This window comes from Stenotrophomonas sp. 17(2023), from assembly GCF_030345315.1.
Classification (GTDB): domain Bacteria; phylum Pseudomonadota; class Gammaproteobacteria; order Xanthomonadales; family Xanthomonadaceae; genus Stenotrophomonas; species Stenotrophomonas acidaminiphila.
Genome location: NZ_CP128405.1, coordinates 1,014,209 through 1,128,895, shown reverse-complemented (window position 1 = coordinate 1,128,895; position 114,687 = coordinate 1,014,209). Strand labels below are relative to the sequence as shown.

The window sequence follows — 114,687 nt, the reverse complement described above, 5'->3', positions numbered from 1 at the left end:
GGCCGTCGGCGTTGAGTCCGGACGCGGTACCGCTGGACACCACCTGCTGCAGCGCCACGCTGATCAGGTTGGCGGCGATGGAGTCGCCTTCCTGTGCCGGCGCCGGAGTCTTGTCGTAGCGCTTGAGCAGCGTGCCCTGGGCATCGACCACCCCGCGCACGGCATGCAGCGGCTGGATCTCGCCGCCCGACGCCAGGAACTGGTACAGCTGCGCCATGCCGTAGGGACTCTGGTCGGTGGAGCCCAGGATCACCGCCGGGTTGGCCTCGGCCTTGAGCCCGGCCAGCACGTGGATCAGCTGGGTGATGCGCTCGGGCCCGACCTGCATGCCGACCCGCACCGTGGCCTGGTTGTAGGAGCGGGCCAGCGCGTCGATCAGGCGCACCGTGCCGTGGCTGCGGTTGTCGGCGTTGCCCGGGGTCCAGTTGCGCCCGCGGCTGAGCTGCACGGTGACCGGGGTGTCCTCGACCCAGGTCGCCAGCGACCAGCGGTCCGGCTGTGCAAGCGCCAGCAGGTACACGAACGGCTTGAGCAGCGAACCGACCGGCCGCTGCGCGTCGATGGCGCGGTTGAAGCCCGGTTCGGCGACGTCGCGGCTGCCGACCACCGCCAGCACGTCGCCGTTGTGCACGTCGGTCAGCACCAGCCCCGCCTGCAGCTCGGGGCGGCGCTTGCTCTCCAGCGACTTGACCGTATGCGCCACCGCGCCTTCGGCGTAGGCCTGGGCCGAGGGCGACATGCCGGTGAGGACGTTGAGGCCCGCGCCCTGCAGGGTGCTTTCCGGGTAGTCATGGCCGAGCTGGCGCCGCACCAGGTCGATATAGGCCGGGAAGCGGTTGGCCGCCACCAGCCCCGGCACCTTCGGCACCCCCAGCGGCGCCTTCAGCGCGCGCTGGTACTCGGCCGCGTCGATCAGGTCGTTCTCGTGCAGCTTGCCCAGCACGAAGTTGCGGCGGTCCAGCGCGCGCTCGGGGTTGCGGCGCGGATCGTAGTAGGACGGCCCCTTCACCAGCCCGATCAACAGCGCCACCTGCTCGGTGGTCAGCGAATTCAGATCGCGCCCGAACCAGAACTCGGCGCCCGACGCCACGCCGTGGATCGCCTGGCTGCCGCGCTGCCCCAGGTAGACCTGGTTGAGGTAGGCCTCCAGGATCACCGGCTTGTCGTAGCGCGCTTCCATGATCAGCGCGTACAGCACCTCGTTGAACTTGCGGGTGAGGGTCTGTTCCTTGCCGATGCCGAGCAGGCCGCTGCGGGCCAGCTGCTGGGTCAGCGTGCTGGCGCCCTGTCGCACCTTGCCGCCGGAGCGCACCGTCACCCAGACCGCGCGCACGATGCCGCTCAGGTCGATGCCGTGGTGGCTGTTGAAATCTTTGTCCTCCACCGCCTGCAGGCCGGTGACCAGCAGCTCCGGCGCATCGGCGATGCGCACCAGCCGCCGTTCCTCCTGCTTCTGCCCGTACAGGGTGGCGATTCGCGCCGGGTCCAGCCGCGCGGCCTTGAGCGCCTTGCGCTGCGTGGCATCGCGCAGCGAGGCGACCTGGCCAGCGGAGACCACCACTTCGATCCGGCGCGGCGCCACGCGCCCGTCGACATCGACATAGCCACGGCTGGAAATGGTGAACCGGCCGTCCTGCAGCCGGTAGGTGCCCGGGCTCTGGCCGATGCCGTCGTCGCGGTAGGCCGACGCCGCCAGCTCGGTCCTGAGCGTGCCGGCGTTCATCGCCACCCCCGGCGCCAGCACCAGCGGCCTGGCATAGACCCGGGTCGGGATCTGCCAGCGCAGCTCGCCGAAGCGCTGGGTCACCTGCGAGTTCAGGTACAGCGTGTACGGGATCAGGAAACCGAGGCCGAGGGCGGCCGCGGCCAGGCCCCAGGTGATCAGCCGGTTGCGCCAGGGCGTGCCCGGCTCGTCGGTATCGTCGTCCAGTTCGTCGGTATCGTAGCGTCGCGGCACGGGGATGCGAGAATGTAGGTTCAGGCGAGTCTAACGCAGCCTCGCGCCACCGCACTGCTGCCGGCCCCCACCTGCTTAAGCTGGAGTTGCAACCGAATGTCGATGTCCCCGGCCGATGCGCGCTACCACCTCGCCCGCATCGTCGGCCTGATCCGCCGCGGCCTGGCCAGCCTGCGTACCCGCGGCTGGCGCGCCACGCTGCAACGCGTCGGCGTGCGCCTGCGGCGGCAGCCGCCGCCACGGCGCGAGCCGCTGTACGCACCTGCCGCTGCCGCCTTCGCGCCGTTCGCCGTGCCCGCCAGCGCGCAACCGGTCGCGAGCATCGTGATCCCGGTCTACAACCATGCGGCGCATACCCTGGCGTGCCTGCGCGCACTGGCCGCGCACCCGCCCGCCGCGGCCTGCGAGATCCTGGTGATCGACGATGGCAGCAGCGACGATACCGCGGCCTGGATGGCGGCGATCGATGGCCTGCGCCATCACCGCCGCGCGCACAACGGCGGCTTCATCGCTGCCTGCAACGATGGCCTGCGGCTGGCCCGCGGGCAGTACGTGGTGCTGCTGAACAACGACACCGTGCCACAGCCGGGCTGGCTGGACGCCCTGCTCGACACCTTCGCCCAGGTCCCGGAGGCCGGCCTGGTCGGCGCGCAGCTGCTGTACCCGGACGGCCGCCTGCAGGAGTCGGGCGGTATCGTGTTCGACGACGGCAGCTGCTGGAGTTACGGCCGTTTCGAATCGGCCGAGGACCCGCGCTACGCCAGCCTGCGCGACGCCGACTACTGCTCCGGCGCGGCCCTGGCCATTCCGCGCGCGCTGTTCGAGCAGCTCGGCGGGTTGGACGCGCGCTATGCACCGGCGTACTACGAGGACACCGACCTGGCGTTCAAGGTGCGCGCCGCCGGCCGCCGCGTGCTGGTGCAGCCGGGCAGCCGCGTCGTGCACGAAGAAGGCACCAGCAACGGCACCGACACCGGCAGCGGGATCAAGGCCTGGCAGGTCCGCAACCAGCAGGTGTTCGCCGACGCATGGCGCCCTGCGCTGGCGCGGCAGCTGCCGGCCGGCAGCGTGCCCGGCCCCGCGCTCGTGCACCGCGGCCAGCGTCAGGTGCTGATCATCGACGAGGCGGTGCCGCGCCCGGATCGCGATTCGGCCTCGCTGCGCCAGTTCAACCTGATCCGCATGCTGCTGGCCGGCGGCGCGCACGTGGTGTTCCTGCCCACCCGCGGCGAACACGGCGGCGCCGCCACCCAGGCCCTGCAGGTACTGGGCGTGGAGGTGTGGCACGCGCCGTGGCTGCAGGGCGTGGGCCCCTGGCTGCGCACGCATGGCCCGCGCTTCCAGGTGGCGATGCTGGTGCGCCACCACGTCGCCACCGAGTGCCTGCCGCTGCTGCGGCGCCACGCGCCGCAGGCGCGCACCGTGTTCGACACGGTGGACCTGCACTACCTGCGCGAACGCCGCGGTGCCGAGCTCAGCGGCGACCCGCGCCTGGCGCGCGGCGCCGAGCGCACCCGTGCCAGCGAGCTGGCGGTGATGGCCGCGACCGATGTGACCCTGCTGGTCAGCGCCGCCGAGAAACAGCAGTTGGCCGTCGACGCGCCTTCGGTGCGGGTGGAGCTGCTGTCCAACCTGCATGAAGTCGCCGGCCGGGGGCTGGACTGGGCACAGCGGCAGGGGCTGGTGTTCGTCGGCGGCTTCAACCACCCGCCGAACCTGGATGCGATGCAGTGGTTCATCGGCGAGGTATTCCCGTTGATCCGGCAACGCCTGCCGGAGATCCGCTTCCACTGCATCGGCGCCGACGTGCCCGACAGCCTGCGCGCGCTGGCGGCCACGCAGCCGGGCGTGCAGGTGCATGGCTACGTGCCCGACGTGGTGCCGTGGATGGCGGGCGGCCGCGTCGCGGTGGCGCCGCTGCGCTTCGGCGCCGGGGTCAAGGGCAAGATCAACCTGAGCATGGCCCATGGCCAGCCGGTGGTGGCCACGCACTGCGCCGCCGAGGGCATGCACCTGCACGACGGCGAGGATGTGCTGGTCGCCGACGACGCCAGGGCGTTCGCCGACGCGGTGGTACGGCTGCATGACGATGAAGCCCTGTGGCGGCGACTGTCGGGCAACGGCCTGGACAACATCGCCCGGCACTTCTCGATGGATGCCGCACGCGAGGTGGTGGCGCGGGTGTTCCTGTCCTAGCGCCTGGCGTTACCCAGGCGTTCGGCGAAAGCCGGCAGTTCCGGGGTCGCCGCGTCCAGCGCGCGCGCCTGTTCCAGCGCCCGGCTGGCGAACGCCACGTCGCCGGCGCCGAGCCGTTCGCTGCCGACCGCCAGCCAGCGCTGCGCCAGCCGCCGCCGCGCTGCCGGCAACAGCGGATCGCCCGGCGCCAGCGCCTGCCACGCATCCAGGCAGGTGCGCGCCGCCTGCAGGCGGTTGCCCTGCAGATGCCGGTCCAGGCAGTCGCGCGCGGCGGGCAGGATGCGGGCGCCAGCCTGCTTCACCCGCGCATCGCCGGGCGCCAGCGCCTGCGCGGCCTTGAAACGGTCATAGGCGCTGGCACCGGGCGGCAACAGCCATTGCCCGTGCGACGCCGCGCCGTCCATCTGCGCCAGCAGCACCCGCACCTGGCGCTCGCGCTCGGCAGCGGGCATCCGTGTCTCCAGCGCCCGGCGCGCGCCCTGCGCACGTTGCAGCGCCTGTTCGGCGGCGGCCACCTCGGGGCTGCCCGGCGCCAACGCGCGGGCCTGCTCCAGCGCCTGTCGCGCCTGCTCGAAATGGAAGTCGCCGGCCAGTCGTGCGGCTTCACCGGCCCACGCCCGCGCCACCTGCCGCAGCCCCTGGCGTGCCACCGGGTCGTCGCCCGCCGCAAGCACCAGGGCATAGCCGTCGGCAGCCTGGCGCAGGCGCCCGCGCGCCAGGTCACGCGCGGCCTGCGCACGGCGCCGGTCCAGCGCCGCATTCAGCGCGGCGCGGGCCGCGGGCAATTCGGCGTGCCCGGGGTCGTAGCCTTGCACCCGTTGCAACAGGGCGGCCGCCACCTGGGTCTGGTCGCGCTGCGCCGCGGACACCGCCTCGGCCAGCAGGTCGGACAGGGCATCGTCGCGCCCCTGCAGTGCCCGCAGGTGGTCCGGCCGCACCGCCAGCACCCGCTGGTACAACGGCAGCGCGCTGTCGGCCCCCGCGTCCAGCCGCCCCTGCGCCTGCGCCGCCTCGGCACGCCGCAGTAGGTCCTCGACGCTGTCCGGCTCGCGCACCCGGCGATGCAGGCCCGAGGCGATGGCGTCGAGCTCCCCCTGTGGCACCTGCAGCTGCCGCGCAAGTTCCAGCGCCGCGCGCGTGGCCGGCACGTCGCCGGCGGCCAGCTGCCGCCGTGCCTGCTCCAGTGCCGCGCGGCCGGTGTCGGCCAATGCGTCGCGCGCGTCGCCGCGGTCCGGATCCAGTGCCGCCGCTGCCTCGAACAGCTCGCGCGCGCCACTGCCATCGGCCGCGGAAAGGTGGCCCAGGCGCAGCGCGCGGTGGCCATCGTCGAGCAGGCGCTGGATCTTGGTTTCCGGCCACAGCAGGTTCGCCAGCGGCTGCCGGAACACCGTCAGCAACAGCGCCAGCAACACCAGCCCGATGGCGATCGAACGCCAGGCACGCGGGCTGTCCCAGCCACGCGCCACCCACCAGCGCGCATACAGGTGCGCGCGGCCGACGGGCAGCGACAGCCATCTGGGCAGGCGGGAATGGGCCTTGTGCATGCGGCCAGCCTAGCAGTCCGCCATGATCTCGCCGGCAACGCCGGCCTCACCCCATGCGCCGCGCTTCGTCCACCCCGGGCAAGGCGTCGAGCTTGCCCAGCAGCGTGGACAGCTGGCCGTAGTCGCTCACCTTCAGCCGCAACCGCAGCTGCATGCGGCCGCTGTCGCGCAGCGGGTCGCTGTTGATGTTGAGCACGTAGGCGTCCTCCTGCGCGATCAGGTTGGTGATGTCCTTCAGCAGCCAGCGCCGGTCCATGGCGCGGACCATCACGTCCACCTCGTAGCCCGCGCCGGCGCGGCCCCACTCCACCGGCAGCGCGCGCTCGGGGTGCGCGGCCGACAGCCGCGCCAGCGCCGGGCAATCGGCGCGGTGCACGGTCACGCCGCGGGTACGGGTGAGGTAGCCGGTGATCGGCTCGCCGGCCACCGGCTGGCAGCAGCGCGCCAGCTGCACCAGCAGGTTGCCCACGCCCTGCACGGTGAAATCGGAACGGCCGATGCCCTCGCGGCGTGCGGTCGGCCGCGGCAGCGGCGGCGCCGCCGGGGCCGGCTGGTTCTTCTCCTTCTCCGCTTCCAGCAACGCGCGGCTGACCTGGCTGGGCCCGGTGTCGCCGAGCGCGACCTGGATGTACAGGTCATCGACGCTGTCGGCGTGGAAGCGCCTGGCCGCCAGCATCAGGTCGGCCTGCTGCAGGCCCAGCCGCTTGAGCTCGCGGTCCAGCAGTTCGCGCCCGGCCTGCACGTTGCGCGCGCGGTCGAGCTTGTGGAACCAGGTACGGACCTTCTCGCGCGAACGGTTGCTGGCGAGAAAACCGTTGGCCGGCAGCAGCCAGTCGCGGCGCGGGTCGGCGTCGCGGGCGGTCATGATCTCGACCCGGTCGCCGCTGCGCAGGCGATAGGTCAGCGGCACGATGCGGCCGTTGACCTTGGCGCCGCGGCAACGGTGCCCGACCATGGTGTGCACGTGGTAGGCGAAATCCAGCGGCGTGGCGCCGGCCGGCAGGTCCATCACCTCGCCCTTGGGGCTGAGCGCGTAGACCCGGTCCTCGATCAGCTCGGCATCCAGCGCGCCGGCCAGGTCCTCGGGATTGGCCGCGTCCTGCGCCTGCTCCAGCAACTGCCGCATCCAGGTGATCTTGCGGTCGAAGGCCTTCTCCGCGCCCTTGCCGCCTTCCTTGTACTTCCAGTGCGCGGCCACGCCCAGTTCGGCCTGCGCGTGCATCTCGTGGGTGCGGATCTGCACCTCCACGGTGCGCCCTTCCGGGCCGATCACCGCGGTATGCAGCGAGCGGTAGTCGTTGGCCTTGGGCCGGGCGATGTAGTCGTCGAACTCGCTGGGGATCGGCGTCCACAGCGCGTGCACCACGCCCAGCGCGGCATAGCAGGCGGCCACGTCGTCCACCATCACCCGCACCGCGCGCAGGTCGTAGAGCTGCTCGAAGGCCAGCTTCTTCTTCTGCATCTTCCGCCAGATGCTGTAGATGTGCTTGGGCCGGCCACTGACCTCGGCACGGATGCCGTGCTCGCCCAGTGCCACGGACAGGCGCCGCTTGACCGCTTCGACGTAGCGCTCGCGCGCCAGCCGGGTCTCGTCCACTTCGCGTGCGATGTGGCGGTAGGTGTCCGGCTCCAGGAAGCGGAACGCCAGGTCTTCCAGCTCCCACTTCAACTGCCAGATGCCCAGCCGGTTGGCCAGCGGTGCGTGGATGTCGCGGGTCAGCTGCGCCAGCGCGCGGCGCTGTTCCTCGGGGCTGCGGTCGGCCGCGCGCATGCAGGCCAGCTGCCGCGCCAGCAGCACCGGCACCACGCGCAGGTCGTGGACGATGGACAGCAGCAGCCGGCGCAGGCCTTCGCTGTTGCGGCCGGCCTCGCGCCCGGCGTGCAGCGCCCACACCTGGTCGGCGGCATCCTGCCCGTCGAGCAACCCGCGCACCGCGGCCGTCGCGTTGCCCAGCGGCAGCTCCGCCAGGCGCGCGCGCAGGCCCGGCAGATCGAACAGCAGCGCGGCGGCGATCACCGCCTCGTCGGCGGACAGCAGGGCCAGCGCATCGAGCGTGTCGGCCAGCACCGGCCACGGCAGCCGCGGCTGGGTGTCGGTCCCGGGCTGCCGCCAGGCGGCCAGCAGCGCCTCCCGCAACGGATCGGAAAGGGCGCCACAGGACGGGCGTTGCAGCAGGGCATCCAGGCCGGAGAGGGAAGAACGGTTCACAGCGGTTGATGGCGGGCGGATGCCCCTACACTAGCGCCCAACCATCCACGGGAACAATCGCCCATGCAGCCCTCGCGCCTTTCCCTCCTGCTCACAGCCACCCTGCTGCTCGCGCCGGCCTTCGCCGCACAGGCGCAACGTGTCGTCGAAGGCGACCTGCAGCAGCAGATGTCCACCGCCGAGTTCAAGGCCGCCGGCCTGGACAAGCTCTCGCCCGATGAACTGGCCGCGCTCAATGCCTGGCTGCAGGGCAAGGTGCGCAATGCCACCGCCACCGCGCTGGAACAGGCGCGCGAGGAAGGCCGCCAGGAAGTGATCGTGAAGAACCGCGGCTTCTTCGATTTCGGCTCCAGCGAGCCGATCAAGGCCACGCTGGCCGGCGAGTTCACCGGTTTCGGCAAGGGCCGGCAGTACACCCTGGACAACGGCCAGGTATGGGAACAGACCGACGACGCCCGCGCTCCCGGCGTCCGCAAGCAGTCGCCGGGGGTCCAGATCAGCCCCGGGCTCATAGGGGTCTGGTACCTGCAGGTGGACGGGCTCAACACCCGCGCCAAGGTGCGCCGCACCAAGTAACCTGCGCCCATCCACGCGCCCGCGCTGGCGGGCGCTCCTCAGCGCCGCGAACCACGGCGCCCGCACCCTGCCCCGGTCCGCCATGCCCGCCATGCCCACCCAGCTGTTGCTCATGCTGCTGTTCCTGCTGCCGGCAGGAGCATCGGCCCAGGTCTACAAATGCAAGGGAAAGTCCGGGGAAACCGCCTATTCCGAGCACCCCTGCGACGCCAACGCGCAACCCATGAAGCTGCGCAGCGAGCGCCTGCCGGCGGCGCCACCGCCAGCACCGCCCATGGAGGCCGGTGAGCCGGAACCATCGCCGCTGCGCGAGAGCGGCAGCCCGCCGCCGGCGCCGGCGGAACCGGATCGCAGCGCCGAGCGCGCGTGCATCGCCACCGCGACCGCATCGATCTACGGACCCTCCAACGACCGCGTGGCGACCTACCAGCAGCAGATGGCGATGCTTGGCGAGCAGCTGGACAACGCGCCCGACGCCAAGCGCACCCAGGCACTGCAGGCGCGCATGGACAACCTGCGCCGCGCCATCGGCCGCGAGCATGCCTACGCCCACGACCAGGTCAATGCCGCACGCCGGCGCTGCGTCGAGCAGCACCGCGCGGCGACACAGTAGCTGCCGATGCGGCCCACCGCCGGGCGGGCCCGGCCGGAGGGTCAGCCGCGCAGTGAAGCGACCCGCTGCGCCAGCTTCTTCGGCGAGATGCCGGAGCGGAAGCCCAGCTCCTGCGCGAACAGCGATACCCGCAGTTCCTCGATGTCCCAGCGCAGCGCCGACCATTGCGGGTGCGTGGCCTGCCCCTGCAGCCGCGCCTCTTCCAGCGCATCGACGAAGGGCTTGAGCTCGAGCATGCGCGCCTGGTCGCGCGGCGGGTCGCGCTTGGCGCGTTCGCTGCGCAGGATCATCGCCTTCAGGTAGCGCGGGAACTGCGCCAGCGCGTCGGCCGGGGTCTGCCGCAGGAAGCCGGCGTGGACCAGCGACGCCAGCTGCCGTTCCATGTCGTCGAGATTGCCGCGCGCCCAGCCCATCAACGGCGCTTCCAGCAGCGGCTTGAGCTCGCCTACCAGGCCGAGGATGGTCTCGGCCAGGCGCAGCCGCTCCATCGCTTCGCCGAACAGGCGCTTGCCGGCATCGGCACGGCGCAGCTCGAAAGCCTCCGCCGAGCGGATCTCGCCCAGGCCATCGGCCAGCACCGCGTTCATGGCCGCATCTACCAGGTCGCCGCGCAGCCTTTCCTGCGATTCGATGGCCGCGTACAGCAACCCGGTCTTGGGCGATACCGGCAACTGCTTGCGGGCCTGCTTGACCTTGTCGGCCAGGGCGATCTCCAGCAGGCGCCGTACCCCGCCCGGATGCGCCAGCAGCGCCTCGTTGCGATCGGCGAAGATGCGCAGCGCCGCCGTCTCGCCGGTATCGACCAGCGCCGGATACGCCGGCACGCCGGCTTCGCCGGGCACCTGCCCGGGAATGGCGCCGGCCGGGAATTCGCGCAGCCCCTCGGCAGCCAGCGCCTTGCCGGCACGCGCCGCGAACGCCTGCCCGGCGCGCTCGCCGAAGCGTGCGCGCAGCGCATCGAGATCACGCGACATCGCCAGCAGCCGGCCCTCGGCATCGGCCAGGCGCAGGTTCATGCACAGGTGCGGCTCCAGCGCCGCCTCGTCGAAATCGGTGGCGGCCACCGCCGCGCCGGTGGCTTTCGACAGGAACCGCGCAAGTTCGCCGCGGATGTCGTCGGCCGAGGGCTGCGGCCATGCCTCGAAGAAGGCGCGGGCGAAGTCCGGCGCCGGCACGTAGTTGCGGCGCATCGCCTTGGGCAGGCTGCGGATCAGTGCCGCGGCCTTGTCGGCGACGAAGCCCGGTGCCAGCCATGACAGCCGCGCCGGGTCCAGCGCGTTGAGCAGGTGCAGCGGCACGTCGAGGGTGACGCCGTCGTCCGCCGCGCCGGGCTCGAAGCGGTAATGCATCGCCAGCCGCGCATCGCCCAGCGCGAAATACTTCGGATAACGCTCCTGCTCGCTGCCTTCGCCCGGCAGCAGGTCGGCCAGCGACCAGCGCAGCGTGCGCTGCTGCCCGGGCGGCAGCGCCTTCCACCAGGCATCCAGCCCACTGGCCGAATGGATGTCGGCCGGGATGCGGTCCAGGTACCAGCGCGCCTGCCAGTCCTCGTCGGCGACGATGCCGGCGCGGCGCAGCTTGGCTTCCTCCTCGCGGGCCTGCTCCAGTACCTTGAGGTTGTCGGCGACGAAGCCGGCACGGGTATTGATCTCACCGGTGACCAGCGCCTGCCGCACGAAGATGTCGTGCGCTTCGCCGGGGTTGATGCGGCCGTAATGCACCGGCTTGCGCGGCGCCAGCACCAGCCCGAACAGGCTGATCTGCTCGGCCGCCAGCACCTGGCCCTGGGCACGCGACCAGTGCGGGTCGAAATGCTTGCGCGCCAGCAGGTGCGGCAGCTCGGCGATCGCCCAGTCCGGCTCGATGGCGGCGTTGGTCAGGCCCCATACGCGCTGGGTATCGAGCAGGGTCGCGCTCAGCACCCACGGAGGCGGCCGCTTGGCCAGCGCCGAGCCCGGGAACAGGTGGAAGCGGCGCTGGCGCGGCGCCTGGAAGTCGCCCTTCTCGGTACGGTGGCCGATCTGCGTCGGCAGCCCGGCGAGGATCGCCCGGTGCAGCGCCTGGTAGGCCGCCACCCGCACCTTCTCCGGTACCGGGGCGGAACCGGGCTCAGAGTCGGTTTTTGCCTTGTCTGGCCGGGCGCCTGCGCCGGCCCCCGGGACATCCGGCCCGGTCACCGATTTCGCCGGCTTCGCGCCTTCGCGTGCCAGCCGCGCCGCCTTGTGCAGTTCGCCGCGCGTGGCCTTGCGCCTGGCTTCGCCATCGCCGCCTGCCGGCAGCGCGGCCGGCGCGGCAAGCAGCGCCTTGCCGAAGGCGCCATCGCTGCTGCTGTCCCAGCCCAGCTCCTCGCACAGCAGGCGCAGCTGGCGGTGCAGTTCGCGCCATTCGCGCATGCGCAGGAAGCCGAGGAAATGCCGGCCGCACCAGTCGCGCAGTTTGGATTGGGTCAGGTCCTCGTGCGCGGCCCGGTAGCCCTCCCAGAGGCGCAGGATGCCGAGGAATTCCGAGCGCGGGTCGGCGAAGGCCGCATGCGCGTTGTCGGCGGCCTCGCGCGCTTCCGGCGGCCGTTCGCGCGGGTCCTGGATGCCCAGGAAGGAGGCGATCACCAGCATCTCGTGCAGGCAGCCGGCCTTCTGCGCGGCCACCAGCATGCGCGCCAGCTTCACGTCCACCGGCAACCGCGCCATCTGCCGGCCGATGGCGGTGAGCTTGCGCTCGCCGTCGATCGCACCCAGCTCGGCCAGCTGCTGCCAGCCGTCGGCAACCGCGCGTTCGTCCGGCGGCTCCAGGAACGGGAAATCCTCGATCCGCCCCAGGCCCAGCTGCAGCATGCGCAGGATCACCCCGGCCAGCGAGGAACGGCGGATCTCCGGATCGGTGAATTCCGGGCGCGCCTGGAAATCGGCCTCGGCGTACAGGCGGTAGCACACGCCCTCGGCGATGCGCCCGCAGCGGCCCTTGCGCTGGTTGGCGCTGGCCTGCGACACCGGTTCGATATGCAGCCGGTCCAGCTTCTGCCGCGGGCTGTAGCGCTTGACCCGGGCGTAGCCGGGATCGACCACGTACCGGATGCGCGGCACCGTCAGCGAGGTCTCGGCGACGTTGGTGGTCAGCACCAGGCGCCGCTTCGGCCCCGGGTTGAACACCCGGTCCTGGTCCTTGGCCGAGAGCCGCGCGTACAGCGGCAGCACCTCGGTCTCGCGGTACTTGCGCCGTTCCAGCGCCTGGTGCGCGTCGCGGATCTCGCGCTCGCCGGGCAGGAACACCAGCACGTCGCCGCGCGGATCCAGGCGGGTGATCTCGTCGACCGCGGCGACGATGGCGTCGTTGACCGACACCGGGTCCGAGTCGGCATCGTCGCCACGCCCGCGTCCACCGCCCCTGCCCTCTGTGGCCGCCGGCCGCGCCTCGTCCAGTGGCCGGTAGCGCACTTCCACCGGGTACGTGCGGCCCTCGACGCTGACCACCGGCGCATCGTCGAAATGCCGCGAGAAGCGCTCGGTGTCGATGGTCGCCGAGGTCACCACCAGTTTCAGGTCCGGGCGCCGGCGCAGCAGCTGCTTGAGATAGCCGAGCAGGAAATCGATGTTGAGGCTGCGTTCGTGCGCCTCGTCGATGATCAGCGTGTCGTAACGCGACAGCCAGCGGTCGGACGCGATCTCGGCCAGCAGGATGCCGTCGGTCATGAACTTGATGCGGCTGTCCTCGCCGACCTTGTCGGTGAAGCGCACCTGGTAGCCGACCACCGTGCCCAGTTCGCTGCCCAGTTCCTCGGCCACGCGGGTGGCCACCGCGCGCGCGGCGATGCGCCGCGGCTGGGTACAGCCGATCATGCCGGCCTCGCCGCGCCCGGCGGCCAGGCACAGCTTGGGCAGCTGGGTGGTCTTGCCCGAACCGGTCTCGCCGGCGATCACCACCACCTGGTGGTCGCGGATCAGCGCGGTGATCCGCTCGGCTTCACGCGCGATCGGCAGCGCGTCGTCCATGCTGATCGCGACCGGCTGCGCCGCACGCTGCCGGCGCTGGCCCCGGGACTGCTCCAGCAGGCCGCGGAACGCCGCTTCGGCGGCGGCATCGGCCGGCCGGCCCTGCCAGCGCGACCACAGCCCGAGCAGTCGCCCGCGGTCGCGGCTCATCGCCCCGTCGATGGCCGTGCGGGCTTCGCGCAGGCGCGCGGCAGTGTCCTTTTCGATAGCGCTCATCAATCGTTCAACGAGAAAACTTGAAATACCGGTATGGTCCCGATGGCGCTATTGTGAAGCCATTCAACCCGACAAGGAGTAAAGCGTCATGGCCAAGGCCAAGAACAGCAGCAAACCCGACGCCGGCAAGAAGAAGCTGGCCGCCTCCGCGCCGTCGGCGCCGGGCATCGATATCGGGATCAAGGACGCCGATCGCAAGAAGGTCGCCGACGGTCTGTCGCACTTTCTCGCCGACGCCTACACGCTGTATCTGAAGACCCACAACTTCCACTGGAACGTCACCGGGTCGATGTTCAATTCGCTGCACACCATGTTCGAGGCGCAGTACACCGAACAGTGGACCGCGCTGGACGAGATCGCCGAACGCATCCGCGCGCTGGGCTTCAACGCCCCCGGCTCGTACCGCGAGTTCGTCGCCCTGACCTCCATCGCCGAGGAACCGGGGCTGACCGACAGCGCCGACTGGCGCGAGATGGTGCGACAGCTGGTACAGGGCAATGAAGCGGTGTGCCGGACCGCGCGCAGGGTCCTGGAACAGGCGGAGAAGGCGGGCGACGCTCCCAGCGAGGACCTGCTGACCCAGCGCCTGCAGACCCACGAGAAGTACGCCTGGATGCTGCGCTCGCTGCTGCAGTAAACCTTCGGGCGTTCGCCCTGCGGTTTTCCAGGGTTGCGCACGGCGCACCCCTGGACCCTGCTTCATCCGCCTGCCAGATCCCCCCACCTTCGGCGCGCCCCCTTTACTCAAGGGGGCTGTCCTCCAGAAGGATCGGGTGCGCGGTTGCAATAGGCCTTCGGGCGTTCGCCCTGCGGTTTTCCAGGGTTGCGCACGGCGCACCCCTGGACCCTGCTTCATCCGCCTGCCAGATCCCCCCGCCTTCGGCGCGCCCCTTTACTCAAGGGGGCTGTCCTCCAGAAGGATCGGGTGCGCGGTTGCAATAGGCCTTCGGGCGTTCGCCCTGCGGTTTTCCAGGGTTGCGCGCGGCGCACCCCTGGACCCTGCTTCATCCGCCTGCCAGATCCCCCGCCTTCGGCGCGCCCCCTTTACTCAAGGGGGCTGTTCTCCAGAGGGATCATGTGCGTGCTTGCAATAGGCCTTCGGGCGTTCGCCCTGCGGTTTTCCAGGGTTGCGCACGGCGCAACCCTGGACCCTGCTTCATCCGCCTGCCAGATCCCCCTCGCCGTCGGCGCGCCCGCTTTCGTGAAGCGGGCGCTTGTCCGGATGGGCCGGCGGGTGCGCAGGATGGCCGATGTTCCCGGTCCGGTGCGGTAACGCGTGCACGCGCGCCGCCTCGTGCCCTGCGCCGAACATGAACATGCCCCGGTTTTCCCGACGCGGACACGGGGTGCGAGCGGGCGGCCGGGCTTGACCGGGCAGTTATCCTAGTCGGCATGTCTTCCCCCGCTCACGAACTGCTGAAGCGCGTCTTCGGCTACGATGCCTTCCGCGGCAACCAGCAGGCCATCGTCGAACACGTCACCGCCGGCAACGACGCGCTGGTACTGATGCCCACCGGCGGCGGCAAGTCACTGTGCTACCAGGTGCCGGCCCTGCTGCGCGAGGGCTGCGGCATCGTCGTCTCACCGCTGATCGCGCTGATGCAGGACCAGGTCGAGGCATTGCGCCAGGTCGGCGTGCGTGCCGAGTTCCTCAATTCCACGCTGGACGCCGAGACCGCCGGCCGGGTCGAGCGCGAGCTGCTGGACGGCAGCTTGGACCTGCTCTACGTCGCGCCCGAGCGCCTGCTGACCGGGCGCTTCCTGTCGCTGCTCGAGCGCAGCCGCATCGCCCTGTTCGCGATCGACGAGGCCCACTGCGTATCGCAGTGGGGCCACGATTTCCGCCCCGAATACCGGCAGCTGACGGTGCTGCACGAACGCTGGCCGCAGGTGCCGCGCATCGCCCTGACCGCCACCGCCGACCCGCCCACCCAGCGCGAGATCGCCGAGCGCCTGGACCTGGCGCAGGCCGAACACTTCATCAGTTCCTTCGACCGGCCCAACATCCGCTACACGGTGGTGCAGAAGGACAACGCCCGGCGCCAGCTGCTGGATTTCCTGCGCGGCCACCGCGGCGAGGCCGGCATCGTCTACTGCATGTCGCGGCGCAAGGTCGAGGAGACCGCCGACATGCTGCGCGGCGAAGGCCTGGACGCCCTGCCCTACCACGCCGGCCTGCCGGCGGAAGTGCGCGCGGCCAACCAGCGCCGCTTCCTGCGCGAGGACGGCGTGGTGATGTGCGCCACCATCGCCTTCGGCATGGGCATCGACAAGCCGGACGTGCGCTTCGTCGCACATACCGACCTGCCCAAGTCGATGGAAGGCTACTACCAGGAAACCGGCCGCGCCGGCCGCGACGGCGAGCCGGCCGAAGCATGGCTGTGCTACGGACTGGGCGACGTGGTGCTGCTCAAGCAGATGATCGAGCAGGGCGAAGCCGGCGAGGAGCGCAAGCACCTGGAGCGTGCCAAGCTCGACCACCTGCTCGGCTATTGCGAGTCGATGCAGTGCCGCCGCCAGGTGCTGCTGGCCGGCTTCGGCGAGACCTATCCCCGGCCCTGCGGCAACTGCGACAACTGCCTGACGCCGCCGGACGCCTGGGACGCCACCATCCCCGCGCAGAAGGCCCTGAGCTGCGTCTACCGCAGCGGCCAGCGCTTCGGCGTCGGCCACCTGATCGACATCCTGCGCGGCAGCGACAGCGAACGCATCCGCCAGCTGGGGCACGACACGCTCAGCACCTTCGGCATCGGCAAGGAGCTGGACTCACGCAACTGGCGCGGCGTGTTCCGGCAACTGGTCGCCGCCAGCCTGCTGCAGGTGGACCCCGAAGCACATGGCGGCCTGCGCCTGACCGACGCCAGCCGCGACGTACTCAAGGGCCGCCGCCAGGTGATGATGCGCCGCGAACCGCCGGCCACCCGCGGCGAGCGCGACCGCAGCAGCACGCCGCGCACCGGCGTGGCGGTGCAGCCGCAGGACCTGGCGCTGTTCAACGCGCTGCGCGACCTGCGCGCCGAACTGGCACGCGAACAGAACGTGCCGGCGTTCGTCATCTTCCACGACAGCACCCTGCGCAACATCGCCGAACAGCGCCCGACCAGCCTCGACGCGCTGGGCCGGGTCGGTGGTATCGGCGGCAGCAAGCTGTCGCGCTACGGGCAGCGGCTGGTGGAGATCGTGCGCGAGCAGGGCTAGGCCGCGCTCACCCCTGCCCGCCGCGGGCCAGCAGCCGCAGGCCATCGAGCCTGCGCCGCGCGGGTGCATCCGCGAGCAGGCGGCTCTCGAGCGCGGGCGCCGCCTGCCGCAGGGCGTCCAGCGCCGGCTGGCGATGGCCCAGCCGCAGCAGTGTTTCGGCCAGGTCGAGGTGGCAGGTCGCGGTTTCGACCCGGTCGTTGCCGTGCAGCGAACGCGCGTATTCCAGCGCGGTGCGGCGCAGCGCCAGCGTTGCCGCGCCTTCACCGCGGCGTTCGGCCAGGTCCGCGCGGGCGCGCAGCAGGCGCAGCTGCAGGCTCGCCGGCACCTGCCCGCCCAGTTGCCGCAGCAATGCCTGCGCCTGCGTGGTGTCGCCGCGCAGGATGTGCCAGTCGATGCGGTTCAGCCGCGCCTCGATGCGTCCGGGTGCGTCCGCCGGCAGCACTGCGTCCAGGCCGGCATCGGCATGCACCAGCAGCGCGCCGGCCTCGTCCATGCGCGCCTGGCGCATCAACAGCGCGCCCAGCCCGGACTCGGCACGCAGGCTGGTGGGCGATTGCCCACCGAGCCGCTCGCGGCGGATCGCCCAGGCCTGCCGGTAGAGCCGTTCGGCCTGGGCGAGGTCGCCACGCAGCTCCTGCAGCTCGCCATAGTTGAACAGCCCCATCGAATACTCCACAGACCCGGTGCCGTCGATGATCCCGCTCAGGCGCAGGCGCAGCTGGTACTGCTGTTCGGCAGCGGCGTAGTCGCCCCAGTCGCGGTACAGGTCGGCAAGCCCGTCGTGCTGCATCAGCACGAAGCTGCTCTCCGGCCCGTACAGTTCCTCGGCATGGCGCAGGCCGGCCTGCAGCAGCGGCAATGCCTGCGCGAAGCGCCCCTGCTCGCGCAGGATCTGCGCCAGGCGCATTTCCGCGGCCAGGGCCATGCTGGTGCCGCGGCCCTGGCTTCCGCCCAGCACGTGGCGCAGTTCGCGCTCGGCCGACGCCAACCGCCCCCAGCGCAGGTACATCAGGCCCTTGTTGTAGGACAGCGCCAGCTTCTCGGTGGCCACGCTGTAGTGCGGCAGTTTCGCGTACAGGCCCATCGCCGTGTCGAAGGCGGCCTCGCCGCGGTCGAACTGCTGCTGGTTCACCAGCGCCAGCCCGCGCGCGCCGTGCAGCCGCGCCCGGGTGGGCGTGGCCGCGGTCGCCGGCAGCAGCGCGAGGCCGCGCTCGGCCAGCACCTGGCCCAGCGCGCCGTTGCCGCCCTGGGTCTTCTGCAGCGACAGTTCCACCAGCACCGCCGCCGCATCCGCCGGACGATTCACCCGCGCGTCCATGAAGCCGTCGTAAGCCTGCTGCAGCAGCACGTCGGCCTGGCGCGGCACGCCGGAATTGCGGTACGCCGTCCCCAGCACCGCGCGCATCCGGGCCAGCTGCGCCGGCGCATCGGCCAGGTCCTGGGAGACGCGCAGCGCCGCCTTGTCCAGCAACTGCCGCGATGACAGCTCCGGCTGTCCGCGCCCGGTGCGCAGGAACGGGTCGGCGGTCTCGAACACGCCGACCATGAAATCACCGACCTGGTGGGCGATGGCCGCTTCCTCCTCGGCCTGCCGGCGCGCCTGCACCAGGCCGGCCACGAAGACCAGCGCGAGCGACAGCGCGCCCGCCGCGGCCGCCAGGCCACGTCCATTGCGTTGCACGCCGCGCACCAGCCGGTACAGGCGCCCGGACTGCCGCGCGGCCACCGGCCGCCGCTCCAGATAGCACGTCACGTCGGCCATCAGCGTCTCCACCGAACGGTAGCGGGCGGCGACGTCGCGGGCACACGCCCTGGCGGCGATGGCATCGAGGTCGCCGCGCAGCGCCCTGCGCCAGCGCAGGCCCTGCGGCGCGTTGGCCGAAGGCAGGACCACCGGGGCCTGGTTGTCCTGCAGCGTACGTGCGCAGCGGCGCGTGGACAGCAGCTCCACCAGCAGCACGCCGAGGCTGTACACATCGCTGGCCACGCCCACCGGTCCGCCGTCCACCAGCTCCGGGCTGGCATAGCCGGGCGTGCAGTAGCCCGCTTCGCCGCGCTCGCGCGCATCGTTGAGCAGGCGCGCCAGGCCGAAATCGAGCAGCACCGGCCTGCCATCGGGCCGGACCAGCACATTGCCCGGCTTGAGGTCGCAGTGCAGCACCAGGCGCTCATGGGCCGAGCGCACGATCGCGCAGATGTCCAGGAACAGCCGCAACCGTGCCGCCAGGCCCAGCGCATGGCTGGCGCAATGGCGGTCCAGTGGCAGGCCCTCGACGTACTCCATCACCAGGTACGGATAACCATCGGGCGTGGTGCCGCCGTCGTAGAGCTGGGCCACGTCGGGCAGGTTGAGCCCGGCCAGCACTTGCCGTTCGGCCTGCAGCCGCTCCACCTCGCCCGCGCCCGGCATGCCATGCAGCAACTTGATCGCCACCGTGCGGCGGTAGACGCCGTCGTCGCGCTCGGCCTTGAACACGGTGCCCATGCCGCCGCCGGCGATGCGCGCGGTCAGCCGCCACGGTCCCAGCCGCTGGCCCACCGCCAGTTCCGGGGTGAGCGCACGCGCCAGCGCGGTGTCCAGCCGGCTGCTGATCCGGCTCAGGCCCTGGGTCTGCGCATGCAGCAGCTGCAGCACTTCCTCGGCCAGCGCCGGGTCGCCACAGTACTCCTGCACCTGCTGCCGCCACTGCGTGCGTGGCAGGTCGCAGACGGCATCGAACAGATCGCGGGTCTGGCGCCAACGCGCCGCCTCCTCCGCGTTCGGCATCAGGCCAGCTGTCGGTTGAGCCAGGCCCTGGCGAAACGCAGGTCGCGGTCCACGGTGGGTGCCGAAACCCCCATCACCATGGCGATCTCATCGCGACTCATGCCGCCGAAATAGGTCAGCTCGACCATGCTCGCCGCGCGCGGCTCGAGTTCGGCCAGCTGGCTCAACGCCTGGTGCAGTGCCATCACGTCGTAGGCATCGCCGTCGTCGTCGGGCACGTCGCTGGCATGGGACAGGGTCAATTGGACGAGGTTGCCGCCGCGCTTGTCCGCGGACCGCGCGCGCAGGTGGTCCACCAGGACCGAACGCATCTTCAGTGCCGCCACCGCGATGAAATGGGCGCGGTCCTTGAAATCAACCTCCGAACCCAGCAGGCGCAGCAGCGATTCGTTGACCAGCGCCGCCGGCTGCAGGGTGCCGCCGGTATCGTTGAACAGGCGGTTGCGGGCAACCAGCATCAGGTCCGAATACAGGGCTTCGAACAACTGCTCCCGCGCCTGCGCGTCGCCTCCCTGCCAGCGATGCAGGAGTTGCGTGATCTGGGTACCCAAGCGTCCCCCAATGTTGCCGTGAAACCCGACGAACTCCATGGTAGGGCCGGCCCGTGCCGCGGCGAGCTGCCGCAGTTCACAGAAACCGTGCGCCCCCCCACTGCAAAAACAAAGGCCCCGGATGTGCGGGACCTCTGCCTGATCATGGTGGGCCGTGAAGGATTCGAACCTTCGACCAAAAGATTAAAAGTCTTCTGCTCTACCGACTGAGCTAACGGCCCAAACAAAGACCCGGCATGGCGCCGGGGTGGGCATTCTAGCGCAAGATGCCTGAAAACAGAATTCGGAACGGCGCGCGTTCTACCCGGTGAATCGGCCACAACGGCATCGCGGGCGGCCCGCGATCCGGCACCCGCGGCGCGGCCACGCTCAGGCGTAGTGGGTCGGGTCGGGCAGGCCGGCGGCGGCGAACCCATCGGCGCGCAGGCGGCAGGCATCGCAATGGCCGCAGGCACGCCCCTGCGCGTCGGCGCGGTAACACGACACGGTCAGCCCGAAGTCCACGCCCAGCCGCGCGCCTTCGCTGGCGATCTGCGCCTTGCTCAGGTACTGCAGCGGCGCATGCACGCGGATGCCCGCGCCTTCCACGCCGGCCTTGGTCGCCAGGTTGGCCAGCGCCTGGAAGGCGGCGACGAACGCGGGGCGGCAATCCGGGTAGCCGGAATAGTCCACCGCGTTGACGCCGCAGAAGATGTCGTTGGCGCCCAGCACCTCGGCCCAGCCCAGCGCGAGCGAGAGCATGATGGTGTTGCGCGCCGGCACGTAGGTGACCGGGATGCCATCGCCACCGGCGTCGGGCACGTCGATGTCGTCGGTCAGTGCCGAGCCGCCGATGCTGCGCAGGTCGACGTCCACCACCTTGTGCGCGGCCACGCCCAGCGCCTGCGCCACCCGTGCGGCGGCGTCCAGTTCGGAGGTATGGCGCTGGCCGTAGCGCACGCTGAGCGCGTGCACGGTGAAGCCCTGTTCCTGGGCCATGGCGACGACGGCGGCCGAATCCATGCCGCCGGAAAGAAGCACGACTGCCTTCTTCATGGAGTGATATTCCGGTTGGGGGAGGAACGCCAGCACGCTGTCCCGCGCCGGTATGGAAGGGGCACCGCGGTACCCCTGGTCACCTGCCCGGCTCGTCGTTCCAGAGCAGCTTGTGCAACTGCATCTGGAAGCGCACCGGCAGGCGGTCGGCGACGATCCAGTCGGCCAGGACCCGCGCATCGAGCCGGTCCTTGCACGGCGAGAACAGCACCATGCAGCGATCGTGCAGGCGCTGCGCGGCCACCATGTCCCTGGCCCAGTCGTAGTCGGCGCGGTCGCACAGCACGAACTTGAGCTGGTCGCGCGCGGTCAGCAGCGGCAGGTTGTCCAGCCGGTTGCGGGCCAGTTCGCCGGAGCCGGGGGTTTTCAGGTCGACCACGCGCGACACGCGCGGATCGACGCCGCCGATGTCCAGCGCGCCGGACGTCTCCAGCGAGACCTCCAGCCCCGCGTCGCACAGCGCGCGCAGCAGCACCAGGCAGCGCTTCTGCGCCAACGGCTCGCCGCCGGTCACGCAGACGTGGCGCACGCCATGGCCGAGCACCTCGGCGACGATGTCGTCGATATCGCGCCACTGCCCGCCATGGAAGGCGTACTCGGTGTCGCAGTAGCCACAGCGCAGCGGGCAACCGGTCAGGCGCACGAACACGGTCGGCCAGCCGGCGGTGTCGGCCTCGCCCTGCAGGGACAGGAAGATCTCGGTGATCTTCAGCCGCGGCAGCGGCGACTGCACGATTTCGCTGGGCGTGGCGGCGGCGCTGGAAAGGGAAACGACGGTCATGGCGGGAACTTCTGGAGGGGCTGACGGCATCGGCCATGCCGTAAACGACGGCAGCCGGGCATGGCCCGGCTCCCTGGAAACACCGCCGCCCGGACTCAGCGGATCTGTTGGCCGAGCCGGATCGACTGCAGGCGGTCCTGCGCGGTCCGCGCGGCATCACTGCCGGGGAAGCGGGTCACGACCTGCGCCAGCGTCTGCTCGGCCTTGGCCGCATCGCCCTGGCCGAACTGGGACAGGCCCAGCTTCAACAGGCCGCCAGCGGCCTTGTCGTGGGTCGGATAGCGCCCCACCAGGTCGCGAAACTGCGCCTCGGCCAGCTGGAAATTGCGGGTGGCGTAATAGCTCTCGCCCAGCCAGTACAGCGCGTTGGGGGCGTAGACGCCACTGGGATACTGCTCCAGGAACCCCTGGAAAAGACGCGCCGATTCGTCGTACTTGCCGGCCTTGAGCGCATCGAAGGCCACGTTGTAGGCGCTGCGTTCGTCGCCGGCCGCGGCAACCGCGCCGGCATCGCCGCGCACGGTTGGCGGCTTTTCCGCCGCCGCCGGGTTGGCCGCGGAAGGGGCCGGCACGGCCGGCGCTGGCGCCTGCTCCGCGCCACCTTCCAGGCGGTTCAGGCGCCCATCCAGGTCCAGGTACTGGTCCCGGCTGCGCTGCTTGAGCTGTTCGTTCTCGTGCTGGAGCTGCTCGACCGTTGCCTGCAGCGCCTGCATCCCGCTGCGCAGTTGCTGCAGCTGGTTGAGCATGTCGGTGTTGGCCTGGTTGTTCTGGACCTGCTGCTCGAGTGCGCCGACGCGGTCGGCCAGGCTCTGCCGCTGGGCATGAGCGGGTGCGGCAGCCACGAGGGCTGCCGCAACCACGAGCATCATCGCCTTGATGCCGGTACGCATCGATTACTGCGCGGTGTAGACGATTTCGACGCGGCGGTTCTGCGACCAGCAGGACTCGGCCGATTCGGTGCAGACCGGACGCTCTTCACCGTAGGACACGACGGTCAGCTGCGAAGCCGAGCCACCGTTGGCCTGCAGTGCCGAGTTCACGGCATTGCCACGACGCTCGCCCAGGGCCTGGTTGTAGGCACGGCTGCCGCGCTCGTCGGTGTGGCCCTGCAGGGTGATGCGCGAGGACGGACGGTCACGCAGGTACTTGGCATGGCAGGCCATGATGGCCTGGAACTCGGACTTCACTTCTTCCTTGTCGAAGTCGAAGTAGACCACGCGCTGGCGCAGGCAGGCGTCGGTGTCCAGGTCGCCCGGACCGTACAGGCCGGAAGTCGACGGACCGGTCGACGGAGTGGTCGGGGTGGTGTCGACCGGCGGCTGGGCCGGCTGTTCCTTCACCTTCTTCGAGCAGCCGGCCAGCGCGGCAACCGACAGAAGCGAAACAAGCAGAACGCGAGTGGACTTGTTCATGGCGATACCTAAAGGCTCCTGAGCCAATGATGGGGTTTAATGCGGATCAGATATTAACATTTTATCAACGCGCGGTGCGGTACGGGCCCCATGCGGGCTCGCGCACATCACCGTCTGCCAGGACCAGGCGCTGGCGGACCCGCGCGTCGGCCGAAACGGCATACAGCACTCCACGACCACCCTCGCGGGCGGCATACAACACCATGCTCGCATTGGGCGCGAAGCTGGGCGATTCGTCCAGCGAACCCGGCGACAGCGTGCTCCAGCGCGGCGAACCCAGGCTGCTGTCCATCAGCGCGATCCGGTAGCTGTTGCCGCTGCCCTGCGCCATGGCCAGCTTCTTGCCGTCATAGGACACGGTCACCTTGGCGTTGTAGTTGCCCTGGAAGGTCACGCGGCTGGCGCTGCCGCCCGACGCCGGCACCTGGTAGATCTGCGGGCGGCCGCCACGGTCGGAGGTGAAATAGATGGTGTTGCCGTCGGCGCTCCAGGTCGGCTCGGTATCGATGGCGAAGTGGTTGGTCAGCTGGGTCAGCTGCTTGCTGCCCAGGTCCATCACGTAGATCTCCGGGTTGCCGCTGCGCGACAGGGTCAGCGCCAGGCGGCGGCCGTCCGGCGAGAACGCCGGGGCGCTGTTGATGCCGCGGAAGCTGGCGACCAGATCGCGCGCGCCGGTGGAAATGTTCTGGACATAGATCGCCGAATTGCCGCGCTCGAAGCTGACGTAGGCCAGGCGGTTGCCGTCCGGGCTCCACGACGGCGACAGCAGCGGCTCGGCGGAGCGGACGATGGTCTGCGGGTTGTAACCGTCGGCATCGGCCACCATCAGCGCATAGCGCATCGCGTCGCCGCGGCCGCTGGCGGTGACGTAGGCGATGCGGGTCCAGAACGCGCCGCGCACGCCGGTGATCTTCTCGTAGATGGCATCGGCCATCTGGTGGGCGACATCGCGCATCGCGTTGGAGCGGGCGGTCATCGCCAGGCCGAGCATGCGCTCGCCCTTGGCGACGTCGAACAGCTCGTACTCGACGCGGTAGGCGCCGGCACCGGCGTCGAGCACGCGGCCGACGACCAGGTAGTCCTGCTTGAGCGCGCGCCAGGCCGGGTACTGCACCTCGCTGCCGCGGGTCGGGCGCTGCACGATCTGCGCCTCGGGCAGGGTCCGGAACTGGCCGGAGCGGTCCAGGTCCGAGCGCACCACCGCGGCGACGTCGGTGGCCGGCGCACCGGCGCTGCCCTGGTAGGGCATGGGCACCACGGTGATGGGCAGGGCCGACGCGTTGCCGCCGATGATGTCGATCTCCAGCCCCCGTTGCTGCGCCATCGCCACCAGGGGCAACAGCAGTACGGTCAGGGCGGCCAGCCAGCGAAGCGGTTTCTTCATGGGGTGCTCAACGATCGGATGAACAGGGGGTAAGGGATAGCAGCAGGCGGATGAACATTTTCGCAATCGTGAACGAAAATCCGGTGAAATCCAGCCCCGGCTGCGGCATTGCACGCGAAAAGCCCGTTGCAGCGCGCCGCCAAGGGTGCCGGAATCTGCGTGAAGCCGCCGCGATTCAGCGGTCCTGCGCCTCGAATGTGAAGTTCAGCGTGCGCTGGAACACCGACTCGAAACCGCGGTATGGCAACGGCTGGGCGCGCAGCACCGCGGCCTCGACCGAACGCCGGCCGGCGTCGTCGTAGGGGCAGCCGGCAGCGAACTGCACGTCGACCACCTCGCCGCCCGGCAGCTGGCGGATGGTCAGCCGGCAGCGCTGGCCGCGCGGGATCGTGTCCGGACGCACCCACTGGTTGAGTACCGCCTGCTGGATCGCGGCGGCGTACTTTGCGGTCAGGTCGTTGCTGGTGCCACCCTGCCCCGGCGACGCCTGCGGCGTGCCGCTGGCCGGCGAGGCGCTGGACGCGGCGGCCTGCGCGCGCGCGCGGGCATCGGCCACCTGGCGCTGGCGCTGCTCGGCCAGCTTGAGCTCGCGCTCGGCCTGCTCGCGCTTGCGGCGGATCTCGGCGATCTTCTGCTGGCGCTCCTGCTCGGCCTTGGCCTCGTTGGCCTTGCGCTGCTCGTCTGCCAGCTTCTTCTGGCGGTCGGCCTCTTCCTGCTGTTTTGCCAACCGCAGCTTCTGCTCGGCCTCTTCCACCCGCTTGCGTTCGGTCAGGTCGATCTGCTCCTGGCGGCGCTTGGCTTCCTGCTCCTGCCTGGCCTTTTCCTCGGAGATGGCCAGCGCGCTGACCCGCTCCTGGTCGACCGTGTCCGGCTGCGCGATGCGCTCCTGGGCATTGTGCTGCTGCGGCGTGGGCGCGTCCTGCGGCCGCGGCTCGGGAATCGGCTGCGGCGGCGGCAGGGTGTCTTCCGGAACCGGCTCGGGCTGTACGTCCGCTACCGGCTCGGGCAACGGCGGCAGCTTTTCCGAGGCACGCAGCGCGCTGCGTGCGGCGGCGGCTTCGGCCGCCGACAGCTGCAGGCTCGCCTCCACCACCGGGTCGCCCGCGGCAGCCTCGGTGCTGCGCGACGGCGACCACACCCAGGCGATGATGAACACCAGCGCGACCAGCACGTGCACCAGCAACGCCAGTACGACGGGCATGCCCCATTCGTTGCCGGGGTCGCGCGGCGGCGGCAGAGCGTCAGCGTGCATCGGTCGCCAGGCCCACCTTCTCGATCTTCGCGGCCTTGATCACGTCCATCGCCGCCACGACCTTTTCATAGGCCACCGCGCGGTCGGCGGCCACGATCACGCGCAGGCCCTTGTCCTGCGCGGCCATCGCGCCCAGCTGCGCCTGCAGCGTGGACGCGTCGATGCGCTCGGGGTTCTTGGCATCGGGCAGCTTCAGGCTCAACTGGCCATCGGCCAGCACCGAGACGATGACCGGGTCCTGCTTGCCCTCCAGCGCCTTGGCGTGCGAGGTGGGCAGGTCGACCTCGAAGCTGAGCGTCAACAGCGGCGCGGTCACCATGAAGATGATCAGCAGCACCAGCATCACGTCGATGTACGGCACGACGTTGATCTCTGATTTGAGCTTGCGGCGCTTGCGCCGGGAAATGCCGGAAATCATGGGCGGTTCCTGTGCGGGCTCGTGCGCGTGGCGCGCATCATTCGTCGGCGCCGGACTGGCGCTGCAGGATCGAGCTGAACTCCTCGGCGAAGGTCTCGTAGCGCACCGACAGCCGTTCCACGCGGGTGGTGAAGCGGTTGTAGGCCCATGTCGCCGGGATCGCCACGAACAGGCCGATGGCGGTGGCGAACAGCGCCTCGGAAATGCCCGGCGCGACCGAGGCGATGCCGGCCTGTTCGCCGCTGCTGATCATGTCGTGCATGGTCACCATGATGCCGAACACGGTACCGACCAGGCCCACGTACGGCGCGTTGGAGCCGATGTTGGCCAGCAGTTCCAGGTTCCGCTCCAGGCCGTCGACCTCGCGGGCGAAGGTGGTGCGCATGGCGCGCTGGGTGCCTTCCAGCTGGGTGCGGCTGTCCAGCCCGCGGCGGCCGTTCAGGCGACTGTACTCGCGGAAGCCGGATTCGAAAATCGCCTCCAGCCCGTCCACCGAGCGGTTGCGGTCGGCGGCCGAGGCATACAGCTTGGCGAGGTCGGCGCCGGACCAGAAACGGTTCTCGAAGTCGTCGGCGGCGCGGTCGGCGGCCTTGAACACGCGCGCCTTGCGGAAAATGATCACCCAGCTGATGAACGAGCCGGCCAGCAGCAGCAGCACGATCAGCTTGACCGGGATGCTGGCCTTGAGCATCAGGTCCAGGTAGTTGATGCCGCCATGGCTGGCGCCGGCCACGGTCTGCGCCGCGGCGGCGCTGACATCCGCCGGCAGCGCCTCGGTCACGGTGGCCTGCAGGGCCAGAAGCAAAGCGATCATCCGATGTTCCTCAGTCTTGCGCGTGTTGGGTTTCGAATTGTTTGAGCGTGGCGTACAACGTGTCGTCCATGGCCTGCGGGCGGAAGTCGCGGGCACCGACCGCGGCCAGCCGCACCTGCGCGGTCACCAGCGGCTGCTCGCCGCGCAGCACCGCCTGGCGGATCACCAGGCTGGCACGGCGGCACTGCAGCAGCTCCACCGTGGCCAGCAGCGCGTCGTCCAGCCGCGCCGGCCGGAGGAAATCCAGCGTCATCGCGCGGACCACGAACACCTGCCCGTCGCCGCTGCGCATGGCTTCCTGGCCATAGCCCATCGCCCGCATCCACTCGGTGCGCGCGCGTTCCATGAAGGCCACGTAGCGTGCGTGGTACACCACGCCGCCGGCGTCGGTATCTTCCCAGTAGATGCGTGTCGGCCAACTGAACCGGAGCTCACTCATTGTCCGGCTGCTCCACGAACAGATCGGCCGGTGCCGCCCGCGGCTTCAGGCCCATGTGCCGGTACGCCTTGTGGGTGGCCATGCGGCCGCGCGCGGTACGCACCAGGAAGCCCTGCTGGATCAGGTAGGGCTCGACCACGTCCTCGAGCGTGCCGCGCTCCTCGGACAGCGCCGCGGCCAGCGATTCGATGCCGACCGGGCCGCCGTCGAAGTACTCCACGAGGGTCCGCAGCAGGCGCCGGTCCAGTTCGTCGAAGCCTTCCGGGTCGACCTTGAGCATCTGCATCGCCGCCTGCGCAACGGCCTGGTCGATGTGGCCACCGGCCCTGACCTGGGCATAGTCGCGCACGCGCCGCAGCAGGCGGTTGGCGATGCGCGGGGTGCCGCGCGAGCGGCGCGCGATCTCGCCGGCGCCCTCGGCGCTGCAGTCGATGCCGAGGATGGTCGCCGAGCGGCGCACGATGCGGGTCAGTTCATCGGCCGAATAGAACTCCAGCCGCTGCACGATGCCGAAGCGGTCGCGCAGCGGCGCGGTCAGCAGGCCGGCACGGGTGGTGGCGCCGATCAGGGTGAACGGCGGCAGGTCGAGCTTGATCGAGCGCGCGGCAGGGCCCTCGCCGATCATGATGTCGATCTGGAAGTCCTCCATCGCCGGGTACAGCACTTCCTCGACCACCGGCGACAGGCGGTGGATCTCGTCCACGAACAGCACGTCGTACGGCTGCAGGTTGGTCAGCAGCGCGGCCAGGTCGCCGCCCTTCTCGATCACCGGCCCGGAGGTCACCCGCAGGCCCACCCCCAGCTCGTTGGCGATCACGTGGCTCAACGTGGTCTTGCCCAGCCCCGGCGGGCCGAAGATCAGCACGTGGTCCAGCGCCTCGCTGCGCGACTTGGCCGCCTGGATGTAGATGTCCAGCTGTTCGCGCACCGGCGCCTGGCCGAGGTAGTCGGCCAGGCGGCGCGGGCGGATGCTGGCGTCGGCGGCGTCGTCCTCGCGGGTGGCGCCGGCGGCAATGATGCGGTTGTCGGTCATGGGGACCAGGGGCCGGAGGCCGGAGGCCGGGAAAAGGCGGACAAGCGTTCGGGCATGTTCATCAGCGGCGATTGTAGGCACAAGCGGCCAGGACTGCCCGTATTTTGCGGGCCCTGGCCGCAGGCCGCGACCCCATCAGATCTCCACCTGCGCGCCCAGTTCCACCAGCCGGTTGCCGGGGATGCGGAAGAAGTTGCTGGCCGGGGCGGCATTGCGGTGCATGAAGGCGAACAGCTTGTCGCGCCAGACCGGCATGCCGCGGTTGGCGGTGGCGACGATGGTCTCGCGGCTGGCGAAGAAGGTGGTGTCCATCGGATCGAAGTAGACCCCGCCGTGGTCGCACGAGCGCATCAGCGCCAACGGCACGTCCGGCGTCTCCATGAAGCCGAAGCGCACGTGGATGCGGTAGAACTCGTCGCCGACCGGCTCGATCTTCAGCCGCTGGCCCGCCGCCGCGTACGGCAACGGCAGGGTTTCCACGTGCAGGAACACGTTGCGCTCGTGCAGCACCTTGTTGTGCTTGAGGTTGTGCATCAGCGCGTGCGGTACCACCGTCGGGTCGGCAGTCAGGAACACCGCCGTGCCCGGCACCCGTACCGGCGGCGCCAGCATCAGCCCGGGCAGGAAGGTGTCGATGCGGATACCGTCCTTGCGCACCTCGTCGCGCAGCAGCTCGCGGCCGCGGCGCCAGGTGCGCATCATCGTGAACAGCGCGATGCCCAGCACCACCGGGAACCAGGCACCCTGCATCAGCTTGGCGCCGTTGGCGACGACGAAGCCCAGGTCGATGACGAAGAACACCGCGCACAGCGCGACGATGCCGTGGCGGGCACGCGGCCACAGCGTGCGCGCCACCAGCGCCAGCAGCAGGGTGTCGATCAGCATCGTTCCCGATACCGAGATGCCATAGGCCACGGCCAGGTTGCTGGAGCTGCGGAACGCCAGCACCAGCCCGAACACCATCAGCGCCAGCCCCCAGTTGATGCCGGGGATGTAGATCTGACCGATGGTGTCGTGCGAGGTATGCAGGATGCGCATGCGCGGGATGTAGCCCAGCTGCATGGCCTGGCGCGCGACCGAGAACGCGCCGGTGATCACCGACTGGCTGGCGATCACCGCGGCCATGGTCGCCAGGATGATCATCGGGTACAGCCCCCAGTCCGGCACCGCCTCGAAGAACGGGTTGGCCACCGCGTCGGGCCGCTGCAGCACCAGCGCGCCCTGCCCCAGGTAGTTCAGCATCAGGCACGGCAGCACGAAGAAGTACCAGGCGTGGCGGATCGGCGGCGCGCCGAAGTGGCCCATGTCCGCGTACAGCGCCTCGCCGCCGGTCACCGCCAGCACCACCGCGCCGAGGATGAACACGCCGTGCCAGCCGTGCTCCAGGAAGAAGCGCACCGCCCACCACGGATTGAAGGCCTTGAGCACCTCGGGCGCGGCGATCACGTTCCAGATGCCGACCGCCGCCAGCGCCAGGAACCAGGTCAGCATCACCGGCCCGAACACCTTGCCCACCTTTTCGGTGCCGAAACGCTGGGCGGCGAACAGGATGGCGAGCACCACCAGGGTGATCGGCACCACGAACCGGCCGAGCCCGGGCGCGGCGACCTCCAGGCCCTCGACCGCGCCCAGCACCGAGATCGCCGGGGTGATCACGCCGTCGCCGAAGAACAGCGAGGCGCCGAAGATGCCGAGAATGCCGACCACGTAGGCCGAGCGCGAGCCGTTGCGCAGGGTGCGCTGGGCCAGCGCCATCAGCGCCATGATGCCGCCCTCGCCATCGTTGTCGGCGCGCATGATGATGGTCACGTACTTGAGCGTGACCACCATGATCAGCGCCCAGAACGCCAGCGACAGCACGCCCAGCACCGTGTCGTGGTCGCTGGTGAGCCCGTAGTGCGGCGAGAACGCCTCCTTGAGCGTATACAGCGGGCTGGTGCCGATGTCGCCGAACACCACGCCGATGGCGCCGACGATCAGCGCCAGGCCGGCGGCGGTGCCGGGCTTGCCATGGTGGCCCGGTGTTGCAGGCGGGGAAGCAGCGTGGGACATGGTTTCGGTCGCCCGGGAATGTAGGGGGATGTGAGGTCAGCGCAGCGCCGATTGCAGCGCCCTGCGGATCACCATGGCGACATCGTCGCCATCGGTCGCCGCATCGCGCGCCATCTTCGCCGCCTCGGCCGGCTTGTAACCCAGCTGCTGCAGGGCCACCGTCGCCTCGGACACCGGGTCGGTGGCCGCCGGCCCGGCCAGCGGCGCGCCGCCACCGGCAAAGTCGGCCGCCTTGTCGCGCAGTTCCACGATCATGCGCTCGGCGGTCTTCTTGCCGATGCCGGGAATGCGGGTCAGCGCGGTGATGTCGCCGGCCTGGATCAGGCGGCCGAACTCGTCCACGCTGGCGCCCGACAGCACCGCCAGCGCGATCTTCGCGCCGATGCCGGTGACCTTCTGCACGTCGCGGAACAGGCGCCGCTCGCCCTCGCGCAGGAAGCCGTACAGCGACACGCTGTCCTCCTTCTGCGCATAGTGGGTGAACAGCACCACCTCGCGGCCGATGTCGGGCAGGTCGTAGAAGGTGCTCATCGGCGCCTCCAGCTCATAGCCGACGCCGCCCACGTCGATCACCAGCCACGGCGGGGCCTTGTGGGCCAGGATGCCACGCAGGCGACCGATCACGGGAACGCCCTCCGCGAACCGGGGAACCGGGGCCGGAGCCCGCGGCATGCACAGGCGTGGCCAACAAAAACCGTCATTTGCGACTCCAGGCAGAACGCACGTCCACGCCCAGCCGTCCGGCCGTGGCGCGCACGTGCGCATGGGTGATGGCCACGGCCAGCGCATCGGCGGCGTCGGCCTGCAACCTGCCCTGCAGGCCCAGCATCAACCCCACCATGTGCTGCACCTGCTGTTTCTCGGCACCGCCGCGGCCTACCACCGCCAGCTTGATCTCGGTGGCAGCGTACTCGCTGACCGGCAGGTCGCGCAGCACCACCGCGCACAGCGCCGCGCCGCGCGCCTGGCCGAGCTTGAGCGCCGAATCGGGGTTCCTGGCCATGAACACCTTCTCGATGGCCACTTCCTGCGGCCGGTACTCGTCGATCAACGCGTGCACGCCATGCACCAGCCGCTTCAGGCGCTGGGCGAAATCCGCCGCGCCCAGCAGCACCAGCGGCTGGTGGTGGACATGGCGGGCACGCCCGGCGGCATCGATCTCGATGATGCCGATGCCGGTGCGCTGCGAGCCGGGGTCGATGCCGAGGATGCGGGTCATTGCCATGGCGGCCGGAAGGAAACGGCGGCCATCATCGCCGGCCGCCGTCTCACGTGACGGGACGCAGGCGCGCCGTCAGGCCTGCTCCAGCCCGGCCTGGTCGACGTTGGAATACACGTCCTGCACGTCGTCCAGGTCCTCGAGCATGTCCAGCAGCTTCTTCACCTGCAGCGCGGTGTCGCCGGCGACGGCGATGTCGTTGTCGGCGCGGAAGGTGATTTCGGCGTGGTCCGGCGCCAGCCCGGCCGCCTCCATCGCGTCCTTCACCGACGGGAAGTTCTCCGGCGCGGTGACCACGTCGATCGAGCCGTCGTCCGGGTACACGACGATGTCGTCGGCACCGGCCTCGATGGCCGCCTCGGTGATCCGGCTTTCAAACGAGGAGGCCTCGTCCGCGCCCGGGGCGTACGTCAGCACGCCCAGCCGCTTGAACATGAAGGCCACCGAGCCTTCGGTGCCCATGTTGCCGCCGCACTTGGAAAAGGCATGGCGCACGTCGGCCACGGTCCGCACGCGGTTGTCGGTGAGGCAGTCGACGATCACCGCCACGCCGCCCGGGGCGTAGCCTTCATAGCGCACTTCCTCGTACTCGACGCCTTCCAGCTCGCCGGTAGCCTTCTTGATGGCGCGCTCGATCACGTCCTTGGACATGTTCGCGGCCAGGCCCTTGTCCATGGCCACGCGCAGCCGCGGGTTGTTGTTGGGGTCGCCTCCACCGCCGCGGGCGGCCACGCCGATCTCGCGGATGATCTTGGTGAAAATCTTGCCACGCTTCGCGTCCGACGCGTTCTTGCGGGCTTCGATGGAAGGACCTCTACCCATGGGGATCTACCGTACATCTGTAGGGAACAAGGGGCGGATTCTACCCGATCCCCGCACCCCGCCCCGTCAGGCCGCCCGCTGCGCGGCAGCCGCGCCGAAGCGTCCGTCGCGCAGGAACGCCGCGACCAGGGCCGCCACCTCGGGCGACAGCACCAGCCCGCTGTGGCTCGCCGGCACCACGCAGTGGTCGGCCAGGCCCGGCAGGCGGGTTTCGGCCAGCGCCACGGTGCCGTCGGAATCGCCATGCAGCGCGCCCATCAGCGCCCCCAGGCCATGCGGCACGCTGCCGGCCACCAGCCCGACCTGCGCCCGCCCGCGCCAGGCCGGCAGGCCGTGCTGCAACAGGCCGCCGCTGCGTCCCAGCGCCGCCGCCCAGCCGTGCCCGGCCAGCGCCCGCGCGGTTTCGCTGCCGCACAGCGGCGAGCCCAGGCAGACCACCCGCGGCACGTCCAGGTCCGGCGCCTGGCGCAGCGCCTCCAGCGCGACCAGCCCGCCCAGGCTGTGCCCGACCAGCGAGACCGGGCCCTGCCCGCGCAACCGCCCGATCAGCGACGGTACCGCCACGTCGGGCCCGCCGAACACGCTGGGATAACCGAACACGCCGACCTGGAAACCGCGCGCGCGCAGGCGCCATGCCAGCGGCCCGACCCATGCCCGCGCGTTCCAGATGCCGTGCAGCACGATCACGCGGGGCTTGTCTGCAGACACGGTGTTCATGGCGCCAGTGTCCCGCATCGGGACGGTGGACGTCATCACCCGGCATCCACGCCGCGCGCGCGGAACACCCCGGCACGGGGTGTTCCGCATGCCTCGCCGCGTCAGTGCAGCCGGTACTCGAACTGCACGGCCACTTCCCGGCCCACCGGGCTGTAGACGTCGTAGAAGTACGGGAAGCTGCTGTTGGTCTCGTCGTGCGGGTGCAGGCTGTTGAACACGTTGTTGACGTAGAGCTTCAACGCCGCCTTGTCGGTGATCTGCCGGCCGAAGTTGGCATTCCACAGGAAGTGCACGCCGGTGCGGCCGACGCCGCCGTACTTGGGCAGGCTGCCGTAGCGGGTGCCGAACACGCCGGCCGACCAGTCGCCCAGCCGCCAGTCCACGCCGGTGGTGATGCGGCTGCGGAAATCCAGGTTGTCCGGGTCGTCGCGCCAGTCCTTCTGCACCGCGTCGGTGGCCTGCACCTGGCGTTCGGAGGCCAGCGTGTGCGACCAGTTCAGGCGCAGGTTGTAGCGTCCCAGCCGCTCCGTCTGCAGCCGCCAGTTGAGCCCGGCATCGATGCCGGCCACGCGACGGTACGACTGGTTGATCGGCAGCGAACGGATCTCGGTGACACGGCCGATGCCCTGGCCCTCCTCCGGGGTACGCGTGACCAGGCCGGTGACCAGCTGGCAGTAGCCCGAACCGGCGGCGAACTCGAACGGCTGGCCGTTGAGCTTCAGACCGGTGCGGCAGCCGGCCTCGCCCTCCAGGATCTCGGCATTGGCCATGCGCTCGAGCGCGCCGTTGAGCTCGATGTTCCAGTAGTCGGCATTGACCGACAGCCCGTCGGCGATGTCCCACACCACGCCGGCGCTCCAGGACTTGCCGGTCTCCTCTTCCAGCGCCGGATCGCCGCGGGTGACCGAGAACATCGAATAGCTGTAGCCCGAACACCCCGGGTTGGCGCCGCCGTCGATGCAGCGCCACGGGTCGACGCTGGTGCCGTAGCTGCCGCTGCCCTCGCTGAACACCCAGTGCATGTCCGGGGCCTTGAAGCTGGTGGCGTAGCTGGCGCGCGCCAGCAGCGAATCGAACGGGCGCCATTCCAGGCCGGCGTTCCAGGTCTTGGCGTCGTTGACGTCGGTCACGTCGTCGTACTTGTCGAAGCGGCCGGCCAGGCTCGCCCTCAGCGTATCCACGATGGGAATGCTGAACTCGACACCGGCGGCGTAACGGTCGCGCTCGCCGCCGCCGTTGGTACCGGTCAGGTTGTACAGCTGCACCACGCCCGGCTGCACCCGCGGATCGCTGTCCAGTGCGTAGCCCTGGCGGCTGGCTTCCATCACCACCGCCATTCCCAGTGGCCCGGCCGGCAGCTCGAACAGGTCACCGGTAAGCACGAAGCTGCCGGTGGTCACCCACGACTCGGCCTCGTAACGGGCCAGGCTGGAGATCGAGGCGTACTCCTGCGGCGTCAGCGGCCGCAGCCAGCGATCGAGGTTCAGCTGGTGGATCGGCACGCCCTTGGACGTGGTGCCCATCTGGGGACCGAAGAAGAAATCGTTGACCAGGTTGCCGACCATGCGCCGGCGGGTGCGCTCGAAGTCGTACTCGGCGCGGCTCAGGGTCGCGTCCCAGTCGAAACGCTCGGCCAGGCGCCCGCGCAGGCCCACGGCCAGGTCCACCGAGCGCTCCTTGTAGTGCTGGTTCATCTCCGCCACGCCACCCAGGTCCACCGGCGACAGGTAGCGGGTCGGAGCGATCACCGCGCCGAACTGCGGGTCGTAGAAGTCGCCGCGGCGTCCCACGCCATCGGTATGCGGGCCGGTGATGCTCTCGAAGCCGCCCAGCGATTCGGCCTTTGAATCCCACACCTGCAGCGACGCCCAGGCCTGCAGCGCGTCGTTGAAGTCGTAGGTGCCGAACACATAGGCGGCCGCCTCCTCCTTGCCCTTGCTCAGGTGCACGTAGCGCTCGTCGTTCCAGCTGCCACAGGCGTCGCCCAGGGTCTGCACCTTGCCGCCGCTGATGCGACGGTAGGTCCAGTCGATGAACTCACCGCCCCACTTCTGGCAGGTCCCTTCCGGCAGCGCGATCAGCGGGTTGCTGCTGCTGGTGCCGCCGCGGCGGATGCGCAGCATGGCGGAGGGCTCGGCGCCGATGCGCGGGTCCGCCGCCGGATTCCGTCGCCGGTCCCAGTCGCTGCGCTGGAAGCCATAAAGCAGCTCCTGTTCGTAGTACTGCAATGCGTAGGTCACGCTCCAGTCGTCGCCGCGGCGGCCACCGGTCCACTGCAGGTCGGCGCGGTCGCGCCCGCCCATCGTGCTGGTGCCGCCACGCAGCTTGAAGACGTCGCCCTCGTAGTTGCGCTTGAGCACCACATTGACCACGCCGGACACCGCATCGGCGCCGTAGATCGCTGACGCGCCGCCGGCCAGCACCTCGATGCGCTCGACCGCGCCGGAGGGGATGTTGCCGAAGTTCTGGAAGTTGCTGCGGCCACCGTAGGGAAACGGATAGTCCGCCGCGCGACGGCCGTCGATCAGCAGCAGCGAGCGTCCCGGCCCGAGGCCGCGCAGGTTGAGCGGATGCGCATTGGCGGAAAAGCCCCCCGACAATTCCGTCTCCACCGCACCACCGGCCATGACCAGCGACTCCAGCGCCTCGAACACGGTGGCATGGCCTTCGTTCTCGATCTGCTGGGCCGAGATCACCATCACCGGCGACGGCCCTTCAACCTCGGCGCGCTTGATGCGCGAGCCGGTGACCTGCACGGTCGACAGCTCCTGGGTTTCGGCGGGGTTGGCTGCCGCAGCCGGCGGCGACGGCCGCGGCGCGGCCGCGGGCGCGGCGGCGCGCGCGATGGTGATCACGCCACCGCGGGTGCTGCGATGGACCAGCCCGGTGCCGGCCAGCAGCCGGTCCAGCGCCTGCTGCACGGTGTACTGCCCGGCAAGCGCCGGCGCGGTGTGGCCGCGGACCAGGTCCGGCGGCACCATGATCTGCACGCCCGCGGTCTCGGCCAGGCGGTTGAGCGCTTCGCCAAGCGGCTGGCTGGCGACGGCGAACTGGTGGGTGGCCGCCGGCTGGGCGAAGGACGCCGGCGCCATGCCCAGCAGCGAGAGGCCCAGCGCCGTGGCCAGCGCGCTGGCGACGACGGTGCGGCCGGGACGGTTCGACGCCCGTGTGGTGTTTCTCATCTGGTTCCCCTAAGCGATGTCGGATGGCGGCCTGTGGCAGGCTCCCCTCTTCGCAGACGCAGCGCGACGCACATCCCTCACCCCGCCGCCGCACGGTTGCGCGGGTGCCACGCCAGCGCTTACCGTCGGCGGGTCATCCGCCTTGGATTCCTTCGCGATGCCGTTCACCGCAGACCAGGTCCTGGCCATGCGATGGGAGCCGGACCACGTCCGCCACTTCCGTCCCATGCTGCTGCGTTACTTCCGCCGCCATCTGCAGCACGACGCCGATGCCGAGGACCTGGCGCAGGAGGCGCTCATCCGCCTGGCGCGCTCGCCGACACGCGTGGACAACGCCGAGGCCTACGTGCTGCGCATCGCCTCCAACCTGCTGCGCGACCGTTTCCGTCGCGACCGCAGCCACCACGTGGTACAGCACGAGCCGCTCGATGCCAGCGTGCATGAACTGCCCAGTGAGGAACCGGCCGGCTATCACGTCTACGCGGGCAGGGAGCGGCTGCAGCAGTTGCTGTCGGCGCTGGACGAACTGCCGCCACGCTGCCGGGAGGTATTCCTGCTGCAGCGCTACGAAGGCATGACCTATGCCGCCATCGCGCTGCAGCTCCAGGTGAGCGTGAGCGCGGTGGAAAAACACATGATGCGCGCACTGCTGCACCTGCAGTCGCGACTGGCGGAAACATGAGCAGACCGGACACTCCCGCCCACGACGGCGGCAACCCCGTGGAGCAGCAGGCGACCGCCTGGTTCGTCCGCCTGCGTGCCGACGACACCAGCGAGCGCGACCGCCAGGCCTGGCAGCGATGGCTGCATGCCGATCCACTGCACCAAGCCGCCTATGGCCGCATCGAGGCGTTGTGGTCGTCGCTGGGTGAGTTCGCCACCGCGCCCGAACTGGCGGTGCGGGTGCCGCGCCCACGCCCGCGCGCGGCGGCGCACCGTGTACCGCGCCGCCGCCGCTGGCTGGGCGCCGCCGCGGCCGCACTGGTACTGGCCTGCGCCGGCGGCATGGCGTTCGTGCTGCTGCCGCCACGGGCGGTCGAGAGCTCCTACCGCACCGCCATCGGCGAGCGCCGTTCGCTGCAGCTCGAGGACGGCACCCGCGTGGACCTGGACGCGGACACGCGGGTGCAGGTGCGCTACGACCCGCGCGGTCGCCTGGTGCGGCTGGACGGTGGCCGCGCGTTCTTCCGCGTGGCACGCGACAGCGAACGCCCGTTCGTGGTCCAGACCGCCGCCGGCAGCGTGCGTGCGCTGGGCACCCAGTTCGAGGTCTCGCAGCTTGGCCAGGCCGCCGACGTGACCTTGTACGAGGGCAGCGTGGAACTGCGTGGAGGCAACGACGCAACGCGGCCCGCCACGCGCCTGGGCGTGCTGGTCCCCGGACAGCGCGCGCGCATGGCCGCGCAGCGCCTGCAGGTGACGGATGCGGCGGTGGCGGCCGGCTCGGCACCGGGCTGGCTGTCCGGGCGGCTGGTGTTCAACGACACGCCACTGCCCGAAGCGGTGGCCGAGTTCGGCCGCTACAGTTTCAAGCCGGTGCTGCTGGCCGATCCGGGACTGGCGTCCTACCGCGTCAGCGGCGTGTTCCGCGGCGAGGACGTGGACGGCTTCATCCAGGCGCTGGGCGAGGTCTACGGGATCCCCGAGCACCACACCGCCAACGGCTCGCACGTGCTCGGCAAGGCGCGCTGAGCGCACACGCCCGCGCCCTGGGCACGGCGTGCAGCGGCGCCAGTCAGGCGCCGCGCGCAGGGCGGCGCAGGATGAACTCGCGGTCGCGCGTGCGCCCGACCGGGAACGCGTATTCGCCGACCGTGTCGAAACCGTGGCGGGCATAGAAGCGCTGGGCGCCGAAGTTCTCCGACCAGACGCCGATCCACAGCGTGCGCGGGCCGCCTTCCAGCAGCCATTGCTCGGCCTGCGCGAACAGCGCGCCGCCCCAGCCGCCGCCCTGGTGGCCGCGCAGCACGTACAGGCGCTTCAGTTCGCCATCGCCCGGGCGGACGTCGGCGTGCGGAAGCCCGCAGGGACCGGCGAAGGCGAAGCCGACCGGCTCGCCGCCGACCTCCAGCAGCCAGGCGGCATGGTCGCCCGACTGCAACTGGCTGCGCTGCAGCTCCGGCGGATAGGCCGTGGCCAGGTAATCGGCCAGGTCCTGCGGCGGGTACAGGTGGCCGAACGTCTCCACGAAGGTACGCTCGGCCAGCGCGCACAGCACGCCGGCGTCGTCGGGCGATGCGCGACGGATGACGCCGGCCATCGGCCGCTCAGCCCTTGGCCGGCTGCGGACGCACCTGCACGTGCACTTCGGCCAGCTGCGCGTCGGCGATCGGCGACGGCGCGTCGGTCATCAGGCACTGCGCACCGGTGGTCTTCGGGAACGGGATCACGTCGCGGATCGATTCGGTGCCGGCCATCAGCGCGGCGATGCGGTCGATGCCGAAGGCGATGCCGCCGTGCGGCGGCGCGCCGTAGTTCAGCGCGTCCAGCAGGAAGCCGAACTTGGCGCGCGCCTCCTCGGCACCGATGCCGAGCAGTTCGAACACCGCGCTCTGCATCTCCGGGCGGTGGATGCGGATCGAACCGCCGCCGATCTCGTTGCCGTTGAGCACCATGTCGTAGCCGCGCGACACCGCGGTCCGGGCGTTGGCGCGCAGGTCGGCCACGTCGTCCACCGCCGGCGCGGTGAAGGGGTGATGCAGGGCCACGTAGCGCTGCTCCTCGTCGTCCCACTCGAACATCGGGAAGTCGGTGACCCACAGCGGGCGCCAGCCTTCAGTGACCAGGCCGAAGTCCCTGCCGGCCTTCAGCCGCAGCGCGCCCATGAAGTCGGAGACCTTGTTGTAGCCGCCGGCGCCGAAGAACACGATGTCGCCGTTGCCGGCGCCGACGTGGGCGACCAGGGCGGCGAACGCCGCTTCGCTGAAGAACTTCTGGATCGGCGAGCTGACCTCGCCGTTGTCGGCGATCTTGATGTAGGCCAACCCCTTGGCGCCGTACTTGGCGGCATGGGCGGCGTACTCGTCGATCTGCTTGCGGCTCAGCGACGCGCCACCGGGGATGCGCAGCGCGGCCACGCGGCCATCGGGATCATTGGCCGGGCCGGTGAACACGGCGAAACCGCTGTCCTTGACCAGCGCGGCGACGTCCACCAGCTCCAGGCCGATGCGCAGGTCCGGCTTGTCCGAGCCGTAGCGGCGCATGGCTTCGGCCCAGGTCATGCGCGGGAACTGCGCGTCGAGTTCGACGTCGACCACTTCCTTGAAGATCGAACGGATCATGTCCTCGACGAAGTCCTGCACGTCGCGCTCGCGCACGAAGGCGAACTCCATGTCCAGCTGGGTGAACTCCAGCTGGCGGTCGGCCCGCAGCGCCTCGTCGCGGAAGCAGCGCGCGATCTGGTAGTAGCGGTCGAAGCCGGCCACCATCAGGATCTGCTTGAACAGCTGCGGGCTCTGCGGCAGCGCGTAGAACTCGCCCGGGTGCATGCGCGCCGGCACCAGGAAGTCGCGCGCGCCTTCCGGGGTGGCCTTGGTCAGGATCGGGGTCTCGATGTCCTGGAAGCCGCGCGCATCCAGGTGGCGGCGCAGCGCCTGCACAAGCTTGATGCGGGTGCGCTGCATGCGCTGCATCTCCGGACGGCGCAGGTCCAGGTAACGGTACTTCAGGCGGGTGTCCTCGCCCGGGTTCTCGTGGGCGTGGAACGGCAGCGGCGCGGCCTTGTTGAGCACGGTGATGCGGCTGGCGATCACTTCCACCCTGCCGGTGCGCATCTTGTCGTTGACCGCGTGGCGGGCACGCACCACGCCTTCGACCTGGAGCACGTCCTCATAGCCCAGCGACGCGGCAACCGCGAACACCTCGGCGTTGTCGATCTCCACCGTTACCTGCACGATGCCTTCATGATCGCGCAGATCGATGAAGCAGACGCCGCCCTGGTTGCGGGCAACGTCGGTCCAGCCGGCAAGGGTCACGGTTTGGCCGATCAGGGTCTCGTCGACCAGGCCGCAGAAGTGGGTACGCATGGAAAGCTCCGCAGGGGAATACCGGCACGGGAGGGTGCCGGCGAGCCGGCTATTTTGCGGCCGGCCGGCGAGCGGAGCAAATCCGCGGCGCAGTCACGCCCGCTTAAGCCAGACTCTTCCTATAGTTCGCCCATCCAAACCTGAACAGGGACGCCGCCATGAACCGCCCGCTTCTGCTCGCCGGACTCACCGCCCTCCTGCCCGGCGCCCTGCTCGCCACCAGCGCCGCCGCGCAGTCGCCCTATGGCAACGGCCCCGGCACCGTGGCGGCAGTGCGCTGCGAGAGCATCAACAACCGCCAGCAGGTCTGCAATACCGGCTGGCGCGACGCCATCATCGTCCGCCAGCTGTCCAGCACCCGCTGCATCGAGGGACAGAACTGGGGCAGCCGCGATGGCACGGTGTGGGTCGGCAACGGCTGCCGCGCCGACTTCGGCCCGGGTCGCGGCGGCTGGAGCAACGGCGGCGGCAACGGCAACTGGGGCGGCAACGGCGACACCATCCGCTGCGAGAGCAACGACAACCGCCAGCGCGTGTGCAACACCGGCTGGCGCGGCGCGGTGCTGGTGCGCCAGCTGTCCAACACCCAGTGCGTGGAAGGCCGCAACTGGGGCAGCGGCAACGGCAGCGTGTGGGTCGACAATGGCTGCCGCGCCGAGTTCGCCGAAGGCCGCGGCGGCAACTGGGGCGGCGGCTGGGGCGGTGGCAATGCCGGCAACGGCGACACCATCCGCTGCGAGAGCAACGACAACCGCCAGCGCGTGTGCCGCACCGACTGGCGCCGCGCCACGCTGGTGCGGCAGTTGTCCAAGTCGCAATGCATCGAAGGCCGCAGCTGGGGCAGCAGCAACGGCGCGATCTGGGTCAGCGACGGTTGCCGCGCCGAGTTCGCCGAAGGCCGCGGAGGCGGCTGGGGCGGCGGTGGCAATGGCAACTGGGGCGGTTCCAACTACAGCATCGAGTGCAGCAGCGAAGACAACCGCATGCGCTCCTGCGCCTGGGAACGCCGCCAGGGCCGCCCGGTACTGATCCAGCAGCTGTCCCGGACCCAGTGCGTGGAAGGCCGCAACTGGGGCTACAACGGCAACAGCGTATGGGTGAACGGCGGCTGCCGCGCGCGCTTCGGCGCACGCTGAGGGCGGCTGTCGGGCTGGAACCGAAGGGCGCCGGTCAGGCGCCCTTTTCCGTGGCGGCGGCATCGGCGCCCCACGGCGGCGGCGGTGCCGCCACCGGCCGGGTGAGGTCGAACTCGACCTGGAACAGGCGCCCGTCCGGTCGCGACAGTTCGTACAGGAAGCGCCGCCCCGGCTCGACTTCCATCGCCCAGGTGTTGCGCACCGACCCGGCCAGGCCCTCGCGCTGGAACATCGCCACCGACTCGGCGTCCACCGGGAACGCCTGCCGTTGCGCGGTCCCCGGCTCATGGGTATCGCCGCCGTAGAGGGTGACCTTGTCCTGGCTGCCATCGGCATGGCGGTGATCGTGCTTGAGCCGCAGGCGATCGCCGACGCGGGTCAGCACCCAGGTCCGCGAACGGTCCTCGCCGACATGGAACGGCACGCGCAGCTCCTGCGCCGGCGCATCGCACCCGCGCACGTGCATCACCAGCACCTGGCCTTCGAAGGGATCGGGCGTGGCGCTCGCCGGCTGGTTGGCCACCACGCGGCCGGCGAAGGCCTGCCCGCAATGCTGGGCCAGGGCCGCCAGGAACCCGGCAGCGCCGGTATCGGCGGCGGAGGGAGCCGGTGCCGCCATGGACACCGGCGGAGCGAGCAACAGCGGCAGGAGACCTGCGAGGAAAGAGCGCTTCATGCCCCGACCCTAACCGCTGCGTCCGGTGGCGGCAAGCCGCGCCGGCGCGTCACCGCGACGGCGGCAGCTCGCGCAGCAGCGGGCTGCTGGCGGCCAGTTGCGCGCGCAGTACCGGCGCCGCCCGCGCCGACTCCTGCTCACCACGCCCGCCGGCCGCGGCCAGCGCCCCGGCCAGGGCCAGCCGCCAGCGCGCCGTCCGCGCCGAATCGGCACCGGACAGGCGCGCGCTCGCGGCCACCACCTCGCGCCATGCAGCGACGGCCGCCGCATCGCCTTCGCGCTGCAGCGCCATGGCCTGCAGCACCTGCTGGCGCAGTGCGGTCTCCGGACTGGCCGCCGCGGCCTCGGCGGCCATCGCCGCCAGCGCCGCCCGGGCGTCGTCGCGGCGGTCCTTCAACAGCAGCCATTCCGCCCAGCCCTGGCGCACGCGCAGGCCATTGGCGCTGCCGGCGGGGATCCGCGGCAACCACGCCGCGTGCGCATGCCGCACCAGCGCATCGCCTTCGGCGTGGCCGTGGCGGGCCAGCAACAACCCCAGCTGCAATTCCAGGTCGAGCGTGTCCGGGTGCCCGTCGCCGATCGCCGCGCGGCGTACCGCCAGCGCCTCGCGCCACGCCGCCTCGGCGGCTGCCGGGTCGTCACGGGCCTCGGCCAGCTGCGCCGCCGTTTCCAGCATCGCCGAGTAGTTGAAACTGTCCTTGCCCATCACCTCGGCCGACAGCCGCAGCGCGGTACGCACATGCCCGTCGGCGCGCAGGTAGTCGCCCCTGCGGATCAGCGCACCGGCCAGGCGGTTGTTTTCGCTGACGTAGTACACGCTGCGCTCGCCGAAGATGCGCGGCGCGCGCACCAGGTTGGCCTCGAACGCGGCGATGGCCTCGTCCAGCCGTCCCTGGTCGAGCAGCACCAGGCTGCGCTCGCTGTGGCTGGACCAGTAGTCGAACGACGTCGGTCCGAACATGCGCAGGAAGATCGGCGTCGAACGCTCGAACATCGCCGCCGCCGCGGCCAGTTCGCCCTTGCGCCGGTACATCATGCCGAGGTTGTCCAGGGTCACGCCGATGAACTGCTCGCGGCGCGCCAGTTCATGCCGCTGCAATGCCTGCCTGAAGGCCGCCTCCGCTTCGCCGTAGCGCTGCTCGGACAGCAGCGACAGCCCCAGCGAGTTGTAGGACTGGGCGACCCGGAAGCTGTCCGCCGGCTGCTGCCCGAGCAGGGCCAGGGCGCGCCGCGCCAGCGCCTCGCCCTCGCGGCCGTCGCGGTTGTTGGCATGGCTGCCGGCCAGCAGGTTGAACTGGCGTGCGGCCTCGTCGATGTTGCGCGTGCCACCGCGCGCGGCCAGCGCCTCGGCAGAGGCGCGCATCATCGGGTTGGCGCGCTTCAGGTCGCCCATGTTGCGGTAGGCCAGCCCGATCACGCCCTTGAGCCGGGCCTGCACCTCGGGCGATGCCTCAAGCTCGGCGTCCACACGCGCCGCGGCGCGGTCGAGCACCTCGCGTGCGCTGATGTCGTCGCCGGCACGCGCGCCCTTTTCGCGCGGGTCGGCGGCTTCGAACATCGACACCAGGAACGCGCTCACCTGTTCGGCGACCTGCGCCTGGCGCTCGGCCTCGGCGCGGGCCTCGGCCAGCCAGCAGACGAAAGCGCCCACCAGCAGCAGGACACCGGCCAGCGCCGCGGCGCCCTTCCAGTTGCGCCGCAGCCAGCGCCCGCCGCGGTAGAACCCGCCGCCGCCGCGGGCCAGCACCGGCCGGTGCTCGAGGTAGCGGCGGACATCGGCCGCGAGCGCCTCCACCGAGGCGTAGCGCGCCGGCGCCGCGGCGGCCACCGCGCGCATGGCGATCGCGTCCAGGTCGCCGCGCAACGCGCCGCGCCAGGCGCAGCGCGCATCGGCCAGGCGGCTCGGCGGCAATGGCGCCTGCCCCGCCGCCGGGCCGCGCGCGGCATCCTGCGCGGCCAGCAGCCCGGCCAGCACGATGCCCAGGCTGTAGACGTCGCTGGCCATGCCCTCGGGTTCGCCCGCGCGCAGCTCGGGCGCCGCATAGCCGGGGGTGAAGAACGGCTGGCGGCCCGGGCTGCCGTCGTTCTCGATCAGCCGCGCGATGCCGAAGTCCAGCAGTACCGGCTCGCCGTCGGCTCGCACCAGGATGTTGGCCGGCTTGAGGTCGCAGTGCAGCACCAGCCGCGCATGCGCGGCCTGCACCGCCGCGCACACCTTCAGGAACAGCGCCAGCCGCTGGCGCAGGTCGAGGCGACGTTGCCGGCAATGGACGTCCAGCGCCTGCCCGCGGACGTACTCCATCACCAGATAGGGCTGGCCACCGGGCGTGGTGCCGCCGTCGTACAGGCGCGCGATGTTGGGGTGCTGCAGCCCGGCGAGGATGCGCCGCTCCGCGGCCAGGCGCTCGGCGATGCGCGGGTCGGGCGCGGCATGCAGGACCTTGACCGCCACCTCCTGCGCGTACAGGCCGTCGGCGCGCTCGGCACGGAACACCACGCCCATGCCGCCGCTGGCCAGGCGCTCGCACAACCGCCACGGCCCCAGCCGCTCGCCTTCGCCCTGCTCGACCTGCGCGCCGGCCGCACGCAGGCCGCGCAGCGGCGACTGTGCGCGGGACAGGTCCACGGTCTGCGCCTGCAGCAGTTCCAGGGTTTCGGCGACCACCGCCGGGTCGGCGCTCATGCGCGCCAGTTCGGTCCGCCACTGCGAGGGATGCAGGTCGCAGACCGCATCGAAAAGTTCACGCACGCGCTGCCAGTTGTCGCTATCCACTCACCCGCCCCGGTCGACATGCCGCCCATGGTGCGGCGGCTCCCGGGAGCGGATCATAGCCGCGGCGCGCGGCCTAGCCGGAAGGCGGCCGGGCGGCATCGATCACCGCCGGTTCGGCGCTGCGTGGCGGCACCGGCGCCGGCTCGGCCACCGCCACGTCGTGCGCGGCGTCCTTGCCCAGCGGATCCACGCCCAGCGGCGCACGCAGCACCAGCGACGGCAGCAGCGTGTTCAACGCCGCATACAGCAGCAGCGCACCGTACAGCACCGCCGGGGCGTCGAAGCGTTCGCGCATGATGCCGGCCAGCACCAGGGTGAAGATCAGGGTCGGCGACAGCGCCAGCGACACCCGCAGGCTGGACATGAAACTCTCGCCGAACAGCACCCGCCGCTGCAGCCAGACCACCGCGATGCGCAGCGGCAGCACGACCAGGGTGATCACCACGCCCAGCCCCAGCGCCTCGAAGCTGAGCGCGTCGCCGGGCACCTTGGTACCGGCGTTGAAGAAATAGAACGGAACGAAGAACGAGGCGAACAGGCGCAGCGCGTGCAGGTTCTCGTGCGAGGCCAGCAGCGGCATGCGCTGCTGCAGCAGGCGCGCGACCAGCCCGGCGATGAAGGCGCCCACCAGGTAGTACACGCCCAGCGAATAGGTGATGTAGGCCGCGAGCAGGCCGACCATCACCAGCAGCGAGAACTCCGAGCCCGGCGCATGCGGCGCCACCCAGCGGCCGAGGCCGACGAACAGCAGCGGCAGGCCCACCATCATCGCCAGCAGCACCAGGCTGGACAGCGCCATGTGCGCGGGATCGCCGGCCTGCAGCACCACGAACAGCGCCGCCAGCGCCAGCAGTTCGCCGGCGATGGCCTTGCTGCTCACCCAGAACCGTTCCGCCTCGTCCAGGCCCAGGCGCGCGAGCGAATCCATGATGAAGCCGGTCGACGGGGTCAGCAGCGCCAGCGCCAGCAGGCCCGCCGCCTGCCACTGCAGGCCGCCGTAGCGCCACCCCAGCCAGGCCACGCCGGCCAGGGTCAGGCTGCGGATCAGCAGGTGCACCAGCAATGGCCACATGCCGCGCCGCAGGTCCTTCAAATCCACCTCGAGGCCGGCGAACAGGAACAACGAGGAAATGCCCAGCGTGGCCAGCAGCCCCACCACCGGGTCGTGCGCGCCATCGCCCAGCCACAGCATCACGCCGATGCCGAACACCAGGCAGGTCAGCGGCGCCGGTACGCAGAAGCGCTGCAGTGCGCGCGGAATCACCAGCAGCGCGAAGATCAACAACAGGTAGACCAGCTCGCGGCTCATGCGCGCGGTTTCCTTTCCCCAACTGGCGCACAGGGTACACGTGCCGCTGCCGCCGACGCACCGCCGCGGCTCAGCCCAGGTACGCGGCCGCCCGTTCGCCGACCCGGCGCAGGATGCCATCGCGACCCGCGTCGTCCAGCGTGGACCCCTGCAGGAAAGCGGCCAGCACCCAGGGCGTACCGCCGCGCCGCGGCCACAGCACGGCGATGTCGTTGCTGGTGTCGCGGCCGTTGCTGCCGGTCTTGTCGCCCACCCGCCAGCCCGGTGGCAGCCCCGCGCGCAGCCGCGCGTCGCCGGTCTCGTTGTCGATCAGCCAGTCGGCCAGTTGCCGGCGCCCGGCCAGGGCCAGCGCATCGCCAAGCACGAAGCGCTGCAGATTGCCGGCCATCGCCGCCGGGCTGGTGGTGTCGCGCGGATCGTCCGCCGCGAAGCGGTTTGCGTCCGGCTCGTAGCGCGCCGCCAGGGTGACCGCATCGCCCTGCGCGCGCAGGAAGGCGGTGAGCCCGGCCGGCCCGCCGACCAGCGGCAGCAGCAGGTTGGCCGCGGCGTTGTCGCTGGTGGTCAGCGTCGCCCGGCACAGGTCGCGCACGCCCAGGTCCTTGCCGACATGGCGCGCGGTGACCGGCGAATGGGCGAGCAGGTCCGCCGCCCGCACCGGTACCCGCTGGTCCAGCGACAGCGCGCCGCGCCCGGCCCGCTCCAGGACCGCGGCCGCGAGCAGGAACTTGAAGGTGCTGCACATCGGGAAACGTTCGTCCATGCGCTGGCCGAAACGCGCGCCGCTGGCCGGATGCCACAGGCACACGCCCAGGCGCCCCCCGCTTTCGGCCTCCAGCGCGGCAAAGCCGGCCGCCGCCGGCGCAGACACGGCGCGGGCCAGCAGGGGCACGGCGGCAATGCCGGCACACGCGGCACCGCCGAGGGCGAGAAACTGGCGGCGGTCGATCATGCAGGCGCGCTCCGTGGGTGGGGATGGCCACGATTATCGGAAGCGGCGACAGCGCCCGACCAGCGCGAAAAACCAGCAGCAGCCATTAGATAAATAAGGGTCAAAGCCCCGATTTACGCACCCATACCGGGAATAATGCGATTACCCATCACCGGTCGTTATGGCTCAGGCATGATCCGCCCCCAGCTTCCGCTCAACGCCCTGCGCGCCTTCGAGGCCGCCGCACGCCACCTCAATTTCACCCGCGCGGCGCTGGAGCTGTGCGTCAGCCAGGCCGCGCTGAGCCACCAGATCCGCAGCCTGGAAGAGCGCCTGCAGGTCACGCTGTTCCACCGCCTGCCGCGCGGGGTGGCGCTCACCGACGAAGGCGCAGCGCTGCACCCGGTGCTCACCGACGCCTTCGACCGCATCGCCATCGCCCTGGACCGTTTCGCCGGCGGCCGCTTCCGCGAGGTGCTGACGGTGGGCGTGGTCGGGACCTTCGCCACCGGCTGGCTGCTGCCGCGGCTGGGCGATTTCGAGGCTGCGCATCCGGATATCGAGCTGCGCCTGCAGACCCACAACAACCGCATCGACCTGGCCGGCGAGGGCCTGGACCTGGCGATCCGCTTCGGCGAAGGCGACTGGCAGGGCCAGGACTGCACGCCGATCGTCGACGCGCCGTTCGCGCCGGTATGCGCGCCGTCGCTGGCGCGACGCCTGCGACAGCCACGCGACCTGGCCGCGGTGCCGCTGCTGCGCTCCTACCGCAACGACGAATGGCCGCGCTGGCTGCAGGCAGCCGGGGTGGTCGGGGTGGAGCCACGCGGCCCGGTGTTCGACTCCTCGCTGGCACTGGCCAGCGCCGCCGCCGCAGGCGCCGGGGTGGCGCTGCTGCCGCTGCGCATGTTCGAGCAGGACCTGGCCGACGGCCGCCTGCTGCAACCCTTCGCGCAGACCCTGGTGCTGGGACGCTACTGGCTCACCCGGCTGCGCTCGCGCGCCGAACGCGAGCCGCTCAGGCGTTTCCGCCTGTGGCTGCAGGCGCAGGGCCAGGCGTAGCCGCCGGCCCGCGCCCAGCACGACACGCCCTAGTCGAGCAGTTCCATCCACGCCGCTTCGGCCTGCTCCAGCTGCTGCGCGAGCACCTCGCGCTCGCTGCCGAGCCGGCCCATCTTCGCCGCATCGGCGTAGTTGGCCGGGTCGGCCAGCTGGCGGTCGATGTCGGCCAGTGCCGCGCCCAGCTGCTCGACCTTCTTCTCGGCCGCCTCCAGCTTGTGCGGGTTGACCGGCTTCTTCGCCGGTGCCGGCTGCGCGGCCACCGGCGCAGGCGCCGGTTCGGCCGGCTTTGCGCCCTTGTCGGCGCGGTCGGCCTTGCTGCGCGCGCCCTGCGCGCTGGCGCGGGTGCGCAGCCACGCGGCGTACTCGTCGAGGTCGCCGGCGAACGGCTCGACCACGCCGTCGGCCACGCGCCAGAAGGTGTCGCAGACCAGGCCGATCAGGTGGCGGTCGTGCGACACCATGACGATGGCGCCTTCGAACACGCTCAGGGCCTCGGCCAGCGCCTCGCGCATTTCAAGATCGAGGTGGTTGGTCGGTTCGTCGAGCAGCAGCACGTTGGGCTGCTGCCAGGCGATCAGCGCCAGCGCCAGGCGCGCGCGCTCGCCGCCGGAGAAGCCGTCCACCGGCTCGAACGCGCGGTCGCCGGGGAAGTTCCACTTGCCGAGGAAGTCGCGGAAATTCTGGTTGACGCCGTCCGGGTCGATCTCGCGGAAGTGGTCCATCGGCGTGGCGCCCTCGCGCAGCGACTCCACCGTGTGCTGGGCGAAATACCCGATCTTCATGTCCGGGTGCGCGCTGCGCTCGCCGGCCAGCGGCGGCAGGTCGCCCACCAGGGTCTTGACCAGGGTGGTCTTGCCGGCGCCGTTCGGGCCGAGCAGGCCCACGCGCTGGCCGGCCTCCAGGCCGAAGCCGACGTCCTTCAGGATCACCGCGTCCTGGCCATAGCCGGCCTCGACGTGGTTCAGGCGGATCAGCGAGAACGGCAGCTTGGCCGGCTCGGAGAACTCGATGCGGAACTCGCGCTCGGCACGCACCGCCTCGGTGCCGGTCATCTTGGCCAGGCGCTTCATGCGGCTCTGCGCCTGGGTGGCCTTGCTGGCCTGCGCCTTGAAGCGGTCGATGAAGCTCTGCAGGTGGGCGCGTTCGGCCTGCTCCTTCTCGTGCGCGATCTGCTGCTGGCGCAGGTGTTCGGCACGCTGGCGCTCGAAATCGGTGTAGCCGCCGGTGTAAAGCCGCGCGGTGCCGCCGTGCAGGTGCAGGGTGTGGGTGGCGACGTTGTCGAGGAACTCGCGGTCGTGCGAGATCAGCAGCAGCGTGCCCGGGTATTTGAGCAGCCACTGTTCAAGCCAGTACACCGCGTCCAGGTCGAGGTGGTTGGTCGGTTCGTCGAGCAGCAGCAGGTCGCTGGGCATCATCAGCGCGCGCGCCAGGTTCAGGCGCGCACGCCAGCCACCGGAGAACGCGGCCACCGGGCGGCCGTGGGTCTCGGCCGGGAAGCCCAGGCCATGCAGCAGCTTGCCGGCCCGCGCCTCGGCGTCATAGGCGCCCAGTTCGGCCATCTTCTGGTGCGCGTCGGCGACGGCTTCCCAGTCCTCGCGCGCGGTCGCGGCGGCTTCCTCGGCCAGCACCGCGGCCACCACGTCGTCGCCGCCCAGCACGAAATCGATGGCGCGGTCGGGCAGCGCCGGGGTTTCCTGGGCCACGTCGGCGATGCGGATCCTGCCCGGCAGCGACACATCCCCCTTGTCGGCTTCCAGTTCGCCACGCACGGCGGCGAACAGGCTGGACTTGCCGGCGCCGTTGCGCCCGACCACGCCCACGCGGTAGCCGGCATGCAGGGTGAGGTCGACGTTGGACAACAGCAGGCGCTCGCCCCGGCGCAGGGCGAAATTACGAAGGGAAATCATGAGGGGGTCCGTTATAACGAAAAGGAATGTACACCTGAGCAACATTCCTGCGACGCGATTCTAGCGTTAACGAATACTTGACTGACGCTTCCCTCGCATCGGTTTCGTGCCGGGATGCCCTCCCCCGAACCCCGCCGGGTGCCACGTCTTTTCGGTCGAAATGCTTTCAGCAGCAACGACATAGGCGGGCCAAACGGCATTTGACACCGCGTAAAAATTCCATTAATCCATGATGACGCACCGTACGCCCCCTCGTGACGGACATCCTGTCGCCGCCGGTGCCGCTCATTCATACCGGAGCTGCAATCTGATGAACCGCAAGTCCAGTACGCTCGCCGTTGCCGTCGCCATCGCCCTCGGCCTCCCGGTTGCCCCTGCCTTCGCCCAGTCCGGCGCCCAGACGCTCGACACCGTGATCGTCACCGGTACCCGCGTGGCCGACCGCACGGTGGCCGAATCGCAGTCGCCCATCGACATCATCACCCCCGAGGTCCTGCAGGCCACCGGCTCGACCGAGCTGGCCACCGCGCTGTCGCGCGCCCTGCCCTCGCTCAACTTCCCGCGCCCGGCACTGACCGACGGCACCAGCGGCGTGCGCCCGGCGCAGCTGCGCGGGCTGTCGCCGGACCAGGTGCTGATCCTGATCAACGGCAAGCGCCGGCACCTGTCCGGCCAGCTCAACGTCAACGGCAGCATGGGCCGCGGTTCCTCGGCCGTGGACCTGAACACCATCCCGGTGGCGGCGATCGAACGCGTGGAAGTGCTGCGCGACGGCGCCTCGGCCCAGTACGGCTCGGACGCCATCGCCGGCGTGGTCAACATCGTGCTCAAGGGCGCCGGCAAGGGCGGCAGCCTGGCGCTGGACCTGGGCCAGTATTCGGCCGGTGACGGCAGGCAGTACCAGCTCTCCGGCGATACCGGCGTCAGCTTCGCCGACGGTCGCGGCACGGTGCATTTCGCCGGCCAGCTCTCGCACCAGGACCGCACCAACCGCGCCGGCCCGTTCAACGCCTACGGCCTGCCAGGCAACCCGACCCCGAACACCGGCAACTGGCCGGGCGTGGGCGTGAAGGCGTTCGTGGTCGGCGACCCGGAAGTCGATACCCGCGCGGTGTCGGCCAATGCCGGCTTCGATTTCAGCGACAACCTGCATGGCTACGCCACCGCCATCGCCAGCAACCGCGACATCACCTCGTTCGCGTTCTACCGTTCGCGCAACAACAACGCCGCGACCAAGCTGCTCTACCCCGACGGTTTCGTGCCGGAGATCAACCAGTACCTGAAGGACCGTTCGCTGGTCGCCGGCCTGAAGGGCAGCACCGAAGGCGGCTTCAACTGGGACGTGAGCTACAACTACGGCTACAGCCGCATCGACTTCGCCACGCGCAACACCATGAACTACGCGCTGGGCGCCAACAGCCCCACCAGCTTCCGCGACGGCGCGCTGGAGTACACCCACAACATCGTCAATGCCGATTTCTCGCAGGCGCTGGACTGGGGCCTGGCCTACCCGGTGACGCTGTCCTTCGGCGCCGAGTACCGCCAGGAGAAGTGGAACCAGTCGCCGGGCGAGCCGAACTCCTATTTCGGCAGCGGCGCGCAGGGCTTCGGCGGCTTCACCCCGATCAACGCGGTGCACGCCGACCGCCACAACTACGCCCTCTATGCCGGCCTCGAGGCCGACCTGACCGACAAGCTGTCGACCGGCGCCACCGTGCGCTACGAGGACTACTCGGACTTCGGCAGCAAGACCTCGGGCAAGCTCTCGGCCCGCTATGCGTTCACCGACACGGTGGCGCTGCGCGCCACCGTCTCCAACGGCTTCCGCGCGCCGTCGCTGGCCCAGCAGAGCTACCAGGTCATCACCAGCAACTACTCCAACGGCGTGTTCGTCGAGTCGGGCACCTTCCCGGCCACCAGCGTCGTGGCGAAGGCGCTGGGTTCCAAGCCGCTGCAGGCGGAAACCTCCACCTCCTACAGCCTGGGCCTGGTGCTGCAGCCGGCCGAGCGCCTGTACCTGACCATCGATGCGTTCCAGATCGACATCGACGACCGCATCCTGCTGTCGTCCACCATCAACACCAATCCGGCGACCAACGCGCTGCTGACCTCGCTGGGGATCAACAACGTCACCGCCTTCCGCTACTTCAACAACGCCGCCGACACCCGCACCCGCGGCGTGGACGTGGTCGGCAGCTACAACATCCCGCTGGCCGCCAGCGCCCTGGACCTGACCGCCAGCTACAGCTACAACAAGACCGAGGTGAAGCGGCTGGCGCCGTCGCCGGGCGTGCTGACCGGCCTGGGCCTGACCACGCCGCTGGTGGCGCGCGACGAGATCGGCCGCCTGGAAGACGCCTTCCCGCGCGACAAGGCCATCGTCGGCGGCACCTGGACCCTGGACCGCTGGGTGCTGGGCCTGAACGCCACCCGCTACGGCCGGTTCACCGTGCGCCAGACCAACCCGGCGTTCGACCAGAGCTACGACCCGCAGTGGGTGATGGACGTGTCGGCCAGCTTCAAGCCGAGCGCGCAGTGGACGCTGACCGTGGGTGCGGACAACGTGCTCGATTCGCACCCGGACAAGGTCAACCCCGCGTTCACCAGCGTCAACGCCTGGGGCCAGATGCCCTACAGCAACTATGCGCCGGCCGGTTTCAACGGCGCCTACGTCTACGGCCGCATCGGCTACAAATGGTAAGCGGCGCCTGACGCAGCGGATGTTCCGCGCAATGCCCCGGGAAACCGGGGCATTGTTTTTTGCGTGCGCCACGTCCGCATCCGGCGCGGTGTTTCCTTGTCTGCGGCGGACGCGCCCGTAGAATCGTCACATCCCCCACCCCTGCGAGTTCCGATGCACCATGACACCGCCCTGATCAACATGATCGCCATCGGCCTGGGCCTGGCCTTCGTGCTTGGCGCCCTGGCCAACCGGCTGCGGCTGTCGCCGCTGGTGGGCTATCTGGTCGCGGGGGTGGTGGTCGGGCCGTTCACGCCGGGCTTCGTCGCCGACCAGGCGCTGGCCAACCAGTTGGCCGAGATCGGCGTGATGCTGCTGATGTTCGGCGTCGGCCTGCATTTCTCGCTCAAGGACCTGATGGCGGTGAAGGCCATCGCCATTCCCGGGGCCATCGGCCAGATCGCGGTGGCCACGGTGCTGGGCTGGGGGGTGGCCACGCTGATGGGCTGGCCGCCGCTGCACGGGGTGATCTTCGGCTTCTCGCTGGCCACCGCCTCGACCGTGGTGCTGCTGCGGGCGATGGAGGAACGCCGCCTGCTGGAGACCACCCGCGGCAAGATCGCGGTCGGCTGGCTGATCGTCGAGGACCTGGCCTGCGTACTGGCGCTGGTGATGATGCCGGTGATCGCCGGCGTGTTCGGCCCGGAGGCCCAGGGCCGCAGCCACAGCCTCGGCAGCGTGCTGGCGTCGATCGGCTGGACCTTCGTGCAGCTGGGCCTGTTCGTGGCGGTGATGCTGCTGGTCGGGCGCCGGGTGATCCCGTGGATCCTGGAGCGCATCGCCGGCACCGGTTCGCGCGAACTGTTCACCCTGGCGGTGCTGGCCATCGCCCTGGGCGTGGCGTTCGGCGCGGCCGCGCTGTTCGGGGTGTCGTTCGCGCTGGGCGCGTTCTTCGCCGGCATGATGCTCAACGAGTCGGAGCTGAGCCACAAGGCGGCGCACGATTCGCTGCCGCTGCGCGATGCGTTCGCGGTGCTGTTCTTCGTCTCGGTGGGCATGCTGTTCGACCCGATGATCGTGGTCGAGCACCCGTGGCAGGTGCTGGCCACGGTGGCGATCATCATGTTCGGCAAGTCGGCTGCGGCGTTCTTCATCGTGCGCGCCTTCGGCCATTCCAAGGCCACGGCGCTGACCATTTCCGCGTCGCTGGCGCAGATCGGCGAATTCGCCTTCATCATCGCCGGGCTCGGCGTGGCGCTGAAGATCCTGCCCGGCACCGGGCAGTCGCTGGTGCTGGCCGGCGCGCTGGTGTCGATCATGCTCAACCCGCTGGTGTTCGGCCTGCTCGACCGCTGGCAGGCGCGGCACAAGGAAACCCTGCCGGTGCCGGAAGCGCCGGACATCCCGCCCGGACCGTCGCTGGACCTGCACGACCACGCCATCGTCATCGGCTACGGCCGGGTCGGCAGCACCCTCGCGCAGGTGCTGCGCGATCGCGGCGTGCCGGTGCTGGTGATCGACGACAACCGCGACCATGTCGAGCGCGCGCACGCCGCCGGCATCCCCGGCGTCCGCGGCAGCGCCGCCGCCGACCTGGTGCTGGCCGAGGCCCATCCCGAACGCGCCAGCATCGCCATCCTCGCCATCCCGCAGCCGCTGGAAGCCGGCGAAGCGCTGGCCAAGCTGCGCGCGATCAACCCCAACCTGACCCTGCTGGCGCGCGCGCACAGCGATGCCGAGGTCAAGCACCTGCTCGAGCACGGTGCCGACGGCACGGTGCTGGCCGAGCGCGAACTGGCGCACTCGCTGGCGGAAATGGTCATGGCCACGCCGCCGTACCGCGCGCTGCGGGCAGGCACCGCCGCCGGCTGAGGGGGCCGCGATGCCGGGGCTGCTCAGGCCCCGCTGTCGCCAACGCCGGGTATGCCCGCCAGGTAGCGGCCGAGCAGCTCGATCGCCTGGCGCACCTTGGCCGGCTGGGTCTGCCGGTGCGGCGTCACCGCCCACACCGGCAGCGCCGGGACGTCCCATTCGGGCAGCAGCCGGACCAGCCGGCCATCGGCCAGCAGCGGCATGACGTCCAGGCAGGTCAGTACCGCCACGCCCAGTCCCGACACGCACAGCTGGCGCACTGCCGGCTGGTTGTGGCTGACCAGGCGCGGATGCGCCGGCACCCGCCGCTCCTGCCCCGAGGCGCGGTGCCGCCACGCCAGCCCCGGAACCTGCGCCAGCCCCAGCCATTCGCCGGCCGGCACCTGCAGCGGATCGGCCGGCGGGCCATGCCGCCGCAACCAGTCCGGCGCGGCGCAGGGCCAACGTTGCAGGGTCCCCAGGTGCTGCGCCATCCAGTCGCTGTCGGGCAACTGGCCGAAGCGCAGCGCTAGGTCGATCCGGGCCTGCACCAGGTCGGTCCAGCCATCCTCGAAATGCAGGTGCAGGCGCAGCTGCGGGTTGTCGCGCAGCCACGCCCCCAGTGCCGGCCCGACATGGTCGGCCATGCCCAGCGGTGCGGACAGGCGCAGTTCGCCGCTGGGCGCGTGGCGGGCCGCCGACAGCTCGGCCGCGGCCTCGCCGGCGGCATCCAGCAGGCGCGCGCAGGCCGCGTAGTAGCGGCTGCCGACGTCGGTCAGCGACAGCTGCCGGGTCGAGCGGTGCAGCAGCGCGACGCCAGCCTCCTGCTCCAGCGCGCGCACCTGCTGGCTGATCGCCGAGGTACTCATGCCCAGCGCCCGCGCCGCGGCGCTCATGGAGCCGTGCTGGACCACCTGCGCGAACAGCGCCATGCGCCTGAGATTCTCCATCGCCCCTCCTGCCGCCGTGCCATCGTGAAGCGTGGCTTCAAGGTGATTGTGGCCCCGGGAGACTGCCGCCGCCACCATGCGGGGAGGACACTGTGGACCTCCCATCCACACGAGGAATCGCCATGAAAGTCGCCCTGATCGGTGCCACCGGCTTCGTCGGCCGCGCCCTGCTCGAAGAACTGCTGTCGCGCGGCCACGAGGTCACCGCGCTGGCCCGCCACCCGGACAAGCTCGCCGCGCGCGAACGCCTGCGCGTGGTCCGCGCCGACGTGAGCGATGCCGCACAGGTACAGGCCGCGGTGGCCGGCAACGACGCGGTGCTCAGCGCCTACAACGCCGGCTGGGGCAACCCGGACATCTACCACGACTTCATGCAGGGCTCGCGGGCGATCGTCGCCGGCACCCGCGCCGCCGGGGTGAAGCGTTACCTGGTGGTGGGCGGCGCCGGCAGCCTGTACACCGCCGACGGCGTGCAGCTGGTGGATACGCCGTCGTTCCCGCCGGCGTTCCATGACGGTGCCCGCGCCGCGCGCGACGCGCTGGAAGACCTGAAGGGCGAATCGACCCTGGACTGGACCTTCCTCAGCCCGCCGGTGGCCTTCCACGACGGCGGCCCGACCGAACGCACCGGCCGCTACCGCACCGGCAGCGACACGCCGCTGATGGCCGCCGACGGCCCCGGCACCATCAGCCCGGCCGACCTGGCCGTGGCCCTGGTCGACGAGCTGGAACAGCCGCGGCACCTGCGCCAGCGCTTCACCATCGCCTGGTAAGGCCGCCTGCGCGATGCACGGCGGCGGGTGGCGCAGCGGACGCGCGCCACCCGCGCCCGGGGAGCGCGGGGGCCCGTTGAACTCCCGCGCTCAGGCCTGCGCCAGCGCCTGTTCCAGGTCGGCCAGCAGGTCGTCGATGTGTTCGATGCCGACCGACAGGCGCACCGTGTCCAGCGTCACCCCGGCCTTCTCCAGCTCGGCCGCATCGAGCTGGCGATGGGTGGTGGAGGCCGGGTGCGTGGCCAGCGACTTGGCGTCGCCCAGGTTGACCAGCCGGGTGAACAGCTGCAGTGCGTCGAGGAAGCGCGCCCCGGCCTCGCGGCCGCCGGGCAGGCCGAAGGTCAGCACCCCCGAGCCGTGCCCGCGCAGGTACTTGCGCACCAGCGCATGCTCGGGGTGGTCGGGCAGCGCCGCGTAGTTCACCCACGCCACCTTCGGGTGCTGCTGCAGGAAGGACGCGACCGCCAGCGTGTTGCTGTTGATCCGGTCCATGCGCAGCGCCAGGGTCTCGATGCCCTGCAGGATCTGGAAGGCGTTGAACGGCGAGATCGCCGCGCCGGTGTTGCGCAGCGGCACCACGCGTGCGCGGCCGATGTAGGCTGCCGGCCCCAGCGCCTCGGTGTAGACCACCCCGTGGTAACTCACGTCCGGCGTGTTGAGCCGCGGGAAGCGCTGGCTGTGTTCGGCCCAGGGGAAGCGGCCGGAATCGACGATCGCTCCGCCCAGGCTGGTGCCATGCCCGCCCAGGTACTTGGTCAGCGAATGCACGACGATGTCGGCACCGAAGTCGAACGGGCGCAACAGGTAGGGCGTGGCCACGGTGTTGTCGACGATCACCGGCACGCCATGCGCGTGCGCGATCGCGGCGATGGCCTCGATGTCGGTGATGTTGCCGCGCGGGTTGCCGATGGACTCGACGAACACCGCCTTGGTGCGCTCATCGATCAGCGCCGCGAACGCCTGCGGATCGCGGTAGTCGGCGAAGCGGGTCTGGATGCCGAACTGCGGCAGCGTATGCGCGAACAGGTTGTAGGTGCCGCCATACAGCGCGCTGGAGGCCAGGATGTTGTCGCCGGCCTCGGCGATGGTCTGGATCGCGTAGGTGATGGCCGCCTGCCCGGATGCCAGTGCCAGCGCGCCGACGCCACCTTCGAGCGCGGCGATGCGCTGCTCCAGCACGTCGGTGGTGGGGTTCATGATGCGGGTGTAGATGTTGCCCTGGACCTTCAGGTCGAACAGGTCGGCGCCGTGCTGGGTGTCGTCGAAGGCATAGGCCACGGTCTGGTAGATCGGCACCGCCACCGCACGGGTGGTCGGGTCGGGACGGTAGCCGCCATGCACGGCGATGGTTTCGGGCTTCCAGTTCGGCGTGGACATCACAGGCTCGATGCGGGGGGTGGCCCATGACCATAGCCGAGCCGATGCCGGCCATGGCCGCTGGTTGCAACGGTTACTGCTGATCCGTGGTGATCAGCCGATAATCCGCAGGCATGAGTGGACACCCCGCGTACGGAGTGTCCACCGGGCGCGATCAACCCTTGGCGAAACGCAGCTGGCCGCCAGCGGCCTCAACGTGGATGGTGTCGCCGCTGGCGAACTCGCCGCCGAGGATCCTCGACGCCAGCGGGTTTTCGAGCTGCTGCTGGATCGCGCGCTTGAGCGGACGCGCGCCATACACCGGGTCGAAGCCGACGTTGCCCAGCAGGTCGAACGCCGAATCGGCCACGTCCAGCTTCAGCCCGCGCTCGCCCAGCCGCTTCTCCAGGCCGCGCATCTGGATCCGCGCGATCTGCTTGATCTGCTGCTTGTCCAGCGGGTGGAACACCACGATGTCGTCCAGCCGGTTGATGAACTCCGGGCGGAAATGCGCCTGCACCACACCCATCACCGCCGCCTTCATCTGGATGTAGGCCTCCGGCGAGTCGTCGCCGCTCATCTCCTGGATCTGGTGCGAGCCGAGGTTGCTGGTCATCACGATGACGGTGTTGCGGAAGTCCACGGTGCGGCCCTGGCCATCGGTCAGGCGGCCGTCGTCGAGCACCTGCAGCAGGATGTTGAACACATCCGGGTGCGCCTTCTCCACCTCGTCCAGCAGGATCACGCTGTACGGGCGGCGGCGCACCGCCTCGGTGAGATAGCCGCCTTCCTCGTAGCCGACGTAGCCCGGGGGCGCACCGATCAGGCGCGCCACGCTGTGCTTCTCCATGAACTCGCTCATGTCGATACGCACCATCGCGTCGGACGAATCGAACAGGAAATCGGCCAGCGCCTTGGTCAGCTCGGTCTTGCCCACGCCGGTGGGGCCCAGGAACAGGAACGAGCCGCTGGGACGGTTCGGGTCGGACAGGCCGGCACGCGAACGGCGCACCGCATCGGACACCACGCGGATCGCCTCTTCCTGGCCGACCACGCGGGTGTGCAGCACCTGCTCCATGCGCAGCAGCTTGTCGCGCTCGCCTTCGAGCATCTTGCTGACCGGGATGCCGGTCCAGCGCGCGACCACCTCGGCGATCTCCTCGTCGGTCACCCGGTCCTGCACCAGCTTGAAATCCTTGCGCTCGACTTCCTGCGCCGCCGCCAGCTGCTTTTCCAGGTTGGGCAGCAGGCCGTACTGGATCTCGCTCATGCGCGCGAAATCCTGGCGGCGCTGCGCCGCCTCCAGCTCCAGCCGGGCCTGCTCGATCTGTTCCTTGATCCGGGTCGTGCCCTGCAGCGCGGCCTTCTCCGACTTCCAGATCTCGTTGAGGTCGGAGAACTCGCGCTCCAGCCCGTCGATGTCCGCCTCCAGGTCGGCCAGGCGCTTCTGCGATGCCTCGTCCTTCTCCTTCTTCAGCATTTCGCGCTGGATCTTGAGCTGGATCAGGCGGCGCTCGAGGCGGTCCAGTTCCTCGGGCTTGGAGTCGATCTCCATGCGGATGCGCGAGGCGGCCTCGTCCATCAGGTCGATGGCCTTGTCCGGCAGCTGGCGGTCGGTGATGTAACGGTTGGACAGCGTGGCCGCGGCGACGATGGCCGGGTCGGTGATCTCCACGCCGTGGTGCACGGCGTACTTTTCCTTGAGCCCGCGCAGGATGGCGATGGTGTCCTCTACCGAAGGCTCGCCGACGAACACCTTCTGGAAGCGGCGCTCCAGCGCGGCGTCCTTCTCGATGTACTGGCGGTATTCGTCCAGCGTGGTCGCACCGATGCAGTGCAGCTCGCCGCGCGCCAGTGCCGGCTTGAGCATGTTGCCCGCGTCCATCGCACCGTCGGCCTTGCCGGCGCCGACCATGGTGTGCAGTTCGTCGATGAACAGGATGATCTGGCCCTCGTTCTTGGCCAGGTCGTTGAGCACGCCCTTGAGCCGCTCCTCGAACTCGCCGCGGAACTTGGCGCCGGCGATCAGCGCGCCCATGTCCAGCGACAGCACGCGCTTGCCGCGCAAGCCCTCGGGCACCTCGTCGTTGACGATGCGCTGGGCCAGGCCCTCGACGATGGCGGTCTTGCCCACGCCGGGTTCGCCGATCAGCACCGGGTTGTTCTTGGTCCGGCGCTGCAGCACCTGGATGGTGCGGCGGATCTCCTCGTCGCGGCCGATCACCGGGTCGAGCTTGCCGCTCTCGGCGCGCGCAGTCAGGTCGATGGTGTACTTTTCCAGCGCCTGGCGCTGCTCCTCGGCGTTCTCGCTCTGCACGGTCTCGCCGCCGCGCAGCTTGTCGATCGCCGCTTCCAGCTTCTTCCTGTCGGCACCGGCCGCGCGCAGCGCCATGCCGGCCGCACCGCCGTCGTCGGTGGCGGCCAGCAGGAACCACTCGCTGGCGATGAACTGGTCGTTGTGCTGCTGGGCCAGCTTGTCGGTGGCGTTGAGCAGGCGGCTGAGGTCGTTGCCCGTGGACAGGTTGCCGGCCTGGCCGGAGACCCTGGGCAGCGCGTCCAGCGCCTCGCCCAGGCGCTCGCGCAACAGCGGCACGTTGACCCCGGCCTGGGCCAGCAGCGGCCGGCTGCTGCCACCGGCCTGGTCGAGCAGCGCGGCCAGCACATGCACCGGCTCGATGATGTTGTGGTCGCGGCCCACGGCCAGCGACTGCGCATCGGCCAGGGCTTTCTGGAAGTTGGAGGTGAGCTTGTCCATCCGCATGGTGGTCATCCCGAATCAGGGGCCGGCGTCGCCGGCGATACTCGTTCAGATGCGGTTGCGGCGGTGTGATTCAAGCCCGCCACCGGCTGCCATTCAGCCGCAATCATCCCGTCCTTCCAGTATCGGACACGGCAGGTGCGACGCCTTTGATCCCGCGCAATCACCTAGCCCCTCCGCAAGCTTCACCCATGCCGCCAAGGCCCCGTCCCCGCACACCCTGCCGCAGTGGAAATCCCTCCGGCGATCGCACCCGTCAGCGGCCCAAGCTGGTCAAGCAGCGGCAGCATCGCCATAATTGATAACGATTCTCAATTGTTATTGACCAACGGATCAGGCCACGCCGCCGGAAGGTGAACAGGCGCCCCAGTCCCACTTCCCGTGACCCTCATGGTGGCCCAATCCGAAACCCTCGTCACGCTCTATCGTGACCATCACGCATGGCTCCGCGGCTGGCTCGCCGGCCGGCTCGGCTGTCGCGAAGTCGCGGCCGACCTCGCGCAGGATACGTTCGCGCGGCTGATGGCCGGGCGCGACCTGCAGGGCGTGCTGGAGCCGCGCGCCTACCTGACCACCGTCGCCAAGGGCCTGATGGCCAACTGGTGCCGCCGCCAATCGCTGGAGCGCGCCTATCTGGAAAGCCTGGCGGCACTGCCCGAACCAAGCATGCCCTCGGCCGAGCATCAGGCGCTGGTCCGCGAGGCCCTGCACCTGATCGACGCCATGCTCGACAGCCTGCCCGGCGATGCCCGCCAGGTGTTCCTGCTGGCGCAGTTCGAAGGCATCGGCTACGAGGAAATCGCCCGCCGGCTCGGCATCTCCCTGAGTACGGTCAAGCGCCACATGAAGCGCGCCCTCGTCGGCTGCCTGTCCCATGTGCCCTGACACGCCGCACCGGGAAGACCCGCTGGTACCGGCCGCGCTGGAGCAGGCAGCGCTGGAGCAGGCCGCCGAGTGGATGCTGCGCCTGCATGACGGGGCCGGCAGCGAGGCCGACCGTCTGGCCTGCGAGCGCTGGCGCTGCGCATCGCCCGCCAACGCCCGCGCCTGGGCCCGGGTGGAGCGCCTGCAGGACCTTTTCGGCCAGGTACCGCCTGCCATTGCCCTGCCGGTGCTGGGCCGCCCGGCCAACGCGGGGCGACGCAATGCGATCAAGCACCTGGCGCTGCTGTCGAGCGCCGCCCCCGGCGGCTGGCTGGGCTGGCAACTGTGGCAGCGCGGCGACTGGAGCGCCGACCAGCGCACCGCCACCGGCGAGCGCCGCCAGCTGCGCCTGCCCGATGGCAGCCGGGTCGAACTGGACACCGCCACCGCGCTGGACCTGCGTTTTGACGCCAGCGCGCGCGGCGTGCGCCTGCGCGAAGGCAGGATCCTGGTGGAAGCCGCCGCCGATCCGCTCTCGCCGCCGCGCCCGTTCCGGGTACGCACCGCCTTCGGCAGCCTGCAGGCACAGGCAACCCGTTTCGAAGTCCGCGCCCTCGGCGACCGCCACCGGGTCATGGTGCTGGAAGGGGCCGTCCGCCTGGGCTTCGGCCTGCCCACCGTGGCAACCCGGATGGTCAATGCCGGGCAACTGGCATGGTTCGACGCCCATGGCTGCAGCGCTTCGCTCGACGCCGACCCTGCGCAGGCGGCCTGGGTCGGCGGCATGCTCGCGGCCGACCGCATGCCGCTGGGCGAGCTGCTCGGGGAACTGGCGCGCTACCGCAGCGGCCGCCTGCGCTGCGACCCCGAGGTGGCTGCACTGGCCGTTTCCGGCGCATTTCCGCTCGACGACATCGAGCGCAGCCTGGCGATGCTCGAAGCCATCTACCCGCTCGCCGTGCGCCGGGGCGCAGGCGGCTGGTGGATCACGGTAGGCCCGCGCGGGGCTTGAACCCTGCCCCTTCCACGCCGCATCCGGCGATGGCCAGCGCGTCGGATGCGAAACGCCTGACACTTTCTGCGGTCTCGCGTGGCAGGCATCAGGTACCCCCTTCATCTCGAACATTCCCCATGCACCGACTGCCCTCCCCGCTCCGCGTCAGCCTGCTCGCGGCCGCCCTCGCAGCAACCCCGCTGTCACCCTTCGTCCCCGCAGCCGCCGCCCGGTCCGGGACGAACGCCGAGCTGCCGGCCGGTCCGCTCGGCCGCTCGCTGGCCGCCTTCGCCAGCCAGCGCGGCATCGCCCTGGCCTACCAACCGGCGCTGACCACGGGCCTGCAGGCACCCGCACTGCGTGGCCCGGTCGGCGACCGTGAAGGACTGGAACGCCTGCTGGCGGGCTCCGGCCTGCGCCTGATCGCCCTGTCCGACGGCAGCTACACGCTGGAGAGGGCACCGGCCGGCAACGGCACGATCGCGCTGGCACCGCTGCGCATCGGCGCGCAGCGCGCCTTCCCCTATTCGGAAGGTGCCGTGCTGGACCAGGCCTACATCCAGGACACCAACAAGGGCAACGGCGACCTCGCCACCCTGCTGCGCATCAACCCGGCGGTGCAGTCCGGCGAAACCGCGCGCAGCTCGCGCAACGGCGGCGAAATCCGCCCGGCCGACATCAGCATCAACGGCGCGCCGTTCTACCAGAACGCGTTCCTGCTCGACGGCGTCAGCGTCAACAATGACATCGACCCGGCCAACGCCTTCACCTCCGTCGCCGACGTCAACAACATCAACGACGTACCCAGCCAGTCGCAGGGCATCGCCATCGACACCGACATGCTGGAAAGCGTGACCGTCTATGACAGCAACGTGCCCGCCAGCTTCGGCAACTTCACCGGCGGCGTGGTCGATGCACAGACGCGCAAGGCCGGCGACGCACTCCACGGCAAGGTCTGGTTGCGCATGGCGCGCTCGGCCTGGGACGAGGTCATCATTCCGCGCGGCCAGGAAACCACCTGGGACCAGTCGGCCACCTTCGCCTACCAGCCCAGCTACGACAAGTACAAGTTCGGGGTGCGCCTGGAAGGCCGCACCGCTGCCGGCATCGGCATGGTCGGAACGCTCACCCGCACGCGTTCGGACATTCCGCTGCGCGGTTACAGCGCAGGCAACGCCAGCACGACCGATGCCAACAGCAAGACCCAGACCCGCGAAAACACCGCCGCCACCCTCAATGTGGACTGGAGCAACGGCGAAGGGCTGACGCTGGGCGCGAACCTGGTCCATGCGCCCACCGACGACCGCTACTTCATCATGAACGCCAGGGACGCCTGGTTCGACATAAAGCAGGGCGGCCCCGTGCTCAGCCTGCGCGCCAACCTGGACCGCGCCGCGTGGTCGTTCAACAACACGCTCAGCTACAGCGACCTGGAAAGCTCGCGCCGCAGCCAGGTGGACTACTGGAAGGCCTGGGCCAGATCCGACGCCCACGACTGGGGCGTGAACAACAGCAGCTTCGAGGGCAGCTGGGGCAACATCGACCAGCACGACCGTAAAACCGGATACCGGTTCGAGGCCAACCGCGCGGCCTTCGACTGGGGCGCCAGCCGCCACACGCTGCAGTTCGGCGCGTCCTACCAGCAGCGCAAGGCCGACTACGAGCGCCTGAACGACCACTTCAGCTACCTGCAGCCCTACGCCACCACCCGTTGCGCCCTCAGCAACGGCAGCGTGGACAGCGACGGCTGCTCGCTGTCTCCGGTGCAGGCCTCCACCGGCACGGTCGCCGCCCCCATCCTGGTGGCCGGCCAGGGCCAGTACTTCCGCCGCCTGACCACCTACCACGCCGGCAGGTTCAGCGTCAGCGGCAACGAATGGGCCGGCTGGGTGCAGGACGACATCCGCATGGGCAACTGGAGCGTGCGTCCCGGCCTGCGCGTGGAGGACGACAACATCTGGAACCGGACCACGCTGTCGCCGCGCCTGGCCACGTCATGGGACATCCTCGGCAATCGCGAATCGGTGCTGACCGCCGGCGTCAACCGCTACTACGGGCGCAATTTCTTCAGCTACCTGCTGCGCGAAGGCCGCGAACGCCTGACCGAGATCAAGCTGCGCACCAGCAGCAGCACCTCGTGGGACAGCGTGACCGGAACCCTGGCGACCTCGACCAACCGCATCTCCGAGGTGGACATCCCGCACACCGACGAATGGACCCTCGGCTTCGACCAGCACTGGAAGGGCTGGGACGTCAGCCTGAAATACGTCAACCGCGACAACAAGGACGAAGTGCTGCGCCAATCGGTGCGCAGCGGCGACGCCAGCGGCTACTACTCCACCAGCGTCTACCAGTACGTCAACAAGGGCCGCAGCCGGAGCAGCATCCACACCTTGAGCGCCGCCCCGGCGCAGACGCTGGACTGGGGCCGCAGCCATACCAGACTGCAGTTTGCCTTCGACTACACCGACACCAAACGCAACTACACCGACTACCAGACCAGCTGGAGCGATGCCAGCGACGAGCGGGTCCTGTACAAGGGCGAGGCGGTGTGGCTGTACGACCTGCCGGCCAGGGACTTTGCGCGCAAATGGACTGCTCGCCTGTCCACCCAGACCCGCCTGCCGCTGGGGCACGGCGAATTGCTGTGGAGCAATTTCCTGCGCTACCGCGCCGGCTTCCGCGACATCGTCAGGGACGGCAGCGGCGACTACAACGGCGAGAGCCTGGACGCCTACGTCGACCGCGACTACCCGCGCGCCTTCACCTTCGACAGCACCTTCGAATACACCCTGGAGCTGCCACGCGAGCAGCAGGCCTATGCCCGCGTCGAAGTCGCCAACATCCTGAACCGCGCCAACAAGATCAGCGGCACCACCTCCAGCTCGATGTACTACGAGGCCGGCCGCAGCTTCTGGCTGGAACTGGGTTACAGGTTCTGACCGGGAGATGCAGACGATGAGCACGCCTGCCGCGTTGCATGTCCGACCGGCCCGCATCACCGATGCGCGGATGTGGGCAGCGTTGGCGATGGTGGCATTGCAGATCGTGCTGCTGCCCCCGCCGGGCGTGTCCATTGGCACTACGCATGCCCGCAACGTGTTGGCCGGCGGCAGCCTGTGGTCGGCTGCCGCCGGCCTTCTCCCCGGGCGGGTGCCGCTTCCCTTCGCAGACCGTATCCGCTGGCCACTGCGCCAGCCGCTGATTCCAGTCTGGCCGGTGGCGGCACGCCCCTCCATGATCGCCACCGGGTTCTGACTCGAATGCCACGCATCCTCTCTCCATCACGCCTGCTGCCCGCAGTCCTGCTGTTGTGCTCGGTGGGCGGCCTGTACGTCGCCCACGCGCAAACCGGCGCCAATGCGCCGGACGCCGCACCCACGCTGGAGCAATGCCGCCAGCGCATCGCACCGAGCGCGCCAAGCATCGATTTCGATTGCCTGCGCCGCGTCTATGCCCTGCCGGTCGCGCAATGGCCCGCGCCCCACATCGACGAGGGCGTGCAATGGCAGGAGCTGGCGCCGCTGCCGAAACACCCTCCCGAGCCGGCCGACAATCCGGGTACCCCGGAAAAAATCGCACTGGGCAGGAGGCTGTTCGAGGATCCACGCCTGTCGCGCTCCGGGCAGATCGCCTGCGCCAGCTGCCACGACCGCCAGTTGGGCTGGGGCGATGGCCGCAAGGTGTCCTTCGGCCACGACCGCCAGGCCGGCAAGCGCAACGCGATGAGCGTGGCGATGGCCGCGTATGCGCATCCCCTGTTCTGGGACGGACGCGCCGCCACGCTGGAAGAACAGGCCGCGTTTCCGATCCAGGATTCCCGGGAAATGGCCTTCACCACCCGGGAACTGGAGCAGCGCCTGAACCGCAGCAAGGATTACCCGGCCGAATTCGCCCGCGTGTTCGGCAGCCGCAGGATCAGCGTGCGCGAAGTAGGCCAGGCCATCGCCGCCTATGAGCGCACGCTGGTGCCACGCAACAACCGCTTCGACCGTTTCCTCGAAGGCAACCGCACCCTGCTCGGCGACCAGCAGCTGTGGGGCCTGCACCTGTTCCGCACCCATGCGCGCTGCATGAACTGCCACAGCGGCCCGGCCCTGACCAACAACGGCTTCCACAACCTCGGCCTGCACTTCTACGGCCGTCCGCAACAGGACCTGGGCCGCTACGAAATCACCGGCGACCCCGCCGACAGCGGCAAATTCCGCACCCCTTCGCTGCGCAACGTAAGCAGTACCGGGCCGTGGATGCATACGGGCGGATTCACCCAGATGCGCGGTATCGTCAACATGTACAACGTCGGCATGCCGCGCCCGCAACCGAAGCCGGGCCAGGCCGACGACCCGTTGTTTCCGCAGCCGGACCCGCTGCTGAAAGTGCTGGACCTGCACAAGACCGAGCTGGAAGCCATCACCGAATTCCTGCAAAGCCTGTAGCCTGCCTTCGCAATTCCCTCATTCTTGCGGCCCGGCCGCACCCGGAGACTCCCATGCCTGACGACACCTCGACCTCCCGCATCCTCCGCTCGGCCCTGACCGGCAGCCTCGCACTGGCCGGCTCCACCTTCGCCGTGCAGGCGATGGCCGGCGGCTACGCACAGGATGCAGCCGCCAGCCCGCAAGCCGCCCCGGCCGTGGCGAAGAAGGCCCAGGAAGGCAAGTGCGGCGAAGGCAAGTGCGGGGCCCACGCACCCGCTACCCCCGCCACTCCTGCGGCCGCTCCGGCTCCTGCCCCTGCTGCCAACGCCAAGCCCAAGCCCAAGCCGCAGCAGGCACAGCCCGTCACGGATGCGGATGCCTCGCCACGCGCCGGGCGCTGACGTTACGGCCTTCGGCATGCCGGCCCCCGCCTCCTCCCTGCCTGCCGCATCGGCCGGACTCGGCCTGCGGCGGGACCTGCTGGCGGAGCTGGCCGCAGCGCCCGGTGGCGCCTTCGATTTCCTCGAATGCGCGCCCGACAACTGGGTCGGCATCGGTGGCCCACCGGGCGAGGCACTGGCCGCGCTGGCCGCCCGTCATCCGCTGACCTGCCACGGCCTGTCGCTGTCGCTGGGCGGGCCGGAACCGCTGGACCGGGAGTTCCTCGCCCGCACCCGTGCCTTCCTCGACCGCCACCGCGTACACCACTACAGCGAGCACCTGAGCTACTGCACCGACGAAGGCCACCTGTACGACCTGCTGCCGCTGCCCTTCACCGAAGCGGCGGTGCGCCACGTGGCCGCACGCATCGGCCAGGCCCAGGACCTGCTGGGGCGGCGCATCGCCGTGGAGAACATCGCCTACTACGCCGCCCCTTGGCGCGACATGGACGAGGCCGATTTCATCAATGCGGTGCTCGATGCAGCCGACTGCGACCTGCTGCTGGACGTCAACAACGTGCAGGTCAACGCCGTCAATCACGGCTATGACGCCGCCGGTTTCATCGCGCGCATGCCCTCCCGGCGGGTCGCGGGCTACCACGTCGCCGGGCATCTGGATGTCGCGCCGGATCTGAAGGTAGACACCCACGGCAGCGCGGTGAGCGAGCCGGTCTGGGGGTTGCTGGCGCTGGCCTTCGACCTCCACGGCGTACACCCCACCCTGCTGGAGCGCGACTTTGGTTTTCCGCCGCTGCCCGAGCTGCTGGACGAAGTGGCGCACATCCGCCGCATCCAGGCCGCCGCCACACCCGGACGGCCGCGATGAACCAGGACACGTTGCGCCGGCAGCAGTTGCAGTTCGCCCACCATCTCCGCGACCCGGACCATGCGCCGCCACCGCCCGGCATCGAGGCGCGCCGGCTGGCGCTGTACCGCGAGCTGGTCCTCGGCAACCTGCAACGCATGCTGGACGCCGCCTTCCCCGTCTGCCGGACCCTGCTCGGGGAAAACGCATGGCAGGCCCGGGTACGCCACTTCCATGCCCGGCACCGCTGCCAGAGCCCGCTGTTCGCCCGCATCCCGTCCGAATTCGTCACCTACCTGCAGACCCCGCAAGCCGAAGCACCGGCCTGGCTGGTCGAACTGGCGCACTACGAAACAGTCGAACTGACCCTGCAGACCGCCGACGACCCGGCGCCGGCGCACCTCGCGGAGGGGGACCTGCAGACCGGCACCCCCGTGCTGTCGCCCTGGCTGCGCGCGCTGGCCTACCGCTGGCCGGTGCATCGCCTCGGCGGAGACCGGCTGCCCGAGGACACGCCCCCGGCCATGCCGACACTGCTGCTGGTGTGGCGTGCGCCAACCGGCGAGGTGTGTTTCGCCGAGCTCAGCCCGGCCAGTTTCCGCCTGCTGGAATGGCTGGCACAGCCACGACCGCCGAGCGCGGCCGAAGCACTTGCCCGGTTGGCCGGTGAAACCGCCGCGCCCGATCCCGCCGCATTCATGGCAACCGGGTACGACCTGCTGCGGCACTGGCGGCAGCAAGGCGTCGTTCTCGGCATCCGGCACGACCAGGCAGATTGACCGGCGCGGGTTTCGGCGCCGCGGGCGCCTTCGTCATCCGCACGGCAGGGTGAAGCGCAGGAGGTGCCCGCACAGATCCGCCCGGAACGGTCACGACCTGGTGGACAGGCATGCTTGTCGCCGCGGCAACGCTGCGTGCCGCGCTTCAGCGCAGGAAGAACTCCACCGGCACTTCCAGTTCCACCGGGTCGGGCAGCGAAGCCGGCGGCGCTGGCAGCGGCTGCGCGCGATGGAAGGTCTGCAATGCCTCCTCGTCGAGGGACGCATGGCCGCTGCTGCGTTGCAATGCCACCGACAACACCCGCCCCTGCCGGTCGATGCGCACGTGCACGTAGGCCACCCCTTGCTGCCGCGCGACCTGTGCCGCGCGCGGATAGTGGCGGAACCGCTCCAGCCGGGCCAGCACATCGCCGGTCCAGTTCGCCTGCGTTCTGCCGGCATGGCGCGGCGCCGGCGGCAGCGAGGGTGCGGGCGGCGCGGCCTGCTGGCTGCGTTCGGCGGTTTCGTCCGGCGACGCGGGCGATGAGGACGGCTCCGGTATCGCCTCGGCAGCCATGTCGGGAAACTGCGCGGCCGCAGGTATGGCCTCGGCCAGCACCCGTTCGGAGGTCGGCGGCGCCAGCGCGGCGGAAGAGCGCGGCGGCGACGCCGTGCTGTCGGGGGTCGGCACCGGTGCCTGCAACTGCGCCACCGGTATCGCCGGGGCCGCGGGCGGCAGCAGGCTCAACTGCACCCGCACGGTCTCCTCCGCAACCTTCGCCGGCACCGGCATCCGTGCCCAGCCCCCCAACACGCCCATCGCTGCGGCCATGTGCAGCAGCACGGTGCTTGCCGCCGCCAGCCAATGCATGCGCCGCTCATGATCGGCCAGCGTGCGTTTCGTGCGCCTCATGCCGGCCCGGCCGGGCGGCGCGTTCAAGGCAGCCCCTCCCGGGCGCCTCCGGATCGGGAGGATCTCCGCTGTCGCCGGCGCCCCGTAGATCACGCCGGCCATTGTGAACATGATAATCATTCTCAAATTATACCCGGGACACGGGCTCTCCATGCACATGCCCCAGCGCAGGCACCGCACCCTGCCGGCTGTCCGCTGCAACGGATTCCCAGGCTACCCCGCGCGCAGCGATGCCTTGCGAATCAACAGGAAAATCGCGCGCCCCCTGTCCGCAACGCCCACTCCTCATCCGAAGCGAGGCGACAGCCCCGCAACGCCAATGGATGAGTGCCTGCAGTCCCGACTCACGCGTCCGGCCACCTTGCCGGAAACGGGAGCGCCCCTGCCCGCTCCGTACTTCGTTCAATCGCCGCCCCGGATCACCCGGAGCGCGGGGCCTGGCTTATCCCTCTGCCCGGGCGTCCTTGCCCCCTGCTGGCCGGAACGAGCCGAGCAGGGCCAGTACTGCCGCCAGCGCCACGTAGGCACCGGCGAACTGCCAGCTGATGCTCCGCTGCAGCCCCTGCAGTGTCCACGGCAGGTACACGCCGCCGCGCGGATCGACCGAGTGGATCAGGCCGAACAGGGTCAGCAGCGCGGCCACCAGCAACAGCGCCGAGGCGCGCCGGAGCTGCTGCTCGATCATCGCCACCAGCATGGCGATCCACAGCATCGCGGTGATGATGAAGCCGTTGCCCAGGGCGAAGATCACCGCCAGTTCCGGCAGGCCGTGGCCGTCCAGCGTTGTGGTCAGTTCCAGCAGCCGCTCCGGCGCGATCCAGCCCGGGGCCTTGATCGCCAGCAGGTAGGCCACCGAGGGCAGGAAGCCGAGCACCATCGCCGCGGCATGCCGCTTCGGCGTGGCCTCGAACGCCTGGGTGGTGATGTCGATGGCCACGTACACGATGATCGGCGCCAGTACCGCCAGCGGCAGCCACTGCACCAGCCCCGAGATCACCCCGAGCATGCCGCCGATGCCGACGAACAGGCCGGTCAGCAGCGTGTAGCCGCTGCGTGCGCCCATGTGCTTGTAGGCCGGCTGGCCGATATACGGAGTGGTCTGGGCGACGCCGCCGCAGAGCCCGGCCACCAGCGTGGCCACGGCCTCCACCAGCAGGATGTCGCGGGTGCGGTAGTCGTCGCCGGCCGCGCGCGCGCTCTCGGACACATTGATGCCGCCGACCACCATCAGCAGGCCGAACGGCAGCAGCAGCGGCAGGTAGTCCAGCGCCGCCGGCAGGCCGTCGATGAAGCCCAGCGTCGGCAGCGGCAGCACCACCTGCGGCGGCGTCCACTGCGGCAGGGCGAAACCCGGTGCCCCCAGCCCCGCCAGTCCCAGCCCGTAGTACAGCGCGGTACCGACGACGAAGGCCACCAGCACCCCCGGCGCGCGTACCGGCAGGCGCCCCTTGGCGACCAGCACGTACAGCAACAGGCCCAGGGTGACGAAGCCGGCCACCGGCGAGCGCAGGGCCTCCAGCAGCGGCAGCAGTCCCATCAACACCAGCGCGATGCCGGCGATGGAGCCCAGCAGCGCGGCCCGCGGCAGCGCGCGGGTCACCGCCTCGCCGAAGAACGACAGCACCAGCTTGAGCACGCCCATGATCACCAGCGCCGCCATGCCCAGCTGCCAGGTGGCCATCGCCGCGGCGTGCGGTTCCATGCCCTGCTGGCGGAAGCCGGCGAAGGCCGGGCCCAGCACCAGCAGCGCCATGCCGATGCTGGTCGGGGCGTCCAGCCCCAGCGGCATCGCGGTGACATCGTCGCGGCCGCTGCGCACGGCCAGCCGCCGCGCCATCAGCGTGTACAGCAGGTTGCCCACCAGCACGCCGAAGGCGGTGCCCGGGAACATGCGCCCGAACACCACCTCGGCCGGGAACTGGAAGATGCCCACCAGCGCCATGGCGATGAAGCCGAGGATGGACAGGTTGTCGACCACCAGGCCGAAAAAGCCGTTGAGGTCGCCGGCGACGAACCAGCGCGGGCGCGGGGCTGCGGAGTGGGGAGCCATGGATGGACCGGGGAAAAGAAGGAGGAAAACCACTGCCGGGACGCGGGTGCCACGCCCCGGCCCGGCTCACGCGATGCTCAGAACGAGACGTCCACCGCCTGTCGCGCCCACAGCACCGACTGGTGGCCGGTGGCCTGCTTCCATGCCAGGCGGATCGCCTCGATGTCGTTGCGGCGCTGCGGCGTGTCCTCGTGCAGCACCACCAGCACCTTGGTGCGCAGCCGCTCGGGCCCGGCCGCCCCGCGGAACAACCACTGGCCGTACGCATCGAACACGGTCAGGCCGTCGGGGAAGCGCGGCGTCACTTCGCCGTCGAGGAACGCGCGCCACTGCGCCTGGCTGATCGAGTCGGTCTGCACGCGGCTGGATTCGCCGTCCTCCCGGCCCACGCCGAAGTACAGCTCGCTGCGTACCCAGTGCGCGCCCTCCGCGGGGCGCGCGGCGTCGCCATGCAGCGCGGCGGTCGCCGCCGGCGGGTCAGCGGGAGGGGCGGCGGCGGCAACCCCGCCCAGGCACAACAGCAGCGGAAACAGGAAAACGGATGACTTCATGGATGACCTCTGGAGGGCCCTGCAAGGATGGCGTACCGGTCGCTGCAGCGGCATATCACGTTTACGGATGAGCTGATGCCACGCGGGGCTTGCACCGGGCAGCGGCATCACGCGAAGATAACATATCGCTCCATCCGGATGAATGTAACAAAGCATCCGGACTCCCTTCCCACGTCACCCCCGGAGTTCCCCCCAATGGCCCGTATTTCCCCGGCACCGCTCGGCCTGGCCGTCGTGCTGGCATTGTCCTCGCCCGCCTATGCCCAGGAGGCATCCGGCCCGGCGACCACGCTCGACACCGTGATCGTCACCGGCACCCGCGCCAACGACCGCACCGTACTGGAATCCACCTCGCCGGTGGACGTGCTCACCGCCGAGGACATCCGCAAGGCCGGCGTGGTCAACGGCGAACTCGGCAGCGCGCTGCAGGCGCTGCTGCCCTCGTTCAACTTCCCGCGGCAGTCCAACTCCGGCGGTGCCGACCACGTGCGCGCGGCGCAGCTGCGCGGGCTGTCGCCGGACCAGGTGCTGGTGCTGGTCAACGGCAAGCGCCGCCACAACTCGGCGCTGGTCAACACCGACAGCAAGATCGGCAAGGGCACCACGCCGGTGGACTTCAACGCCATCCCGGTCAGCGCCATCAAGCGCATCGAGGTGCTTCGCGACGGCGCCGGCGCGCTGTACGGCTCCGACGCGGTGGCGGGGGTGATCAACGTGATCCTCGACGATGCCCCCGGGGGTGGCGCCATCGAAGCCAGCTTCGGCGCCCACCATACCGACCTCAAGCCGATCGGCCGCACCCTGACCGACGGCCAGACCGGCTTTCTCAGCGCCAAGGTCGGCACCGCGCTGGGCGATGACGGCGGCTTCCTGCGCGTCGGCCTGGAACTGAAGAACCGCGAAGCCACCAACCGCGCCGGGGTCGACCAGATCCCGCCGTGGGAGGCACAGACCCCCGACAACCTGGCCCTGGCCGGCAAGCGCAACTACGCCCTGGGCGACGGCGCCAGCAAGGATCTCAACGCCTGGTTCAACACCGAAATCCCGTTCGGCGCGACCTCCAAGGCCTATGCGTTCGGCACCTACAACCAGCGCGATACCGAAGGCGCCAACTACTTCCGCTATCCCGACGGCGAAGCCAACTGGAAGCAGCTCTACCCGCACGGCTACCGCCCCGTCTCCGAAGGCGAGAACCTCGACGTGCAGCTGGTGGCCGGTGCGCGCGGCCAGTGGGGCGAGTGGAACTACGACGCCAGCCTCGACCACGGCCGCAACGAATTCACCTACCGCCTGCGCGATTCGCTCAACGCCTCGCTCGGCCCGGCCAGCCCCACCCGCTTCAAGACCGGCGATTACGCGTTCGAGCAGACCGTAGCCAACCTCGATGTCGGCCGCATCTTCGTGCGCGCCGACGACAGCCACAGCCTCGGCTTCGGCGTGGAAGCGCGCCACGAACGCTACGAGACCGGCGCCGGCGACCCGGCCAGCTACGCCGCCGGCCCGTACACCGACCGCCCGACCGGCTCGCAGGCCGGTGGCGGCCTGACCCCGCAGGACGAAGCGCACCTCAGCCGCGACGTGGCCAGCGCCTACACCAGCCTGTCCTCGACCTTCGGCGAGAAATTCTCCACCGACATCGCCGCACGCTACGAGCACTACCAGGACTTCGGTGGCGAGCTCACCGGCAAGCTCGGCGCACGCTATGCGTTCGCGCCGGCGTTCGCGCTGCGCGGCGCCATCTCCAACAACTTCCACGCGCCGTCGCTGAGCCAGACCGGTTTCGAATCCACCTCCACCGGCTACACCGCCGGCGGCCAGCTGGTGCAGGGCCGGCTGCTGTCGGTGAACAACCCGATCGCGCGCGCGCTCGGCGCCCGCGACCTGAAGCCGGAGAAGTCGATCAACTACAGCCTCGGCTTCACCAGCCAGATCGGCAGCCACCTGGACCTGTCGCTGGACTTGTTCCAGATCGACATCGACGACCGCATCGCGCTGTCGGAGAGCATCACCGGCGACGCACTGACCGACTTCGTGCAGCAACGCTTCGGCGTGAGCGGGCTGGAAAGCGCGCACTACTTCGTCAATGCCGCCGACACCCGCACCCGTGGCGCCGAGTTCGTCGCCAACTGGCGGCAGACGCTGGGCGGCGGCGACCTGCTGCTCACCGGCACCTGGAGCTACGCCAGGACCGAGCTGAAGAACGTGCTGGCCACGCCGCCGCAGCTGCTCGCGCTGGATCCGGGCTACGTGCTGTTCGGCGTGGAGGAAAGCAATACCCTCACCGACGCCGCGCCGCGCACCCGCGCACAGCTGGCGGCAAGCTGGACCGACGACCGCTGGTCGCTCAACAGCCGCCTGAGCCGCCATGGCAGCGCCCGCCGCGTGTTCGATTTCGGCGGCGGCTTCACTCCGACCCAGACCTATGGCGCGGAATGGCAGCTGGATGCGGAAGTGGAATACCGCATCACCCCGGCATGGAGCGTGGCCGTCGGCGGGCAGAACCTGACCGACAACTACCCGGACCGCTCCAACCAGGACATCCACTACTTCGGCAACCTGCCCTATGACGTGCTGTCGCCGATCGGCAGCAAGGGTGCGTACTGGTACGGCCGCGTGCGCTACGCGTTCTGACCCTGTGCTGGAAACCGGGACCAGCGCCCGGTTTCCAGCCGTCACGCGGCGCTGCGATAACTTTCCGCTCACGCCGTGCATGGCATGGTGGGCGCATGCTCAAAGCGTCCATCAGCCCGCCCCCCGCGCTGGATCCCGCGTGTGCACTGTTCCTCGATGTCGACGGCACACTGGTCGGGTTCGCCGCACAACCCGAAGACGTACGCCTGCCGCCAGGCGTCCGCGACTGGATAGCCCGCATCGGCGAGCGCCTCGATGGCGCCGTGGCACTGGTCAGTGGCCGTCCGCTGGCGCAACTGGACCAGTTGTTCGCCCCCTTGCGGCTGCCCGCCGCCGGCCTGCACGGCACACAATTGCGGCGCGGCGCCGGGGAACCGGCACAAGCCGGCGAAACCGCGTCCTGGCTGCACGAGCTGCACGTACAGGCGATGCGCTTCGCGCATGCGCACCCCGGCGTGCGCGTGGAAGCCAAGGGCCAGGCCCTGGCCCTGCACTGGCGCAACGCACCGGATGCCGCGCAGGCGGTGGACGCATTCGCGCGCGCACAGCTGCCGCGGCTGCCGGGCGTGCGCCTGCAACCGGGCAACCACGTCGTCGAGCTGGTGTCCGCCAACCACGACAAGGGCGCCGCGGTGACCGCGCTGATGAGCGCGGCGCCATTCGCCGGACGCTACCCGGTATTCGTCGGCGACGACCTCACCGACGAATACGGCTTCGCCGCGGCGACGCGGCTGGGCGGCTACGGAATCCTGGTCGGCGACCGCTCCCCGACCCAGGCCCGCCATGCCCTGCCGGACGTGGCCGCGATGCATGACTGGCTGCGCGCGGGCGCGGCCTGATGCCATGTCGCGCCGCCGGGTCACCGGCGGCGTGCGCGTTTGCACACCCGGGGAGGCCTGGCCTCCCCACCAGCAAGGAGGAAGCGATGCTTCAAGCCAACCTCGAGATGGGCGTCATCGGCAATGGCAGTTTCGGCGCCCTGATCGACCGACATGCACGCGTGGTGTGGAGTTGCCTGCCCGCGTTCGACGGCGACCCGGCGTTCTGCGCGCTGTTGTCGCCGCGCGGGCATGACGGCGGCGACTTCGCCATCGAGCTGGAGGACTACGCCGGCAGCGAGCAGCACTACATCACCAACACCGCGATCCTGCGCACGGTGCTGCGCGACGCCCATGGCGGGCAGGTGGAAGTGATCGACTTCGCCCCGCGCTGGCGCCGCAACGACCGCTTCTACCGTCCGCCGAGCCTGATCCGGCGCATCCGCCCGCTGGCCGGCAACCCGCGCATCCGCGTGCTGGCGCGACCGCTGGCCGACTGGGGCGCACGCGTTCCCGAATGCACCTGGGGCAGCAACCACCTGCGCTGGCTGCTGCCGGGCTTCACCCTGCGCCTGACCACCGACGTGCCGGTGCGCTTCATCCGCGAGGCGCTGCCGTTCGTGCTCGCCCACCCCATGGAACTGGTACTGGGCGTGGACGAGCCGCTGGACCGCTCGCTCGCCAGCTACGCGCAGGAAGCGCAGCAGCGCACCGAGGACTACTGGCGCGAATGGACCCGCTACCTGTCCATCCCGCTGGAATGGCAGGACGCGGTGATCCGCAGCGCCATCACCCTCAAGCTGTGCCAGTACGAGGACAGCGGCGCGATCATCGCCGCGATGACCACCTCCATTCCCGAGGCCCCGGGCAGCGCCCGCAACTGGGATTACCGCTACTGCTGGCTGCGCGATGCCGCCTTCGTGGTGCGTACGCTCAACCGGCTGGGCGCGACCCGGACGATGGAGGACTTCCTGCGCTACATCTTCAACCTGGCCACCACCGACGGCAGCCTGCAGCCGCTGTACGGCATCGGCCTGGAGGAACGGCTCGACGAGCACGAAGTGCCATCGCTGGCCGGCTACCGCGGCATGGGCCCGGTGCGGCGCGGCAACCTGGCCTGGCTGCAGCGGCAGCACGATGTCTACGGCTCGGTGGTACTGGCCTCGACTCAGCTGTTCTTCGACCAGCGCCTGAACGACCCGGGCGACGTGCATACCTTCGCCCGGCTCGAACCGCTGGGCGAACGCGCCTATGCCCTGCACGACGTCCCCGATGCCGGGCTGTGGGAATTCCGTGGCCGCACCGCGGTGCATACCTATACCGCCGCGATGTGCTGGGCCGCCTGCGACCGCCTGGCCAAGATCGCCGTGCGCCTGGAACTGGGCGAGCGCGCCACGCTGTGGCGCGAACGCGCCGACCACATCCGCGAGCGGGTGCTGGCGCGCGGATGGAACGCGCAGCGGGGCCATTTCACCGACACCCTCGACGGCACCCACCTGGATGCCTCGCTGCTGCTGCTGGCCGACATCGGCTTCATCGACGCGGACGACCCGCGCTATGTCGCCACGGTGGAGGCCATCGGCCACGGCCTGCGCCGCGGCGACGCGCTGTTCCGCTATGTCGCCCCCGATGACTTCGGCGCGCCGGAGACCAGCTTCACCATCTGCACGTTCTGGTACATCGACGCACTGGCCGCGATCGGCCGCATGGACGAGGCCCGCGCCCTGTTCGAAAGCGTGCTGGCACGGCGCAACCACCTCGGGCTGCTGTCCGAGGACCTGGCCTTCAGCGACGGCGAGCAATGGGGCAACTTCCCGCAGACCTACTCGCACGTGGGCCTGATCACGGCCGCGATGCGGCTGTCGCGCAGCTGGCAGGAGGCCTCGTGAGCCGCCTGGTGGTGGTTTCCAACCGGGTCGCGCTGCCCGGCGAGAACCGAGCAGGCGGCCTTGCCGTGGCACTGCAGGCCGCACTGAAGGAACGCGGCGGCCTGTGGTTCGGCTGGAGCGGGCGCAGCGTGGCCGGGCCCAGCGGGCAACTGCACGAACACAGCGATGGCGCCATCCGCTACGCCACCCTGGACCTGTCCAAGGCCGATCTGGACAACTACTACAACGGCTTCTCCAACCGCGCGCTGTGGCCGCTGCTGCACTTCCGCCTGGACCTGGTGGACTACGACCGCAGCAAGCGCGAGGGCTACTGGCGGGTCAACACGCTGTTCGCCGACCGGCTCGCGCCGATGCTGCGCGACGACGACATCGTATGGATCCACGACTACCACCTGATTCCGCTGGCGGCGCTGCTGCGCGAGCGCGGCATCGGCTGCCGCATCGGTTTCTTCCTGCACGTGCCGGTGCCTTCGGCGGACCTGGTGCAGGCCTTGCCCGAGCACCACTCGCTGTTCTCGGCGCTGTATGCCTGCGACCTGCTCGGCTTCCAGACCCGGCGCGACATGGACCGCTTCCAGTCGTGGGTGCGCCTGTTCGGCGGCGGCCGCGTCATCGACGAGGCGCACATCCAGGCCCCCGACGGGCGCCGCGTGCGCATCGCCGCGTTCCCGATCAGCATCGACACGGCGCACATCGCGCGGCAGGCGCGCGTGGCCACCGGCAACAGCCCGGTACGCGCGCTGCGGCACAGCCTGCAGGAGCGCAAGCTGGCCATCGGCGTGGACCGCCTGGACTACTCCAAGGGCCTGCCCGAGCGCTTCCATGGCTTCGAGCGCTATCTGGCGCGCTACCCGCAGCAGAAGGGCAGCATGACCTTCCTGCAGATCGCGCCGGTCTCGCGCGGCAGCGTGGCCGAGTACCGCACGCTGCGCAGCGAACTGGAGCAGCTTGCCGGGCATATCAACGGCAGCCACGCCGAGGCCGACTGGACCCCGCTGCGCTACGTCAACCAGAACTACGCGCACAGCACCCTGACCGGCTTCTACCGCGAAGCCGCGGTGGGGCTGGTGACGCCGCTGCGCGACGGCATGAACCTGGTGGCCAAGGAGTACGTTGCCTCGCAGGACCCGGACGATCCCGGCGTGCTGGTGCTGTCGCTGCTGGCCGGTGCCGCCGACGAACTCAAGCAGGCATTGCTGGTCAACCCGCACGACCTGGACGGCGTCGCCGACGCCATCGCCACCGCGGCGAACATGCCGCGCGGCGAACGCATCGAGCGCTGGCAGGCGATGATGGAGCACCTGCGCGAGTACGACATCAACCGCTGGCGGCGCGACTACCTGCTGGCCCTGGAGGGCGGCTGAGCGGCGCGGCCGCCGGCAGCGCGGGCATGCACCGGAAACGGCGCCTTTCGCACGCCGCCGCGCTACAGCCCTGCCCGGCCTAATCCAGGAAACGGTGAACCTGCTCCGGCGATGGCAGGTAGCAGCTGCCATGGCGGCCGAACCAGCGGTAGCGGTTGCGCGCCAGCCAGCGGTAACCGCGGTCGCGCAGGGAGCGCGGCAGCAACCGCGCCAGTGCCGCCAGCCGCCAGGGGCCACCGAGGCCGGCCAGCACGCGCACGATGGCGTCGGTATCGGTATGCGCGTGCCCGTGCTCGACCAGCAGGAACGAAAGCGGATCATCCGGATCGAGGCCATGGGCACGCATCAGCCGGCGCCCGTGGGTGCCCTGCATCGCCGCGAAGCGGTAGCGACCATGGCGGTCGAAACGCAGCAGGAAGCGCACCCAGCGGCTGCACAGCGCGCAGACGCCATCGAACACGATCACCGGCGCAGGACCGGAAGCGGAGTCGGGCGTGCCTTTACCCATGGCCGCGGCCTCCGCCGATGCGGCCGCTGACGGGGACGTCCGGTTCTGCCTCCCGGTTCTCGATCGGCAGCAGCCAGCCTTCGTAGCGGATCAGCGGCCCGATCAGCGGCATCGCCACGTCCACCAGGAACGCATAGCGGTCGCCGTCCGCGCGCTCGCGGCAGCGCACCCGCGCGAACCAGCGGGCGGGCAGCGGCACGATGCCGAAGGCCCAGCCACGCTCGGCGCGCCAGTGGATCTCACCGTCCACGGCTTCCAGCGCGAAGCGGAAGCGCACCGCGCCCAGGCGTTCGCACAGGCGTCCCTGCCGCGCCCACAGCCGCGAGGCCATGCGCGCGTCGCCGAACCGGCGGTCCCAGCGCTCGCCGGCGCCATCGACCACGAACTCGACCGTCACCGGCACCGCCTCCGCATCCGGCGGCAGCCGCGCCAGCCAGGCGCAGGGCGCCACCAGCCAATGGCGGCCGCGGCGCACGCATGCCTGGCCACCCCAGCGCTGCCGGCGCGGCACCGAATGCAGCGCGCGCAGTACCGGCGGCAGCTGCGCGAACGCGGTGCCCAGCACCCGCTCGAACAGCGGCCGGTTCACCGCGCCATCCACACCAGCGTGGCCATGCGTCCGCTGCGACGATCGCGGCGGTGCGAGAACCAGCGCGCGGGATCGGCGATGGTGCACTGGTCGCCGCCGTGGATCGCCGCCGCGTCCATGCCCGCGGCCTGCAGCCGTTGCCGCGCCAGCGCGTACAGGTCCACCCGCCAGTGGCCGGGCCGGGTGCCGGTGAATGCCGTTTCGGCAGCGGCCGAATGCGCCAGGAAGGCATCGCGCACGTCGGCGCCGATCTCGTAGTGCGCCGGCCCGGCGGCGGGGCCGAGCCAGGCGATGACATCGGACGCCGGGGCATGCATCGCCGCCAGCGTGGCCTCCAGCATGCCGTCGGCCAGCCCGCGCCATCCGGCGTGGGCGGCGGCCACTTCGTCGCCCGCGCGGCTGGCGAACACTACCGGCAGGCAGTCGGCGGTGAGGATCGCCAGGACCACGCCGGGCACCGCGGTCACCGCGGCATCGGCCACCGGCTCGCCATCGGCGGCCTGCGCCACGGCGGGCGCATCGAAGCGCAGTACGCCGGTGCCGTGCACCTGGCGCAGCCAGTGCGGCGCCGAGGGCAGGCCCGCCAGCCGCTGCAGTTCATCGCGGTTGCGCTGCACCTGCCGCGGGTCGTCGCCTTCGGCCGAGCTGCGGTTGCCCAGGTTGAAACTGTCGAACGGCGGCTGCGAACCACCCGCGCCGTGGCGCAGCGTGGTGAACGCGCGTACGCCCGGGGCGGCTGGCCAGGCCGCCGGCAGCAGCGGCAACGCGGCGGCCATGGTTCAGCGCCGCTCGCGTTCGGCGAACAGGATGCTGTCCTCGCGCAGCGCCTTCATCAGCGCCAGCATGTCGGCCGGAACCGGCGCGCTGTTGCGGATCGCCTCGCCGGTGATCGGGTGCGTGAATTCCAGCGTCTCGGCGTGCAGCGCCTGGCGCCTGAAGCCGCGCAGCTGCGAAACCAGTTCGTCGGTGGCGCCCTTGGGCAGCTTCAGCGCGCCGCCGTAGAGCGGGTCGCCGATGATCGGGTGCTTCAGGTGCGCCATGTGCACGCGGATCTGGTGGGTACGGCCGGTTTCCAGCCGGCATTCCAGCGCGGTATGGGCACGGAAGCGCTCGCGCAGGCGGTAATGGGTGACCGCATCGCGGCCGTCCTCGCGCACGGCCATGCGCAGGCGGTCGCGCGGATGGCGGTCGATCGGCGCATCGGCGGTGCCGCCGGACACCAGCGCCCCGCTCACCACGGCCAGGTACTGGCGGTGCACCTCGCGCGCGGACAACTGCTCCACCAGCGCGCTCTGCGCCTGCAGCGTGCGGGCCACGACCATCACCCCGCTGGTGTCCTTGTCCAGCCGGTGGACCACGCCGGCGCGCGGCACCGACGCCAGCGACGGGTCGCGGAACAGCAGCGCGTTGACCAGGGTGCCGGTGGGGTTGCCGGCCCCCGGGTGGACCACCAGCCCGGCCGGCTTGTCGATCACGAAGACATGCTCGTCCTCGTACAGGACCGACAGCGGGATGTCTTCGGGGATGGCGTCGGTCTCGGTGTCCAGCGTCGCGTTCAGGATGGCCAGCTCGCCACCGCGCACCGGGTCGCGCGGACGGGCCGGGACGCCGTCGAGCAGCGCCGCCCCGGACTTGATCCATTCGCTCAGGCGGGAACGGGAGAATTCGGGGAACAGCTCGGCCAGCACCGCGTCGAAACGGCGGCCGGCGGCGGCGTCGGGCACCCGCGCCTGGCGGGAAGGAAGGGAAGCGTTGTCGGACATGGCAGGGGTATCGGCGGAATTCGGGGGGTCCCGGCGACAGGAATCAGTCGCAGGACAGGCCACTAGGCTATCATCGCCCCTTCGTATTCCTGCCGCGTCCCGCCCCGACCCATGATCCGACGCTCCCCGCTGCTGTCCGCTCCCGTCCGCATCACCGCCCTGCTGCTGGTGCTGGTCTTCGCCGCCACCGGCTGCCATCGCGGCGCCAAGGGCAAGAACGCCGACGAGGGCATGCCGGTCGAGACGCTCTACGAAAAGAGCCACAGGCTGATGGAGGGCGGCAACTGGTCCGGCGCCGAAACCAGCTTCAGGCGGCTGATCGCCCAGTACCCGTACGGCCCGTACACCGAGCAGGCGATGATCGAAAGCGCCTATGCCCAGTACAAGGCCGGCAAGAACGACGACGCGGTGTCCAGCATCGACCGCTTCATCCGCACCTACCCGACCCACCGCAACATCGCCTACCTGTACTACCTGCGCGGGCTGGCCAACGGCAACAGCGACACCGTGTTCCTGCGCCGGGTGTGGTCGCTGGACTCCAGCCGCCGCGACCTGTCCACGCCGCGCCAGGCCTACGCCGATTTCAACATCGTCACCGAGCGCTACCCGAACAGCCGCTACGCCGCCGACGCGCGCCAGCGCATGATCGAGCTGCGCGACGTGTTCGCCCAGCACGAGATGGACAACGCCCTGTACTACGCCCGCCGCGGTGCCTGGGTCTCGGCCGCCGGCCGCACCACCTACCTGCTGGAAACCTACCCGCAGAGCGCCTTCCAGAACGACGCGGTGGCCCTGCTCGGCGAGTCCTACGTCCACCTGGGCAACAAGACCCTGGCCGACGACGCCCGCCGCGTGCTCGAACTCAACGAACCCAACCATCCGTGGCTGCAGGGCGAATGGCCGAAGTACCCGTGGATCGCGCGCAAGCTCAACCCGTTCGCCGGCGAGAAGTCCGCCGCCACCGGCCAGCGCAACGCGCGGATGAACCGCAAGTAATCCGCGCCGGCCACAGCCGGGTCGCACGCACGACGCCCCGCAAGGGGCGTTTTGCGTTCCTGGGCAAGGCGAATGCCCGCACCGGCGCCCTCGACGGCACCGGGTGCGCAGGCCGCCAGGGGCGCGCCGGGCAACGCCCGGTGCGCGGTTGCGGAGTCGGGAAAGCGATTGTGAAAGCCCCCGGCACGCTGCGCCACGGGTTGCCGGGCGCGGCCGGCACGGGCTGCGGCGGGCGCCCGGCACGGGGTTCGCGGGGCGGCGCCAGGCCCTGCCTGGCACGCCGCGTCGCGGCGCAGTGCGCCGCGACAGGGTCGGTTACGGCTTGGCGGCAGCCGCGTCGTCGGCCTTGAACACGGTCCTGCAGTCGCGGCGGAACTCCTCGCCGGTGCTGCGCCAGGCGAAGCTGCGGCAGTGGCGGTTGCCTTCCTGGGTATCGGCCACCTTCACCGCGTAGAACGCCTGGAAGAACTCGTCGCGGCTAACCTGGCCGTCGCCGTTCCAGTCCATCTGCTCCTTCTCCACGCCGCGGGTGATGGCGATGCCGGCGTACCAGGCCCAGCCGAGCCAGCCCAGCGCCAGCAGCACCAGCACCAGCAGCGCGCGGCGGCGCGGGGTGAATCTGCCGCGCAGGATCATGACACCCGCCGGATGCGGGCTCCGAGCGCACCGAGCTTTTCCTCGATGTTCTCGTAGCCGCGGTCCAGGTGGTAGATGCGGTCGATGGTGGTATCGCCATCGGCCACCAGCCCGGCCAGGATCAGGCTGGCCGACGCGCGCAGGTCGGTGGCCATCACCGGCGCCCCGCTCAGCCGCTCGACACCGCGGCAGATGGCGGTATGGCCCTCGACCTGGATGTCCGCACCCAGGCGCAGCAGCTCGTTGACGTGCATGAACCGGTTTTCGAAGATCGTCTCGTTGATCACGCCCACCCCGTCGGCGACGCAGTTGAGTGCCATGAACTGCGCCTGCATGTCGGTCGGGAACGCCGGGTACGGCGCGGTGGTCAGGTTGACCGCCCTGGGCCGCCTGCCCTGCATGTCCAGGGTGATGGTGTCCTCGGTGGTCTCGATCTTCGCGCCGGCCTCGACAAGCTTGGCCAGCACCGCGTCGAGCGTGTCCGGGCGGGCGTTGCGCATCACCACGCGGCCGCCGGTCATCGCCGCGGCGACCAGGAAGGTGCCGGTCTCGATGCGATCCGGCAGCACCGCGTGGCGGCCGCCGTCCAGGCGCTCGACGCCCTCGATCACCAGCCGCGCGGTACCCAGCCCCTCGATCTTCGCGCCCAGCGCGATCAGGCAGTGCGCCAGGTCGGTGACTTCCGGCTCCATCGCCGCGTTTTCCAGCACCGTGGTGCCTTCGGCCAGCACCGCGGCCATCAGCACGTTCTCGGTGCCGGTGACACTGACCATGTCGAAGGTGAAGCGACCGCCCTTCAGGCGCTCCGCGCGTGCCTTGATGAAGCCGTTCTCGACGGTGATTTCAGCGCCCAGCGCCTGCAGCCCCTTGATGTGCTGGTCCACCGGGCGCGAACCGATCGCGCAGCCGCCGGGCAGCGACACCTCCGCCGCGCCGTACTTGGCCAGCAGCGGGCCGAGCACCAGGATCGAGGCGCGCATGGTCTTGACCAGTTCGTACGGTGCAACGTGCTGGTTGACGCTGCGCGGGTCGACGACGATCGCGCTGCCGCGCGACAGGGTGCCCTGGTCGATGGTGACCTTGGCGCCCAGCTCGCCGAGCAGCTTCACCGTGGTGATCACGTCGTGCAGGTGCGGCACGTTGGTGATCTCCACCGGCGCATTGGCCAGCAGGGTCGCGCAGAGGATCGGCAGGACGGCGTTCTTGGCGCCGGAGACATTGACTTCACCGTTCAGCACGTTGCCGCCGGTGACCACGATTTTCGCCATGTGTATGAGGCCAGTAGGTGGGAGGGGGCCGGCTCAGCCGGATTCGCCGGGAGTGACGGTTTTCAGGGCCAGCGCATGGATCGCACCGCCCATCAGGTCGCCCAGCGTCGCATAGACCATGCGGTGGCGGGCCAGCGGCAGCTTGCCGGCAAAGGCCTCGCAGACCACGGTGGCCTCGAAGTGCACGCCGTCATCACCGCTCACCTGGGCGCGGGCGCCCGGCAGGCCGGCTTCGATCAGGTTCTGGATGGTCTCGGCGTCCAAGTCGCTTTCCTAATAAAATGAACGCCCATTCTACTCCCCGAGTGGCGCCCGCATGGCTGCTTCCCCCCTTTCGCCGGACTCGCTGCACGACGCCGACCTGATCGCCAGCGGTCGCCGCGTCTTCGAGATCGAGCGCGCCGAACTGGACCGGGTCGGCGGCCGCATCGGCACCGAGTTCGCCGCCGCCTGCCGGCTGATCCTGGGCTCGCGCGGCCGCGTGGTCGCCACCGGCATGGGCAAATCCGGGCACATCGCGCGCAAGATCGCCGCCACCCTGGCCTCCACCGGCACCCCGGCGTTCTACGTGCACCCGGGCGAGGCCGGCCATGGCGACCTGGGCATGATCACCGCCGACGACGTGGTGCTGGCGCTGTCCTACTCCGGCGAGTCGGACGAAGTGCTGATGCTGCTGCCGGTGCTCAAGCGCCAGGGCAACCCGCTGATCGCCATGACCGGCCGGCCGCAGTCCAGCCTGGCCAGCGCCGCCGACATCCACCTGGACGTGAACGTGGACCACGAGGCCTGCCCGCTGGCGCTGGCGCCGACCTCCAGCACCACCACCTCGCTGGCCATGGGCGACGCCCTGGCCGTGGCCCTGCTCGACGCGCGCGGCTTCACCGCCGACGACTTCGCCCGCTCGCACCCGGCCGGCAGCCTCGGCCGGCGCCTGCTGCTGCACATCACCGACGTGATGCACAGCGGCGCCGACCTGCCCAGCGTGCGCGAGGACGCCAGCCTCAGCGAGGCGCTGATGGAGATGAGCCGCAAGCGGCTGGGCATGACCGCCGTGGTCGACGCCGGTGGCCGCCTGGTCGGCCTGTTCACCGACGGCGACCTGCGCCGCGCCCTGGACACCGACCTGGACGTGCGCACCGCCGGCATCGCCCAGGTGATGACCCGCGCGCCGCGTACCATCGGCGCCGACCAGCTGGCGGTGGAAGCGGCGCGCATGCTGGAGCAGTACAAGATCAACGGGCTGATCGTGGTCGACGGCGAAGGCCGCGCCGTCGGTGCCCTGAACATTCATGACCTGTTGCGGGCAAAAGTGGTTTAAAAGCCCGCACAATCACGCTTCCGGGCCCGATGGCCCGCCCCGCCGCAACGGATCGCCCGCACCATGTCCTGGTCTCCCCTCGCCCACTTTCCCGCCGAACTGCATGCCGTCGCCGCCACCATCCGGCTGGCGTGCTTCGACGTGGACGGGACCCTGACCGACGGGCGCCTGTACTACGACCACGCCGGCAACGAGAGCAAGGCGTTCTTCGTGCAGGACGGCCTGGGCCTGAAGCTGCTGCAGAAGCACGGCATCCACCCGGTGCTGATCACCGCGCGCAACAGCCTGTCGGCGCAGCGGCGCGGTGCCGACCTGGGCATCGACACCCAGATCGCGGTCGGCGACAAGCTGGCCAGCGTGCGCGCGCTGTGCGGGCGCTTCGGCATCGGCCTGGAGCAGGTGGCGTTCATGGGCGACGACCTGCCCGACCTGGCCCCGCTGTGCGCGGTCGGGCTGGCGGTGGCGCCAGCCAACGCGCACCCGCTGATCGCCGGGCGCGTGCACTGGCAGACCCGCGCCGAGGGCGGCCGCGGCGCCGCACGCGAACTGTGCGACGTGCTGCTGGCGCTGCAGGGCCGGCTCGACGCGGTCGTGGCGGAGTACGCGCGATGAACTGGCGCATGGTCATCGGCATCGGCCTGCTGCTGGCGGCGCTGGCCAGCGGCTGGTCGGCATGGCGGCAGCGTGGGACCCACGCGCCGTCGGGCGCTTCGCAGGTGCGCACCGATTACGTGCTGGGCGATTTCGAGATCGTCACGCTCGACAAGGACGGCAAGGAGGCGGCCACGCTGCGCGCGCCGTCCATGGAGCGCAACGCCGCCGACCAGACCTCGACCATCGTCCGGCCGCTGTTCCTGCTGCCCGACGCCGAGGGCCGGCACTGGCAGCTGCGCGCGGACACCGGCTGGGTCAGCCCCAAGGGCGAGGAGCTGCGCCTGCGCGGCAATGTCGCCGGCGACAGCCCGCAGGACGGCAGCACCCCGCCGACGACGTTCCGTACCACCGCGCTGGACGTGTTCCCCGAACGCAGCCTGGCCCGTACCGCCGAACCCGTCACCATGGCCCGCCCGGGCCTGCGGCAGAGCGGCGTCGGCTTCGAGGCCGACCTGAAATCCCGGCAGTATTCCCTCCTTTCCCAGGTCAAGACCCGTTATGAACCCAATGCTGCCCGCCAGGCTCGCTGAGCTCGCCAAGTTCGCGCCGACCGTCCTGCTCGCCGCCGCGCTCGTTCCCGGCGTGGCCGCGGCCAGGGAATCGGACCGCAACCAGCCCATGGACATCGTCGCCGACAACAGTGGCGGCAACCTGGCCGGCGGCAACGGCAAGTACCGTTTCAGCGGCAACGTGGTCATCGTCCAGGGCACGCTGGAGATCCATGCCGACACCGCCGACGTGATCCAGAAGAACGGCGAGACCGAACGCGTCGTGCTTGCCGGCAAGCAGGCCACGCTCAAGCAGCAGATGGACGATGGCACCTGGATGAACGCCCGCGCCGACAACATGGACTACAACGTCAACAGCGAGGTGATCATCCTGACCGGCAACTACAAGGTCGACTCCGAGCGTGGCTCCAACGCCGGCCAGCGCATGGTCTACAACACCCGCAGCGGCGACATGCAGAGCGGCGGCGATGGTACCCGCGTGCGTACCGTGATCCAGCCCAAGAACAAGGCGCCGGCCGCGGCGGGAGAGAAGAAGTAATGCTCGTCGCCGAAGGCCTGCGCAAGCGCTACAAGAACCGCGAGGTCGTGCGTGAGTTCGGCCTGTCGCTGGATGCCGGCGAGGTGGTCGGCCTGCTCGGCCCCAACGGTGCCGGCAAGACCACCTGCTTCTACATGATCGTGGGGCTGGTCGAGAGCGACGCCGGCCGCATCGTGCTCGACGGCCGCGACATCACCGGCGAGCCGATGTACGCGCGCGCCAAGCTGGGGGTCGGCTACCTGCCGCAGGAACCATCGGTGTTCCGCAAGCTCAGCGTGGCCGACAACATCCGCCTGGTGCTGGAACTGCGCGAGGACCTGGACGCCGGTGGCCGCGAGCGCGAACTGTCGGCCTTGCTCGACGAACTGCAGATCAGCCACGTCGCCGACCAGGCCGGCGCCAGCCTGTCCGGCGGCGAGCGCCGCCGCTGCGAGATCGCCCGCGCGCTGGCCGCCAAGCCGCGCCTGATCCTGCTTGACGAACCCTTCGCCGGCGTCGACCCGATCTCGGTCGGCGAGATCCAGCGCATCGTCACCCACCTCAAGCAGCGCGGCATCGGCGTGCTGATCACCGACCACAACGTCCGCGAGACCTTGGGAATCTGCGACCGCGCGTATATCCTCAACGAGGGCAGCGTGCTGGCGCAGGGAGCGCCGGACGAACTGCTGACCAACACCGACGTCCGCCGCGTCTACCTTGGAGACAGCTTCACGCTCTGATCCAGCCGCGGCAGGCCGGTCCTCCTTCTGCCTGGAACCGGGATGAAAGCACGGCTGCAGACATCGCTTGGACAGCAGCTGGTCATGACGCCGCAGCTGCGCCAGGCCATCCGCCTGCTGCAGATGTCCAGCACCGAGCTGGAACTGGAACTTGCCGAGGCGGTGGAGAGCAACCCGCTGCTGGAATGGGCCGACGAGGCCGCCCCGGGCGAGCCGGCCGGCGAAGCGGACGCATCCCCTGCGGCGGCCGATGCCGGCGACGGCCGCGCCGACGAGGGCATGGAATGGCCCGGCGAAGGCGAGCAGTGGAGCGGCGGCCAGGGCGGCTCGTTCGACGACAACGACGGTGACGCCAGCGAGCGCGTCGCCGAAGCCGACACCCTCGCCGACCACCTGCTGTGGCAGCTGCACCTGTCCCACCTGGGCGCACGCGACCGTGCCATCGGCGTCGCCCTGATCGACGCGCTGGACGAGGACGGCTACCTGCGCGAACCGCTGGCATCCATCGCCGAAACGCTGCACCCGGACATCGCTGCCGGCGAGGACGAGATCCTCACCGTGCTGCACCGGATCCAGCGCTTCGATCCGGCCGGCGTCGGCGCCCGTGGCCTGGGCGAATGCCTGGCGCTGCAGCTCGACACCCTGCCCGCCGCCACGCCGGGCCTGTGCCTGGCCCGGCAGATCGCCGCGGGACCACTGGAACGCCTGCCGCGGGCCGGCATCCCCGGCATCGCCGCCGAACTGCGGCAACCGGCCGAGGCCGTCGAACAGGCGGTGCAGCTGCTGCGCACGCTGGACCCGCGCCCGGGCCGGCAGCTGGGCGAAGTGTCCTCGGACACCTATGTCGTTCCCGACTGCGTGGTCTGGCGCCAGCGCGGCGTCTGGAAGGCCGCCCTTGCCAGCCATGCCGGCCCGCGGGTGGTGATCCACCGCGGCTACGAGCAGCTGATCCGCCGCTGCGGCGATGCCGACGCCAGCTACCTGCGCGGCCAGCTGCAGGAGGCGCGCTGGCTGCTCAAGGGCCTGGAAGCGCGCGGCGAGACCCTGCTGCGCGTGGTCAACAGCCTGCTGCACCACCAGGCCGGGTTCCTCGAGTTCGGCGCCCAGGCGCTGCGGCCGCTGACCCTGCGCGAGATCGCCGCCGAGCTGGACCTGCACGAATCCACCATCTCCCGCACCATCGCCCGCAAGCACGTGCGCACGCCGCGCGGCACCCTGCCGCTGCGCGCGTTCTTCGCCTCGGGCATCGATACCGATGGCGGCGGCGAGGCCTCCAGCACCGCGATCCAGTCGATGATCCGGCGCCTGATCGAGGCCGAGAACCCGCGCAAGCCGCTTTCTGACGCCAAGCTGGCCGACATGCTCAAGAGCAGCGGAATACCGGTGGCGCGCCGCACCGTGGCGAAGTATCGTGAAGCCATGAACATCTCCGCCTCCCACGAACGCGTACGCCTTGTCTGAAACGTTCGCGGCGGGCGGCAGGGTTCATTGGCAACCAAAGAACCACAGGAGGCATCCGATGCGTATCGAAACGTTTGGTAAAGACGTGGAAGTCACCCCCGCCCTGAAGGAGTACGTGGAGACCAAGCTGCAACGGCTGGGCAAGCACTTCGACCAGCACTGTGAAGTCAGGGTGACCCTGTCGCTGCAGAAGAACGAGCACCATGTCGATGCCAGCGCCAATCTCCCCGGCCAGACCCTGCACGCCGAGGCCGGTGGCCAGACCATGTACGCGGCGATCGACGTGCTGGCCGACAAGCTGGACAGGCTGGTGATCAAGCACAAGGAAAAGCATCTGCCACACGCCTCCCATGCACTGCGCGACAATGGCTGACATCCGCCACCGTCCGTTGCAGTCATGCCCCTGAATGACCTGATGGCGGCCGTGAGTACCCGGGTACTCGCGGCCGCCGACCGCGACAGCGCCCTGCGCGCCGCCGCCAGCCTGCTTGCCTGCCGCGAAGCCGGCGCCGACAGCATCTTCCGCAGCCTGTGCGACCGCGAGAACGTCGGCAGTACCGCCATCGGCCATGGCATCGCCATCCCGCATGGCCGCTCCCCCACCCTGCAACACCCGCGCGGCGCCTTCCTGCGGCTGCTGCAACCCATCGATTTCGGCGGCGCCGAACCGGTCGACCTGGTGTTCGCCATGGCGGTGCCCGAGCACTACACCCACCAGCACCTGATGCTGCTGTCCGAGCTGGCGGAGATCTTCTCCGACGCCCATGTCCGCGATGCCCTGCGCGCGGCCGACGACGGCAGCGCGCTGAAGCAGATCCTCGACCATCCGCAGCGGATCCGTCCCTCATGAATACCCGCATCACCGCCCGCGAACTGTTCGACCAGCAGCGCGAGAAGCTGGACCTGCGCTGGGCCGCGGGCCAGGCCGGCGGCAACCGCGAACTGGACGCCGGCGACACCGTCGCGCGGCGCCCGTCGCTGGCCGGCTACCTCAACACCATCTACCCGAACAAGGTGCAGATCCTCGGCACCGAGGAACTGGCCTGGCTGGACTCGCTGGACTCGCGCCAGCGCTGGGAAGTGATCGAGCGCATCATCCAGGCGCGGCCACTGGCGCTGGTCATCACCAAGAGCCACGGCTGCCCGGAGGACCTGCGCGCGGCCGCCGACGAATCGCAGACCCCGCTGTGGGTGTCGCCGCGGCGCGGCCACGAGCTGCTCAACCACCTGTCCTACCACCTGGCGCGCACGCTGGCGCCGCGGATCATCCTGCACGGCGTGTTCATGGAGATCTATTCCATCGGCGTGCTGATCACCGGCGAGGCCGGCTCGGGCAAGAGCGAACTGGCGCTGGAGCTGCTCAGCCGCGGCCACCGGCTGGTGGCCGACGACGCGCCCGAATTCACCCAGATCGCGCCGGACGTGCTCGACGGCACCTGCCCGGAACTGCTGCAGGACCTGCTGGAAGTGCGCGGACTGGGCGTGCTCAACGTGCGCCAGATGTTCGGTGACACGTCTGTAAAGAAGAACAAGTACCTTCGGCTCATCGTCCACCTGACCAAACCGATGACCGAACCCGGCAGCTACGGCTACGAACGCCTCACCGGCGACTCCGGCAAGCGCCACGTGCTCGACCTGGACGTGCCGCTGATCACCCTGCCGGTGATGCCCGGCCGCAACCTGGCGGTACTGACCGAGGCGGCCACGCGCCTGCACATCCTGCGCACCAAGGGCATCGACCCGGCGGCGATGTTCATCGCCCGCCACAGCAACCTGCTGGAGCAACGCACCCCATGAACGCCACGCCGGCCCCGTTGCTGGTCATCGTCAGCGGCCTGTCCGGTTCGGGCAAGTCGGTGGCGCTCAAGACCTTCGAGGACCTGGACTACTACTGTTCGGACAACATCCCGGTGGACCTGCTGCCGGAGTTCGTGCGCGGCGTGCTCGGCGAACGCACCGACGACCGGCCGCGGCGCCTGGCGCTGGGCATCGACGTGCGCGGCCGCAGCGACCTGAGCCAGCTCGCCAACTGGCGGCAGCGGGCGCGCGACCACGACATCGATGCGACCCTGCTGTTCTTCGAGGCCGACGACGACACCCTGCTGGCGCGGTTCGCCGACACCCGGCGGCGGCATCCGCTCAGCCAGCTCGGCCTGTCCCTGCCCGAGGCCATCGTCCGCGAGCGCGAACTGACCGCGCCGCTGCGCCGCGAGGCCAACGCCGTCATCGACACCAGCCGGCTCAACGTGCACCAGCTGCGGCGCAAGCTGATCACCGAATACGCGCTCGGCCACGGCAGTGGCCTGTCGCTGCTGTTCGAGTCCTTCGCCTACAAGCGCGGGGTCCCGGCCGAGGCCGATTTCGTGTTCGACGCCCGGGTGCTGCCCAACCCGCACTGGGACCCGGAACTGCGCTCGCTGACCGGCCGCGACCGCGAGGTCCGCGAATACCTGGACGCGCAGCCGGAGGTGATGCGCTACGCGGCCCAGCTCGAAGACCTGCTCGATACCTGGCTGCCCAAGCTGGGCAACGATACCCGCAGCTACGTGACCGTCGCCTTCGGCTGCACCGGCGGCAAGCACCGCTCGGTGTACCTGGCCGAGCGCCTGGCCCGGCATGCGCGCGCGCAGGGCTGGCCGGACGTGGCCACCTTCCACCGCGAACAGGACTGAATGGTGCGCGCAGGGCGCGATCCAGGCGCTATCGCGGACTGCACCCGACCTGTTAACGTTCAGTAATGACCTGCGGCATTCTTCTCGTGACCCATCCCGGCGTCGGCTCTTCCCTGCTGGAAGTCGCCACCCGCCTGCTGCGCCAGCTTCCGCTCGACGCCGAGGCCTTCGAGGTCCCGTTCGACGCGGACCTGGACGCGCAGCTGCCACTGGCCTCGGCGGCCATGCGCCGGGTCGAGGGCCCGGACGGCGTGCTGGTGCTGACCGACCTGTACGGGGCCAGCCCGAGCAACCTGGCAGCGCGGCTGGCGCGGCTGGGGACGCCGGTGCGGCGGGTGTCGGCGCTGAGCCTGCCGATGCTGCTGCGGGTGATGAATTATCCGGAACAGGGACTGGACCAACTGCCCGCCACCGCCGCGGCGGGCGCCCGAAATGGAGCCATCATCGACGATGCTTGAACGCGAACTCACCGTATCCAACCGCCTGGGCCTGCATGCCCGCGCGACCGCCAAGCTGGTGCAGCTGCTGTCCGGCTTCCGCGCCAATGCCACGCTGGTGGCCAAGGGCCGCGAGGTCAACGCCAAGAGCATCATGGGCGTGATGCTGCTGGCCGCCGGCCAGGGTACGCCGGTCACGGTGCGGGTACAGGGCGAGGACGAGGCCGACGCGATGGCGGCGGTCGTGGATCTGTTCGAGCGCCGTTTCGACGAGGACAGCTGATGGCGGCGGACGCGGCGTCGGTTCCCGTCCGCACCACGCCGGGAGGCGTGGCGGCATGACCGCGCTGCGCCTGCATGGTCATGGCGCATCGCGCGGCAGCGCGCTCGGGCGCGCCCGCGTGCGCCTGCCGCATGCGCAGGAAGTCACCGAGAAGCGCATTGCCGCCAGCGCCGTGGAGGCCGAACTGCAGCGCCTGCACCAGGCCATCGAATCGGCCCGCGCGGAAATGCGCGAGCTGCGCCAGCGCCTGCAGGGCGCTCTGCCGGCCGAGGTCGGCGAGTTCCTCGACCTGCACGCCATGCTGCTGGACGACCCCGAACTGCTGCTGGCGCTGGACGAACTCATCCGCAGCCAGCGCTACAGCGCGGCCTATGCCCTGCGCCTGCAGCGCGACACCCTGGCGCAGGTGTTCGAGGGCATGGAGGACGACTACCTGCGCAGCCGGCTGGACGACCTGGACCACGTCATCGGCCGCATCAACGCATTCCTGCACAAGCGCCCGACCGGCATGAAGGGCCTGGCGGGCGAAATCCTGGTGTGCGAGAACGTCGCTCCCTCGGAGTTGGCGCAGCTGCAGTCGCAGGGCGTGGTCGGCATCGTCACCAGCGCCGGCAGCCCGCTGTCGCACAGCGCCATCCTCGCCCGCAGCCTGCACCTGCCGCTGGTGGTCGGGGCCAGCGGCGTGCTGCACCGGATCAACGACGGCGACGTGCTGATCCTGGACGGCGGCAGCGGCGAAGTGGTGCTGGAACCGGCCGCCGACGACCTGCGCCAGTACCGCCAGCGCCTGCGCGAGCTGGCGCGCGAACAGCGCGAGCTCGGCCACCTGCGCTCCAAGCCGAGCCGCACCCTGGACGGGGTGGACATCACCCTGCTGGCCAACGCCGAATCACGCGAGGACGTGGCCCACGCGCACACCCTGGGCGCGCACGGGCTGGGTCTGTACCGCACCGAGTTCCTGTTCCTGCAGCGCAACGGCCTGCCCGACGAGGAGGAACAGTTCCATCACTACCGCGACGCTGTGCTCGGCATGAGCGGCCGGCCGGTGACCATCCGCATCCTCGACCTGGGCGCGGACAAGGCCGATCGCAGCGGGCTGGTGCTGGGCCGCGAGGAAAACCCGGCGCTGGGCCTGCGCGGCATCCGCCTGCTGCTGGCGCATCCGAAGGTCGCCGACACCCAGCTGCGCGCGCTGCTGCGCGCGTCCGGCTACGGGCCGGTGCGCGTCCTGGTGCCGATGGTCAGCACCCGCGAGGAGATCCTCGCGCTCAAGCGGCGCATGACCCGGCAGGTGGCGGCGCTGCGCGAGGAAGGCCACGTGCTGGCCGAGCACGTGCCGGTCGGCGCGATGATCGAGGTGCCGGCCGCGGCCATCGCCCTGCCGACCTTCATCGACCAGGTCGATTTCCTCTCGGTCGGCACCAATGACCTGGTGCAGTACCTGCTGGCGGCCGACCGCAACAACGAGGCGGTGGGCGAGCTGTATTCGCCGCTGCACCCGGCGGTGCTGCAGTTGCTGGCGCAGGTGATCGGCACCGCGCGCGCGCATGCCACGCCGCTGTCGGTGTGCGGCGAGATCGCCGGCGACCCGCGCATGACGCCGCTGCTGCTGGCCCTGGGCCTGACCGAGTTCAGCCTGCACCCGGCGACCCTGCTGGAAGTGCGCCGGGCGATCCGCGACTGCAACCATGGCGAGCTGCGCGCACGCGCCGGCAAGCTGCTGCAGGCGCGCGACCGCCGCGGCATCGAGCGCTGGCTCGCCGGCACCTGCCCCCCCTGAACGCCGGCGCCCCGGCGCCGCGCATCCACGCAGAGGGTGTGCACTGAAACACCGGCGCGTGATAATGACGCGCCCGACACCTTCCTTGCCGCATCCTGCATCGCGGCCCTCCCGTTCCCGGAGTCCCGATGGCCGAAGCCGTACGCCACGACAAGACCGCGCGCCAGCTGCGCATGCTTTCCGACGCGCTGGACAGTGGCCGGCTGGGGCCGGTGCGGCGGCTGGTCAACACGCTGGCGCCGGCGGAGATCGGCAACCTGCTCGAATCGCTGCCGCCGGGCAAGCGCGAGGTGGTGTGGGGCCTGGTCGACCAGGAAGACGACGGCGAGGTGCTGGTCCACGTCGGCGAGGAAGTGCGCGAAAGCCTGCTGGCCGACATGGACCCGGACGAGATCATCGCCGCGGTCGAAGACCTGGACATCGATGACCTGGCCGACCTGGTCGAGGACCTGCCCGACACCGTCATCGACGAAGTGCTCAAGTCGATGGACCGCGAGAACCGCGAGCGGCTGGAGCAGGTGCTGTCCTACCCGGAGGACACCGCCGGGCGCCTGATGAACCCCGACGTGGTCACCGTGCGCGCGGACGTCAACATCGACGTGGTGCTGCGCTACCTGCGACTGCGCGGCGAACTGCCCGACCACACCGACTACCTGTACGTGGTCAGCCGCCGCCACCAGTACCTGGGCCGGGTGTCGCTGGCCTCGCTGGTCACCCACGAGGACAGCACACCGATCAACCGCCTGGTCGACGACGAACAACCGGCCATCGACGTGGGCGAGAGCGCCGACGAGGTCGCGCGGCAGTTCTCCGACCATGACTGGGTGTCGGCACCGGTGGTGGACGACAACAACATCCTGATCGGGCGCATCACCATCGACGACGTGGTGGACATCATCCGTGCCCAGGCCGAGCACCAGGCGCTGGGCGCGGCCGGCCTGGACGAGGACGAAGACCTGTTCAGCCCGGTCTGGCGCGCCATGCGGCGGCGCCTGGTGTGGCTGTTCGTCAACCTGTGCACGGCGTTCGTCGCCGCCAACGTGGTCGGCCAGTTCGAAGGCACCATCGACAAGCTGGTGGCGCTGGCGGTGCTGATGCCGATGGTCGCCGGCCTCGGCGGCAACGCCGGCACCCAGGTGCTGGCGCTGATGGTGCGCGGCCTGGCGCTGGGCCAGGTGGGCGCCTCCAACGTGAAGGCGCTGCTGTGGAAGGAACTGCGCGTGGCCCTGCTCAACGGCCTGCTGATGGGCGCGGTGCTGGGGCTGATCGTGCTGGTCTGGTTCCACAACCCCGGCTTGTCGCTGGTGATCTTCATCGCCCTGACCTGCAACCTGCTGCTGGCGGCGTCGGCCGGGGTGCTGATCCCGATGACGCTCAAGCGGCTGGGGTTCGACCCGGCCCTGGCCAGCGGCATCTTCCTGACCGCCATCACCGACTCGATGGGTTTCTTCACCTTCCTCGGCCTGGCCACCCTGGTGCTGCTGCGCTGAGCCGCGCACCCGCGATCACGGCCGGCACTGCGTCCGGCCCTCACGTGCCCCCTACGCCGGACACCCTAGATGACCACCACCCTCAGCGACTACTACCAGCCCGGATGGCGCGACCATCGCCACACCTGCCCCGCCTGCGAATGGCAGGGCAGCTCCCGGCAGATGGAGCTGGAACTGCACGACGAGCAGAGCGAGTACGCCTGCCCGCAATGCGAGTTCCCGTTGCTGGTGGTGCTGCACCCGGACCTGCCGCAGGTCCAGGCCGCCGCCGCGGCCGGCAATGCCGAGGCCGCCGGACAGCTGGCCATCCTGGCCAGCGCGCCACACCGCGGATGATGCGGCGCACCGGGCACCGGCCTGCCATCACCGCTACGATGCCGGCATCCCCGGCGCGGAACGTCCCATGGCCTTGCCCCGTCTGCATCACCTTGCCCTGCTCGTGCTGATGGCCGTCGCTGGCGGCTGCGCCTCGCTTGCCGGCAGCGGCGATGGCCGGTTCGTCGCCCGCAGCGTCGAGCTCGATGGCGTGCGCATGCCCTACCAGGTATTCATCCCGGCGGCGTCGGCGCGCGGGGCCGGTGCGCTGCCGGTGGTGCTGTTCCTGCACGGCTCGGGCGAACGCGGCGACGACGGCAGGCGCCAGACCGAAGTCGGGCTGGGCCCCTACCTGCGCGCCCATGCGGCGGATTTCCCCGCGCTGGCGGTGCTGCCGCAGGTGGCCAGGGACGAGGAGTGGAGCGGACGCAACGCGCGTCTGGCGGTCGCCGCGCTCGATGCGGCGATCCGCGAGTTCGGAGCCGACCGCGGGCGCCAGTACCTGACCGGCATGTCGATGGGCGGCTACGGCAGCTGGAACATCGCCCTGGCCGACCCGGGGCGCTTCGCCGCGCTGGTACCGGTATGCGGCGCGGTGCGCCCTCCGCGCGCCGAACGGCCGGGCCTGCGGGTCGAGGCCGTCGCCGCGGAGGCCGACCCCTACCAGGCCATGGCCCTGCGCCTGAAGGACACCCCGGTCTGGATCTTCCATGGCGCGCGCGACGACGTGGTGCGGCCGGACGACGACCGCCGGCTGCATGCCGCCTTCCAGCAGGCCGACGCGCGCGATGTGCGTTACACCGAGTACCCGCAGGGCAACCACAACGCCTGGGACGCCACCTACGCCGACCCGGCGATGTGGCAGTGGCTGTTCGCGCAGCGCCGGTAACGCCGGCCGCGGGCCGGCGCCGCGACGCGACGCTCAGCCCAGCAGGGTTTCCAGCACCGCCATGCGCACGGCCACGCCGTTGGCGACCTGGCGCAGCACCCACGACTGCGGGCCGTCGGCCACTTCGTCGGTGACTTCCACGCCGCGGTTGATCGGGCCCGGATGCAGGACCGCCGCGTCGCTGGCGGCACGCCGCAGGCGCGTGGCGGTGAGGCCGTACTCGGCGTGGTACTGCTCCAGCGACGGCACCAGGCCTTCTTCCATGCGCTCGCGCTGCAGGCGCAGCATCATCAGCGCGTCGGCACCTTCGAGCATGGCATCGAAGTCCTGGCCGACCACGCAGCCGCGCAGCGTGTCTTCGTCCGGCAACAGCGACTGCGGGCCGCAGACGCGGATTTCGCCGACGCCCAGCGTGCGCAGCGCATGCAGGTCGGTGCGCGCCACGCGCGAGTGCTTGACGTCGCCGACGATCAGCACCTTCAGTTTCGAGAAGTCCGGGCCCTTGGCCTGGCGCAGGGTCAGCATGTCCAGCAGGCCCTGGGTCGGGTGCGCGCTGCGGCCGTCGCCGGCGTTGACCAGCGCGGTGCCCTCGCCCGCGGCGGCGGCCAGCTCGGCCACCGCGCCGTCGTCGGGATGGCGCACCACGAAGCCGCGCACGCCCATCGCCTCCAGGTTGCGCAGCGTGTCGCAGGCGGTCTCGCCCTTGCGCGTGGACGAGGTGGAGGCGTCGAAGTTCAGCACGTCCGCGCCCAGCCGCTGCGCGGCCAGCTGGAACGAACTGCGGGTGCGGGTGGACGGTTCGAAGAACAGCGTGCACACCGCGGTGCCGGCCAGCACCCCGCGCTTGTTGCCGACACGGCCCACCGCCGCGTCGCGGATCTGCCCGGCGCGGTCCAGCAGCTGCAGCAGGTGTTCGCGCGGCAGCCCCTCCAGGGTCAGCAGGTGGCGCAGGCGTCCGTCGGCATCGAGTTGGGAGGCGGTCATGGCAGGTCTTGGGGGTCAGGAAACGGGAGTGGCGTCGCCGGGGGCGGACAGCCAGCGTTCGATGATGACCGCGGCGGCGACCGCGTCCAGGTTGGCGGCGTCGCGACGGCGCTTGCGGCCCTCGGCGCGCTCGGTGGCGAAGCGTCGCGCGGCCTCCACCGAACTGGAGCGCTCGTCCACCAGCAGCACCGGCAGCCGGTAGCGCTGCAGCAGCTGCCGGGCGAAGGCCTGCGCGCGCTTGCGGTTGGGCTGGTCGTCGCCGTCCAGGGTCAGCGGGTCGCCGACGATCAGGCCATGCGGGCGCCATTCGCGCTGCAGCCGGTCGAGCGCGGGCCAGTCGGGGCCGTCGCCGCGCACCTCGACCACCGCCAGGGCACGAGCGCCCACGCCGTAGGCGCTGCCGATGGCCACGCCGATGCGGCGCGATCCGACATCGAAGCCCAGCACGGTGCTGTCGGCCGGAAGCGGCGCCGGATCAGGCATGGCCGCTGTACCCGGCCAGGCGGAACAGGTCCACGCCGATGCGCGAGGCGGCCAGTTGCCAGCGCTCGTCCAGCGGCGCGTCGAACAGCACCACCGGGTCGGCCGGCACGGTCAGCCAGCTGTCCTCGGCCAGTTCCTGCTCCAGCTGCCCGGCACCCCAGCCGGCGCAGCCCAGGGTGACCAGCGCATTGCGCGGGCCATCGCCACGGGCCATGGCCTCGAGGATGTCGCGCGAGGTCGTCAGGTACAGGCCCTGGCCCACCGCCAGGCTGGAATCCCAGTCGCGGGCATCGTCGTGGATGACGAAACCGCGCCCGGTGTGCACCGGGCCGCCATTGAGCACCGGCACGGCGCGCAGGCGCTCGTCGCCGGTGTCGATCTCCATCTGCGAGAGCACTTCGCCCAGGGTGTATTCCGAGGGCTGGTTGACCACTACGCCCATGGCGCCGTTGTCGTCGTGCTGGCAGATCAGCGCGACGCTGCGCGCGAATGCCGAATCGGTCAGCGAGGGCAAGGCGACCAGCAGGTGATTGGCCAGATTGTCGAAGTGCGTGGACATGGCCGCATTCTACCGTCAGCCACGCGGCCGCGCCCGGAGCGCGCCGCCGGCGCAGGCATGCACGCCTATACTGGCCCGCCCAGGGTCCATCGCCGCCCATGAGCGCCTATTGCGACATCGCGCCCGGTCACCCGGTCCACGCCCACTACCACGCCCGCGAGTACGGATTCCCGCAGCGTGCGGAGCAGGAACTGTTCGAGCGCCTGCTGCTGGAGATCAACCAGGCCGGGCTGAGCTGGGAAACCATCCTGCGCAAGCGCGAGGGTTTCCGCCGCGCCTACCACGGCTTCGACGTGGATGTCGTGGCGGCCTACGGCGAGGCCGACATCGCCCGCCTGCTGGGTGACGCCGGCATCATCCGCAACCGGCTCAAGGTGCTGGCCGCCATCCACAATGCCGGGGTGATCCGCACCCTGCGCGACTCGCACGGCGGCTTCGCGCAGTGGCTGGACGCGCACCACCCGCGGCCCAAAGCCGACTGGGTGAAGCTGTTCAAGAGGACGTTCCGCTTCACCGGCGGCGAGATCACCGGCGAATTCCTGATGAGCCTGGGCTACCTGCCCGGCGCGCACCGCGATGACTGCCCGGTGATGGCCGACATCCGCGCGGCGTCGCCGCCGTGGCTGGGCGGCGCCGGCGGCTGATTGCGCCCGGCGCCGGCCGGCGCCGTTCCGCCGTGGCGCCAGGCCCCTGCCCGGGCGCCTGGCGCACACCTGCCGCGCCTGCGCGGCGGCAGGCTCAGTAGCGACCGCTCAGGTTCACGAACCAGCCCTCGTGGTCGTAGTCGAAGTCGGTCAGGTCGTCGCTGAACTCGGTGAAGTTGTAACCGGCGCCGATGCGGAAGTTCCCGCTCAGGTCGCGGTCCACGCCCACCAGGAAGCCCTGCCGGGTGCCCCCGTCCTTGACCTGCAGCTGGCGGTATTCGCCCAGCGCATGCCACTGCGCGCGCAGTTCGTAGCGCGCCTGGATGGCACCGAAGGTGGTGGCCGAATCCAGCCACACGCCGGCCCCGCGACCCATGCGCACCTCGCCTTCGCGGCGGGCCAGCTTGCCGGCGAATTCCCAGTGCTGGTCGTGGCGGTAGACGCCCTCGAACGAGACGATCTGCGAACGCTGGTCGTACTGCGCGCCGCCCAGCTGGCCCATCGACGCCAGGTCGTAGAGGTAGGTGTAGCGGCCGAACAGGCCCCAGCGGGTGCTGTTCCAGGGACGATAGGCGAAGCCGAAATTGCCTTCGACGAAACGGGCGCCCGCGGCGGGATCCAGGCGGTCGTCGGTATCGGCGTAGTTGAAGCGCGCGGCGATGCGCCAACTGTCGTTGATGCGGTGGGTCATGCGTGTGGTGCTGACCCACTGCTCGCGACGCTCGGCACCGCTGTCGCGGCGCCATTCCAGCTTGCTCTGCCAATCGGTGTCGGGCGAGGTGCGCCCGCCGGAAATGCTGGCTGCGCGCCGCTCGACCACGCCGCCGCCCGTGCTCTCCAGTTCGCCATTGGACAGGGTGAAGCCGGTGTTCCAGCCCTGCGCCGGATAGAAATCCATGCCGAAGGTATGCGCCAGCCCGGCCTCGCCGCGCTCCTTCAGGAACTGGCTTTCGTTGAACACGTTGACCTGGCTGGAAACCCGCCAGCGCTGCCCCAGCGTCCAGCCGTTCTGCCCGCCCGGATTGAACAGCGGGTCGCGCTCGGTGGTATCGGCCGAATAGGTGTAGCCACCGTAGAAGGCGTGTTCCGGGCTGATGCGGTACTCGGCATTGAGCGTGGCGGCGTTGCCACGGTCGCCGTCGGTCACTTCCGCGCCCACCGACGAGTTGTTGCCGAACAGGTGCTTGGCACCGAGGGTAAAGGCATCGTTGTCGGCGTACTTGCCGCCGTCGTCGTCCACGGTCAGCTGGGCCACGCCGTACAGCTCCATCGTGGCGCCGAAGCGGTGCAGGTACTTGACCGCCGCCAGCGTGCCGACCGCATCGAGGTAGCTGCCCTGCTGATCGACCCTGCGCAGTTCGCCACTGAGGGTCCCCGCGTCGCTGGCCTGCCATTGCAGCGAGGCCTGGGCCTGGGCCAGCGTGTCGGCACCGCGCTCGGCGCGGGTGTAGCGGGTGTACAGGCCCAGGTTCGGGGTGAACTGGCCCAGCATCTCGGCGCCGTATTCGGTCACCGGCAGGCCCGTGTCGTAGCGGGACACGGAATAGCCGGCGTCGGTCTGGCGCCACCATGCACCGGCGGCCCAGTCCTGTTCGGTCCAGCCCAGCTCCCTGAAATTGGCGCGGGCTTCGAGCGAGCGGGCATCGCCCTTGCGGTTCAACGCGGTGTCGTTCTGCTGGATGAAGCTCAGGCCGCCGTTGTCGGAGAAGAACGCCGGCACGCCGAAGGATTCGGTTTGCGCGTACTCGGCCTTCAGGTAGGTGCCCTTGCCGGCCTGCAGGGTGAGGTCGGCGCCCTTGAGCGTGTAGTCCTCGCCGGCCCGGTTCTCGTCGACCCAGGTCGCGCCAAGGCCGACGTGGTCGCCGATCCAGTGCTTGCCACGGAAGCCCACGGTCACGTCATCGGCATCGAAGCCGGTCGGCACCCACTCGTAGTCGACCAGCAGGCGCTGTTCGAAGCCGTCCAGCGGCGCATCGCGGGTCAGGGTCGGGCTGTTGTCGCGGGTGATCTGCGCCAAGGGGCGGGTCAGCAGGATGCGGCCCTGCAGTTCGTCGATCTCGTAATCGGCCCCGCGCTGCAGCACCACCCGGTTCTCGGTACGGCCGCTGCTGCGGTCGCGGATCTCCAGGGTCACCACGTCCGAACCGGGCAGCAGGTCGGTATGCCGCAGGTAGTACAGGCTGCCACCGGTGCCGATGAATTCGTTGTGGCCCGGCGCGGTTTCGGCCTGCGAACCGAATACGCGCAGTTCGCTGCCGGCATCACCCCAGCGGTTGCTGGCGTTCGAGCGCCAGTTGAGCGCCGCGCCGTACAGCGCGCGCTGGTACTGGCCGAACTCGGTCCCGGTCAGGCCGGTGGCGTAGTTGCCCCACAGCGCCTGGTTCTTGTCCCAGTCCATGCGCAGGTAGAACCGGCCCATCGTGTCCACGTCGCGACGGGTGTTGGAATCGTCGCCGTAGACCGGGTAGTACAGGTCCGGGTCGAGGCGGCGGAAGATGTCCTGCGGATCGGCCTTGCCGAAACCGTTGAACAGCCGGTCCAGGTCGCGCTCGGTGGTATCGGCCTGCGCTGTCACCAGGTACCGGCCGCGCAGCTTGGCCTTGCCGTAGAACGCCAGCCGGCCATCGCTGATGACGTCGTCCCGATAGTTGGCGTCGCCACGGAACGGCTCGTTGGAACCGCTGACCTTGTTCTGCGCGATGGTCACGTCGGCCAGCGCGACGCCGAAGAAGTAGCGCCCGGTGACGTCCACGTCCAGGCGGTGCGCCGGACCACCCTCGCCGCCCACGCCGATGTCGAAACGGTGCGCGCCGACCGGCATCAGGTACTCGGCGACGAACTTGCGCTCCAGGTCCACCGGATAGCTTTCGCCGTTGATGCTCAGCGCCATGCCCGCGGGGATGTTGCGGCCCTGGATGCGGATGCGCGAACCGTACAGCGGGATGTTCTGCTGGCGCAGGCCGCTGCCGGCGAAGACGTCGTCGATCAGGCTCTGGGTCTGCGCCTGCTCGGCGCTCAGGGCATTGCCCAGCCGCTTCTCGGTGCTGTTGCGCAGCGCACTGGCGCCACGTTCGGCATCTTCGGGCGACACCAGCTGCAGCACCCGCGGCGAGGTTTCGTCGAACTGGCCGTTGGCGCCGGTGGCGCGCAGCACGTAGACCAGCTCATCGCCCTTGCGGAAGCGGTACTTGCCCGGCAACACGCCATCCCAGTCGCCATGGCTGACCGCCGCCACGTCCAGCGGCACGGTGGCCACGGGCTCGATCAGGTCGGCGTCGCTGGCGCGGTACAGGCGCACCTCCATCCGTTCGATGAAGGCCGGATAGTTGCCGCGCGCATAGAACTGCACCGGCTTGAGCACGCGCTCGCCATCGAAGGCCACCATCGACGGCGCCGATACCGACAGCTCCGGAGCGCCCAGGGTCGGGTCCTCGGTCGCCCACACCACCCCGCCACCGGGCAGGTCGATGGAGTACTTGCCCATCGCCACGGCCCGGCCCTGTGGTTCGACCGATACCTCGACACGGCGGTCTGGCTGCAGGGCGTCGGAGGACGAACCCGCATGGGTGCCCCGGGTCACCGGGGCGGCATGGCTGCGCGTGCGCAGCTGGAACAGCAGGCCGTCGTCGCCGGTGCAGGCGTCCGCGCCGCAGTCCAGCGCCGCAGGCGCCTGTTCCGGCGCGCCGCCCTGGATGGGTTCGGCAGGCTCGGTGGACCCGCCGGGCGCGCCGCCGTCCAGCTTCGCCGCGGCCGTGGCCAACGGGGTGGTCGCGCCGGCCAGCAGGCACAGCAGGGTGTAGTCCAGTAGCTTCATCTTCATACGCTTGTCCATGACCGGCCCCTTACTTGCGCACGCCAACCGGCACCGCCGGAACGTCCGCGCTGTCCACCCGCAGCCTGCTTCGCGCTTCGGCGCCCAGGCGTTTGCCCAATGCATCGGACACCGCCTTGGCACGCGCCAGGCCCAGGGCCGTGTTGTAGGCGTCGGAGCCGCGCACGTCGGCGTGGCCGACGATGGAGACGCGGCCGCTGCCCAGCCGTTCCAGCGCGGCAGCCACCGTGTCCAGCAACGCTTCGAAGCCAGGCCGGATGGCCGATTTGCCGGTATCGAACAGCACCGTGCCCAGCAGCACGCCCTGGCCGTCGATGCCGGCCACCAGCGGCGCGGTGTCGCCCACCTTGGCCCGGGCGACCACGCTCAAGGTCCTGGCCGTGGCCTCGTCGAGCTGCGCCAGCAGGGCGGCCTTGACCGCCGCCGCGCGTCCGAATGCCAGCGCCTCGTTGCTGGCCTCGGCCTGGATCACCACTTCCATGCCCGGGTGCTCGCGCACCTTCGCGGCCATGGCTTCCACCGCCTGCCGGTAGCGCGGCTGTACCTGGGCGCTGCCGGGCGCAAAGAACACTTCGCCCATTTCCATCTCCACCTGGCGCGCGCCACCCTCGACCGCCCGTTCCGGCAGCTTCACGCCCCAGTCGAAGCGGACCGGCATGCCCGGGGTGACCCGGCGCAGCAGCGGATTGTCGGTGGTGAACGCCGCACCGGTCGGCAGGGTGGACGGATCGAGCTTCAGGATGAAGTTGCGACCGCGCTCCCACGCGCCGCCGGGAATGCCGGCCAGGTGATAGCGGCCGTACTGGTCGGTTTCGACCAGCAGCCCTTCCACCGACGCGATGCGCACACCGGGGATGCCGCGCTCGTCGATGCCGGCATTGCCGATCACGTAATCGACCACGTAATCGTCCGCGCCGCGGGCGATGCGCCGCTCGACGGTCGGTGCCGCCGCGTTCATGCCCTTGGCCGCCTCACCGTCCCGATGGACCGTGGTGACGCCCGCGCGGTCCATGCGCACGCTCACGCCCTGGTCGCTGGTCAGCACGAAGTCATCGCTGAAATCCAGTGCCCGCAGGCGCTGGCGGACCACCACCTGGCGCGCATGGGCGGGATCGGCTTCAGACTGGCGTCCGCCGATCGCGCCCACGACGATGCCATGCAGCAGCGGCGCGCTGGCGTCGGCCTGCGGCTGCATGCCGTCGCCACGATCCACCGTGGTGGAATGGGCCACGTAGGCGCCCGGCGCGAATCCGCCCTGCACGGTGACCCCGGTCAGCGCGGCACTGTCCTGCCAGCCATCGCCATCGCGGTCGTTGAACACCGTGCCGAACACCAGGCTGTCGTCCAGCAGCGGATCGCCCGCCAGGGTCACCTCGGCGGTGGCCACGTTGGACAGCGGTTCGCCCTCCAGCGAGCGCGCCTGCGCCTGGTTGACCAGGGTCCCGGCGCGCACGCCCGCCCCCACCCGCATCAGGTACACCAGCCGCGCCTTGCCGCCGGCGCGGACGTCCAGGCCATCGAAGCGCAGCGGACGCTGGCCGGCCACGGTGGCGGCGTTGTCGCCGTCCTCGACCAGCAGCGAGCCTTCCACGTAGCTGAAGCCCGCCGGCGGGGTGTCGATGACGCTGCCCCCCATCAGGCCGACAGTGCCGCTGTTCTCTACGGTCAGCGTGTAGCGCACCAGGTCGCCCAGGCGCACCTCGCGCATGCCGGCGACCTTGGTCACCCGCAGCTGCACCTGGCCGGCGACGATCACGGTCACCGTGGCGGTGACGCAGTTGCCCGGATTCAGCACCTCGCAGATCGTGTACGAGAAGGTGTACGTGCCGGTCGGGATCGCGGTACCGATGCGGATGGTGCCGTCCGGATTCATCTTCAGGCCCGGGTGCGACGGCACGCCGGGCACCAGGGTGACCTCGCCGGGGCGGATCGGACGCCCGCCGAGCGTGTGCTTTTCCAGCACGCTCGGGGTCGTACCTCCGCCGTCGCCGGAAAGCGGCTCGGCATTGTCGCCCACCGGCTCGATCGCGGGCGCGGTGACCGTGACCGTCACGCTTGCGTCGGCGCAGTTGCCCGGATGCAGCGCCTCGCAGATGCGGTAACCGATGGTGTAGGTACCGGCCGGCGTTGCCGATGGCACGCTCACCTCGCCCGTGGCCGGATCCAGCACCGGCACCGGGCCGCCCTTGAGCGGAGTGGCCGGCGTGGTCACGGTGCCGGTGATCTTCGTCGGGTCGACCGGCGCCCCGTCGAGGGTGTCGTTGTCGTAGGCATTGCCCAGCGAGGGCGCGCCGGTGCTGCCATCGGTTGCCGGCGGTACGTCATCCACCGCGACGATCAACCGCAGCGCCACCACCACCGTCACCGTGGCGGTGTCGCACACCGTCGCGTTGGGCGCGGCCAGGCACACCCGGTAGGAATAGGTGGTGGTACCGGCGAAACCGGGCGCGGGAACGAAGGTGATCGCACCCGTCGCCGGATCGACACTGAGGGTGCCATCCGCCGAGGTCGCCGTCAGCGTCACGCTGGCCGGATCGATCGCGCCGCCGACGTGGGTGTCGTTGTCCAGCACCGGGGTGGTCACCGGCATGCCGGCCTTGGTCGTGGCGCCATCGTCGTTGGCGCGGATGGACACCACCGGCGTGCTCAGGATCGTGCTGCAGCGCGGATCGCCGGTGCCGGCCGGGCACAGCGGGCCGCTGGCACGCGCGGTGTTGCGGACCACGCCGGCGTCGGCGTCGGCCTGGGTCACCGTGTAGGTACCCACCAGCTGGCAGACCGCGCCCGGGGCCACGCTGGCGCAGACGATGCTGCGCGGCGTGATCAGGGCATCGCTGAGCTCCACGTTGGCCAGCGTCGCATTGCTCCTGTTGGTGAGTGTCACCGTATAGGTCAGCACGTCGCCCACGGCCGCGTCGCCGCCGGTGCTGTCCGCGGTCACGGCCTTGCCCAGCTCCTGGTCCAGCGCATGAGTGATGGGCGTGCGGGTGCTGCTGCTGCCGGTGACCGCCTTCGGCGCCACGCCGGGGGCGGGTGCAGGCGGCAGGCCACGGGCAGTGGCGCTGTTGACCAGCACGCCGGCATCCACGTCCGCCTGGGTCAGCGTGTACAGGCGCGGGCCACAGGTCATCGACGCACCCACGGCCAGCGTGGTGCCCGGACAGGCCACCGCGCCGCCCAGCAGCGGATCGTTCAACGCCACGCCGGTCAGCGCCACGTTGCCGGCATTGGTCAACACGAAACTGTAGGTCAGGGTTTCGCCGGCACCGTAGCCGGTCGGCACGGTCGCGCTCTTGACCAGGTCAAGCACCGGGTTCTGCGCGACCAGCGCGGTGGTGACCGCGGCACTTGCGCAGGGCGCGCCCACCGGGCACGCCGGGTCGCCCCCGCCTGCCACCCGGGCGGTGTTCACCGCATTGCTGCCATGGATGATCGGCGACACGTTGATGGTGATCATCGCCGTCGCGTTGATCGCGAGGCTGGCCCGGGGCACGGTACAGGTCACCGTCTGGCCGCTGATGGCGCAGCCGGCGGCGGTGTTGATCAGCAGGTCCGCGGGCACCTCGTCGACGACCGTCGCATCGGCGATCGCGTCCGCCGTCCCGGTATTGCTGACGGTGATGACGTAGTCGAACGGGACGCCCACGATCGCGCTTGCCGGACCGCTCTTGGCGATCGCCAGTGCCGGTGCAGTGATCGTGGTCGTCACCGCGTTGCTGGCGCAGCCGGCGGTGCAATCCGGATCGCCACCGCCACTGACGCGCGCGGTGTTCTGCACGCTGCTGGCCGCGGCCGCGGTCGGGGTGACGTTGATGGTGAAGTCCGCCGGGGTCGCGGTCGTCAGACCCGCCGCGACCGTGCAGGTCACGGTCTGCCCGGCGATACCGCAGCCCGGGGCGGTGTTGATGGTCAGGCCGGCCGGCACGTCATCGACGACCGTGGCGACGGCCGTCGTATCCGCCGTGCCGGTGTTGCTCACGGTGAGGGTGTAGTCGAATGCCACGCCGACCACCGCCGTCGCCACCGAGGCGCTCTTGGCGATGGCCAGTGCCGGCGCGGTGATCGTGGTCGTCACCGCGTTGCTGGCGCACCCGGTGGTGCAATCCGGATCGCCGCCACCGCTCACGCTGGCCGTGTTGCTCACGCTGCCCGCGGCCGCAGCCGCGGCCGTCGGCGTCACCGGAATCACGTAGGTCGCGGTGTTGCCGGGCGCCACGTTGGACAGGCCGGCGGCGATCGTGCAGGCCACAGTCTGGCTGCCGGCCGGGTCGAGCGCGCAGCCGGACGGCAGGCTGCCGATGGCCAGGCCCGTCGGTATCACGTCGGTCACCGTCGCGGCGGCGGTCGTCGGCCCGGTGCCGGAGTTGGTCACGACGAGGGTGTAGTTGAATGCCGCGCCAACCACAACGGTCGCCGCCGAGGCGCTCTTCGTGATGGCCAGGTCCGGCCGGCTACCGACCGTCACGATCACCGTATTGCTGCGGCAGGGGCTCGCCACCGGGCAGGCGGTGTCACCGCCGCCGCTCACGGTCGCGGTGTTGCTGGTGCTGCCGGTCGCTGCCGCCGTGGCGGTGACCCGGATGGTACGGGTCACCGTATCGGCGGACGCCAGCGAGGCGATCGTGCAGGACACGACCTGCTGGTTCTGCGTGCAACCGCCGGGCAGCGATGCCGCCACGATCGTCAGTCCCGTCGGAATCGAATCGCTCACCTGCACCGGCGCGGTGGTGGCCAGCGCACCGGTGTTGCTCACCTGGATGACATAGTCGAACGAGGTACCCACCGGCGCGCTCGCCACCGAGGCGCTCTTGCTGACCGCCAGCACCGGGCTGGGGAACTCGATGCGGAACGCGCAGTCGGCCGATACCGGCCCCGTCGTGTAGGTGTACTTGCCGCCGACCGGGCCACTCTGCGTCACCGCGCAGGTATCGGAAACGACGGTCGGCACGCTGCCGGCCACGTTGGGCGTGACCGTGAAGGTGCCGGTCGAGCCTTCCTCCACCGAGGGCTCACCGGTCCAGGTGCCGCCGATGACGGTGGGCGACACCACCCAGGCACGCGCGAAGACCGCGGTGACGTTCCTGTTGGCCGACCCCATGTTCAGGTGGCACTCGCTGCCATTGACCGCCGTGCAGTCCCCGGCGGGATCCCAGCGCTTGAAGATGCTCCCGGCACCGGCGACCGCCGTCAGGTAAGCGTCTTCGTTCTGGCCCAGCTGCTGCTGGCTGCAGGCCGCCGCCGGAACAGGAGCCGCGGGACAGGCCGCCGCGGCAGGCACGGCATCCACCCGCCCGGAGCCCGCGCCCAGGGTGTTGACGGTCAGGGTGTACTGGGCGGTACTGACCGGGGTGCTCATGCCGGCCGAATCGTTCGCCGCCGCGCTGTCCGTCATGCCCGCCGGAGGCGCCACCGTGACCACGGTGACGACCGGCGTGCCGGCAGCCGCTGCGTTCAACGTGGTGATCGTATAGACCAGGGTCTGGCCCACCGGCAGGTTGCCGGTGGTATCCAGCGCCCCGGTTCCGCTGGCCGCGCCGCAGCTGGCCGTGCCCGGCGCGCTGCAGGTCCAGCTGGCCGCGGCGGCATTGGTCACGCCGCTCAACGTGGTCTGACGGATGAGCGCGCCGGTGACGTCGACCGGGCCGTGGTTGGTCACCGTCACTTCGTACGTGACGGCTCCGCCGGCGAGGTAGGACGGCACGTTGCCGTTGCCGATCGCGATGCCCAGGTCCACCAGGACCGCCGCGCCGGCGGCGATGCGGGTCTTCACCAGCGGCCCGATGAACGGGCTCACGGTGTTGGCGCGGACGTCGTAATCGCCGTTGTTGATGACCGCACCGCTGCCCGAGGTCGCGGCGTCGGCCGGTACGGTGAAGGTGACCGGGAAACTGCCGCCGGCGCCGTTCACCAGGTCGCCCACCGGACAATCGATGTAGTCCGCCCGCGGCGGGATGCCATCGTGGACGCCGGTGCAGGTGTTCGGGTAGCTGCCGGGGACGAACGCCAGGTACTTGCCGTCCGCGGTGACCGGCGCGGCCAGGCGCACCATCGATCCCAGCGCGTAGACGCCACTGTTGTTGACGTAGTTGTAGGTGTAGGTGACCTGTTCGCCGGGCTTGGTGGTGGACGGCCCCGACGCGGCCACGCTCAGGCCCGGCATCTTCGAGCCGAACACGTCCATGTAGACCTGTGCCGTGTGATCGGCGGCGCCTGGCTGGCAGTTGGAGACGAACACCTTCAGCACCACCACGTCACCGGGGTCCAGCCGGCCATTGCCGGGAGCGATGTCGAAGCCCTGCCAGTTGGTGGAGCGGTAGTTGCCGACCCGGGTCCACGGGATGCCGGCCTGTCCGGCGAAGTTGAACGTCTGGAAGAGCTGGGTGTTGCCCTTGGTCTTGTTGACCACTTCCACGAAGAAGAACGGCTGTTCCACCGCGCTGTGCCCGGCGTCGTAGAGCACGGGTGCCATCGCGAAGCGGATATGCACCTTGCCGTCCACGGGATCGACGTCGGCCAGCGTCATCGTGGCCTCCTGCTCGATCGAGGTCGCCTTCCTCGCCTGCCCGTCGTTGCCACCGACCAGGGCCGATGCGGTTCCCGAGAACGGGAACTGCAGGATGCCGTTGGTATTGGCCGCGGTGCCGGGCGAGGTGAGGATCTGCGCGCGGTAGCCGCTGCCGTTGCCGCCGGTCGTCGTCGTCCCGGTGGCCACCAGCCCCAGCTGCGCGGTGGTGGTCGGCGCATCCGTGGCCAGGACGTTCGGGCGGTTGTAGTCGCGCAGCGTCCAGTCGGAAAAGCTCTGGGTCTCGAAACCGCCGTTCCTGATCTGCGCCTGCGCCGCGGGCGCCACCGCCAGCAGGGAGAACAGGCCCAGCGCCGCCAGTGCCGCGCCAATGCGCGGCCGCCAGCCCATGAAGCCGGCGCGCCGGCATTGCAGCCCCTCGCGCATGGAAGGTGCGGTGTTGACGCGGGGATGAGCTGAAGCCTTCATGGGCGGTACCCGTGATTCGAATGCGGCATGTGGATTGGAAGAGCGGCCACCCGGTGGCCGCGGCTCGCGGTGCCCGCGGGACGCGGGGCCGGGGCAGGTGATGTCATTCAATGGGCATGGCCCTGGACGCGCGCGGCATCGTCGGCAACGTTCACCGTGATGCCGTTGGGCAGGAGCATGTCGCCGGCGCGCTGCCCGGCACCGCAGCGCCCCAGCCAACGCCCCTGGAACCGCACCGGGCCGACGTTGTTCTGCGGCGCCTGCGGAAACCTGACGCTGAAGGTGCCGCCATAGACCGACTGCAGGTCGCCCCACAGTTCCATGCGTCCCTGGACGGGGCTTTGGTGGGTGCTGCAGGTCGTGGCGATCTCATGGCCGCCCCCCTGCCCGGTGCGCCGGGTGACGTGCGTGCGGCTGCAGTTTTCCTGCGCCGGCAGCAGCGCCAGCAGCATGACCGGCTCCACGGCGGTGCTGGTGCATTGGCGCACCGTCACCTCGGGCTGCATCGCGCTCCCCGGGCCCTGCGCCGCATGCGCGGCCAGGGTCACCTCCCACAGTCCCGGCTTGCGTGCCGGCAGGCTCGACCCGGTGGCAGGCGAAGTGCCCTTGGCGGCCGGTGCGGCCGCTGCGACACACGGCAGCACGAGCAGCAGCACTGCGCCCAAGGGGCGCCACAGGCGCGCCAAAGGCATACCCCACGGGCACGCGGATGCGGCCCGGGCAGCTTCTTCAAGCACTGGAACCATCAAGCCCCCATTTTCAAAGCACTACCCGCCTGTGCCGCCATCCGTCGCCGGGAAGGACGAAAACCCACCCGCGCACGCACCCGCCGTCGCTGCCGTTCGGCAGCAACGCGTTACATGCAAGACAGAAGCCCCCTTCTCGGAATTGAGCGGTCGCCCGCACTTCAATTCCTACATGGGTCACATTTTCACGTGGATTTCACGAAATTACAACGACCACGTATCGCCTGCCGTTTGTCTTTCTTCCAAGGGGGCAGACTGCGCGGCATCCCCATCGGCGCAATGCGGGCCAGGCAGGGGATGACCCGCTCAATGCGGCCGGCCCGGCGCTGCCTGCCGACGCACGCACGCACGCAAACGCGACACCACGGCAGCGCGCACGCCCCGCCGCTCGCCGGCATCCACCGATGATCATCCGCACGCGCGCCAGGCGGGCGGGCCTCGCATGGCCGCCGCCACGACAATCGGGCAGAGTGGGAAAGGCCAGCCCAGGCCCGCGCTCCTCGGCGGCAGCGGGGCAGCGACAGCCGCTACTGCCCTGCCCGTCCACCGGCAGGGCCATCGGCCGGGCGCAGGTTCAGCGCGTGCCGGCGATCTCCACGCCATCGAGCCCCTGCGAAAGGGTCTTGGCATCGCCGCCCTGCGAGAGCTTGATGCGCAGGCGCACCTCGTTCTGGGAATCGGCATGGCGCAGCGCGTCGTCGTAGCTGATCTCGCCGGCCTGGTACAGCTCGAACAGGCTCTGGTCGAAGGTCTTCATGCCCAGCTGCACCGATTCCTTCATCACTTCCTTGAGCTTGTGGATCTCGCCGTCGCGGATGTAGTCCTGCACCAGCGGCGTGCCCAGCAGGATCTCCATCGCCACCCGGCGCCCCTTGCCATCGGGCGTCGGCACCAGCTGCTGCGCGACCACGCCCTTGAGGTTGAGCGAAAGGTCCATCAGCAGCTGGCTGCGGCGGTCTTCCGGGAAGAAGTTGATGATGCGGTCCATCGCCTGGTTGGCGTTGTTGGCATGCAGCGTCGCCAGCACCAGGTGGCCGGTCTCGGCGAAGGCGATGGCGTGGTCCATGCCTTCGCGGGTGCGGACCTCGCCGATCATGATCACGTCCGGCGCCTGGCGCAGGGTGTTCTTCAGCGCGGCTTCCCAGCTGTCGGTGTCGATGCCCACTTCGCGCTGGGTGATGATGCAGCCTTCGTGCTTGTGCACGAACTCGATCGGGTCCTCGATGGTGATGATGTGCCCGGTCGAATTCTGGTTGCGGTAGCCGATCATCGCCGCCAGCGAGGTCGACTTGCCGGTGCCGGTGGCGCCGACGAACAGGATGATGCCGCGCTTGGTCATCGCCAGCGTCTTGATCACCGGCGGCAGGTTCAGCTCCTCCACCGTCGGGATCCGCGTCTCGATCCGGCGCAGCACCATGCCCACCTGGTTGCGCTGGTAGAAACAGCTGACGCGGAAGCGGCCCACGCCAGACAGGCCGATGGCGAAGTTGCACTCGTGGGTCTTCTCGAACTCCTCGCGCTGCGCCGGCGTCATCACGTTGAGCACCATGTCGCGGCTCTGCTGCGGGGTGAGCGGCGTCTGCGTGATCGGGCTGATCCTGCCATGCACCTTCATCGACGGCGGCATGCCGGCGGTGATGAACAGGTCCGACGCCTTCTGGTGCGCCATCAGCTTGAGGAACGAAGTGAAATCGATGGTGCTCATAACGGGCTCCTGTGGAACCTTGATCTGCAGGCCGGCGCCGCCGCCCTCCCCCGGGGCCGACGGCGTTGCCGGTACCGACTGTACGCCTTCCCCGGCGCAACGGCGACGCGGCGTGCCGCGCCGTCCCGCGCCTTATTCGAACAGGCGCCGGTCCTTGGCGTATTCGCGGGCCTGGTTGCGGGTGATCAGGCTGCGCTTGACCAGGTCCTGCAGGTTCTGGTCGAGGGTCTGCATGCCCGCCTGCTGGCCGGTCTGGATGGCCGAATACATCTGCGCGACCTTGTCCTCGCGGATCAGGTTCCGGATCGCCGGCGTGGCCACCATGATCTCGTGCGAGGCGATGCGGCCACCGCCGACCTTCTTCAGCAGCGCCTGCGAGATCACCGCGCGCAGCGATTCGGACAGCATCGAGCGCACCATCGGCTTCTCGCCGGCCGGGAACACGTCGATGATGCGGTCGATGGTCTTGGCCGCCGAACTGGTATGCAGGGTGCCGAACACCAGGTGGCCGGTCTCCGCGGCGGTCAGCGCCAGGCGGATGGTTTCCAGGTCACGCAGTTCGCCCACCAGGATGTAGTCCGGGTCCTCGCGCAGCGCCGAGCGCAGCGCCTCGTTGAAGCCGTGGGTGTCGCGGTGCACTTCGCGCTGGTTGATCAGGCACTTCTGCGGGGTGTGCACGAATTCGATCGGATCCTCGACGGTGAGGATGTGGCCGTATTCGTTCTTGTTGATGTGGTCCACCATCGCCGCCAGCGTGGTCGACTTGCCCGAACCGGTCGGGCCGGTGACCAGGATCAGTCCCTGCGGCTGCTCGATCAGCTGGCGGAACACCGGCGGGCACGCCAGGTCCTCCAGGGTCAGGACTT

The 114,687-nt window shown here is 70.3% G+C and carries 91 protein-coding genes, 1 tRNA gene and 1 pseudogene (2 of these 93 only partly in view); 42 read left to right on the top strand and 51 right to left on the bottom strand.

Annotation, left to right across the window (positions count from 1 at the left end):
- Positions 1 to 1,957 carry the 5' portion of a penicillin-binding protein 1B gene (gene mrcB / locus QQA12_RS04985; RefSeq protein WP_226050155.1) on the bottom strand. 449 nt of this gene lie to the left of the window's left edge, so only the first 1,957 of its 2,406 coding nucleotides appear in the window; it begins with the start codon at positions 1,955 to 1,957; its stop codon lies beyond the left edge, outside the window.
- 96 nt (positions 1,958 to 2,053) lie between these two features.
- Here mrcB and QQA12_RS04980 point away from each other — a divergent pair, with 96 nt between their 5' ends.
- The gene (locus QQA12_RS04980) at positions 2,054 to 4,153 is read left to right on the top strand and encodes a glycosyltransferase (protein WP_226050156.1); all 2,100 of its coding nucleotides are present in this window, start codon (positions 2,054 to 2,056) and stop codon (positions 4,151 to 4,153) included.
- On the opposite strand, the gene QQA12_RS04975 is transcribed toward QQA12_RS04980, so the two are convergent.
- Positions 4,150 to 5,697: a hypothetical protein gene (locus QQA12_RS04975; protein ID WP_226050157.1), complete on the bottom strand. Its 1,548-nt coding sequence runs from the start codon at positions 5,695 to 5,697 to the stop codon at positions 4,150 to 4,152. The two genes, QQA12_RS04980 and QQA12_RS04975, sit on opposite strands and share 4 nt — an antisense overlap.
- A gap of 46 nt (positions 5,698 to 5,743) precedes the next feature.
- A complete protein-coding gene (locus QQA12_RS04970; RefSeq protein ID WP_226050158.1) occupies positions 5,744 to 7,906 on the bottom strand; it encodes a bifunctional (p)ppGpp synthetase/guanosine-3',5'-bis(diphosphate) 3'-pyrophosphohydrolase in 2,163 nt (720 codons plus the stop codon).
- Between the two features lie 63 nt (positions 7,907 to 7,969).
- Between QQA12_RS04970 and QQA12_RS04965 the strand changes: the two genes are divergently transcribed.
- On the top strand, positions 7,970 to 8,482 hold the full coding sequence (locus QQA12_RS04965; protein ID WP_226050159.1) for a hypothetical protein: 513 nt from the start codon (positions 7,970 to 7,972) through the stop codon (positions 8,480 to 8,482).
- Between the two features lie 82 nt (positions 8,483 to 8,564).
- Complete coding sequence (locus QQA12_RS04960; protein ID WP_226050160.1) at positions 8,565 to 9,095, top strand: DUF4124 domain-containing protein; 531 nt, start codon at positions 8,565 to 8,567, stop codon at positions 9,093 to 9,095.
- A 41-nt stretch (positions 9,096 to 9,136) separates the two neighbouring features.
- On the opposite strand, the gene hrpA is transcribed toward QQA12_RS04960, so the two are convergent.
- On the bottom strand, positions 9,137 to 13,297 hold the full coding sequence (hrpA, locus tag QQA12_RS04955; RefSeq protein ID WP_226050161.1) for an ATP-dependent RNA helicase HrpA: 4,161 nt from the start codon (positions 13,295 to 13,297) through the stop codon (positions 9,137 to 9,139).
- Positions 13,298 to 13,385: 88 nt separating this feature from the next.
- On the opposite strand from hrpA, the gene QQA12_RS04950 reads away from it, so the two are divergent.
- Positions 13,386 to 13,934: a Dps family protein gene (locus tag QQA12_RS04950; protein ID WP_054663957.1), complete on the top strand. Its 549-nt coding sequence runs from the start codon at positions 13,386 to 13,388 to the stop codon at positions 13,932 to 13,934.
- Positions 13,935 to 14,689: 755 nt separating this feature from the next.
- Positions 14,690 to 16,495, top strand: a complete 1,806-nt coding sequence (recQ, locus tag QQA12_RS04945) for a DNA helicase RecQ (RefSeq protein ID WP_226050162.1) — start codon at positions 14,690 to 14,692, stop codon at positions 16,493 to 16,495.
- 7 nt (positions 16,496 to 16,502) lie between these two features.
- On the opposite strand, the gene QQA12_RS04940 is transcribed toward recQ, so the two are convergent.
- The 19 genes from QQA12_RS04940 to QQA12_RS04850 form a co-directional block, all read right to left on the bottom strand.
- Positions 16,503 to 19,262 carry a tetratricopeptide repeat protein gene (locus QQA12_RS04940; protein ID WP_226050163.1) on the bottom strand — a complete coding sequence of 920 codons (2,760 nt, stop codon included), beginning with the start codon at positions 19,260 to 19,262 and terminating at the stop codon, positions 16,503 to 16,505.
- Positions 19,262 to 19,813, bottom strand: a complete 552-nt coding sequence (locus QQA12_RS04935) for an ECF-type sigma factor (RefSeq protein ID WP_054663948.1) — start codon at positions 19,811 to 19,813, stop codon at positions 19,262 to 19,264. The genes QQA12_RS04940 and QQA12_RS04935 overlap by 1 nt, the downstream gene beginning before the upstream one ends.
- Before the next feature lie 145 nt (positions 19,814 to 19,958).
- Positions 19,959 to 20,034: transfer RNA gene (locus QQA12_RS04930), tRNA-Lys, on the bottom strand.
- Between the two features lie 148 nt (positions 20,035 to 20,182).
- A complete protein-coding gene (queC, locus tag QQA12_RS04925) occupies positions 20,183 to 20,848 on the bottom strand; it encodes a 7-cyano-7-deazaguanine synthase QueC (protein WP_054663945.1) in 666 nt (221 codons plus the stop codon).
- Between the two features lie 79 nt (positions 20,849 to 20,927).
- Positions 20,928 to 21,629 (bottom strand): 7-carboxy-7-deazaguanine synthase QueE, encoded by a 702-nt coding sequence (gene queE, locus QQA12_RS04920; RefSeq protein ID WP_226050164.1) that lies wholly within the window; start codon positions 21,627 to 21,629, stop codon positions 20,928 to 20,930.
- A 95-nt stretch (positions 21,630 to 21,724) separates the two neighbouring features.
- A complete protein-coding gene (gene ybgF / locus QQA12_RS04915; protein ID WP_054663939.1) occupies positions 21,725 to 22,519 on the bottom strand; it encodes a tol-pal system protein YbgF in 795 nt (264 codons plus the stop codon).
- Positions 22,520 to 22,522: 3 nt separating this feature from the next.
- Positions 22,523 to 23,041 carry a peptidoglycan-associated lipoprotein Pal gene (pal, locus tag QQA12_RS04910; RefSeq protein ID WP_054663937.1) on the bottom strand — a complete coding sequence of 173 codons (519 nt, stop codon included), beginning with the start codon at positions 23,039 to 23,041 and terminating at the stop codon, positions 22,523 to 22,525.
- Positions 23,042 to 23,105: 64 nt separating this feature from the next.
- Positions 23,106 to 24,425, bottom strand: a complete 1,320-nt coding sequence (tolB, locus tag QQA12_RS04905; RefSeq protein WP_054663935.1) for a Tol-Pal system beta propeller repeat protein TolB — start codon at positions 24,423 to 24,425, stop codon at positions 23,106 to 23,108.
- Positions 24,426 to 24,600: 175 nt separating this feature from the next.
- The gene (gene tolA / locus QQA12_RS04900; protein ID WP_054663932.1) at positions 24,601 to 25,677 is read right to left on the bottom strand and encodes a cell envelope integrity protein TolA; all 1,077 of its coding nucleotides are present in this window, start codon (positions 25,675 to 25,677) and stop codon (positions 24,601 to 24,603) included.
- Positions 25,667 to 26,095, bottom strand: a complete 429-nt coding sequence (gene tolR / locus QQA12_RS04895) for a protein TolR (RefSeq protein WP_054663929.1) — start codon at positions 26,093 to 26,095, stop codon at positions 25,667 to 25,669. The genes tolA and tolR overlap by 11 nt, the downstream gene beginning before the upstream one ends.
- Positions 26,096 to 26,132: 37 nt before the next feature.
- Positions 26,133 to 26,909 (bottom strand): protein TolQ, encoded by a 777-nt coding sequence (gene tolQ, locus QQA12_RS04890; protein ID WP_054663926.1) that lies wholly within the window; start codon positions 26,907 to 26,909, stop codon positions 26,133 to 26,135.
- 10 nt (positions 26,910 to 26,919) lie between these two features.
- On the bottom strand, positions 26,920 to 27,348 hold the full coding sequence (gene ybgC / locus QQA12_RS04885) for a tol-pal system-associated acyl-CoA thioesterase (RefSeq protein WP_054663923.1): 429 nt from the start codon (positions 27,346 to 27,348) through the stop codon (positions 26,920 to 26,922).
- Positions 27,341 to 28,381: a Holliday junction branch migration DNA helicase RuvB gene (gene ruvB, locus QQA12_RS04880; RefSeq protein WP_054663920.1), complete on the bottom strand. Its 1,041-nt coding sequence runs from the start codon at positions 28,379 to 28,381 to the stop codon at positions 27,341 to 27,343. Before ruvB ends, ybgC begins: the two co-directional genes overlap by 8 nt.
- Positions 28,382 to 28,516: 135 nt before the next feature.
- Positions 28,517 to 30,433, bottom strand: a complete 1,917-nt coding sequence (locus tag QQA12_RS04875; RefSeq protein ID WP_054663917.1) for a potassium transporter Kup — start codon at positions 30,431 to 30,433, stop codon at positions 28,517 to 28,519.
- Between the two features lie 36 nt (positions 30,434 to 30,469).
- Positions 30,470 to 31,057, bottom strand: a complete 588-nt coding sequence (ruvA, locus tag QQA12_RS04870; RefSeq protein WP_054663915.1) for a Holliday junction branch migration protein RuvA — start codon at positions 31,055 to 31,057, stop codon at positions 30,470 to 30,472.
- Positions 31,058 to 31,130: 73 nt separating this feature from the next.
- Positions 31,131 to 31,652, bottom strand: a complete 522-nt coding sequence (gene ruvC, locus QQA12_RS04865; RefSeq protein ID WP_054663913.1) for a crossover junction endodeoxyribonuclease RuvC — start codon at positions 31,650 to 31,652, stop codon at positions 31,131 to 31,133.
- Between the two features lie 75 nt (positions 31,653 to 31,727).
- Positions 31,728 to 32,474 carry a YebC/PmpR family DNA-binding transcriptional regulator gene (locus QQA12_RS04860; RefSeq protein ID WP_056931830.1) on the bottom strand — a complete coding sequence of 249 codons (747 nt, stop codon included), beginning with the start codon at positions 32,472 to 32,474 and terminating at the stop codon, positions 31,728 to 31,730.
- A 66-nt stretch (positions 32,475 to 32,540) separates the two neighbouring features.
- A complete protein-coding gene (locus QQA12_RS04855; protein ID WP_056931831.1) occupies positions 32,541 to 33,191 on the bottom strand; it encodes a cobalamin adenosyltransferase in 651 nt (216 codons plus the stop codon).
- Positions 33,192 to 33,292: 101 nt separating this feature from the next.
- Complete coding sequence (locus tag QQA12_RS04850) at positions 33,293 to 36,373, bottom strand: TonB-dependent receptor (RefSeq protein ID WP_226050165.1); 3,081 nt, start codon at positions 36,371 to 36,373, stop codon at positions 33,293 to 33,295.
- A gap of 157 nt (positions 36,374 to 36,530) precedes the next feature.
- On the opposite strand from QQA12_RS04850, the gene QQA12_RS04845 reads away from it, so the two are divergent.
- Together QQA12_RS04845 and QQA12_RS04840 are read left to right on the top strand one after the other, a co-directional pair.
- On the top strand, positions 36,531 to 37,055 hold the full coding sequence (locus QQA12_RS04845) for a sigma-70 family RNA polymerase sigma factor (RefSeq protein ID WP_054663903.1): 525 nt from the start codon (positions 36,531 to 36,533) through the stop codon (positions 37,053 to 37,055).
- A complete protein-coding gene (locus QQA12_RS04840) occupies positions 37,052 to 38,065 on the top strand; it encodes a FecR family protein (protein ID WP_082393881.1) in 1,014 nt (337 codons plus the stop codon). Before QQA12_RS04845 ends, QQA12_RS04840 begins: the two co-directional genes overlap by 4 nt.
- A 43-nt stretch (positions 38,066 to 38,108) precedes the next feature.
- On the opposite strand, the gene QQA12_RS04835 is transcribed toward QQA12_RS04840, so the two are convergent.
- Positions 38,109 to 38,633 (bottom strand): GNAT family N-acetyltransferase, encoded by a 525-nt coding sequence (locus tag QQA12_RS04835; RefSeq protein ID WP_226050166.1) that lies wholly within the window; start codon positions 38,631 to 38,633, stop codon positions 38,109 to 38,111.
- A 7-nt stretch (positions 38,634 to 38,640) separates the two neighbouring features.
- A complete protein-coding gene (gene aspS / locus QQA12_RS04830; protein WP_056931834.1) occupies positions 38,641 to 40,398 on the bottom strand; it encodes an aspartate--tRNA ligase in 1,758 nt (585 codons plus the stop codon).
- A 158-nt stretch (positions 40,399 to 40,556) separates the two neighbouring features.
- Between aspS and QQA12_RS04825 the strand changes: the two genes are divergently transcribed.
- Positions 40,557 to 41,534: a DUF3011 domain-containing protein gene (locus tag QQA12_RS04825; protein ID WP_226050167.1), complete on the top strand. Its 978-nt coding sequence runs from the start codon at positions 40,557 to 40,559 to the stop codon at positions 41,532 to 41,534.
- 34 nt (positions 41,535 to 41,568) lie between these two features.
- Here the strand turns inward: QQA12_RS04825 and QQA12_RS04820 are convergent, their stop codons facing one another.
- The 4 genes from QQA12_RS04820 to bla form a co-directional block, all read right to left on the bottom strand.
- A complete protein-coding gene (locus QQA12_RS04820) occupies positions 41,569 to 42,153 on the bottom strand; it encodes a hypothetical protein (RefSeq protein WP_226050282.1) in 585 nt (194 codons plus the stop codon).
- 106 nt (positions 42,154 to 42,259) lie between these two features.
- The gene (locus tag QQA12_RS04815) at positions 42,260 to 44,959 is read right to left on the bottom strand and encodes a serine/threonine-protein kinase (protein ID WP_289211197.1); all 2,700 of its coding nucleotides are present in this window, start codon (positions 44,957 to 44,959) and stop codon (positions 42,260 to 42,262) included.
- A gap of 97 nt (positions 44,960 to 45,056) precedes the next feature.
- Positions 45,057 to 46,292, bottom strand: coding sequence for a cation:proton antiporter (locus QQA12_RS04810; RefSeq protein ID WP_226050169.1), 1,236 nt, complete (start codon positions 46,290 to 46,292; stop codon positions 45,057 to 45,059).
- Between the two features lie 70 nt (positions 46,293 to 46,362).
- Positions 46,363 to 47,241, bottom strand: a complete 879-nt coding sequence (gene bla, locus QQA12_RS04805; protein WP_226050170.1) for a class A beta-lactamase — start codon at positions 47,239 to 47,241, stop codon at positions 46,363 to 46,365.
- A 171-nt stretch (positions 47,242 to 47,412) separates the two neighbouring features.
- Here bla and QQA12_RS04800 point away from each other — a divergent pair, with 171 nt between their 5' ends.
- Complete coding sequence (locus QQA12_RS04800; protein WP_056931840.1) at positions 47,413 to 48,282, top strand: LysR substrate-binding domain-containing protein; 870 nt, start codon at positions 47,413 to 47,415, stop codon at positions 48,280 to 48,282.
- Positions 48,283 to 48,311: 29 nt separating this feature from the next.
- Here the strand turns inward: QQA12_RS04800 and QQA12_RS04795 are convergent, their stop codons facing one another.
- On the bottom strand, positions 48,312 to 50,189 hold the full coding sequence (locus QQA12_RS04795) for an ATP-binding cassette domain-containing protein (protein ID WP_056931841.1): 1,878 nt from the start codon (positions 50,187 to 50,189) through the stop codon (positions 48,312 to 48,314).
- A gap of 310 nt (positions 50,190 to 50,499) precedes the next feature.
- Here QQA12_RS04795 and QQA12_RS04790 point away from each other — a divergent pair, with 310 nt between their 5' ends.
- Together QQA12_RS04790 and ybaL are read left to right on the top strand one after the other, a co-directional pair.
- Positions 50,500 to 52,890 (top strand): TonB-dependent receptor, encoded by a 2,391-nt coding sequence (locus tag QQA12_RS04790; RefSeq protein WP_226050171.1) that lies wholly within the window; start codon positions 50,500 to 50,502, stop codon positions 52,888 to 52,890.
- 153 nt (positions 52,891 to 53,043) lie between these two features.
- The gene (ybaL, locus tag QQA12_RS04785; RefSeq protein ID WP_226050172.1) at positions 53,044 to 54,741 is read left to right on the top strand and encodes a YbaL family putative K(+) efflux transporter; all 1,698 of its coding nucleotides are present in this window, start codon (positions 53,044 to 53,046) and stop codon (positions 54,739 to 54,741) included.
- 23 nt (positions 54,742 to 54,764) lie between these two features.
- Here ybaL and QQA12_RS04780 read toward each other — a convergent pair whose 3' ends face one another.
- On the bottom strand, positions 54,765 to 55,670 hold the full coding sequence (locus tag QQA12_RS04780) for a LysR family transcriptional regulator (RefSeq protein ID WP_226050173.1): 906 nt from the start codon (positions 55,668 to 55,670) through the stop codon (positions 54,765 to 54,767).
- 122 nt (positions 55,671 to 55,792) lie between these two features.
- Between QQA12_RS04780 and QQA12_RS04775 the strand changes: the two genes are divergently transcribed.
- Entirely contained in the window at positions 55,793 to 56,443 is a 651-nt protein-coding gene (locus QQA12_RS04775; protein ID WP_054663863.1) for an NAD(P)-dependent oxidoreductase, read from the top strand.
- 90 nt (positions 56,444 to 56,533) lie between these two features.
- Here the strand turns inward: QQA12_RS04775 and QQA12_RS04770 are convergent, their stop codons facing one another.
- The gene (locus QQA12_RS04770) at positions 56,534 to 57,820 is read right to left on the bottom strand and encodes an aminotransferase class I/II-fold pyridoxal phosphate-dependent enzyme (RefSeq protein WP_226050174.1); all 1,287 of its coding nucleotides are present in this window, start codon (positions 57,818 to 57,820) and stop codon (positions 56,534 to 56,536) included.
- A 154-nt stretch (positions 57,821 to 57,974) separates the two neighbouring features.
- Positions 57,975 to 60,560: an ATP-dependent chaperone ClpB gene (gene clpB, locus QQA12_RS04765; RefSeq protein ID WP_226050283.1), complete on the bottom strand. Its 2,586-nt coding sequence runs from the start codon at positions 60,558 to 60,560 to the stop codon at positions 57,975 to 57,977.
- A gap of 387 nt (positions 60,561 to 60,947) precedes the next feature.
- Between clpB and QQA12_RS04760 the strand changes: the two genes are divergently transcribed.
- The 8 genes from QQA12_RS04760 to QQA12_RS04725 all read left to right on the top strand — a co-directional run bounded on the left by QQA12_RS04760 (position 60,948) and on the right by QQA12_RS04725 (position 68,857).
- Positions 60,948 to 61,442, top strand: a complete 495-nt coding sequence (locus tag QQA12_RS04760) for a sigma-70 family RNA polymerase sigma factor (RefSeq protein ID WP_226050175.1) — start codon at positions 60,948 to 60,950, stop codon at positions 61,440 to 61,442.
- The gene (locus QQA12_RS04755) at positions 61,432 to 62,433 is read left to right on the top strand and encodes a FecR family protein (protein WP_226050176.1); all 1,002 of its coding nucleotides are present in this window, start codon (positions 61,432 to 61,434) and stop codon (positions 62,431 to 62,433) included. The genes QQA12_RS04760 and QQA12_RS04755 overlap by 11 nt, the downstream gene beginning before the upstream one ends.
- A 119-nt stretch (positions 62,434 to 62,552) precedes the next feature.
- On the top strand, positions 62,553 to 65,357 hold the full coding sequence (locus tag QQA12_RS04750; protein WP_226050177.1) for a TonB-dependent receptor plug domain-containing protein: 2,805 nt from the start codon (positions 62,553 to 62,555) through the stop codon (positions 65,355 to 65,357).
- A gap of 16 nt (positions 65,358 to 65,373) precedes the next feature.
- On the top strand, positions 65,374 to 65,673 hold the full coding sequence (locus QQA12_RS04745) for a hypothetical protein (protein ID WP_226050178.1): 300 nt from the start codon (positions 65,374 to 65,376) through the stop codon (positions 65,671 to 65,673).
- Between the two features lie 5 nt (positions 65,674 to 65,678).
- Complete coding sequence (locus QQA12_RS04740; RefSeq protein WP_226050179.1) at positions 65,679 to 66,851, top strand: cytochrome c peroxidase; 1,173 nt, start codon at positions 65,679 to 65,681, stop codon at positions 66,849 to 66,851.
- Between the two features lie 53 nt (positions 66,852 to 66,904).
- Positions 66,905 to 67,234, top strand: coding sequence for a hypothetical protein (locus tag QQA12_RS04735; RefSeq protein ID WP_226050180.1), 330 nt, complete (start codon positions 66,905 to 66,907; stop codon positions 67,232 to 67,234).
- 16 nt (positions 67,235 to 67,250) lie between these two features.
- On the top strand, positions 67,251 to 68,099 hold the full coding sequence (locus QQA12_RS04730) for a DUF692 domain-containing protein (RefSeq protein ID WP_226050181.1): 849 nt from the start codon (positions 67,251 to 67,253) through the stop codon (positions 68,097 to 68,099).
- Positions 68,096 to 68,857, top strand: coding sequence for a putative DNA-binding domain-containing protein (locus tag QQA12_RS04725; protein WP_226050182.1), 762 nt, complete (start codon positions 68,096 to 68,098; stop codon positions 68,855 to 68,857). Before QQA12_RS04730 ends, QQA12_RS04725 begins: the two co-directional genes overlap by 4 nt.
- Positions 68,858 to 69,002: 145 nt before the next feature.
- Here QQA12_RS04725 and QQA12_RS04720 read toward each other — a convergent pair whose 3' ends face one another.
- The 3 genes from QQA12_RS04720 to QQA12_RS04710 all read right to left on the bottom strand — a co-directional run bounded on the left by QQA12_RS04720 (position 69,003) and on the right by QQA12_RS04710 (position 72,350).
- Positions 69,003 to 69,749, bottom strand: a complete 747-nt coding sequence (locus QQA12_RS04720; RefSeq protein WP_226050183.1) for an energy transducer TonB — start codon at positions 69,747 to 69,749, stop codon at positions 69,003 to 69,005.
- Between the two features lie 442 nt (positions 69,750 to 70,191).
- Positions 70,192 to 71,799, bottom strand: a complete 1,608-nt coding sequence (locus QQA12_RS04715; RefSeq protein WP_226050184.1) for a hypothetical protein — start codon at positions 71,797 to 71,799, stop codon at positions 70,192 to 70,194.
- A gap of 77 nt (positions 71,800 to 71,876) precedes the next feature.
- A complete protein-coding gene (locus QQA12_RS04710) occupies positions 71,877 to 72,350 on the bottom strand; it encodes a DUF3574 domain-containing protein (protein WP_054663829.1) in 474 nt (157 codons plus the stop codon).
- 195 nt (positions 72,351 to 72,545) lie between these two features.
- Between QQA12_RS04710 and QQA12_RS04705 the strand changes: the two genes are divergently transcribed.
- The 4 genes from QQA12_RS04705 (at position 72,546) to otsA (ending at position 79,052) form a co-directional block, all read left to right on the top strand.
- Positions 72,546 to 74,981 (top strand): TonB-dependent receptor, encoded by a 2,436-nt coding sequence (locus QQA12_RS04705; RefSeq protein ID WP_226050185.1) that lies wholly within the window; start codon positions 72,546 to 72,548, stop codon positions 74,979 to 74,981.
- 95 nt (positions 74,982 to 75,076) lie between these two features.
- The gene (gene otsB / locus QQA12_RS04700; protein WP_226050186.1) at positions 75,077 to 75,820 is read left to right on the top strand and encodes a trehalose-phosphatase; all 744 of its coding nucleotides are present in this window, start codon (positions 75,077 to 75,079) and stop codon (positions 75,818 to 75,820) included.
- Between the two features lie 86 nt (positions 75,821 to 75,906).
- The gene (locus tag QQA12_RS04695; protein ID WP_054663820.1) at positions 75,907 to 77,688 is read left to right on the top strand and encodes a glycoside hydrolase family 15 protein; all 1,782 of its coding nucleotides are present in this window, start codon (positions 75,907 to 75,909) and stop codon (positions 77,686 to 77,688) included.
- Positions 77,685 to 79,052 (top strand): alpha,alpha-trehalose-phosphate synthase (UDP-forming), encoded by a 1,368-nt coding sequence (gene otsA, locus QQA12_RS04690; protein WP_226050187.1) that lies wholly within the window; start codon positions 77,685 to 77,687, stop codon positions 79,050 to 79,052. The genes QQA12_RS04695 and otsA overlap by 4 nt, the downstream gene beginning before the upstream one ends.
- 79 nt (positions 79,053 to 79,131) lie before the next feature.
- Here the strand turns inward: otsA and QQA12_RS04685 are convergent, their stop codons facing one another.
- From QQA12_RS04685 to rluD, 4 genes and pseudogenes are all read right to left on the bottom strand, one after another.
- A complete protein-coding gene (locus tag QQA12_RS04685) occupies positions 79,132 to 79,560 on the bottom strand; it encodes a thiol-disulfide oxidoreductase DCC family protein (protein ID WP_226050188.1) in 429 nt (142 codons plus the stop codon).
- A gap of 64 nt (positions 79,561 to 79,624) precedes the next feature.
- Positions 79,625 to 80,125, bottom strand: a pseudogene (locus QQA12_RS04680) (DUF4166 domain-containing protein); the annotation flags it as partial.
- Positions 80,126 to 80,145: 20 nt separating this feature from the next.
- Positions 80,146 to 80,925 carry a peptidoglycan editing factor PgeF gene (gene pgeF, locus QQA12_RS04675; protein ID WP_182336521.1) on the bottom strand — a complete coding sequence of 260 codons (780 nt, stop codon included), beginning with the start codon at positions 80,923 to 80,925 and terminating at the stop codon, positions 80,146 to 80,148.
- 3 nt (positions 80,926 to 80,928) lie between these two features.
- Positions 80,929 to 81,912: a 23S rRNA pseudouridine(1911/1915/1917) synthase RluD gene (gene rluD, locus QQA12_RS04670; RefSeq protein WP_226050189.1), complete on the bottom strand. Its 984-nt coding sequence runs from the start codon at positions 81,910 to 81,912 to the stop codon at positions 80,929 to 80,931.
- Between the two features lie 111 nt (positions 81,913 to 82,023).
- On the opposite strand from rluD, the gene QQA12_RS04665 reads away from it, so the two are divergent.
- Positions 82,024 to 82,908, top strand: coding sequence for an outer membrane protein assembly factor BamD (locus QQA12_RS04665; RefSeq protein ID WP_226050190.1), 885 nt, complete (start codon positions 82,024 to 82,026; stop codon positions 82,906 to 82,908).
- A gap of 315 nt (positions 82,909 to 83,223) precedes the next feature.
- Here the strand turns inward: QQA12_RS04665 and QQA12_RS04660 are convergent, their stop codons facing one another.
- From QQA12_RS04660 to QQA12_RS04650, 3 genes are read right to left on the bottom strand one after another with little or no spacing between them, the layout of a single operon-like run.
- Positions 83,224 to 83,544, bottom strand: a complete 321-nt coding sequence (locus QQA12_RS04660) for a hypothetical protein (RefSeq protein WP_054663800.1) — start codon at positions 83,542 to 83,544, stop codon at positions 83,224 to 83,226.
- Positions 83,541 to 84,812: a UDP-N-acetylglucosamine 1-carboxyvinyltransferase gene (gene murA, locus QQA12_RS04655; protein WP_226050191.1), complete on the bottom strand. Its 1,272-nt coding sequence runs from the start codon at positions 84,810 to 84,812 to the stop codon at positions 83,541 to 83,543. Before murA ends, QQA12_RS04660 begins: the two co-directional genes overlap by 4 nt.
- Positions 84,813 to 84,845: 33 nt before the next feature.
- Positions 84,846 to 85,076, bottom strand: coding sequence for a BolA/IbaG family iron-sulfur metabolism protein (locus QQA12_RS04650; protein ID WP_226050192.1), 231 nt, complete (start codon positions 85,074 to 85,076; stop codon positions 84,846 to 84,848).
- Between the two features lie 52 nt (positions 85,077 to 85,128).
- On the opposite strand from QQA12_RS04650, the gene QQA12_RS04645 reads away from it, so the two are divergent.
- The 16 genes from QQA12_RS04645 to QQA12_RS04570 all read left to right on the top strand — a co-directional run bounded on the left by QQA12_RS04645 (position 85,129) and on the right by QQA12_RS04570 (position 97,877).
- Positions 85,129 to 86,130, top strand: coding sequence for a KpsF/GutQ family sugar-phosphate isomerase (locus QQA12_RS04645; RefSeq protein ID WP_054663791.1), 1,002 nt, complete (start codon positions 85,129 to 85,131; stop codon positions 86,128 to 86,130).
- A gap of 63 nt (positions 86,131 to 86,193) precedes the next feature.
- Positions 86,194 to 86,742 (top strand): HAD hydrolase family protein, encoded by a 549-nt coding sequence (locus QQA12_RS04640; protein ID WP_054663788.1) that lies wholly within the window; start codon positions 86,194 to 86,196, stop codon positions 86,740 to 86,742.
- Positions 86,739 to 87,314: an LPS export ABC transporter periplasmic protein LptC gene (gene lptC / locus QQA12_RS04635; RefSeq protein ID WP_054663785.1), complete on the top strand. Its 576-nt coding sequence runs from the start codon at positions 86,739 to 86,741 to the stop codon at positions 87,312 to 87,314. The genes QQA12_RS04640 and lptC overlap by 4 nt, the downstream gene beginning before the upstream one ends.
- Entirely contained in the window at positions 87,283 to 87,831 is a 549-nt protein-coding gene (gene lptA / locus QQA12_RS04630; RefSeq protein ID WP_152985020.1) for a lipopolysaccharide transport periplasmic protein LptA, read from the top strand. The genes lptC and lptA overlap by 32 nt, the downstream gene beginning before the upstream one ends.
- On the top strand, positions 87,831 to 88,550 hold the full coding sequence (gene lptB, locus QQA12_RS04625) for an LPS export ABC transporter ATP-binding protein (RefSeq protein WP_226050193.1): 720 nt from the start codon (positions 87,831 to 87,833) through the stop codon (positions 88,548 to 88,550). Before lptA ends, lptB begins: the two co-directional genes overlap by 1 nt.
- Before the next feature lie 42 nt (positions 88,551 to 88,592).
- Positions 88,593 to 90,011, top strand: a complete 1,419-nt coding sequence (locus tag QQA12_RS04620) for an RNA polymerase factor sigma-54 (protein WP_226050194.1) — start codon at positions 88,593 to 88,595, stop codon at positions 90,009 to 90,011.
- A 58-nt stretch (positions 90,012 to 90,069) separates the two neighbouring features.
- A complete protein-coding gene (gene raiA, locus QQA12_RS04615; RefSeq protein ID WP_054663771.1) occupies positions 90,070 to 90,384 on the top strand; it encodes a ribosome-associated translation inhibitor RaiA in 315 nt (104 codons plus the stop codon).
- Positions 90,385 to 90,408: 24 nt separating this feature from the next.
- Entirely contained in the window at positions 90,409 to 90,861 is a 453-nt protein-coding gene (locus QQA12_RS04610) for a PTS sugar transporter subunit IIA (protein ID WP_226050195.1), read from the top strand.
- Positions 90,858 to 91,808, top strand: coding sequence for an HPr(Ser) kinase/phosphatase (hprK, locus tag QQA12_RS04605; protein WP_054663764.1), 951 nt, complete (start codon positions 90,858 to 90,860; stop codon positions 91,806 to 91,808). Before QQA12_RS04610 ends, hprK begins: the two co-directional genes overlap by 4 nt.
- Positions 91,805 to 92,683 (top strand): RNase adapter RapZ, encoded by an 879-nt coding sequence (gene rapZ, locus QQA12_RS04600; RefSeq protein ID WP_054663761.1) that lies wholly within the window; start codon positions 91,805 to 91,807, stop codon positions 92,681 to 92,683. Before hprK ends, rapZ begins: the two co-directional genes overlap by 4 nt.
- A 65-nt stretch (positions 92,684 to 92,748) precedes the next feature.
- Positions 92,749 to 93,141 (top strand): PTS fructose IIA subunit family protein, encoded by a 393-nt coding sequence (locus QQA12_RS04595; RefSeq protein WP_054663758.1) that lies wholly within the window; start codon positions 92,749 to 92,751, stop codon positions 93,139 to 93,141.
- Positions 93,134 to 93,403, top strand: coding sequence for an HPr family phosphocarrier protein (locus tag QQA12_RS04590; protein WP_054663755.1), 270 nt, complete (start codon positions 93,134 to 93,136; stop codon positions 93,401 to 93,403). Before QQA12_RS04595 ends, QQA12_RS04590 begins: the two co-directional genes overlap by 8 nt.
- A gap of 55 nt (positions 93,404 to 93,458) precedes the next feature.
- Complete coding sequence (ptsP, locus tag QQA12_RS04585; RefSeq protein ID WP_226050196.1) at positions 93,459 to 95,183, top strand: phosphoenolpyruvate--protein phosphotransferase; 1,725 nt, start codon at positions 93,459 to 93,461, stop codon at positions 95,181 to 95,183.
- A 128-nt stretch (positions 95,184 to 95,311) separates the two neighbouring features.
- The gene (mgtE, locus tag QQA12_RS04580) at positions 95,312 to 96,673 is read left to right on the top strand and encodes a magnesium transporter (protein ID WP_054663749.1); all 1,362 of its coding nucleotides are present in this window, start codon (positions 95,312 to 95,314) and stop codon (positions 96,671 to 96,673) included.
- Between the two features lie 69 nt (positions 96,674 to 96,742).
- On the top strand, positions 96,743 to 97,009 hold the full coding sequence (locus QQA12_RS04575; RefSeq protein WP_226050197.1) for a hypothetical protein: 267 nt from the start codon (positions 96,743 to 96,745) through the stop codon (positions 97,007 to 97,009).
- Positions 97,010 to 97,076: 67 nt separating this feature from the next.
- Positions 97,077 to 97,877: an alpha/beta hydrolase-fold protein gene (locus QQA12_RS04570; protein ID WP_226050198.1), complete on the top strand. Its 801-nt coding sequence runs from the start codon at positions 97,077 to 97,079 to the stop codon at positions 97,875 to 97,877.
- Between the two features lie 33 nt (positions 97,878 to 97,910).
- Here the strand turns inward: QQA12_RS04570 and QQA12_RS04565 are convergent, their stop codons facing one another.
- From QQA12_RS04565 to QQA12_RS04555, 3 genes are read right to left on the bottom strand one after another with little or no spacing between them, the layout of a single operon-like run.
- Positions 97,911 to 98,861, bottom strand: coding sequence for an aspartate carbamoyltransferase catalytic subunit (locus QQA12_RS04565; RefSeq protein ID WP_054663740.1), 951 nt, complete (start codon positions 98,859 to 98,861; stop codon positions 97,911 to 97,913).
- Between the two features lie 15 nt (positions 98,862 to 98,876).
- Positions 98,877 to 99,344: a Holliday junction resolvase RuvX gene (gene ruvX / locus QQA12_RS04560; RefSeq protein ID WP_226050199.1), complete on the bottom strand. Its 468-nt coding sequence runs from the start codon at positions 99,342 to 99,344 to the stop codon at positions 98,877 to 98,879.
- Entirely contained in the window at positions 99,337 to 99,903 is a 567-nt protein-coding gene (locus QQA12_RS04555; RefSeq protein ID WP_054663734.1) for a YqgE/AlgH family protein, read from the bottom strand. The genes ruvX and QQA12_RS04555 overlap by 8 nt, the downstream gene beginning before the upstream one ends.
- A 98-nt stretch (positions 99,904 to 100,001) precedes the next feature.
- On the opposite strand from QQA12_RS04555, the gene QQA12_RS04550 reads away from it, so the two are divergent.
- Positions 100,002 to 100,547 carry a DNA-3-methyladenine glycosylase I gene (locus tag QQA12_RS04550; protein WP_226050200.1) on the top strand — a complete coding sequence of 182 codons (546 nt, stop codon included), beginning with the start codon at positions 100,002 to 100,004 and terminating at the stop codon, positions 100,545 to 100,547.
- A gap of 94 nt (positions 100,548 to 100,641) precedes the next feature.
- Here QQA12_RS04550 and QQA12_RS04545 read toward each other — a convergent pair whose 3' ends face one another.
- The 5 genes from QQA12_RS04545 to QQA12_RS04525 all read right to left on the bottom strand — a co-directional run.
- Positions 100,642 to 104,367 carry a hypothetical protein gene (locus QQA12_RS04545; RefSeq protein ID WP_226050201.1) on the bottom strand — a complete coding sequence of 1,242 codons (3,726 nt, stop codon included), beginning with the start codon at positions 104,365 to 104,367 and terminating at the stop codon, positions 100,642 to 100,644.
- 22 nt (positions 104,368 to 104,389) lie between these two features.
- A complete protein-coding gene (locus QQA12_RS04540) occupies positions 104,390 to 111,370 on the bottom strand; it encodes an OmpA family protein (RefSeq protein ID WP_226050202.1) in 6,981 nt (2,326 codons plus the stop codon).
- Between the two features lie 107 nt (positions 111,371 to 111,477).
- Entirely contained in the window at positions 111,478 to 112,026 is a 549-nt protein-coding gene (locus tag QQA12_RS04535) for a DUF3617 family protein (RefSeq protein ID WP_226050284.1), read from the bottom strand.
- Positions 112,027 to 112,690: 664 nt separating this feature from the next.
- Positions 112,691 to 113,821, bottom strand: a complete 1,131-nt coding sequence (locus QQA12_RS04530; protein WP_054663718.1) for a PilT/PilU family type 4a pilus ATPase — start codon at positions 113,819 to 113,821, stop codon at positions 112,691 to 112,693.
- A gap of 132 nt (positions 113,822 to 113,953) precedes the next feature.
- Positions 113,954 to 114,687, bottom strand: partial view of a type IV pilus twitching motility protein PilT gene (locus tag QQA12_RS04525; RefSeq protein ID WP_104938226.1) — the 3' portion only. 304 nt of this gene lie beyond the right edge of the window; only the last 734 of its 1,038 coding nucleotides appear in the window; the start codon falls outside the window, past its right edge — the gene reads right to left on this strand; its stop codon occupies positions 113,954 to 113,956.

What these genes read in the sequence shown, in the direction of transcription:
- QQA12_RS04980 (WP_226050156.1), top strand. Translation starts at nt 2,054, where the DNA reads ATGTCGATGTCCCCGGCCGATGCGCGCTACCACCTCGCCCGCATCGTC.
- QQA12_RS04975 (WP_226050157.1), bottom strand. Translation starts at nt 5,697, where the DNA reads ATGCACAAGGCCCATTCCCGCCTGCCCAGATGGCTGTCGCTGCCCGTC.
- QQA12_RS04965 (WP_226050159.1), top strand. Translation starts at nt 7,970, where the DNA reads ATGCAGCCCTCGCGCCTTTCCCTCCTGCTCACAGCCACCCTGCTGCTC.
- QQA12_RS04960 (WP_226050160.1), top strand. Translation starts at nt 8,565, where the DNA reads ATGCCCGCCATGCCCACCCAGCTGTTGCTCATGCTGCTGTTCCTGCTG.
- hrpA (WP_226050161.1), bottom strand. Translation starts at nt 13,297, where the DNA reads ATGAGCGCTATCGAAAAGGACACTGCCGCGCGCCTGCGCGAAGCCCGC.
- QQA12_RS04950 (WP_054663957.1), top strand. Translation starts at nt 13,386, where the DNA reads ATGGCCAAGGCCAAGAACAGCAGCAAACCCGACGCCGGCAAGAAGAAG.
- recQ (WP_226050162.1), top strand. Translation starts at nt 14,690, where the DNA reads ATGTCTTCCCCCGCTCACGAACTGCTGAAGCGCGTCTTCGGCTACGAT.
- QQA12_RS04940 (WP_226050163.1), bottom strand. Translation starts at nt 19,262, where the DNA reads ATGCCGAACGCGGAGGAGGCGGCGCGTTGGCGCCAGACCCGCGATCTG.
- queC (WP_054663945.1), bottom strand. Translation starts at nt 20,848, where the DNA reads ATGAAGAAGGCAGTCGTGCTTCTTTCCGGCGGCATGGATTCGGCCGCC.
- queE (WP_226050164.1), bottom strand. Translation starts at nt 21,629, where the DNA reads ATGACCGTCGTTTCCCTTTCCAGCGCCGCCGCCACGCCCAGCGAAATC.
- ybgF (WP_054663939.1), bottom strand. Translation starts at nt 22,519, where the DNA reads ATGCGTACCGGCATCAAGGCGATGATGCTCGTGGTTGCGGCAGCCCTC.
- pal (WP_054663937.1), bottom strand. Translation starts at nt 23,041, where the DNA reads ATGAACAAGTCCACTCGCGTTCTGCTTGTTTCGCTTCTGTCGGTTGCC.
- tolB (WP_054663935.1), bottom strand. Translation starts at nt 24,425, where the DNA reads ATGAAGAAACCGCTTCGCTGGCTGGCCGCCCTGACCGTACTGCTGTTG.
- tolA (WP_054663932.1), bottom strand. Translation starts at nt 25,677, where the DNA reads ATGCACGCTGACGCTCTGCCGCCGCCGCGCGACCCCGGCAACGAATGG.
- tolR (WP_054663929.1), bottom strand. Translation starts at nt 26,095, where the DNA reads ATGATTTCCGGCATTTCCCGGCGCAAGCGCCGCAAGCTCAAATCAGAG.
- tolQ (WP_054663926.1), bottom strand. Translation starts at nt 26,909, where the DNA reads ATGATCGCTTTGCTTCTGGCCCTGCAGGCCACCGTGACCGAGGCGCTG.
- ybgC (WP_054663923.1), bottom strand. Translation starts at nt 27,348, where the DNA reads ATGAGTGAGCTCCGGTTCAGTTGGCCGACACGCATCTACTGGGAAGAT.
- ruvB (WP_054663920.1), bottom strand. Translation starts at nt 28,381, where the DNA reads ATGACCGACAACCGCATCATTGCCGCCGGCGCCACCCGCGAGGACGAC.
- QQA12_RS04875 (WP_054663917.1), bottom strand. Translation starts at nt 30,433, where the DNA reads ATGTCCCACGCTGCTTCCCCGCCTGCAACACCGGGCCACCATGGCAAG.
- ruvC (WP_054663913.1), bottom strand. Translation starts at nt 31,652, where the DNA reads ATGACCCGCATCCTCGGCATCGACCCCGGCTCGCAGCGCACCGGCATC.
- QQA12_RS04860 (WP_056931830.1), bottom strand. Translation starts at nt 32,474, where the DNA reads ATGGGTAGAGGTCCTTCCATCGAAGCCCGCAAGAACGCGTCGGACGCG.
- QQA12_RS04855 (WP_056931831.1), bottom strand. Translation starts at nt 33,191, where the DNA reads ATGAACACCGTGTCTGCAGACAAGCCCCGCGTGATCGTGCTGCACGGC.
- QQA12_RS04850 (WP_226050165.1), bottom strand. Translation starts at nt 36,373, where the DNA reads ATGAGAAACACCACACGGGCGTCGAACCGTCCCGGCCGCACCGTCGTC.
- QQA12_RS04845 (WP_054663903.1), top strand. Translation starts at nt 36,531, where the DNA reads ATGCCGTTCACCGCAGACCAGGTCCTGGCCATGCGATGGGAGCCGGAC.
- QQA12_RS04840 (WP_082393881.1), top strand. Translation starts at nt 37,052, where the DNA reads ATGAGCAGACCGGACACTCCCGCCCACGACGGCGGCAACCCCGTGGAG.
- QQA12_RS04835 (WP_226050166.1), bottom strand. Translation starts at nt 38,633, where the DNA reads ATGGCCGGCGTCATCCGTCGCGCATCGCCCGACGACGCCGGCGTGCTG.
- aspS (WP_056931834.1), bottom strand. Translation starts at nt 40,398, where the DNA reads ATGCGTACCCACTTCTGCGGCCTGGTCGACGAGACCCTGATCGGCCAA.
- QQA12_RS04825 (WP_226050167.1), top strand. Translation starts at nt 40,557, where the DNA reads ATGAACCGCCCGCTTCTGCTCGCCGGACTCACCGCCCTCCTGCCCGGC.
- QQA12_RS04820 (WP_226050282.1), bottom strand. Translation starts at nt 42,153, where the DNA reads ATGGCGGCACCGGCTCCCTCCGCCGCCGATACCGGCGCTGCCGGGTTC.
- QQA12_RS04810 (WP_226050169.1), bottom strand. Translation starts at nt 46,292, where the DNA reads ATGAGCCGCGAGCTGGTCTACCTGTTGTTGATCTTCGCGCTGCTGGTG.
- bla (WP_226050170.1), bottom strand. Translation starts at nt 47,241, where the DNA reads ATGATCGACCGCCGCCAGTTTCTCGCCCTCGGCGGTGCCGCGTGTGCC.
- QQA12_RS04800 (WP_056931840.1), top strand. Translation starts at nt 47,413, where the DNA reads ATGATCCGCCCCCAGCTTCCGCTCAACGCCCTGCGCGCCTTCGAGGCC.
- QQA12_RS04795 (WP_056931841.1), bottom strand. Translation starts at nt 50,189, where the DNA reads ATGATTTCCCTTCGTAATTTCGCCCTGCGCCGGGGCGAGCGCCTGCTG.
- QQA12_RS04790 (WP_226050171.1), top strand. Translation starts at nt 50,500, where the DNA reads ATGAACCGCAAGTCCAGTACGCTCGCCGTTGCCGTCGCCATCGCCCTC.
- ybaL (WP_226050172.1), top strand. Translation starts at nt 53,044, where the DNA reads ATGCACCATGACACCGCCCTGATCAACATGATCGCCATCGGCCTGGGC.
- QQA12_RS04780 (WP_226050173.1), bottom strand. Translation starts at nt 55,670, where the DNA reads ATGGAGAATCTCAGGCGCATGGCGCTGTTCGCGCAGGTGGTCCAGCAC.
- QQA12_RS04775 (WP_054663863.1), top strand. Translation starts at nt 55,793, where the DNA reads ATGAAAGTCGCCCTGATCGGTGCCACCGGCTTCGTCGGCCGCGCCCTG.
- QQA12_RS04770 (WP_226050174.1), bottom strand. Translation starts at nt 57,820, where the DNA reads ATGTCCACGCCGAACTGGAAGCCCGAAACCATCGCCGTGCATGGCGGC.
- clpB (WP_226050283.1), bottom strand. Translation starts at nt 60,560, where the DNA reads ATGCGGATGGACAAGCTCACCTCCAACTTCCAGAAAGCCCTGGCCGAT.
- QQA12_RS04760 (WP_226050175.1), top strand. Translation starts at nt 60,948, where the DNA reads ATGGTGGCCCAATCCGAAACCCTCGTCACGCTCTATCGTGACCATCAC.
- QQA12_RS04755 (WP_226050176.1), top strand. Translation starts at nt 61,432, where the DNA reads ATGTGCCCTGACACGCCGCACCGGGAAGACCCGCTGGTACCGGCCGCG.
- QQA12_RS04750 (WP_226050177.1), top strand. Translation starts at nt 62,553, where the DNA reads ATGCACCGACTGCCCTCCCCGCTCCGCGTCAGCCTGCTCGCGGCCGCC.
- QQA12_RS04745 (WP_226050178.1), top strand. Translation starts at nt 65,374, where the DNA reads ATGAGCACGCCTGCCGCGTTGCATGTCCGACCGGCCCGCATCACCGAT.
- QQA12_RS04740 (WP_226050179.1), top strand. Translation starts at nt 65,679, where the DNA reads ATGCCACGCATCCTCTCTCCATCACGCCTGCTGCCCGCAGTCCTGCTG.
- QQA12_RS04735 (WP_226050180.1), top strand. Translation starts at nt 66,905, where the DNA reads ATGCCTGACGACACCTCGACCTCCCGCATCCTCCGCTCGGCCCTGACC.
- QQA12_RS04730 (WP_226050181.1), top strand. Translation starts at nt 67,251, where the DNA reads ATGCCGGCCCCCGCCTCCTCCCTGCCTGCCGCATCGGCCGGACTCGGC.
- QQA12_RS04725 (WP_226050182.1), top strand. Translation starts at nt 68,096, where the DNA reads ATGAACCAGGACACGTTGCGCCGGCAGCAGTTGCAGTTCGCCCACCAT.
- QQA12_RS04720 (WP_226050183.1), bottom strand. Translation starts at nt 69,749, where the DNA reads ATGAGGCGCACGAAACGCACGCTGGCCGATCATGAGCGGCGCATGCAT.
- QQA12_RS04715 (WP_226050184.1), bottom strand. Translation starts at nt 71,799, where the DNA reads ATGGCTCCCCACTCCGCAGCCCCGCGCCCGCGCTGGTTCGTCGCCGGC.
- QQA12_RS04710 (WP_054663829.1), bottom strand. Translation starts at nt 72,350, where the DNA reads ATGAAGTCATCCGTTTTCCTGTTTCCGCTGCTGTTGTGCCTGGGCGGG.
- QQA12_RS04705 (WP_226050185.1), top strand. Translation starts at nt 72,546, where the DNA reads ATGGCCCGTATTTCCCCGGCACCGCTCGGCCTGGCCGTCGTGCTGGCA.
- otsB (WP_226050186.1), top strand. Translation starts at nt 75,077, where the DNA reads ATGCTCAAAGCGTCCATCAGCCCGCCCCCCGCGCTGGATCCCGCGTGT.
- QQA12_RS04695 (WP_054663820.1), top strand. Translation starts at nt 75,907, where the DNA reads ATGCTTCAAGCCAACCTCGAGATGGGCGTCATCGGCAATGGCAGTTTC.
- QQA12_RS04685 (WP_226050188.1), bottom strand. Translation starts at nt 79,560, where the DNA reads ATGGGTAAAGGCACGCCCGACTCCGCTTCCGGTCCTGCGCCGGTGATC.
- pgeF (WP_182336521.1), bottom strand. Translation starts at nt 80,925, where the DNA reads ATGGCCGCCGCGTTGCCGCTGCTGCCGGCGGCCTGGCCAGCCGCCCCG.
- rluD (WP_226050189.1), bottom strand. Translation starts at nt 81,912, where the DNA reads ATGTCCGACAACGCTTCCCTTCCTTCCCGCCAGGCGCGGGTGCCCGAC.
- QQA12_RS04665 (WP_226050190.1), top strand. Translation starts at nt 82,024, where the DNA reads ATGATCCGACGCTCCCCGCTGCTGTCCGCTCCCGTCCGCATCACCGCC.
- QQA12_RS04660 (WP_054663800.1), bottom strand. Translation starts at nt 83,544, where the DNA reads ATGATCCTGCGCGGCAGATTCACCCCGCGCCGCCGCGCGCTGCTGGTG.
- murA (WP_226050191.1), bottom strand. Translation starts at nt 84,812, where the DNA reads ATGGCGAAAATCGTGGTCACCGGCGGCAACGTGCTGAACGGTGAAGTC.
- QQA12_RS04645 (WP_054663791.1), top strand. Translation starts at nt 85,129, where the DNA reads ATGGCTGCTTCCCCCCTTTCGCCGGACTCGCTGCACGACGCCGACCTG.
- QQA12_RS04640 (WP_054663788.1), top strand. Translation starts at nt 86,194, where the DNA reads ATGTCCTGGTCTCCCCTCGCCCACTTTCCCGCCGAACTGCATGCCGTC.
- lptC (WP_054663785.1), top strand. Translation starts at nt 86,739, where the DNA reads ATGAACTGGCGCATGGTCATCGGCATCGGCCTGCTGCTGGCGGCGCTG.
- lptA (WP_152985020.1), top strand. Translation starts at nt 87,283, where the DNA reads ATGAACCCAATGCTGCCCGCCAGGCTCGCTGAGCTCGCCAAGTTCGCG.
- lptB (WP_226050193.1), top strand. Translation starts at nt 87,831, where the DNA reads ATGCTCGTCGCCGAAGGCCTGCGCAAGCGCTACAAGAACCGCGAGGTC.
- QQA12_RS04620 (WP_226050194.1), top strand. Translation starts at nt 88,593, where the DNA reads ATGAAAGCACGGCTGCAGACATCGCTTGGACAGCAGCTGGTCATGACG.
- raiA (WP_054663771.1), top strand. Translation starts at nt 90,070, where the DNA reads ATGCGTATCGAAACGTTTGGTAAAGACGTGGAAGTCACCCCCGCCCTG.
- QQA12_RS04610 (WP_226050195.1), top strand. Translation starts at nt 90,409, where the DNA reads ATGCCCCTGAATGACCTGATGGCGGCCGTGAGTACCCGGGTACTCGCG.
- hprK (WP_054663764.1), top strand. Translation starts at nt 90,858, where the DNA reads ATGAATACCCGCATCACCGCCCGCGAACTGTTCGACCAGCAGCGCGAG.
- rapZ (WP_054663761.1), top strand. Translation starts at nt 91,805, where the DNA reads ATGAACGCCACGCCGGCCCCGTTGCTGGTCATCGTCAGCGGCCTGTCC.
- QQA12_RS04595 (WP_054663758.1), top strand. Translation starts at nt 92,749, where the DNA reads ATGACCTGCGGCATTCTTCTCGTGACCCATCCCGGCGTCGGCTCTTCC.
- QQA12_RS04590 (WP_054663755.1), top strand. Translation starts at nt 93,134, where the DNA reads ATGCTTGAACGCGAACTCACCGTATCCAACCGCCTGGGCCTGCATGCC.
- ptsP (WP_226050196.1), top strand. Translation starts at nt 93,459, where the DNA reads ATGACCGCGCTGCGCCTGCATGGTCATGGCGCATCGCGCGGCAGCGCG.
- mgtE (WP_054663749.1), top strand. Translation starts at nt 95,312, where the DNA reads ATGGCCGAAGCCGTACGCCACGACAAGACCGCGCGCCAGCTGCGCATG.
- QQA12_RS04575 (WP_226050197.1), top strand. Translation starts at nt 96,743, where the DNA reads ATGACCACCACCCTCAGCGACTACTACCAGCCCGGATGGCGCGACCAT.
- QQA12_RS04570 (WP_226050198.1), top strand. Translation starts at nt 97,077, where the DNA reads ATGGCCTTGCCCCGTCTGCATCACCTTGCCCTGCTCGTGCTGATGGCC.
- QQA12_RS04565 (WP_054663740.1), bottom strand. Translation starts at nt 98,861, where the DNA reads ATGACCGCCTCCCAACTCGATGCCGACGGACGCCTGCGCCACCTGCTG.
- ruvX (WP_226050199.1), bottom strand. Translation starts at nt 99,344, where the DNA reads ATGCCTGATCCGGCGCCGCTTCCGGCCGACAGCACCGTGCTGGGCTTC.
- QQA12_RS04555 (WP_054663734.1), bottom strand. Translation starts at nt 99,903, where the DNA reads ATGTCCACGCACTTCGACAATCTGGCCAATCACCTGCTGGTCGCCTTG.
- QQA12_RS04550 (WP_226050200.1), top strand. Translation starts at nt 100,002, where the DNA reads ATGAGCGCCTATTGCGACATCGCGCCCGGTCACCCGGTCCACGCCCAC.
- QQA12_RS04545 (WP_226050201.1), bottom strand. Translation starts at nt 104,367, where the DNA reads ATGAAGATGAAGCTACTGGACTACACCCTGCTGTGCCTGCTGGCCGGC.
- QQA12_RS04540 (WP_226050202.1), bottom strand. Translation starts at nt 111,370, where the DNA reads ATGAAGGCTTCAGCTCATCCCCGCGTCAACACCGCACCTTCCATGCGC.
- QQA12_RS04530 (WP_054663718.1), bottom strand. Translation starts at nt 113,821, where the DNA reads ATGAGCACCATCGATTTCACTTCGTTCCTCAAGCTGATGGCGCACCAG.